Here is a 111,495-nt window from a genome sequence, read left to right as displayed (position 1 = left end):
TCGACATCCTCGCGCGCCATTCCCTTGGGCAGGTCCAGCGTGTCCTTCAGCTTTCCGTTCATCTGCACCGCAATGGTGACGCTGTCCTCGACCAGCATGGCGGGGTCCGCCACGGGCCATGCCGCCTCCGATGCCAAGCCTTCGCCGCCCAGCGCGGTCCACGCCTCCTCCGCCAGATGCGGCATGGCGGGCGCGGCCAGCAGGATCAATGTACGGATCGCTTCGGCCCGCGCGGCGCTGGGCTTTGCCTTCTCGATCGTCGCCGCAAGCTCGTAGCAACGCGCCACCAGCTTGTTGAACCGCAGGGCGTCGATATCCTCGGTAATCCCGGCGATGGTCTTGTGAACGCTGCGCGTCAGCGCCTCGTCGGCGCCTTCGCCCTCATTTGCCTTGCCGACGAGTTTCCACAGGCGCTGCACAAATCGGTTCGCCCCCTCGATCCCGGCCTCCGACCATTCCAGATCGCGTTCAGGGGGCGAATCCGACAGCACGAACCAACGGACCGCATCGGCGCCATAGCGCGCGATGATCGGTTCAGGATCGACCGTGTTCTTCTTCGATTTGGACATCTTTTCAACGCGACCCGCCGTGATGACCGTTTGCGTGCCGCGTTCGAACAGCGAATCGCCGCGTTTCTCGATGGCGCCCGGCTCGATCCAGCGCCCGTCCGCCGTTTTATAGGTCTCGTGCGTGACCATCCCTTGCGTGAACAATTGCCGGAACGGTTCTTTCACGTCGACCAGGCCGACATGTGCTAGCGCCCGCGTCCAGAACCGCGCGTAGAGCAGATGCAGGATCGCATGTTCGACGCCGCCAATATATTGATCGACGGGCAGCCATTGGGCGATCTCTGCCGGATCGAACGGGCGCCCGCCCGGCTGGCTGGCAAAGCGCAGGAAATACCAGGACGAATCGGCAAACGTGTCCAGCGTGTCGGTTTCCCGCTGCGCCGCGCCGGCGCATTTGGGACATTCGGTATTGCGCCAGCTGTCATGCCGCAACAACGGGTTGCCCGGCTTTTCGAAACTGACGTCCTTTGGCAGTTCGACGGGCAGATCGCTTTCCGGCACCGGCACCACGCCGCACGCGTCGCAATGGACGAAGGGGATCGGCGTGCCCCAGTAACGCTGGCGGCTGATACCCCAGTCGCGCAGGCGATATTGTGTGGTTCCCTCGCCCCAGCCTTCGGCCTCCGCCTTTTCGATGACGGCGGGGATGGCATCGGCGACCTCCATGCCGGTCAACCAGTCCGAATTCACCAGCCTGCCAGGGCCGATATAGGCCTCGTCGTGGATGCCGTCGCCCTCTGCCCCCTCGGGCGCGACGACGCGCGGCACGGGCAGGGCATATTTGCGCGCGAAATCCAGGTCGCGCTGATCGTGCGCGGGACAGCCGAAAATGGCGCCCGTGCCATATTCCATCAGCACAAAATTGGCGATGAAGACCGGCAGGGTGATCGAGCTGTCGAGTGGATGCACCACGCGCAGCCCGGTATCATAGCCGCGCTTTTCCGCCGTCTCCAGCTCTGCCTCGGTCGTGCCGCCGCCGCGCAGGCTGTCGATGAATCCGGCGATGCGGTCATCGGTTTGCGCCAGTTCCAGCGCCAGCGGGTGGTCTGCGGCGATGCCGGCGAAGCTGGCACCGTAAAGCGTATCCGGCCGGGTGGTATAGACCTCCAGCGTGTCCTGCCGCCCCTCAAGCGCAAAGCGGAATTTCAGGCCGCGCGACCGGCCGATCCAATTGGCCTGCATGGTGCGGACCTTGTCCGGCCAGTTTTCGAGTTCGTCGAGGCCATCCAGCAGATCGTCGGCGAAATCGGTGATCTTCAGGAACCACTGCGCCATCTTGCGGCGCTCTACCTCGGCACCGGACCGCCAGCCCTTGCCATCGATCACCTGCTCATTGGCCAGCACGGTCATGTCGACCGGATCCCAGTTCACATAGGCTTCGCGCCGCTCGATCAGGCCAGCCTCATGAAATTTCAGGAACAGCGCCTGTTCATGGCCATAATAGCTGGCGTCGCAGGTGGCGAATTCGCGGCTCCAGTCTATCGCAAAGCCCAGCGTCTTCAGCTGTGCGCGCATTGCCGCGATATTGTCGCGCGTCCACCCCTCTGGATGCACGCCGCGCTCCATGGCGGCATTTTCCGCCGGCATGCCGAACGCGTCCCAGCCCATGGGGTGCAGGACCTCGTCGCCCGCCATGCGGCGCTGGCGCGCGATGACATCGCCCATCGTATAGTTCCGCACATGCCCCATATGGATACGACCGGATGGGTAGGGGAACATTTCAAGGACATAACGCTTGGGCTTCGCCGATGTGCTGTCGGCGACAAATGTACCGCGTTCATCCCACGTCTTTTGCCAGCGCGCCTCTGCGGCGGCGGCGTCGAAACGCTCCGCCATTATCCTATCTGCGAACGGCGCAGATCGCGCGCGCGGCTGAGGATCGCTTCTTCCAGTTTCTGCACGGTGCCCGCGCGCACTGGAACGTCGACCCAGTTCCCGCCATTATTCTGCTGCCGCACAGCCGCGACGCGCAGCCCATCGGCGCGCAGCGTGCGGTCCAGAATATAGACCGTCAGTTTTACGCGCTCTTCAGGCACCTGGGGATTTGCGTACCAGTCGGTGACGATGACGCCGCCATCGGAATCGACCTGTGCCATCGGCATGAAGGCCAGCGTTTCCAGGCTTGCCCGCCACAGGAATGCGTTGACGCCGATCTGCGTCGTCTGCGCGGCCGCAATATCCACCTGGGGCGCATCGCGACCGCCGCCGCACGCAGAAAGTCCAAGGGCTGTTACGCCAATAAGCGGCAGGGACAAAGCGGCGCGGAATGAGATCATGGAACTACCTTGGCATCATGTGGCTTGGCGTATCGGGTGGTCTATAGGGTGATACGCCAAAGCCGCCTAGCCCCCCTCGGCCAACGTTGCCATGGTGGCTAAGGGGTGCTTTGTTGATATGCGTGGGGGCGCTCCGGTTCGATATCCGGGGAAATGCTGTCACATCGATGCAACAGGGTATCGATAAAAGCCGATTGAGCGTTCACGGGACGCAAGAAAGACTCGGAATCACAAGGGGGATGCGGCACAAAGACGCGTAGATCAGACAAATGACACGGACACTTGCCTTTCGGCCCTTGACGGCCACCGCGTTTTCGGCTCTCGCCGCCGCCGCGCTTGGCCTGTTCGTGGCAGCCCCTGCCCAAGCACAGCTTGCGAAACCGCAAAGCGGCACGGTGGGCAGCTTCACGCCCTCGGGTGGAAATTCGCGCCTGTCGGAGGCGGAGAGCCGCTTTTCCTTCACGCCCGCCGACAAGAAGGCCGCGAAGCGCCGCGGTGTCAGTGTGGGCGTGACCAGTCGTGTCGTCGCCGACAGCGAAGGCCCCGCCTCTGCTGAGGTGGCAACAGCGCGCATACGTACGCCGCGCACCCCTGCAGAGGTGGAGGCGAAACTGGACGTCGGCTATCGCGGTTTCAGCCTGTCGGGCGGCGTCGTGAAGGCGACGGATCGCACTCTCGGTACCGAAAGAGCGGGCACGGAGGTCGGCATCGCCTATGGCGGCAAACGCTGGCGCGCCGCCGTAGAAGCGGGTGCAAGCGTTTCAAGCGACAGCAGCCGTATCCTGCCCGATCGTATCGGCGATGCGGAACATGTCGAACTGGGCGGCGCCTATGCACTTAGCTCTCGTCTGTCGGTAAAGGGTGGCGTCCGATATGATCGCTTGCATCCAGAGGCCTATGGCCGCGACTTCGTAAATCGCGATGCCGACAAGGCCGAGGAATCCGGCACCGTCTATCTCGGCACTTCGTTCAGCTTCTGACCCCCGGTCGGAACACCGCCGCCCTAATATTTGCGCGTTCAAGAATCCGAACGCGCCGGTTCATCTGAAATCAGTATAACGGCTGTCGCTCCCTCCTGCGCAGCATGGCGCGTGGGTGACTTGTCGCCGGATCGCACAAGATAGAGCGGCATTCGGATAAAGGCTGTCAGATGCGGCTGCGCCTGACTTTTTGCGCCGCTACCCCTCTTTCGCGTGCGCCACAACTTCGGCCGTCGCTGCACGCGCCTTCTCTTCCTCCACCAGTTCCTTGCGGCTCAGCTTGCCGATCATGGTTTTCGGTAGTTCCGCGCGGATTTCGACAGCGGCGGCGCGTTCGTGCTTGCCGACCCTAGCGTTCAGATAGCCGAGCAGATCCGCCTCGGACACATGCGCGCCCTCCTGTAACGTTACGAACGCCTTCGGGCGCTGCCCTAAGCGCCTGTCGTCAATACCGATGACGATTGCCTCCTTCACCGCTTCGTGGGCGTAGAGCACCTCCTCCAGCGCGCTGGGATAGACGTTGAAGCCGCCGACCAGGACCAGGTCCTTCATGCGGTCGACGATGAATACATATCCGTCCTCGTCGATATAGCCGACATCGCCTGTTCGCAGGCGCCCCTCCACGAAGGTTTCATCGTCGGCGTCAGGGCGATTATAATAGCCGCGCATCATTTGCGGCCCCTGCAGCGTGATTTCGCCCTTCTCTCCGTCGGGGAGAATGCGCGTCGGGTCTTCCTTGTCGCAAATGACGATGCAGGTCCCCGGCATGGGCTGCCCAATGGAGCCGATCTTTCCGCCCGTATCGTAGGGATTGACCGAGGCGACGCCGGATGATTCCGTCAGGCCATAGCCCTCCACCAGCTTTGCCCCGGTCTGCGCCACGAAAGCATCACGCAATTCCTTCGGCATGGGCGCGCCGCCCGAAATGCAGATGCGCAGCGATGTCAGGTCGACATGCGCGATATCGGGATGTTCCAGCAGCGCACGGTACATGCTGGGCACGCCCGGCAAGGTCGTGATCTTCATCGCCGGGATGATACGCACGACGTCCTCCAGCTCGAATTTCGGCATCAGGACGATCTCGTCCGCGGCAAGGATCGTGCGGTTGAGAACGCAGGTGTTCGCAAAGACGTGGAACAGCGGCAGGGCGCCCAGAATCCGGTCATGCGCGGTCGGCGTATCGTCCATCGCGTGCACCTGAGCCGCATTGATGGAAAGATTGGCGTGGCTGAGCAATGCCCCCTTTGGCCGTCCGGTGGTTCCGCCGGTATATTGAATAAGGGCGATATCCTGATGCACGTCGATTTCGGGCGCCGCGGTAATCGGGCCATGCGTGAACAGGTCGGCAAAACGCAGACGCGAGCGGCCATAGCCGACCTTTGCACGATCGGCGGATCTGAACATGCGATAGGCCAGCGCCTTCAGTGGCGGAAGAACTTCCGCCAGATTGCCGACGATCAGCCGCTTCAGCGTGCCCCGCGCCTGAACCTCCGCAATGGCAGGAAATAATTGCTCCAGATCGAGGCAGACCATCGTTTCGACACCGGCATCGTCCACCTGATGCGCCAGTTCGTCAGCGGTATAAAGCGGGGAGAAATTCACCACCGTGCCACCGGCGCGCATGATGGCGTAATAGGCGATCACATAATGCGGACAGTTCGGCAGAAACAGGCCGACCTTCACCCCGCGCTGTACGCCCAAACGACGAAAGCCCTCGGCAGCCGCCTCTACCTTCGCCGCGATGTCGCCATAGTTGAACCGGCGCCCCAGGAAATGCAGGAAAATCTGGTCGGGATAGCGACGCGCGGTATGTGCCAGCATGTCCGGCAGCGCCATCGGGGTAAATGCGCGGTCCCATGGAACGGGATGATCATAGTCGCGCGCCCATGGGCCGGGACACGCTGGGGCGGGAGCCGCGGGGTCGGTGAGGGCTTCGATCATGCAACTCGCTCCCTGATGGCGATGCGCCCGTGATACGCACTATTGGCATAGATGACAATTAAATCCGGACGGCGCTCCATAGATCCGCCGCGCCGTCCCGTACCTCCCGAACAGCCTGTCCGCGCGCCTCCAGCCAGCGCAGGTGGGCCATGGCCTCGCCGGTTGCGATGCCGAAATCCTGCTCCTCTATGGTACGGTGAAACAGCACCTCGAACGTGTCGAGGGCGGTACGCGGCGTGGCCAGAAACCGCGTAAGCGCCTCAAGCTTCTGCCGGTGATCCTCCGCCAACTGGTCCAGACGTTCGTGCAGGCCGGTAAAGGGAAAACCATGCGCGGGCAGCACCAGCAAATGGTCCGGCAGGGCACGCAAGCTGTCGATGCTGTCCAGCCAGTCGCCCAGCGGGTCCGCCATCGGTTCTGTCATGTGAACCGAAACATTGGACGTGATGCGGGGCAGCACCTGATCGCCCGATATCATCAGGCCCGCCGCCTCGTCGACAAGGCAGGCATGTTCCGGCGTATGGCCCGACCCGATGACGACACGCCATTGCCGCGCGCCCGTCTGCAGGGTGCCGCCGTCCCGCATGCGTTCATATTGGCGCGGAAAGTCCGGCACTGCGTTCCGAAACCGGCCCCACCCGGCGTCGCGGAAACGTTGCAGCGCCTGTGGCGGCCATCCGGCCTGCTCGTAAAAGCGGACGGCCTCCTCGGGGGGCTCATCCCCCATATCGCCGATCAGCATGCGCGACATGACATATTCGGTCTGCGTCATGACCAGCGTGGCGCCGGTCTTCTTCACGAGCCAGCCGGCATTGCCGATATGGTCTGGATGGAAATGCGTGCAGATCACCCGACCGATGGGCTTTTCCGCCTGTAACTGATCCAGCACACCGCGCCACACATCGCGGCAGGAGGGAGCCGCCAGCGACGTATCGACGAGCGCCCAGTGATCGCCCGCATCGATGACCCACAGATTGATGTGATCCAGGCTGAACGGCATCGGCATACGCAACCAGCGCACACCATCGGCAATCGGGTGTAGAACCCCGGGTTCCGGATGCCACCGCCCAAGGGGATAGTGCAGGCCACGTCGCACTTCTGGACGTCGCACCTCCGGCGTGGCGGCAGCTAGGGCGGGGGATTGATGATCCGTCATCCTGCGTGATCTAAGCCCGTCACGCGCCGCGTCAGCCTATCTGTTTGCGTACCGACCGTACCGACGCCGAACGGGCGACGCGCCTTATTTCTTGGCCCAGGGATCGACGAAGTCCGGCTTCTTGCCAGCCTCGGCCGCATTCGCCCCTGGCTCAAGGCCCATGGCTTCGGCATCGGCAGCTTCCTGCGCGGCCAGCTTGGCGGCCTCACGTTCGGCCTTAAGCTCTGCGAGCAGCGCGGCGCGGTCGCTTTCGAATTTCGGATCGGAAATCTCGACCCCCGCCTTCTGCGCCGCCGCCTCGACCAGAACGTCGAGGTCGCGCTGCGAGCAAAGGCCCAGCGCCACGGGATCCTTTGGCGTGATATTGTCCATGTTCCAGTGTGTCTTGGAACGGATCGCCTGGATCGTGTTCTTCGTCGTGCCGATCAGCTTGCCGATCTTCGAATCCGGAATGTCGGGATGGTTCTGAACCAGCCAGGCAATGCCGTCGGGCTTGTCGACGCGCTTCGATACCGGCGTGTAGCGCGGTCCACGGGTACGCAATTGCTGCTCCGGCCCGTGGCTCATGACCAGCTTGTGCTTTGGATCGGCCTCACCGGCTTTCAGCTCGTCGCGCGTCAGTTCGCCCGCCTCGATCGGGTCGCGCGGGATATGCTTGTGCTGCGCGGTTTCGTCGGCGATCGACTGCACCTCAAGAATATGGAGGCCGCAAAAATCGGCGATCTGGTCGAAGCTGAGCGTCGAATTGTCGACCAGCCATTCTGCAGTCGCATGCGGCATCAGGGGGTGTTCGCGGGCCATGGCGCCAATCCTTCGGATATAAAAAGGGCCGCCCCTTTCGGAACGGCCTCGCATGGGAATGATATAGGCTTCGCGGGCCCGCCGATCAAGCGGCCAGGGGGGCGACGCCAAATGCGTCCGCACGCTGATCGGTGGAAAAACGCGCCAGCGCGCTGCGGAATTCGCTGGTGGCCTTTTCCCAGGTGAAGCTGCGGCCATATTCACGGCATTGCGTACGGTCCCGCGTCAGCGCCTGCTGGATGGCGACCGCCAGATCCTCGGATAGCGACCCGACTTCTGGCGTCACGAGGTCGATCGGTCCCTGTACCGGATACGCGGCAACGGGAGTTCCCGAGGCCAACGCCTCTATGATCACCATGCCGAACGTGTCCGTGCGGCTGGGGAATACGAAGACATCTGCATTGGCATAGGCGGCGGCGAGATCCTCGCCATGCAGAGGGCCGAGAAAGCGGGCAGCCGGGTATTGCCGCGCCAGATCGGCACGCGCCGGACCATCTCCCACCAGCACCTTCGTTCCTGGCGAGTCGATTTCCAGGAACGCCTCGATGTTCTTCTCGACCGCGATACGTCCGACATAAAGCTGGATGGGACCGGGAAGCCCGGCAAAGGCGGCGGGACGCGGTGGCGGCTGATCTGGAAATGCGGCGAAGTCGACGCCGCGTCCGAACGGCAGAAGCGGGCCGATCCCCTCCTCCTCCAGTTGGGCACGCAGGCTGGGCGTCGCCGCCAGTGTCGCGCTGGCGGGCCGGTGAAACCAGCGTTCGAAATGCCATAGCCAGCGGGCCGGCAATCCCGTGCGCGCGGCGACATAGTCCGGGAACTGGGTGTGATATGCCGTCGTGAACGGTAGCCCCTTGCGCTGGCACCAGCGGCGCGCGGCGAGACCGAGCGGCCCCTCCGTCGCGATATGGACGGCGTCCGGGCAAAAGCGCTTGAAGCGCGCGCCGATCTGCCCCGACCAGACCAGCGCCAGGCGGATTTCCGGATATGACGGGCAGGCGCAATTCGGGAACAGGTCCGGCGATATCACGTCGACGCGATCGCCGCGGCTTTCGAGTTCCCGCCGCACGGTTTCCAAGGTTCGGACGACACCGTTCACTTGCGGTGCCCAGGCATCGGTGACGATGGTGATCTTCATCGTGAGCCTTCTTCCAGCATTGGTCCGAGGGCGACCTTACCCGCAACTAGCGGCCACGGGCTAGGCGGCGGTACGCAATTCCACCGGCGCATCGCGCGCCGCCATGATGTCAGCCCAGTGCAGAATTTCCATGCGGCCGTCAAAATGTTCGACAAGGGCGGTACACCCCTCCACCCAGTCGCCGTCATTATAATATTCGATGCCGTCGATCTGGCGGAATTCTGCTGTGTGAATATGACCGCAGACGACGCCGTCGAGGCCGCGTATGCCTGCGGCTTTTGCCACAGCCTCCTCAAACTGGCCGATGAATTGTGCGGCGTTCTTGACCTTGTGCTTGGCGTGCTTCGATAGCGACCAATAGGGCATGCCAAGCCTGTTCCGGACCTTGTTCAGCAGCCAGTTGAGCTTCATCATGCCGATATAGGCGGCATCGCCAAGAAGGGCGAGCCACCGCGCATAAAGGACGACCGCGTCGAATTCGTCGCCATGACAGACGAGCAGGCGGCGGCCGTCGGCGGTTTCGTGAATGGCCTTGCGCTTGATCTCCACGCCGCCGAAATTCATGCCGACGAACTGGCGGAATGCCTCGTCATGATTGCCGGGGATATAGACGACGCCGGTGCCGCGCCGGGCGCGCTTCAGGATGCGCCACAGAATGTCGTTATGCTTGACCGGCCAGTGCCAGGTCTTGCGAAGGCGCCAGCCGTCGATGATGTCGCCGACCAGATACATCGTGTCGCTGTCGACGCTGTCGAGGAAATCGATCAGCATGTCGGCATTGCAGCCGCGCGTTCCCAGATGGACGTCGGAAATCCAGATCGTGCGATAGCGGGTGCGCGAATTCCAGCATCGTTCGGGGATGGAGGGTCCGGCCTCTATCTCCGCCAGAACATCACGCACTCCCGCGCCGTGAATTTTGCCAAGCATGTCGTTTATCCCGCTGCTCCGGAGTCGCTCGGCTTAAGGCAGAAGGATGTTACAGCTTTGTGCGCTGCACAAAAAATTCACATAATGGCTATTTCGCCTTCTTTTCCCGCGTGGCTGGGCCGACCACGCTGCCGGCCGTAAAGCCATGGACGATGGTGGAGAGGAGGATCGTAAATGCCACGGTCGCCCACAACGCATCGATCCGCCCGAATTCCGCACTGCCCGCAGCATAGGCGAGATAGTAAATCGATCCGATACCCCGCACGCCGTAAAAGGCCACAATCGCACGTTGCGGATAACTGAGCGCACTGCCGGCCATAGACAACATGCCCGCCAGCGGTCGCACGATGAAGATCAGGGCGACCGCCAGAACGGCTATGCGCCAGTCGAGAAATGGCCAGAGCAGCGGCAGGGCGCCGCCCAGCATCACCAGAAGGATCGACGTTACCGCATGTTCCAGGCTTTCGGAGAAGGTGTGAAGTCGCTTGTGAAATGCATGATCCGCCTCCTGCCGGCGCAGGACGAGGCCCATGACGAAAACGGCGATGAATCCGTAACCTTCTGAAAGTTCGCACAGGCCATAGGTGACGAGGACACCCGCCAGCGCAACGACCCCGGATCCACTGTCCGCCAGAAGATTGACGCGCGGGACGGCAAACATCAGCTTGCCCAACAGCCAGCCCGCTGCCGCACCGCCGACTGCGCCAAACGCAATCTTGTACAGCACATAAAAGCCGACCCACTCACCCAGCGCGAACTCCGCCGACGCAACGAGAATTCCCAAATAGACAAAGGGAAAGGCCAGGCCATCGTTGAGCCCCGCCTCGCTGGTCAGGGCGAAACGAACCGGATGCTCGCCCCCCTCCAGCGGCGGGCCGACCTGAACATCAGCGGCCAGAACGGGGTCGGTCGGGGCGAGAACCGCCCCCAGGAGCAGCGCAGCGGCCAAGCCAAAGCCAGCCCACAAACCGAGCAGGACGACACCCAGGATGGTGAGCGGCATGCCAATAAGGAGGAGCCCCGTCGTCGGGCGCCAGGCGCTCCAATCGGCAAGTTTATCAATCCGGAGCCCGGTCCCGAACAAGGCAATGATCACCGCCAGTTCACTTGCCAATTCCCAGATTTTCGGGCGTTCGACCGGACTGAACAATTCCGGCATGCCCGACAGGAAACCAAAGGCGCCCAGCCCGCCGAGAATCAGGAGCCCGGATGCCGCAGGTTCATGTGTGGAAACGAAACGGGGCAACCAATAGGCGAGAATGATAACGATCCCCGCGCCCAGCAGCAGCAGGTGATAGGGATCCAGGCCGAACATTCCATCGCTCATGTTGCGCCTCCTGCGACGAACGCGCCGCCACGGCAATAGGACCAATGCGCGCTTTCACGTGCACAAGCAAAGCCATGCTGGTGGGCTGCCCGGCGCACACTATCTGTTCTGAAACGAACCAGGAGATATTTCGGCATGACGCTTGATCCGCTTTTCGACCCCATCACCATCGGCGCCAATCCCGTGCCCAACCGGATTTTCATGGCGCCGCTGACCCGCGCCCGCGCCGATGCGGACGGCATTCAGCAGGATTTCGTCGCCGAATATTACGCACAACGCGCCGCTGCGGGGCTGATCCTGTCGGAGGCGACAGGCATCAGCCGCGTGGGGCTGGGCTGGCCCAACGCGCCCGGCCTTTGGAACGATGCGCAGGTGGAAGCGTGGAAACCCATCGTCGAGGCCGTACACGCGCAGGGCGGCCATTTTTACGCGCAATTATGGCACATGGGCCGCCTGTCGCATCCCGCGACCTCGGGCGAAACGCCGGTATCCCCATCCGCCATCGCGGCCCCGGGCCAGGCGCATACGCCGGACGGCAAGAAAGATTATGTTGTTCCGCATGCGCTGACCAAATCAGAGATCGAAGCGACACTGGAGGATTATGTAAGGGCAGCCCGAAATGCACGCACCGCAGGATTTGACGGCGTCCAGATACATGGCGCCAATGGCTATCTGATCGACGAATTTTTGAAAGACAGCACCAATCATCGGGACGATGAATATGGCGGCAGCCCGGAAAACCGCGTCCGCTTCCTGAGGCAGGTGGTGGAGGCCGTCACCGGCGAAGTGGGGGCGGACCGGACAGCGGTGCGCCTTTCCCCCTCCGGCGAGGTAAAGGGCGCGATCGACTCCCGCCCCGAACGGGTGTTCGGCGAGGCGACGCGAATGTTGTCGGGACGCGGCCTGTCATTCCTGGAACTGAGAGAGCCGCGCGCCAACGGAACTTTCAACCAGTCTGACGAGCCCCCGATGAGCCCGCTGATCCGCCAGCTATATGATGGCGTTCTGGTCCTGAACGGCGAATATGACGCGGCAGAGGGAGCAAAAACCATTGCCGAGGGAAAAGCCGACGCAATCAGCTATGGCCGCCCGTTCATCGGCAATCCCGATCTGGTGGCGCGCTTCCGCCACGGCTGGCCGTTGCAGGATGCGGACCAGGAAACCTGGTACTTTCGATTCAGACGACGCTAAAGTACGAAATCATTGTAAAACAATGTACTTAGCAGATTCACCTTACGCTAGAATTGCCTCCATTTCGCCCCTTTTTCCGCTTGCGTGATTGCCCGGTGATTGCCAGAAAAGGGACACGAGGTTTCGGATGGCAACAGGAAAAATCACGAAAAAATCGATAGATGCGCTGGAGGCAAGCAGCTCGAGCCAGCTCCTTTGGGATACGGACCTCAAAGGATTCGGTGCGAAAATCACTCCAGCCGGCTCGATATCCTATGTGCTGCAGTTCCGAATGGGCGGCCGTGAAGCTCGAACAAGACGCTATACTATCGGGGCGCACGGGTCGCCGTGGACACCGACGACAGCGAGAGTGGAGGCGGAACGCCTTCAGTTACTAATTGCGCAAGGTATCGACCCTGTAGACGATGATAAGCAGAGGCGCCGCGAAGCCGTCGATCTCGCATTCGACAACTATGCGTCGCATTTCGCTCGGTCCTGCAAGGGTGTTGGCTGGGCGAGGCTCGTTGAACGCGTCATCCGGCTTTACCTTGAACCGGTTATCGGAAAAAAGCCGCTTCCCCGAGTTTCGAGGCCGGATATCGTAGCCGTCCTGGACAATATGCCCGAGCATCAGGTTGCCAATCGCCGGAATGTCTTTGCGGTGATGCGGCGCCTATTCCGATGGGCTGTCAGTCGTGGCGATATCGAGCGCAGTCCCATGGAGGGAATGGAGGCACCACCGCCGGTAAGGCCGCGGGATCGCTGGCTACAGGACGACGAGCTTCGACACATCTGGGAAGCAGCTCCCGATTGCTATCTTTGCTTTGGTCCAATTGTCCGCTTGCTCATTGCGACAGGGCAACGCCGCGAAGAGGTTTCAGGAATACATTGGCAAGAGGTTGATCGGAAAGACCGGTTTTGGACGCTGCCAGGTTCACGAACAAAGAATAATGAACCAAACGCGATCCCACTGAACGACCTTGCCGTTGCCGAACTCGATCGGCAGGCAGGCGGCGCGAACTGGCCGAAGAAAGGGCGCGTTTTTGCCACGTCAAGCGGGGCAGGCTTTACCGGCTACGCCAAGGGCAAGAAGAAACTGGACGGTCTCATAGAGCAAAAGCTTGGTGAGCCATTGCAACCCTGGCGCCTGCACGATCTTCGGCGCACGCTTGCGACCAACTTCCAGCGCCTCGGCGTTCGCTTCGAGGTTACAGAGGCAGTTTTGAACCATGTCAGCGGCTCAAGAGCAGGCGTTGCAGGAATCTACCAGCGCCACGACTGGAAAGACGAGAAGAGAGAAGCGCTCGATGATTGGAATGAGCATCTGGTCCAGATACTGAACGGCTCCGAACAGACTTGAAGCATACGCTTGAGGAGCCATGGCTTGCAAATCTCAGGTCGATCCCTGTTCCGCGAGCACTGCAATCAGCCGGGAGACGTTCGCGAGGCATTGGTCATGATATCGCCTTAGTGCCTGGACGCGCTTCGACGGAGTCGCCAAAGCACTGCCCTCCAGCTCCGCAAGCGCCTCCAGAGCGTTTGGCAGGACGTCAGGCTCCAGCCTTCTTACGATGTGCAATCGGTCGCTAATCAGGTCGACCGTCTGCCTTAGAAATCTGTTTTCCGAACCCAAGGCAAAAATCGAAAAAACATCGCCAACGCGGTCAGCGTAGGTGTCGATCGGTGCGGCTAGATCAGCCGTGTCGATTTTCCGTGGTGCTGGATCGGCCACGCTTTCCAAGAGAAGAACATTTACTGCGAGCATGTCGCGCAACGAATGTTCGGTCAGGAGCGTGACCCGGTACCCCTCGCCAGGGGTCAGATCGACAAGACCTTCGCCGACAAGTTGATTGAGGCTGTCTCGCACAGGTGTCATGCTGACACCGAACTCGTCTGCCAATCGCATCGCTTCGAGTTTCTGGCCGATCGGCCAAGTACCCTCCATCAATGCCCTTTTCAGGCGGCGATAGGTCGGTTCCAGGACGTGTGCGGGGCTCATCTCTTGGAGCGACGAGCTTCCGCAAATTCATGGACAGCTGCAAGCTGCTCGGGCCGAAGCGCATCGGTAGCCTGCGGATAATTGGCTACCTCTTCACCGAGCAGAATGGATGGACACTGACCTTCGTAGTTCCCAAGATTCGGTCGGTGCTGCGCATAACCTGCCAATTCAGCAAGTTCGGGCGGAAAATTTCGCGCGACCTCTGGCGGATATGCCAGCCAAAGGTTCTCGTACGGCTTGAGCCAGCCGAGGCTGTAGCCGATCACAACGCCGCGTCGGACGTCTTCGGTCGAGTTTGGTCCAGCACCGTGCACGGTCGAACCAAGAAAGCAGATCGCATCACCTGGCTTGCTTGCCGCAACAATCGGATCACCAAGTTGATCGAGGCTCTCGACAGGACGTTTATGTGTCCCGGGATAGATGCGGGTCGCGCCGTTGGATGAGTTGAAGTCGGTGAGCGGCCAAATGACATTGAGCAGATATTCGTGTTCACCCTTGGCACCGGCCCACATGTCGTGATCACAATGCGGGAACTGTTCGATCTCGCCGGGATGAATGGCGATTGCCTGGGCAACGTTAAGCTGAATTCGGTCGCAAGCCTTACCGAGGACTTCGCGGGCCAGCGAAAGGATGAGAGGCTGCAGAACAAGGTCACAGGCCCAGCGTGAGCGGCGCAACAAACTACCGAAACGCTTCGTGCGAAACCCGTAGAAATCGCCGTGACCCATAGGGGTTTCGGTAAAATCCCGTTCAAGATCTGCATCGAGCGCCGCGATGCTGCTCTGAGGAAGGAGGTCCGGAATGATGCAATAGCCATCCTTCTGTAGCCGTTCGAGCCAATCGATTGATTTGATATCGCTCATGACACCACCTCCGATGCCGCCTCGGCGACCCGGTAGACACCTTTTCGATAGATACCGCCGCGAGCGAGATCGTCCGGCGTGTCGCAATCTATATCGATCTGCAGTGCGACAAGGTCCTCACCGTCAATCCTGCAGCCGCCGCCAAGTGTGCGACATTGCCAGCCGAAGCTTTCGATTTGGCGGAACCAAACTCTATTGGCCACAGCGGTGTAGCCCGACAGTCCGGTCTTTAGGGCATGCTCGGCAAGCGCGGTCACAAGTTGGTCGCGTGCCGTGCGGCGCTCAAACCGCGAGAGCGTGGGTTCGATGCAGAAACGCGTGATCTCGCGAAAATCGGACCGAGAGGGTATCGGACCATCACACAGACAAGGGAATAGCTCCCCGAGAATGTGAGCGCCGTCAGTCCGCAAAAGGCGCGCTGAAGCGCGATGACGGCCTTCTCCGTCGGTCAGCACCAAATAGCTCGCATCGGGCGTATCGAACTGGTCGATCTCGTATGCATCATCCAAAACGGGAACATCCCATTTGAGAAGATCGACGAATACCCGCTTGCGCGCCTCGAACATTACGCGAAGTGCTGGATCCGAAGGGCAAGCTTGGAGAGAAACTGGGGAGTGTTGCATGGCGGCTACCTGGCGATTTGAAGACAGGTCGCCATTCACCAGATCGGGGCGATCGCAGACATACCAAGAACTGGGGATGCTGCGACTTTGGGGTGCTCATAATCGTGTCATCGGACGCAGTCGCACCGGCGAGCTCGCTCTGTTCTGTTCCTCTCTTCAAATCTTAATCAGCCAATTTACGGGCCTTGGCGACGTGAAACCTCAATTGGGCACAACGACCTTATGCCCGTAAAGCGCGTCGATGATGGGGCACTCGGGAACGTCGCCGCCGTCGCACTGAGCCGAGACATCGGCAAGCGTTCGCTCGAGCTTCTTCAGGTCAATAATTTTCTGCCGAACGCTCGCTAGATGGCCGTCAGTCAACTCTAAAACCTCACCACAGCTGTAGTCGTGAGAATCGACGAGAGTGAGCAGACTCATGAGCTCTCCGATCGAGAAGCCGAGATCACGGCCACGCAGGATGAAACCAAGCCGCGCTTGGTCATCGCGCGAATAGAGCCTGTGCCCGCTGGCCGTGCGCTCGGGCGGCTTCAGCAGACCGATCTTTTCATAATAGCGAATGGTCTCAAGGTTGCAGCCTGACCGATTGGCCAGTTCGCCTCGCTTGATCATTTTTGATGTCGTCATATGCCGCGTGCCAATTTGTGCTTGAACCTGTAGTGACTACAGAGATTATATTGAACTCCATGGCCGATCAAACGCAAAAGACCTCCCAGAGATTGTTGGCGAGCGGTGGCGCATTGAGTGCGGTTTTTGCAGCCTCCTGCTGCATTGCTCCGCTGCTCCTGTTGAGCCTCGGCGTCAGTGGCGCGTGGATCGGCAATCTGACCGCGCTCGAACCCTATAAGTGGATCTTTATTGCCGTAGCGGTCGCTTGTCTGGGCCTTGGATTTTGGCATGTTCATTCCCGAAAAGTCGAGACTTGTGAGGACAGTACATATTGCGCGCGTGCTGAAGCGGGCCCGATCCTAAAAAGCGCCCTGTGGCTGGCAACCGCCTTGGTTGCTGCCTCGGCCACGGTCGATTGGTGGGCGCCGCATTTTTATTAGGAGTTAGACGGATGAAAAAAACAATGATTGCCGTTGCTGCCGGATTGGCCATCGCCGGAGCAGGCATTGGGGCAGCGACGCTCATGCCGCAGTCCTCGAACGAGAAAACCGCTCAAAGTGCTGAAACGCTGCAAACGGCAAGCTTCGCGGTTGAAAATATGACCTGCGCGACCTGTCCGATCACGGTGCGGCGCGCAATGGAAGGCGTTGCAGGTGTGCATGATGTGACAATCGATTACGAAGCCAAGACTGCTACAGCGCATTTCGATCCTGCCAAAACCACCATGCGCGACATCGCCACTGCTTCGACCGAGGCAGGCTATCCTGCCCAAACACAATTTAGCGGGACCGACCTCTGATGCAATTACAATCCACGCTCACGTGCCCTCAGTGCGGACACCAGGAAATCGAAACCATGCCGACCGACGCATGCTGGTTTTTCTACGACTGCAAGGGCTGCGGAATGAAGCTGAAACCCAATGCAGGCGACTGCTGTGTCTTCTGTTCGTTCGGCACAGTGCCTTGCCCGCCAATTCAAGAAGCGCGTGCCAATGGCACAAGCGTTGAATGCTGCTGAGGTCAATGACATGAACGAACGCAGCTTCGATCTTATCGTACTCGGCGTCGGAATGGCGGCGGTGAATGCCGCGAACAAATGCGCCGCTGCGGGTTGGTCGGTCGCAGTGGTTGACGAACTTCCCTATGGCGGCACCTGCGCGCTGCGCGGCTGCGACCCCAAGAAGATGCTGCGGCGAGGCGCCGAAATCATCGATGGAGCTCGGCTGATGCAGGGCAAGGGTATTGAACCGAATGATATCGCGATCAACTGGGCTGATCTCATCGCCTTCGCTCAGAGCTTTACCGACAGAATGCCCGAGAAGATCGAGGGCGGTCTCGACAGTAACGGCGTCACCACGCTTCACGGGACGGCGCAATTTGCTGGCGAAGACACGATCGAAATCGAGGGCCAAGGGCGGTTTCAAGCCAACAATATCCTGATCGCGACTGGCGCCAAGCCCCGCCCTGTGGATATTCCAGGTGCCGAACACCTCACCAACAGCACCGAATTCATGCGGATGGACGCCCTCCCGAAGCGTATATTGTTTATCGGCGGCGGGTTCGTCTCGTTCGAGTTCGGTCATATCGCTGCACGAGCTGGCAGCGAGGTGCAGATCATTGATCGCGGTGACAGGCCATTGAAGGCCTTTGACACAAACCTCGTCGAAAAGCTTTTAGCACGAGGTGAGGAAATTGGGGTGGGATTGCGTCGGCGCACATCGCTGAAATCTATCGCCACTGACGGCGTCGAATTCATCGTCACTGTCGAAAAGAATGGTGAAACCGAAGACTTGCACGCCGATCTGGTCGTGCACGGTGCGGGACGCGTGCCTGAAATCGATCGCCTGAACCTGAGCGCTGCCAATATCGAGGCGGGAGACAAGGGAATAGCAGTCAATGAATATTTGCAGAGCCTGTCCAACCCGAAAATCTACGCCGCAGGCGATGCGGCCAACACGCACGGGCCTCCGTTGACACCTGTCGCAGTATTCGAAGGCAAGGTCGCTGCCTCCAACATGCTCAAGGGCAATCAGACCAAGCCAGACTATCGCGGCGTGCCCAGCGCTGTGTTTACAATTCCGGAATTAACCCGCGTCGGAATGCTCGAAGAAGAAGCAGAGGAAGCCGGTCACAATATCCGCGTCGCGGAAAACGACACAGGCAATTGGTATTCCAATCTTCGCGTTGGCGAGACCTGTGCTGCCACCAGAATTATCATCGATAAAGACACCGACACTATCCTCGGCGCGCATCTGTTTGGACCCGAATACGGGGAGATTATCAATTTCTTCGGCCTTGCAATGAGGCTGTCACTGACAACTCGAGATCTGAAGAAATTGGTCGCGGCCTACCCCTCGGTTGGCTCGGATTTAGGGTCCATGCTGTAATCTGCTCGATACCAGCTGTTGATCGTCGGCTTCTGGTGAAGACGTTAGCTGCTTGCATGGTTTGGGGCGTAGAATATTCACTTTCCATCGAGCTTGATGGTCAGCAATTGACGGCCTCCGAGCGGTTCCGGCCTTAGAGCTTCTGTTTCGCCAATCATCCCGCATCGCGCCATCGGATGATATCGGAAAACCCGATCAGACCATCGAACAGCGCCGAAACGATCAAAGATTGCTTACAGTGAACCTGATAGCGTTCTCGCGCCATTTTGAGATGCTGGATTACTGTTTCGGTCGCAATCCCAAGGATCATGGCCGTCTCGGCTGAGGTCTTGCCTCGTGCGACCCACAGAAGACATTCGCGCTGCCGGTCGCTCAGGACAGGCACGGATTCGTCGGATTGAGCTGAGCCCAGTCCCAGTGCACAGCTCAGTGCGAGCGTACCGACCATTTCTGCGACCGCAAAGCGACTGTGTGGCAGGTCTCGGTCGGGGCAGACCGCAAATGTACACGTTCCGCGCGCAAGACCGGGCAAATGTCGCGGGACAGTGTAGCCATCACCGATTCCGCATTCGCGCCCCACCGCCAGCATCTGGCGATCACCGCGAGTTAGCGGGATCAGTTCGCCCAGTGAGCCCCACGCAAAGCCGACAAACGACTTGTCGCAGGCTCGCCGGACCGGATCCTGTCCGGCCAGATCGAACCCGACATACACCTTGGCCCATTCGTCGGGATAATCATGCAGGAGCAAACCGGGAGCCTCGCACGATCCTGAACGCAGCTCGAGGCTCAAGGCGAAGTGGTCGAAGCCAAGCCGCCGACAGACTTGCTTCAGCGCCTGGTCGAGTTCCTCGTCTGACTGGACATTGACCAGTTCGGATGCGAATTCCTCCGCGAAATAAGCCTGCATAGCCCTGCCCGTCCGATCGGCAGGGCGCTATCCAACACGCCGCCGTCCGATCGCCTGCTGGTGGCCAGTCCCGGCGCTTCCATTGCACCGGTTCCGGCTGCTGCAGTTGCGCCCCCGAAGGTCGGGTTCCTTGCGGCGTCGGTCGCGAGATGCAGATCGCGCCACAAGGAGAGGCATAACGACTTCAGCGAATTTGGGATGACTTTGCAAGGACGTAGGCCTGATATTCGTCTGGCCTGTGACTGGTAGGCCAGCCGGGCGAATACGATTTCGACGCCAGTTAATTCGCACAACGCTTGCCCCGTGAGGGATTGAGCAATTCACGATAACCCTCAGCCGCCATGCGATGCGCTTCGGCGACGAGGCGCTGTGTCTGCCGGCGATGCGATGATGTTTTCCAGTCGATCGCGCGGCCCGCTTTGAGGCCTGGATAGATCAGCGCCTTGGCGAGCTCTTGCAATGTCACCTGCTTGGGTGAGGCGTCTTCGAGCAGATCGAGAATGGCGAGCAGGATGCTCAGTCTGTAGCGTTTGTAAGCAGATGGCTTGAGGAGTCGATGGTGCGCCTTTGTCGCCGCGCATTCTTTCGACCGGTGGAATTCACTGAGAGCTGCTACGCGGACACCAAGATCGGCATCGTCGGGGACGACATAGCCATCAATGCCGGGAGTTGGCTCGCGCGCCAACAGGACGCGGTGACGATTTCGCGTATCGGAAACCACCATGTGCTGTCCGGCATCGTTCTCGTGCTGGGCAATCACCCTGCACTCAGCCAATGTGCCTCTGATTCCGGCAAGGTCCCGGGCGCCGCCAGCCACGATAACGACGCTTGCGTTCGCATCGCTTCTCCAGATCGCCGGGCTGTCTGTGGCCGAAACACTCGGATCGAACGGGAAATTCTAGGCCCCATGACCGAGCTATTTGCCGCGCGGCGGATGGTTTCTTGTCGCCGGTATCGCGCAAATGAAGTCTGGCATATTGATCCTTGTACGCCGGATTGCGTCGCAGGAATTCCTGCGCGAAGTCCGAAAAATCGAAGTCGCCTGTACCAGTATCGTCGGCAGATGATTGAGCCATAGAGCACCTCCTTTCGGCTCGGATGGCTAGCGCCGCGGGATAACAGCGGACATTCCAAGCATGTGGAGGAGCCCTCCCCAGTACTAGGCATGTGAGTGCCCTATATCGGCGCGACCGCAACGCCGGGCGGGTATCATGATGCCTCGAAAATGGAGACACTTGCCCCTTGCAAGCTGCTTTTGTCTTGGGCACATTCGACCCGCGCGGTTTGAAACTCTGGCGCCGACCGCGTGGATATTTCCGCCAGCCATCATGCACGCCGGTCCGCTCAAGGCCCGGCGGCCCAACCGGTCAAGGGACGTCGATACGTCCTGAACGGCGGCACAGTACTGGATCCCGCACTCGGCTTGCGATGAGGAGCCGCCGATTGCGGTTGCCTCCCAGTCCATTGCATGAACCAGCTTTCTGCCGACACCCGGCGAGACGATCATCAACTATCGAGCTCCGCGCTGCGAACCCCGGCACCGCAAGCTCGGGTAAGCTCGCCCTGCCCGCTCGACGCCCTGTACCGCCGAGAGAGCGCATGCCTGCTTGCCTATTTTTCGCGCTGCGTCGGTCGTGAGCGAGCCCGCGATCTGGTTCAGGACGTTTTCGTGCGCGCTGCGACCAGCCCGCAACTGACAGATCTCCGGAACCCGGCAGGATTTCTATTCCGGATCGCTCGCAACCTGCTGGTCGATGAAGCCCGCAGACAGAAATGCCGCATCAGGACGGTGCCACTGGTCGAAAACACCGATGCGCCGTGCTGCGCTAAGCAGGAAGACAGAATTGAGGTGGAAGAGACGACCGGGCGCTTCGAGACCGCGTTGGCGCAGTTGCCCGAGAAAACGGCGGGCATCTTCAGGATGAACCGCTTCGAGAAAAAATCCTACCGTCAGATCCACCAAGAGTTGGGCATCGCGCTGCCGACAGTCGATTATCACATGATGAAAGCGCTCGCGCATCTTCGCACGGTTTTCGCTGATCGGGCCTGAATGCGCGCGACAGACTTACCGCACAAAGATCAGGCTTTGCAAATTTAATTTCATTTGAAACTAAGGTGCTCGTGAATGCCTGCGTCATTCCCTGTGGCGACATAATCGCAACAGATCAGGGAGATGACAATGCAATCGACAATCCGGACAATTACGGCGCTCTTGGCAGGAACCGCCCTGGCAGGCTTTTCTTCGCCGCTTCTCGCCCAATCCGCAGGGCCGCCCCAGAGTGAAGTCGATGAAGTGCAGGACGATCATTCGGATGTCGCCAGCGGGGACAACGCGATCGTCGTTACAGGAACGCGGATCCGGGGCGCGCGGATCATTGGCGATACAATTTCGCTCGACCGCGAGGCGATCGTCGAAGCGGGCCAGATCGATCTGGGCGAAGCGATCCGGACACTTCCGCAGAACTTTTCCGGCGGGCAAAATCCAGGTATTGGATCAGGCGCAGGGTTCGCCAACAGCAACGTAAACTCGGCCTCAAGCGCAAATCTGCGCGGTCTCGGACCAGATGCGACGCTGACACTCCTCAACGGCCACCGGCTACCCTATGATTCCGCTTTTGCAGGGGTCGACATTTCATCCATCCCGCTCGCGGCGGTCGACCGGATTGAAATCGTTCCGGACGGAGCCTCGGCCCTCTACGGTTCAGATGCGGTCGCGGGCGTGGTCAATGTAATCCTTCGCCGCGATTTTGAAGGCATCACGACATCCGCGCAGATCGGCGCAAGCACGGATGGCGGCAATTTCCGCCAGCAGGCCGATATAGTGGCGGGCACGCGCTGGAGCGGGGGCGGGTTCTTCGTCGCTTACGATTTTGCAAACAATTCGGCGATCGAGGCTGGCCAGCGCTCCTATGCCAGCTCGCTTGATCCGGAGACCACGCTCTTCCCCTCGCAGCAACGCCATGCCGTTACGCTTTCGGCACATCACGAACTCGCGCCCGGCCTCGAGGCCAGTATCGACGCGCTTTATTCAAGCCGAAGCTCAACGCTCGTGGCCGCATCATCGGCATTTCGATCGGAAGCCGATCCGGAGGTGGAATCCTATACGCTCGCCCCGTCACTGAAATTCGACGTCGCAGGAGACTGGCAGGCAACAGTGCTGGGAGTGTTCGGCCGCGACCGGACGCACTACCGGACCGCCTTCGCGCTGCAGGACGGGTCGTCGAGCGTGACCGAGGGGTGTTTTTGCAATGAGGTTTTCTCACTCGAAGCGGGTCTGGAGGGTCCGCTGTTCACGCTTCCCGGAGGCGAGGCGCGTCTGGCTGTCGGCGCGGGTCTGCGAAACAACACGCTCGATTTCAGCCGCAGCGAAGCGGGAAATTTACTGATCGCTTTCGACAAGACGCAGCGCGCGCGTTTCGCCTATGGCGAACTCTTCCTGCCGGTCGTTTCGCCGCGTAATGCAATCGATGGAGTCGCCGAGCTGACCCTTTCGGCGGCGGCGCGTCACGAAGATTATCCAGGCCTCGATCAACAGACGACGCCGCGCTTTGGTTTGAGCTACGCACCGGTCGAAGGGCTGACGTTGCGCGGCAGCTGGGCGCGCTCGTTCAAGGCTCCGACCCTCTTTCAGCGTTTCATACCCTATCAGACCATTCTGCTGCCAGCGGCCGTATTCGGCGCCGGAGCGGGGTCCGACACGGTGTTTTTCACAAGCGGCGGCAATCCGGACGTGACATCGGAACGCGCGCGCAGCTGGACCGCCGGTGTGGAGCTGCAGCCGGTCGCCATTCCCGAACTGACGATTTCGGCCACTTGGTACGACATTCGCTATCAAGACCGGGTGGTGCGACCGATTGCGGGCTCGATTGCGGCTGCTTTCCGCGACCCGGGGTTTGCAAACCTGATCGATTTCTCTCCCGATCCGACAACTTTATCCGAGCTCATTGCTGGATCGCTATTCGGTCTCGAAAACTTCTCGGGCTCCCCCTACGATCCCGCCAATGTTGCCGCCTTTGTCGACAACCGGAACAGAAACGTTGCGGTTTGGGCCATCGAAGGCGTGGATGCGAGGATCGCCTGGAACCAGAACCTGGGCGACGAACAGTCACTTTCCTTCGATCTCTCGGGCAGCTTCCTCGATAGCCAGCAACAGGTCACGCCCGATCTGCCCGAGGTTCAGCTAGCCGGAACGGTTTTCAATCCACCACGCTACCGTGCGCGGGGCACGGCGCGCTATCAGTCTGGCGGGTTCGCGGCCAATATCGCCGCCAACTATATCGGCGCGCTGCGCGACCGCCGCTTCGAGGAAGAGCGCCGCCTTTCGCCCAGCGCCACGGTCGATCTCGGCCTGAGCTATGAAATTGTTCGCGGTGAGGGCCGCGAACCAGGCCTCGAAATCTCGCTCACGATCCAGAACCTGTTCGACGAAGAACCCGAAACGCTCGGCCAGACCGGGCCGACGGACACACCCTATGATTCAACCAATTATTCGCCGATCGGGCGGTTCGTCACCTTCGGCATCCGGAGGCACTGGTGACAATCATACTGCTTGCCGCCGCTCTTTCGCAGACGATCGTGCCGACGACATATATCGATCCTGGCGACCAGGACCCGTGTGCTTTGTTCGATGAAACGCCGAGCAGCGCGCAAGCGCAAAGATCGGCATTCACGCTCGACGACCAGGTCCGGATTGCGGACATTGGCAGGGCAGCTCCGACCGGCGCGCCTTCGGCGTTCGAAATCTCACCCGATGGCGAACGGATCGCTTTTGTTGTGAAGCGCGCAAACCCGCAAGCCAATGCGTATTGCCTGAGGCTCGTGGTGACCGCGATGGATGGAAGCGAGACTGAAACCGAAATCGACAGAGGCGGTGAGTTTATCCGGGATGACTTTCCGCTCCGCGATTTTCCGGCGATCATGGGTGGCTGGGACAGGCCCAATGCGCCCCGCTGGTCTCCGGATGGGACGCGCATCGGCTATCTCAAGCGCATCGATGGTTCGACGCAGGTATGGATTGCCGATCCAGCAGGCGGAAATCCAACGCATCGGGCAACGGCCATGCCCGACGATGTCGACCGCTTTGCCTGGACGGCTGACGGCAATGGCCTCATCGTGCAAACACGTCCGGGGATTCGCCAGCAGGCAGAAGCGATTGCGCAAGAGGCTGCGCGAGGCTTCCTGTTTGACGATCGCTTCTCCCCGCAATTTGCCGACCGCCCGATCCCGACTGGTGAGATTGCCCCGGAATATGCCTTCGTGGCCCTCGGCGATGGCAGCGTCCGTCCGGCGACAGCCAGCGAGGCCGAGCTTCTCGCTGCCCACCGGCCTGCCACTCTGCCTGCGCAAGCACGCGAATATGCCGCAGGGCCGGACGGATATGCAGCGTGGCTTGAGCCCAAACATCCCGACCGGCTGATAAGTCGGTCGCGCATCGCAGTGATGCGGCCCGGCGGCAGCCGGATCTCCTGCGATGCGGAGGCGTGCGAAGGTATCCGCCATCTGTGGTGGGCAGCCGAAGGCCGGACATTGCTTGCCCTTCAGGGAACGGGCTGGGCGAACAGCCAGATGGCGATCCTGCGCTGGGATATGGAGGAGGGCCAGCCCCATTCGCTGCTGACAACCGTTGACGTTCTGATCGGGTGCGGCCCTTTTGCAAACGAACTGATCTGCGCGCGCGAAGGGGCTGCGAGGCCCCGGCGCATTGTCGCAATCGATATCCGAACGGGCGCCGAGCGGGTGGTCTACGATCCCAACCCAGACCTGGCGAACGCAGTTTTCGGAACCGTGCAGCGGCTCCGGTTTCGCAATGCATATGGTTCGGAAAGCTTCGCTGATCTTGTTCTGCCGCCCGATCACAGACCCGGGCAGCAACACCCTTTGGTGGTCGTGCAATACACCAGCGACGGGTTCCTGCGCGGCGGGACCGGCGACGAAGTGCCGATCCACCCGCTGGCGAACCGCGGCTTTGCTGTGCTCAGTTTTGATCGCCCGACCTTCTCGGCTGCATCGCTCACCGCAACGAGTGAGGAGGAGCTTGTCCGCGCCAACCGCGCCGACTGGATCGACCGCCGCAGAGTGCAGTCGTCGCTGGAGATCGCGCTCGAGCTCGCCATTGAGACAGGCGCGGTCGATGCCGGGAGGATGGGCATCAGCGGATTCAGCGACGGCGGATCAACAGTGCAGTGGGCTCTTATCAACTCGGACTTGTTCCAAGTGGCCTCTATGGGGTCATGTTGCGAAGATATGTATTCCTATCCGACGGCAGCCGGACCCCGGTTTACAGATTTCGTTCGCGCGATGGGCTACCGCCATTTCGAACCCGGTACCGAAGAATTCTGGAGACCCATGTCTCTCATCCTCAATGTCGACACGGTGGATGTGCCGATCCTCATCCAGACTGGCGATAGCGAATATGAAGGCGGCCTCGATGTAATAGAAACCTATTCGCATCGCGGGCGGGCCATCGAACTTTACGTGCTGGAGAACGAAACGCATGTGAAATGGCAGCCCGCCCACCGGCAGGCGATCTACGAGCGATCGACCGAATGGTTCGAATTCTGGCTGATGAGTCGCATCAACTGCGATCCGGCACGAGCGCAGCAATACCGGCGGTGGAGCGCGATGGAAGGCGCCCCCTCCCCCGAAGAGTTGCAATGTTTCGAGGGTCAATCCTCAATGCCATGACCGGGCCCAGTTTTCGGCCTCGGCCAGATCGAGAAGCCGGTAAATGGTCGACCCATCGAGCGACGTGTCGAGTTCAAATGCCGCTTCGACACTTGCGCGGTCGAGCAATCCATTCTGGTCGATCAGACCATCGAGCAACAGTTCGCGAAGGGCGCTTCGATGGTGGTGAAACGCGAGGCGAATGAAGCTGTCCGGTCCCGATTTGGAGGTGCGTGCCAACAGGCTTGGCGGAAGGTCGGCGGCAAATGCATCGCGCGCGAGCGCACGGTTGCGACCGCCTCTGGCCCACAGCCATGTGGGGATGCCCAGGCACAATTCGAGCAAAGGCTGGCTCATCAGTGGTGAGAAGCGTTCAGGCCCGACGCCAAGCCCGTGAACATGGTGCTGGGCACGCATGATCAGGGCTAGATGATCGTGTTTCCCCCCATGGCGCCCCACATCGATATCGAGCCAGTTTGTTACGGGGTCCAACGCCTCATCCAATGCGAGATGATCGGCAAGCAGGCGCCGGTCGCAAGGCCATTCGCCGCGTGGGCGGCGCACCAAACGCTTTAGAGTCGCCTTGACCATAGTAGGCAAATCGCAGCCGGTAACGCGGCACATGTCGAGCAGGGTTTCGACCGCGCCGCGTCCGGGTCCTTCGACCCGCAAGCGGTCGACGACCGGCGCTGCTGAATGAAGAAAGCAGAGCAGATTGTCGCCAGCATTGCCATCGAAGACGATCTGCGCTCCGAGGTTATCTGCGGCATCGGCGAGCAGCGCGTCGATGGTCGACAAAAACGATCTGCGGCTCGGACGCGGAAGACCGGCCGAGGCGCTGACCTGGGGATCGAAACGCGCAGGATCGTAAATCCGTTCGGCATATTCTGCACCGAGGTGCTCCGCCAGAAGGCGAGCATAGTCCCGCTCGTCGCCGCTTCTGTCAGCCGTCGCGAGCGTGACGCAGGAAAACGGCTTTTGCGCCCGCGAAAGCGCGGCGCAGACGAGGGAAGAGTCGACGCCGCCCGACACCGCCACTGACACGGGTCCAAGCTCTTCTGCCCACGCACCCATGACACGGATCGCCGCGTCACGAAGCTGCGCTCTCGCTTCATCATAGGAGAGCGATAGTCTGCCCGGCAGGAACTGCTGCGCGCGCCAGACTGGGAATTCTTCGGGATCGCAAGCCGCCGGATAAGTCAAGGCACCTGGCCGTAGCTCGTCGACACCGGTCAGACAGGTTTGTCTCCTGCGCAATTCGGCACGCGTCAAAAAACTGCCCAGAGAACCCCATGATATACTCATTCTCTTTGCGCAGGCCTGCTCGAGAAGTTTCGGATCAGAGGTGAGCAGCACGTGGGTCGTCGTCACCAGTCGGTAGATCGGGACCAGTCCGGAAGGATCCGGCATCACGGCCAAATCGCAGCGATCACGATCGGGTATGATCGCCAGGTAGGCACCCCAGAAGTTTGCGGCGAGGTCGGCGGCGAGCGTTTCAGCGGAGTGCGTGCCCATCTCCGGCAGCTGATAAACACGCTGCGACGTGGCTCCGGCGAAGAGGGTGCCGATCACACATCCAGCAGAGCCAAGATCGGCAACATTCGTGCCTTTCGCTATCCAGAGCCGCGGGAGATCGCCGCACAGATCCTGCAGGCTCAGCGTGTTCTGCAGCCGAGCAGACGCCGCTGATTTCTGGCGCGGCAATGCGAGTGCAAAGCGCAGTGTGGTCATACAACCAGTATCGGCGTGTAGCGCAGCACTTCCTCGGCAGTGTCGTTGAGCACGGCCTCGCCGTGCTGGACCCAGCAATGGGCGCCGAATGGATCGCTTCTGACGCCTATAACGATATGGGCGTGGATGCCGCGCCGGGCCAGCCGCAGCGCTAGCGCAATCGAGCGCGGCAAACAGCGATCTGCTGCACTGCGCAGGAGCCGGGCGTGTTCAAAGGCGCGTAGCTCAATAGCCCGCTCCGTGTCACTTGTATCACTGGTCACCAGCGGACCTTTCAGGCTTTTCAGCTCCAGCAGGACTTCGCAGAAAGAACGCGCGGCAATTCGGCGCTCAACCCGGCGCTGGGTCCAGATTGCCGCAGAAACGCGGGCAAGCCGGAAGGGGCCCTCGTGGATCTCCGGCGAAACAATACGCGGTTTGGCCCATTCAGGTGGGCGCGGGAAAGCGCGTGGTTGATACCAGGCTTGCCCGTCAAGCTGGGCGCGAAAAGCTCTCTCTCGCGGCGTCGGAAGCTGAAAGTAGCGATCTTGCGCAATATCGAGAAAAACGAACCTGCCGCTGCACTCGGCCCATGCGATATCGCTGGTGCTGAACTCGGTCACGTTAGTAGGATTGCAGCGAAGGGGCGCGGTCCTGGAAGAACGCGCGCCCCCGCGAGGCTCAGTCTTCGGCGAGGCCGGTCGCGTAGGACAACCGGCCGCTGCTCACATCAATGTCGAACAGGGCGTTGCCCTTGGTCTCAACCGAGGCCTTTCCGAGGTCAATGACCTCATCTTGGGTATGGTCAAAATCCTTCATGATTCACTCCTGTGGTTGGTATCGCGACTCAATTGTCGCGAGAAGAGAGTGATCGCGTGAGGAAATTCAGGCCAACTTATAATGAAATTATAAATGCCGCTTGGGTCGAAGATGCGACCGGGAGATGGAAACACCCGTTGGCGAGTGTATCGATACTTTTAGCGTTTCGCCTGGACATCTGTATCGGCGCCCGGTCGCCAGGAACTTGCATTCCCGCTCCAGTATTACGCTGAAACACGACTGATGCAAAGGGACCGTAAAGTTACGTAGACGAGCAATTCATGCGAAACGATAGATGTTTAGCGTGACAAAGCCGGGTACTCGATCCTCTACTGGTCTGGTTTGGCGGCGGCTCGCCTTCGCAATCGCGCGAAGTCTCTGTCGCTCGCGATGAACCGCTCCAGCATCGGCGCTACGAGGACGGCGGGGTCTGGTGCGCCCTCCACTGTTCCGCCATTTATCACGCGTGCATATTCGGCCAGTTTGCGATGCAGCCGGACCGGTATCTCGACGGTCAGCTTGACTGATTTTTGATCCTCGATGTCGGATAGCTTCAGCCGGGTCATGAGCGGCTGTCCAGGATAATGTCGCGCGTGACCAGCACGCGCACCGGGTAACCGGGCCGGATCGTCAATGTCGGACGGATGGCAAGTTCGCGAGAGACGACCTGCTCGCCGGCCTGGTTGACGCTGTCCTGACCTCCCCGGCGCACGGCACGCAGCAGATCGCTGTCGCTTCCCGAACCAAGCTCGCCGCCGATGCCTAGCAGAGTCGAAACCAGCGCCGCCTTGAACACGCCGCCCCAATGATAGTCGACACCGTCTTCCAGTCCGGCATAGCCTGAGGGATCGGCCGCAGGTTGCCGTTCGAGAACCAGCGAGCGACCGTCAGGCAGGATCAGACGATTCCATGCCAGCAGCACGCGGCGCTGCCCGAAGCCGACATCGGACGCATAATCGCCGATCAGGCGCGCGCCTTGGGGAATGAGCAGAATCCGCCCTGTGAGGCTGTCATAGACATTTTGCGTGACTTGCGCAGTCACAAGGCCGGGCTGGTCTGACCGGACGCCAGTGATAAGTGCGGCAGGAATGACTGAACCCGCCTGAAGCACCGCATCGGTCGGCGCGGCGGCAACCTGCTGCAATGCAGAGATGCGCCGATCGACCGGGCGGTCGAGGAAAGCGGGCGCAGATCTCACGGCCTCGGTCGCGGTCACAGGCTTCGATGCGTTAGAACTGACTGTTGGCGATGCATCGGTGGTTGAAACCGCCGTAGCGCCCGCAAAGAACAGCGCGCTGGCACGGCCTACTTCGCGCTCCTGCTCGATGCGCTGGCGCGCTGCCTCTGCGGGGCTTATACTCTGCGTTTGCGGCGGCGCGGGCTGCGCTCCGACTGGTGGAAGCGCAGCGACAGCTCCGCGATCCTGAGCGTTGAGGATGGGCTCGCCGAGATCGCCAGGAAGCGGCGGGCCGAGACGCGGCACCTGCGAATAGTCGCTCGGGCCCGAAGCAAGACCGTCGGCGACCGCCACTGTTTCGGTTCCAATAAGCTCATCAGGCCCTGCCTCCGAGACCGGTTGCAGGGCGTAAATCATGGCGCCGCCGACCAGCGTCAGCGCGGCGGCGCTGGCGATGCCGATGGCTTTGCGCGAGAGGCGAACGACGCGCGGTCCCTCTCCGCGCAAGCGAACGATGGATTCAGCATCACTAGGCCGGTCCGGTTTGGCTTCACTGTTCATGACCGGCCCCACGCTCGATTGGTGATTTTGACCCGAACCTGCCTGCGCTTGGCGCCGAGCCGCAGTTCGGCCTTCTCGAACAGGCGGTCTACAATCAGGTAGCGGCCCGAAACGCGGTAATTGACCAGTTCCGCCTGCTTATCCTCGCCGATAACGAAGAACGGCGGCATCTCGCCTTGCGCAATATCGGGCGGAAACTCGATCAGGGTGCGCTGCCCGTCATCGAATATCCGCACTGGCCGCCAGTCGGGCCTATCGCCCGAAATCCCGTAGTCGAAATTGAGATTCTCGACCGCAAAACCGCGCGCAACCGGCGCGGCGCGCGCTGCGTCTTCTTCGGCCCGGCGAAGAGCGATCAACTCGTCTGCCGGATAGCTCCAGCTGACCGACGCCATATAGACACTGGGGTTGGCCCGCAGTTCGACATGATAGGTTCGCCGATCGGTGTTGATCACGAGATTGGTCGCAATATCGGGCCGGGTGGGTTTCACGAGGATGTGGACGCGCGCCGCCTCGCCCGTCCCGCTCAGCGTATCGCCGATCATCCAGCGCACCGTATCGCCGGCGGCAACCGGTCCGGGACCGACGAGCTTTTCGCCTTCCTGCAATGCGATATCGGTCACCTGGCCCGGCTTGGTATAGATCTGAAACAGCGCGCCCTCGCTATAGGGATAACGCTGGATCGCATTGTCGAATCCGACATCGTCGGGCTCGACCCGTGCGGCATCGTTCGCCGCTCCCACTTGGCTTTGGGGGTCAGGGGCAGGGCCAGAGCCAGGGGAGCGGCGCGCGGCAGTGGGGGAGGCCTGCCGCGAACTGAAAAGGTGAGGAATTCCGATGTTGTCTTGCAGGGCCGGGAAAGCCCCTGCGAGCGCGCCCAATGCGTCGATTGACGCCGCCGCTTGCGGGGCCGGTGTCGCTGCGGCAGGCGAGGCGAGAGCGAGCGAGACAAGGCCGAAAAAGCCGATTGTGGGTGTTGTATGCGAGCGGGACATCAGCCGAGCTCCTTTGACCAGTTGATGGAAGTGACGAATATTCCGAGCGGGTTTGTGCGAAGCGCATCCGCGTTGGTGGGTGGCTGGACGGCGATGCCCAGAATCGCGGTCCAGCGGCTCGTCTCGGCGAGCGAGCCGTCACGGTAGCGGCGCTCGATCCAGGCAACGCGGAAGCTCCTTGGCGAAGCGCGGATGACGCTTGTGACATCGACCGCAACCTGTTCGCGGCCGATCGCGGCGAACGGATCGCTGGCCCTCGCATAGTCGTTGAGCGCAAGCGCACCCTTGTCGCTGGCGAAATCATAGGCAGACAGCCAGTTCTCGCGCACCACGATCGGATCGTCAGGAATGGCGCGCACGTTTTCGATAAACCGGGCAAGATGAAACGCAATCTGCGGATCGCTTGGGTCGAATGCGGCATTGGCGGGCGCAACGCTGCGCGCTTCGCCGAGCTTGTTCACCTCGACCACCCAGGGAACGATGGTTCCCCGCGCGTTCTGCCAGACGAGACCGCCAGTCAGGATTGCCGACAGCCCAAGTGCACCGAAAAAGGCATAGCGCCAGCTTCTCGCCTGAATGCGCGCCGAACCGATGCGCTCATCCCAAACCTGGGCCGCGCGCTGGTACGGTGTCTCGGCTTGCGGTGTCTTGCCGTATCGGATCGAAGGGCGTTTAAACATGAACCGTCAGTCCTTTTCTTGTGTGTCGATGGAAGCACCTGCGCCGTGCCCGTCGCCAGAGCGAACGGTGTGCGCGGCAAGCGACGCTGAATGTCCCAGGGACTGTCGCTGCTTCATGGATTTCGCCCAGTTCGGCGGGCCGTTTTTGGACGCTGGCGAAGACGGCGGCGAGGAGGCGACCCGGCCACCCATATTGCTGGCTGCTGCACGCGCTCCTTGGCGGAAATTTCCTTTGGCGCTATCCGCCGCCTTGCGCAGAGGCGAGAGGGCAGCCCCGCCTGCGGCGCGTCCGACACCGGCCATGCCGCCTGCGACGGCTGCACCGCCAGTCTTGCCTGCCGAACCTGTCGCATAGGCCATGGTCGCGCCTCCAGCAGCACGCGATGCGCCACTGGCAACCGAGGACGCGGCGCTCGCTACAGCGCCGCCCGCAAGCTTGGCGCCGGCAATGCCGCCGACGGCTGCCCCGCCGGCCAGCACAGCGGTGCCTGCCGCGGCCCCTGCGCCGAGCTGCGGGCCGCCTGCGACGATGCCGTTGGCAATACCGGGACCGAATATGCCGAGCCCGAGCAGGGTAAGACTGGCGAGCACGATCGCCAGCGCATCTTCAATGGTCGGCTCGCCCGGAATGGCACTGGTAAACTCGGCGAAAAGCGTCGAGCCGATCCCGATGATGACGGCGAGCACGAGCACCTTGATGCCTGAAGAGACGACATTCCCAAGCACGCGCTCGGCCATGAAAGCGGTCTTGCCGAACAGGCCGAAAGGGATGAGCACGAAGCCTGCAAGCGTCGTCAGCTTGAATTCGATGAGCGTCACGAAGAGCTGGATCGACAGAATGAAGAAGGCGATGACCACCAAGGCCCAGGCCACCAGCAGGATGATGATCTGCAGGAAGTTCTCGAAGAAGCTTATATAGCCGAGCAGATCGGCCATCGACGCAAGAAGAGGCGCGGCAGCATCGATACCGACCTGCGCGACCCGTCCCGGCCGCAGCAGATCGCCTGCGCCAAGGCCAGATCCGCTGGCCTTGAGGCCAAGTCCGGCAAAGCTTTGAAATATGATATTGGCCAGCGCGCTCCAATTTCCGATGATATACGCGAAAATGCCGACGAAGAGCGTCTTCTTGACGAGGCGCGCGATAATGTCGTCATTCTCGCCCCAGCTCCAGAACAGCGCCGCGAGCGTGACATCGATGACGATCAGCGTCGTTGCGATGAAGGCGACTTCGCCCGAAAGCAGGCCGAACCCGCTGTCGATATATTGCGAGAAAATCGCCAGAAAACGGTCGACGACGCCGGTGCCTCCCATCTCAATTCTCCCCGATCGATTGAGGGTCAGGAGATCGAGGCGCAGGAGCGCTCGTCACGGGCTTATCACCTACCGCGGCGTAAGCGTCGGGGTGCTCAACCCCGAAGAAACGGCGGCGCTTTTCGGCCCAGGCCGCACGGCAATCGGGCGAGGACAGCGCGAGCTCGCCCATTTGCGCGCAGGCCCTGAGCTGCGCAGGCAGCGGATCGCCGTCAGGCTCCCAGATCCTCGTGGCAGCCTCGGGACGCACTGCAGGCTCCTCGCGCAATTGCACGAGCGTCATGGCGACAGCGAGGCCTACAAAAACGGCTGCACCGGTGCGCGCGAGGACTTTGCTATCCATGGCGGGTCAGTCCGATTTGGCCGGAAGATCGCGCGGGCGCGTCGCCAGAAAGCGCCGTAACTGCTCGCGCGCCTGAGCCTTCGCCGCCGCACGTTCGGCAGCGTCGAGTGCCTGCGCTCGTCCCATGGCCGCCATGGTCGCGGTAAGATCGGCGAGCTGGCGTGTTTGCAGTGCAAGCAGCTGGTTCCCGGCCTGCGCAGCTTGCAAGGCACCAGCAGCCGACTGGCTCGCGCCCAGCAGGCTACTCACCGCTTCGCGCGAGCCTTCGATATTGGCAACTGCGCCTGCTTGAACCTTCAGGGCATCCTCAAAAGCGGCGACGCTGTTTTGCCAGCGCGCCTCGGCGCTTGTCACCATGGCCTGCTGCGAAGCACCGAGCGGGATGTTCTTGTATTGCGTTTCAAACGTCGTCTCGATCTCGCGTACATCATAAGCGATGCGCTGGGCCTGCTGCAGCAATTGCTGGGTCTGCTGGATTTGCTGCTGCAGGGGCTGGACGATATTGAGCGGCAGGCTCTGCAGGTTCCTGGCTTCATTGATGAGCGAAGTCGCCTGGTTCTGCAGCATGCGGATTTCATTGTTGATCTGCTCAAGCGTCCGCGCTGCAGTGAGCACATTCTGGGCATAGTTGGACGGGTCGTAAACGATACCGCCGAACTGCGCCTGGGCAGGCATCGGTGCTGTGGCAACCACGCCGGCGACAGCAAGCGCAAGGCCGGTAGCCAGTCCGTTCAAATTCTTATGAAAGATCATTGGAAGTCTCCTTCTTTCTGGAGGGTTGAAAAAGCCGAATTCGGCTCGGGAATAGCGAGCAACTCTGCGGCCCAGTCGAGGCCGCGATGCCTCAGCCAGGCTTCGGTAAAACCTGCGCGCCTTTCGTTTTCGGCAATCCGGGCAATGGCGAGCTGATCGCTTTTCGAAGAGGCAGCCGTGAAAGCGAGGGCCACCTCTCCAAGCCCGAGTTCGAACAGGCGATTGCCGCGTGCCGACTGGCAATAATAGTCGCGCTTGGGCGCGGCCTGGCTAAGGATTTCGATCTGCCGGTCATTGAGCCCGAAGCGGCGATAGATCGCCTGTATCTGCGGCTCCATCGCGCGCTCATTGGGCAGGAAGATGCGGGTCGGGCAGCTCTCGATAATGGCGGGCGCAATCGCCGATGTTTCGATATCGGCGAGGCTCTGGGTCGCGAAAACCACGCTCGCATTCTTCTTGCGCAGCGTCTTGAGCCATTCGCGCAGTTGCGCAGCGAAGGCAGGGCTGTCGAGCACCAGCCAGCCCTCATCGATGATAAGGAGGGTAGGCGATCCGTCGAGCCGTCCTTCGATTCGGTGGAAGAGATAGGAAAGGACCGCAGGCGCTGCCGCCGAGCCGGTCAGGCCTTCTGTCTCGAACGCCTGGAAGCGCGCTTCACCTAGTCGTTCGCTTTCGGCATCGAGCAGACGTCCGAACGGGCCGCCGATGCAATAGGGCGCGAGCGCCTGCTTCAAAGCCTGTGACTGGAGCAGAACCGCAAGGCCGGTAAGCGTTCGCTCTGCAACAGGCGCTGTGGCGAGCGACGTCAATGCGGTCCACAGGTGATCCTTGGTGGCCGGATCGACCGCGACACCTTCCGAGGTAAGGATAGCCTGCAGCCATTCGGCGGCCAAGTTTCGTTCGGCTGGTTCGTCGATGCGCGCAAGCGGCTGCAGGAGGACGCCATTGTCGCTGTCCTGCGAAAGGCTTGAACCGAGATCCTGCCAATCGCCGCGGCAGGCAAGCGCTGCAGCGCGGATCGACCCGCCGTAGTCGAAGGCGAATATCTGCGCGCCGGCATAGCGGCGAAACTGCATGGCCATGAAGGCCAGCAGGACAGACTTGCCGGCCCCGGTTGGGCCGACCACCAGGCTGTGACCGACATCGCCGACATGAAGCGAGAAACGAAACGGGGTGGAGCCTTCGGTCTGCGCGTAGAACAGCGGCGGCGCATCGAAATGCTCATCGCGCTCCGGCCCTGCCCAGACTGCCGAAAGCGGCAGCATGTGCGCGAGGTTAAGCGTCGAGATCGGCGGCTGACGAACATTGGCGTAGACATGGCCCGGCAGCGAGCCAAGCCAGGCTTCGATCGCGTTCATGCCTTCCGTCACACAGGTAAAGTCGCGGCCCTGGATGACTTTTTCGGCGAGCCGCAGCTTTTCGGCTGCAAGTGACGCGTCTTTATCCCAGACAGTGACGGTTGCCGTGACCAATGCCAGCCCGACATGGTCCGACCCCAGTTCCTGCAGCGCCGCATCGGCATCTTCGGCCTTGTTGGCTGCATCGTTGTCGACAAGCACCGAGGCCTCATTGGTCATCACCTCCTTGAGGATCGCGGCGACCGACTTGCGCTTGGCGAACCATTGCCGCCTGATTTTGCCGAGCAGTTTGGTCGCATCGCTCTTGTCGAGCATGATCGCGCGGGTCGACCAGCGATAGGCGAAGCCCTGCGCGTTGAGGTCATCGAGCAGTCCCGGAAATGTCGCGCTTGGAAATCCAACTACGGTCAGCGTGCGCAGATGCGCTGCGCCAAGCCGCGGTTCGAGCCCTCCGCAGAGCGGTTCATCGGCGAGCAGCGCATCGAGATGCATCGGCGTTTCGGGAACGCGAACCTGCTGCTTGCGCGTGGAGACGCAGCTGTGAAGGTATGTCAGCGTTGCTCCATCATCGAGCCATTGGACTTCTGGAAAGAAGCCTTCGAACAAGCGCAACAAACGGTCGGTGCGGTCGATGAAGCCATCGAGCAGTTCGCGGGGATCGACGCCTTTCTGGGCCTTGCCTTCATACATCCAGCTTTCGGCGCGCGCGGCATCCTCGGCAGGCGGCATCCAGAGCAGCGTCAGAAAATAGCGGCTTTCGAAATGCGCGCCTTCTTCGGCAAACTGGGCCGCGCGTTCGCGCTCGACCAGCGCAGAAGCAGGATCGGGAAAATCGCATGCAGGATAGTCCTGCGCAGGTCGGCGCACCGCCTCCGCGAAGAGCGCCCAGCCCGAGCCAAGGCGGCGCAGCACACTGTTGAGCCGCGCGGTCGTTGCAACCAGCTCAGCAGGCGTCGCGCTATCGAGATCAGGCCCCCGGAAGCGCGCGGTGCGCTGAAAACTGCCATCCTTGTTGAGCACCACGCCAGAAGCGATCAGGGCCGCCCAGGGCAGAAAGTCTGTCAGCCGTTCGGCCTTGTTTCTATATTCGCGCAGGCTCAGCATGGCTCAGACCTGCAGATGCGCGGGGAAACGCAAGTGCCGCCGGGCGACATCCACGAATTGCGGGTCGCGCCGCGCCGCCCACATCGCGGCCATATGGCCAAGCGCGAGGAAGGCTATCCCTGCGATCCACAATTGCAGACCAAGCCCGATGGCTCCCGCCAGTGTCGCATTGGCAATCGCGAGCCCGCGCGGCGCACCGCCCAGCAGGATATGCTCGGTCAGCGCCCGGTGGACGGGAACGGCGAAGCCTGGCGGCAATCCAGTTGAACCGGCGACCATCAGACGAGCGCTCCGCCGCCGAACGAAAAGAAGGAGAGGAAAAACGAGGAAGCTGCAAAGGCAATCGACAGGCCGAAGACAATCTGCACCAGGCGCCGGAAGCCGCCCGATGTATCGCCGAAAGCGAGAGCGAGGCCGGTCGCGATGATGATGATCACTGCAACGATCTTGGCGACCGGACCCTGGATGGATTCCAGGATCGCCTGCAGCGGTGCTTCCCATGGCATCGACGAGCCGGCGGCATGGGCCGGCGCGGCAAGCGTAAGTGCGACAACACCGGCAAGAGCGATAGCGGAAAGGCGCGATCGCGCCCGCGACAGAATAATCATCACGAAGGGTCTCCTTGTGTACGGGGAAGAGGGACGAGGACGTATTCGCCCGAAGCATCGAGCGCGCGGACCTCGGCCAGTTCGGCGAGCCGCCGACCGGCACCATCACGAACCAGCACAGCGATAACGTCGATGGTCTCGGCGATGAGCGCGCGCGGTACAGTCACCACGCTTTCCTGAATGAGCTGTTCGAGCCGCCGCAGCGTGCCGAGCGCAGAGCCTGCATGGATTGTACCGATCCCGCCGGGATGGCCGGTCCCCCAGGCCTTGAGCAGATCGAGCGCTTCTGCACCGCGCACTTCACCGATGGGAATTCGATCGGGGCGCAGACGCAGCGCGGAGCGGACCAGATCGGACAGAGTTGCAACGCCATCCTTGGTTCGCAGCGAGACGAGATTGGGCGCGGCACATTGCAGTTCGCGCGTATCCTCGATCAGGACAACCCGGTCGGGGCTCGATGAGACCTCGGCGAGCAAAGCATTGGTAAGCGTCGTCTTGCCGGTCGACGTGCCGCCCGCGACCAGGATGTTCTTTCGCTCCGCAACCGCAGCACCAAGCGCCTCGGCCTGCCATGCATCCATGACCCCGGCTGAGACATAGTCGGCAAGCGTGAAGACAGCGACGGCAGGCTTGCGAATGGCAAAGCTCGGCGCAGCGACCACGGGCGGAAGAAGACCTTCAAAGCGCTCGCCGCCATCGGGAAGCTCCGCCGAGACGCGCGGCGCTCCGGCATGCACCTCGGCGCCGACATGATGGGCAACGAGCCGGATGATCCGCTCTCCATCGGCGGCGCTCATCAGGCAGTCGGTCGCGGCAAGGCCTTCGCCCAGCCGGTCGACCCACAAACGGCCATCGGGATTGAGCATCACTTCGATCACCGCAGGCTCTTCGAGCCAGCGTGCGATCTCGCAGCCAAGCGCCGTGCGCAGCATGCGCGCACCGCGTGAGAATGCCTCGGACCGGATCGGAATAACGCTCATGAGCTGCCTCGTCTTGCGGCAACCGACCACCGGCTGCACTCGCGAGGCAGATCAAAAGGACATCAAAATGCTTTCAGGCAACAGGCAATTGCGCGAAGCGTAGGCTAGCGTAGCATTGAAAGAATACGGCGCTGGCAGCCGATCTGTAGAGGAGTCGGACGCCAAGGATCGCGGTCCAGAAAGATGCGCCTTGCGCGATTCCGAAACCGATAGTCGCTCCCTGGAAGTCGCGACGCAAAGGCGAGCAAGTACAGAATTGGCGGGGAATACAATGCAACATGAATTGTCGGGCGACGTTCAAAGCTGCACATAGGGCAAAGCAGATTTACCGGGACGTCCATGGCCGAAAGAAAATTCCATATCGCAGAATGGTATGGCGATCCATTTCACAAGCTCGCGGATGCCGCACGCGTCGCACATGCCGCGCATGTGGTGGGTGGTTCGGCGATGACAAAAGTCGAGCTCGACCGTCTCGCCGCACTCGAACAAAAGCATGCCGCTACCTCGCTGACGGCGAGCGAAGCGAAACGCCTCGATGTGCTGCGCGAGAAGCTCTCGAGGCAGCATGAGAACGAGCTGCCATGCCCGTTCAAGGCTGGGCGAGACCACCCTGTCTGCACCAAGAAAGGCGGGGTGTGTTCAATTCGTCTTTATCAGGACACCGGCGCCCAAGTCGAACCCGTGGAGGGCGACCAGGGGAAGATAAGATCGCTTTGCCCCTGGCGATTTCATGAAGATCACATCGCATTTGCAGAAATCGGCAAGAGCCTTCTGGGTACCTCAGACCCAGTCAAAGTCGGCGAAGTTGGGTTTCTCGAATCCACCGGCAGCCTGGATAGCGAAGAGGGCAAGGATGTTGGGCGTATCGACATGGTCCTGCTTAAGCTGGACGGCGATCGCCAGACCTTGCTGGATTGGGTGGCTGTCGAGGTCCAGGCGGTCTATTTTTCCGGAAAGAAGATGTCAGTCGAATTCGACGATATCGCGAAACGCCAAGGAAAACTGGCAATGCCGGTCCTGGGCAGGCGGCCTGATTACCGCAGCAGCGGGGTGAAACGACTGATGCCTCAGCTGCTGACCAAGATCCCGACGCTCAGGCGGTGGGGCAAGAAAATGGCAATCGTCGTCGACTGGGCGTTCTTCCACTCGATGGGGGAAATGGAGCACACGAAGCATCTTTCCAACGCCGACATCGCGTGGTTTATCGCCGACTTTGTGGAAGACCCTGCCTCGGGCCGGTTTCAGCTCAAGATCGTGGACGAAGTATACACGACTCTCGAAAGCGCTACGCTTGGACTGACAGGCGGGATACCGGTTGCTCAGGGCGATTTCGAAGCCCGGATCAAGGCGAAGGCGGGACTGGATCGCTTGCTATGACACAACAAGCTATGTATCAGGACAAAAAGAGAACAAACCGAAGGCTGTCTCGATGACAAAAACCGCGATAGATCTGTTCTGTGGTGCTGGCGGCCTGTCTGCTGGACTTGAGATGGCGGGTTTTCGTGTTCTGGCCGGAAACGATTGCTTCGACGCGGCAGGGAAGACGTTTTCGGCAACCCACCCGAATGCACAATTCATCCCAGGTCCGATTGAAGAGTTGTCGGTCGAGCAGCTTATGACCGTGACCGGGCTCAAAAAAGGCGAATTGACCGTGCTGGTCGGTGGGCCGCCATGTCAGGCCTACTCGGTCTACAATCATAAACGCGGCATGCACGACAGGCGCGCAACGCTCTTCAGGGAATACCTTCGGATCGTGGAGGGTATGCAGCCCGAGTGGATCGTGATGGAGAATGTCAAAGGCATTTATTCCATAGGCGGCGGCGAAGCCGTTCGCTCAATCAAATCCGAACTTGCAGCGCTGGGGTACGATGTCGAAGAGGCAGTGCTCAAGGCGGAGGACTTCGGCGTGCCGCAGGAGCGCCGGCGAGTGGTCTTTATCGGCAACCGGATCGGTATACCGATCTCTCATCCTGCCCCTACTCACGGTCCGGAGAGGGCGCATCCCTTCACGACAATTCGTGACGCGATCGGTGATCTTCCCGAAATCGAGAACGGCGAGGATCCGGGTGTCCCTGTCTATCGGACAGAGGCTTCGTCAGCCTTCCAGCGTCAGTTGCGAGGCAATGCGACCCATGTGAGCCAGCACGCCGCGCCGCGCCTGGGCAAAGTCAATCTCGATCGGCTTCCGCATATCCCTCAAGGAGGTAGCTGGCGGGACATTCCGCACGAGCTTCTGCCTGCAGGTATGCAACGGGCAAAACGTTCCGATCATACCAAGCGTTATGGCCGGATGCGCTGGGAAGGCCTTGCGTGCACGATCCTGACCAAATGCGACATTCACTGGGGGGCTTATATTCATCCTGAGCAGGATCGCGCGATAACCGTTCGCGAAGCAGCCCGCCTGCAATCTTTCCCGGACTATTTCGAATTTTTCGGCTCGAAGACAGAGCAGTATATCCAGGTCGGCAATGCGGTGCCCCCGCTGCTTGGAAAGGCTATCGGCAAGCATCTGCTGGCACTTATGTCGCAGCAGGTGAGGCGAGCCGCTTAACGCGCGCCGAACCGACAGTCCGAGGCGCCAGTAGAAAGGACGTTCAAGATGAGCTTCGACTATCATAGAGAGATGACGGAAGCTGTGTCACAAGCGCCATCTTCGGACCCAGATGACCTGGTCTGGATCATGAACGATCACCACAGGGCCAAGTACCGACACTTCCTCGAGTTCGAGATGGGTGTCGAAGCCGACGACTCGGAATCCTTCGGCATTCCGATAGAGACGGGCGAGCCATCAGATGGCAGGCCATTCAAGCTAGTCAGAAGGCGTATGCCATAATCGTAGTGTCCATTTTTGGGCCAGATGCGGACTATCTGGTGTTGGTGAGTAGCGCCGTGTTTGCGGACAAGGCGCTACTCCACCTCAGCAATCGGGTAAATCATCCAAATTGTTCTTACTGGTATTGTCCCGATCAGTACGGAGATATTTGCCGTTGGTGCCATTGACGACGTGGATCTTGGTTTCTGGGCTGTTAGCCCAGTTGACCCAATATTCGTGGGCACCTGAATCGATATCGCTGATTGCATTGGCCTTCGAACGGGGCGACCAATCATGCCCGCTGTTGCACAGGCGGGTGATATCGCCATCCTTGTCCTTGCCAGTCTGGCGGACATAACGCTTTGCCATATTATATTCCGATCTTCTATTTGATTCTTGATTTCATGAGCGGGACATTGCTGCCCCGCCCACAGTTACTTTTTGTTCGGGCGCTGCGTCAGTGCCGAAGCCGCTGCTGTTTTTGCAGCCTTGCTTGAACTGGGATTACGCAGCACTTTTGATGCTGCGGAAGCCGCTTTCTTGCTTGTCACTTCCGAATTGCCTTTTTTGCCTGCCATTTCACTTACCTCCTTCCTTATTGACCATGATTATGATTCGTCGTATGTTTTCCTACGAAATCGTAGGGTGATAGAGCAAAAATAAACGCCGCGGTTGCGGCGGATTTGCGCTACTATTCCGTAGGTATACAGCAATATTAACCGTAGGGCAATGATGGAATCTAACGAAAACGATTTCGGCGGGCGGCTTACTGCCGCGCGGGAAAAGCGCGAGATGAATCAGGCCGAACTTGCGAAAAGGGCAGGCCTCCAAGCTGCTGCGATCGGACATTTCGAACGAGGCAGACGCAAGCCTTCTTTCGCAAATGTTCGAGCTTTGGCGAAGGCGCTCAACGTGAGCTCAGACTATTTGCTTGGCAGAACTCCAAGTATGGAAGGAGCTACGACGGCGTTCCGAGGCGAAGACGATCTTTCCAGTGCAGATCGTGATCAAATCCAGCTCATGATCGATATGATGCGCGAGCGAAGAGAGCGGTCGGATCCGTGAGGCCCACGCGAGCAGAGTGGGCACGCAAGTGTGGTGAGCGCAAAGCAAAGCAGTGTGGTTTTCTGCGTTTCCCAATAGACCCGTTTAGAATCGCTGAAGATGAGGATATCCTGATCCAGGCTAAGAGAGCCGACCAAATAGGTGTAAGCGGCGGCATCATATTCAATGAGGAAGATGTTGCCATCTTCTATGCGACCAACATCAGTAGCTCCGGCTTTCAACGCTTCACTGTCGGCCATGAATTGGGTCACTACTTTCTCGAAGGCCATCCAGAAGAGATACTGAAGACCGGGCCGTTGCATGCTTCTAAGGCAGGTTTCTCTCAAGGCGACAAGGCGATCGAAATCGAAGCCGACCATTTTTCCTCTGGCCTGCTTTTGCCTGGGCACTTGGTCCGGCAGGCACTTGGAGATGGCCAAATAGGTCTAGAGGGAGTCGAGGAGCTTTCCGAATTATCCGAGTGTTCGCTAACTGCCTCTGCAATTCGGGCAGCAGAATGCAGCCCTTACCCCATGGCCATTGTGATGAGCCGTGAGGACCAGATCTGTTACGGGTTTCTTTCAGACGGCTTCAAACAACTAAAGCCCCGCGCATTTCCCCGCAAAGGTGACTTGTTACCCGACTCTGCAACTCGCCAGTTCAATTTGGACACGGCCAACATCGAAAACGGCAAACGCCACGCGGGCGAAACCACGCTGGCAGACTGGTTTGACGGACCGCCGGGCATTATACTCGATGAAGAGGTTTTGGGACTTGGTAAGTATGGGTACACTCTTACGGTATTTTCAAGCGAGGAGCTACCTGAAGAGCCTGACGAATTCGAAGACGAGGAAGCAACCCTTATAGATAGCTATACGGCTAAGTTCGCTTATGGTCGATAACGACAGCGAGCAGGAGACACTAGGTGCGCCGCGAACGTCTGAAACTAGGGCGCAAAACCGAAGTACGGGTTCTGGGCCGGTTGCAGACTGTCCGGCTTGCGGGAGAAAAGACAATGACTGGACAGATGATCAGCGCTTTGGCGCTTGTACATGGATCGCAACGAAATATGTGCTTGCGGCGTCAGCAATCATTTCCCGGTTGCCCAGCAATCTTCTGCCAGCGAGCCTTTCGGGAGGTTCGACATTACTGTTAGCCCAGCAACTACAGGTGGTTTCGTCCGACCAAGCCTAAGCCCTAAAACGATCCCTAGCCCAATTCCAAAGACGCTTCCACCACGGTACGTTCCGCTCGGCAAAGTAGGCTTCGCGCCTCAGTTGCTCGCCGTGTCTGCCCGTCAGAACTTCCTCTTCTGACCACGCTGGAGCCCAGACGACATCACCGCCGGTTATGAGGTAGTGCGATCTACATGGTTTCTGCCAATTCCCTATGGACGGACGCAGGGTCGGTTCGGCGTCTGTACCGGTAAGCTGCCATTCCGTCGGGAGCAACGGTGTGCGGACTTTTTCGCCACATCCGCAGGCACACAGATGCGCTGCGGTTTCGAACTCAACGGACACATACAAAATGCCTTCACGCAGCTCTTTTGGCACGTAGTAGACGCGTTCAACCCTAAAGCTCATCGATATCGCTTTCGCTCACGACGCTCAGATCGGCGATTTCGAAAAGCGCATGCAAAACGTGCTTATCGGCACGGTAGAAGCCGCGCAGCTGCTTATAGCGAATGACGGCAACACACGCGTTGAGCGCATTCAGCTCGCCAATCTGGATATTGTCGCGATAAAGGTTATCAGGTGCGTCGGAGAGTTCCGCTAGGCCTTTGTCCCTCAAAGCAGCGCCCCCATCGCGCGGGAAAAATGTCGTGCGCATCATGCCGTTGATAGGCCCTTCATCCTTCCGCTTGAGACCCATTCCTACATCGATGAAGGGAATCTTGAGCTCGATCAGCAGATCGAAAATCTCGGCGCGCGCACTGCCCTTATCTACGCAAACGAAAGCAAAAGTGACGCCAGACAAGTCGTCAGCTGAAGTGCTATCGATATAAAGCTTTTTGAGTTTGAGACCTTGGCGGAAAGGCTCGTACCTCCGTTGGTAGACTTCAGCTTTAGGCAAGCCGAGCTCGTCCTTGTTCAATGGCCCAGGTGATCGATAGGCGTTGTGCACGTGAAACTCGTCGCCGTCGAAACCCACGATATCAGGAATTCGGGCCTTCACGACGTAATCGAGCACATAGGAGCCGGTCCCTCCAAGACCGATGATAGCAACTTTCTCACCATCAAAACCTTCATTGAGCTCGGCGATTCCCGCCCGGCTAGTGAGGGTGTCATTGAATTTGAAGATCGGGTCTTCGACAATTGTTTCATCTACGTTGAAGGTAAGTGGCGTAACGTCATGCAATTCTGTCGCCGGCGCGCTGATAATGCGCACGTAGCTATCGATCTTCTCAAAGTTGTCCTTGAATGCTCCGCTCCGCGGTTTGTTCGAAAAACGCCGTTCGACGACGACATCATTGTGTCCGTCGTCAGAACATTTGGCACAACTCGCGGCGTAGATCAGCGGAGTGTGGGCCTCGTCTCGGATTGATGTTTAGGCGGCGAGCTTGCAGTGTTGCAAGCGCCGATGTTCGAGTGTCTTTCGCTTGATCCTTTCTCTTCGTTTGATGATGGCGGCAGCCCTGCCGAAGTAGGCATCGGCGGGTGTCACATTGTCCAGGCTCTCGTGGTAGCGCTGGTGGTTATAGTGCTCGACGAAGGCCTCGATCTGCTGTTGGAGATCGCCGGGCAGGAAGTAGTTTTCCAGCAGCACGCGGTTCTTCAGGGTCTGGTGCCAGCGTTCGATCTTGCCCTGCGTCTGCGGATGGAAGGGAGCGCCGCGCACATGGCTCATCCTGTTTGCCTCGATGTATTCGGCTAGTTCCCCGGCAATGTAGCTGGGGCCATTGTCCGACAGCAGGCGGGGCCTGTGCAGCACGTTGGCGTGGTTGCAGCCTGAAGCTGCCAGCGCCATATCGAGCGTGTCAGTGACGTCCTCGGCTCGCATGGTGGTGCAGAGCTTCCAGGCGATGATGTAGCGTGAGTAATCGTCGAGCACGGTCGAGAGATAGACCCAGCCCCATCCGATGATCTTGAAGTAGGTAAAATCCGTCTGCCACATCTCATTGGGTCGAGAGGTCTGCGTGTGGAACGCCTCTGCCGCCTTGATCACCGTGTAGGCCGGGCTGGTGATCAGATCATGGGCCTTCAGCAGCCGGTAAACCGTGGCTTCGGACACGAAGTAGCGCTTCTCGTCGGTGAAGCGCACCGCCAGCTCGCGGGGACTGAGATCGGTCTGCTCCAGAGCCATCTCGACGATCTGGTCCTGCACCTCGGGCCCAATACGGTTCCACACCCGGCTCGGCGCTGAAGGACGGTCCTGGAGCGCCTCCGGCCCACCTTCGAGGTAGCGGTCATACCAGCGATAGAAGGTCCGCCGTGCCACGCCGAGCTGGTCCAGCGTACGCTTGGCGGGCAGGTGCGACTGCTCGACGATCCTGATGATCTCCAGCTTCTCGGATGCGGGATACCTCATTCGTCGTCTCCCCCATCCGCGATCATGCTTTTTTTGAGCAGACGGTTCTCCAGCGTCAGGTCCGCCACGCATTCCTTCAGATCGCGCGCTTCACGGCGCAGATCCTTTACCTCGTCGGTGGTAGCAGCACGGGCTGTATCGCCAGCAAGCCTGCGCTTGCCGGCCTCCATGAACTCCTTGGACCAGGTGTAATACAGGCTCTGTGCGATCCCTTCACGGCGGCACAGCTCGGCAATGGAGTCATCGCCGCGTAGGCCATCGAGCACGATGCGGATCTTGTCTTCAGCAGAGAAATGCCGACGGGTCTTGCGGCGGATGTCCTTCACCACCTGCTCGGCAGGCAATTTGGGCTTTGAGGATTTGGGCTTCATCTTCGTTCCTTCGTCACTACGACGAAGCCCAAATCCTCCTTAAATCACAACCTCAAATCTGTGCCATAGGTGCTGACGGGGGACACTGAACGCTTTGTCTTTCATCCGACCCAAAAAACGGAACGAGAGAGCGATGGCTCTTTGCTGGTTCGATTTTCCGCTTCCGGCCATTTGGAAATGTGCTGGTTTCTCTATGCATGGGGGCAAGAGGTGGAGGTTCTACAGCCCGCTGTTCTCCGTGAAATGGTGCATGATTTCCGCCGTGAGTTTCCTGCACTGCCATAGGCGAAATCCAATAGGTCAAATTTCTCCGAAGATTCTCAAAGGGAGTTTTCCTGAGCTATCTTTGTTGCTTTGGAGGGTTCCAACCAACCTGACAGGAAATCTTGTTTGCCGAGATTTTGGTCACAATGCCCGATAATCCATGCGGTCAATGACGAGCGACGCCGACCGCAGTATGGCTGCTTTTGGGACAAAGCTCCATCGACTCCAGTGTCTCAAACTGGGTCGCAAAGCGGAATCAGTAAACTGGTGGGTAGTGCCCCTCTCATCCCGCTTGCGAGCACAACCTTACGAAACTTCGTCTCGCAAAGTCTTTAGCCGTTCACAACATATTTCATGGACCACTCGACCGAGTTCCTCGACCTGTTCGCCTAGCCATTCGAGTTCTTCCTTGGTGATACGGTAGTGCTTTGAGTAACGCGCTTTGACGTAGGCTTCCTTGAGCTTCTCGAAGCGGGCACGATCACGCTTGGTGTCGCGGGGCCAGACATACGTCAGTCGCGGATCAATCCGCTCGGCCTGAGTGCGGAGGAAGCCGAGATTATGCACGTGCGGCGTGTAAAAAGTGCAGACCAAAAGCACGCAGTGATAAAGGAATTCGGCGGACTGATGCATGTCGAACGCTGCCGGTTTAAGAAACCCTCGCTCTCGACCTACCTTTGATAGCTCGTATCGCTGCATCGCGGTCGGAAACCACTCGTCGAAGTACTCCTGCGCCATCGCAAGAGCCTGCTCAGGCGTTTTGGGCTTTGGCTTATGCAGTTCGGTGTCGTCTGCCTGGTAGAGCGCGACCCCGTCTTTCGCGACATCCATGAAGAAATAGCGGCCATGGGCCAGCCCATCATTCACTTCCTGCAAGGTATGGACGATAAAATTGACCGGCGTATTCAGGGTCTTGGTGACGCCGTATTCGCGCATCAGCCGCTCATCGAGCTTGGACCAGTACTTGATGCGATCGATCAGGCGCTTGTCGTTGACGATAACAAGCAGATCATAGTCAGACTGGTAGCCCTTGGCAGTATGGGGTTCGTCAACCCATGTTCCGCGCGCGTAGCTGCCGTAGAGAATGACCTTCAGAATGCGCCCGGCCTTCTTCCAGTCGTGCTTCGCCAGCGCGAAGGCGTCATCGAATTCTTCGAAGATCAGCTGCACCACGCGCTCAAGCTCGCGCTGTTTTTGCGGTGGTAGATGATCGAGCTCGGTGCGCATTACACAACCTCTAGCAAGCAGTTGGAATAGTTGCACCTATAGACTGGCGCGTCGGCAATTCGCCCTGCTCCAGAGCGCATCTCTCCTCCTACCCAACTGAAGCATTTGACTAAGGTCTGCGCGTCTTTGCGCGCGAAGTTGCCGTGAAGACATCGAAGCGCGCTTTCGATGGCCTATTGCCCATTTTCCTCTTCATCATGTGCTGGCCCCAGACGAATAAGCTCGTCGGACAGGTGTATTCCCGTTTCCATTCTGCGCGCCAGCGCCTCGACGAGATGATTGAAGCGTTTCTCGGCGTCGGCGCGTGCTGCCGCCGAGGCACCGTCACCGAGCGAAGGCGTGACTTCGAGCCAGCGCCGCAGGTAGAGAGCAAACGCCTCGTTGCCGACCTCGACGTGATAGTCGAGCTTGTCGATCTGCCGCGAAATCCGGTCCAACCGCCGGCTGAATGCCGCTTCCAGTCTCTCCGACCCGTCGGGCGACAGGAACGAAGCGATCGCCGCTTCCACTACCGAAGCCTGCGATACCCGCTTGCGCCCAGCAAAGTCGGCGAGTTGCCGCGAGAGAGCGGGCGGCAGGCGGAAAGTGTGCTTGATGCGGTTGCCCTTGCTCACAATTCGATCCCGTCATCGGGATCGAGCGCCGCCCGCTGTGCATTCGCGCGCATCTGGTCGGCGATGCGGCGGTTTCTACCCGCCTCTTCGTCATCGCGCCGGTCGTCGAAGTCGAATTCATTGCGCGGTGGCGGTGGCGCGGGCGCTATATCCTCATGCTGGGGTAGTTCGGGCTCGCGCCGGACACCGCCATCGGCAACCGTGTCGCGATCTTCCGGCTCAGCGGCATCCGACGCGACAAGCGGTTGCTTGGGTGCGCGCGCAATCACTCCTTCCCATTCTCCGGCGCCGGGCTGACTGGGCGATTGTTTGGCCACCGGCGGCGGCTCGACCCGTTTCGCCAATCTGGGATCGGCATAATAGCGCGCCTTCTTCGCCCGGATCGGATGCGCGCCTGCAAGCATCACAATCTCGTCGGTATCGGGCAGCTGCATGATCTCGCCCTGGGTAAGCAAGGCCCGGGCGGTTTCGCTGCGCGAGACCATCAGATGACCAAGCCATGGCGAGAGCCTGTGCCCCGCGTAATTCTTCATCGCCCGCAGTTCGGTCGCGGTGCCAAGCGATTCAGAAATGCGCTTTGCGGTCCTTTCATCATTGGTCGCAAAGCAGACCCTGACATGACAATTGTCGAGGATGGCGTTGTTCTGACCGTAAGCCTTCTCGATCTGGTTGAGCGATTGCGCGATCAGGAACGCCTTGATGCCGTAGCCTGCCATGAAGGCAAGCGCGCTTTCGAAGAAGTCGAGCCGCCCGAGCGCCGGGAACTCGTCGAGCATCAGCAGAAGGCGCTGGCGCTGTCCGCCTTCGGCCAGATCTTCGGTCAGGCGGCGGCCCAGCTGGTTGAGAATGAGCCGGATAAGCGGCTTGGTGCGGCTGATGTCGGACGGCGGCACGACAAGATAGAGTGTGACGGGGCGCGCCGGATCAACGAGATCGGCGATCCGCCAGTCGCATTGCCGCGTGACTTTGGCGATCACCGGATCGCGGTAGAGGCCAAGGAAGGACATGGCGGTTGAGAGCACGCCCGAACGCTCATTCTCCGACTTGTTGAGCAATTCGCGTGCGGCGCTCGCCACGACCGGATGGACGCCCTCCTCTCCCAGATGCTGCGTTGCCATCATTGCGGTAAGGGTCGTCTCGATCGAGCGCTTCGGGTCGGACAGGAACGACGCCACTCCGGCCAGCGTCTTGTCGGGCTCGGCATAGAGGACATGGAGGATCGCTCCGACCAGCAAGGCATGGCTGGTCTTTTCCCAATGGTTGCGCCGTTCGAGCGAACCTTCGGGATCGACCAGGACGTCGGCGATGTTCTGCACGTCGCGCACTTCGTTAATTCCCCGTCGCACCTCCATCAGCGGATTGTATGGCGCCGATGCTTCATTGGTCGGATCGAACAGCAGCACGCGGCTGAAACGCGAACGAAAGCCTGACGTGAGATCCCAGTTTTCGCCTTTGATGTCGTGAACGATGGCCGAATGCGGCCAGGTCAGCAGCGTCGGAACAACGAGCCCCACACCCTTGCCGCTGCGGGTCGGGGCGAAACACAGCACATGCTCGGGTCCGTCATGCCGTAAATAAAGATTAGCATGGCGGCCGATCACTGCGCCTTTGCCGCAGAGTAGCCCTTCGCGGGCGATCTCTGAACGGGTTGCCCAGCGCGCGGAGCCATAGGTTGCGCTGGTCCGGGCCTCCCGGGCACGCCAGACCGACATGGCGATGGCGACAATTACCGCAATGAGACCGCCCGACGCGGCGATCATCCCGCCGGTTTCGAATATTCGCGGAGCATAGGCCTCATAGCTGAACCACCACCAGAAGATCGAATATGGCGGATAGACGGGGTGACCAAATGCGGAAAACCATGGCGAACCCAATGCAGGCTGATGGCCTAGCGCCTCGGCCGTCCATTGTGTTCCTGCCCAAATACCGGTCAGGCTCAGGCCAAAGACGACGAAGATTTGACCCCATAAGATCTTGGTTGCGGACACGTCGGCGCTCCTTTGCTCGATGCCAGATCGAACAGCGTTGACGCTTTAGGCAAGCTATGCAGGCGGTCAGCGTATGGTAGCGCAGACAAAGAAAGCTTCGGTCGCCCGAGTGAGCCTTCCTGGATTTGGAAGACAAGGCCGCATTACAGTCGCACCATGTCTGCTCGTGTCCGGATCCGCAGCGCGATGTCCGCATTTTTGTTGCCGAACAACGCAGTTACGCCGATCTTAGTGCGCGATAGGGACATGAAGGCCGCATTACTCATGTCCGCATTTGCAGAAAAATGTCCGGATTATCTGTCGAGACGCACATAAACGGTCGCGGGCCCAGCGCCTTCGCGGCGCACGTAGCCGCGATCTTCCAAATCAACCAAATCCCGGCGCACAGATCGGGCGGTCAATCCTTCAGCGTAGGTTGATGCATAGTCGGCAGGAGAAATCGAAGCGCCTGGCTCAATACTTTCAAGAAACGCCTTCTGGCGCTCATTAAAATCGGGCTGGTTCGGCGGGGGCTCGTCGGCTGCGTAAATCGTCAATGTAACACCGGACTTGCGGTTCTCCCACCTGGGCTTGCGTGCACCGATATCCTCACAGGCCCTGATGATCTTCAGGGTGCCGCGACCGAGCTGCTCCATTTGACCCCTGAGATAGAAGACCTTGGCAATGTCGGGATTTACGGGAACCGAGGGGTGCTCGCGCTTCAGGTCCGACGTACTGAGCTCTTCAGGCAGGTTGCCCGAATTCCAGAACTCGATCCGGGATGGATACACGGCAATTCTCGCGCCACCCGAATAGGCAGAATAGTCACGGTGAACGAGCGCATTGACAAGAGCCTCGCGCAAGGCCCGCGGCGCATAGCGCGTGCGCTGATCGCGCTTGAGGCTGTCTTCGGAAAAGAACACCTGTGAAGCGTTAAGACTGTCTAGTTCGCGCGAAACCTGATTGGCGATTTCCAGCAAGGGACCGGTCAGCCATTTGAGGTTATGGTATTCGTCGCCCGCCTTATCGTCTTCGAAGACGACGAACTGAACACGGCATTGCGGATGCCGCGTCGATGGGTCGTTTGAAAACAGGACATCGCCGCCCTGCGTGTATCCCTCGCTGCGCCACATCGAGAGCCTGCGCAGAATTTGATGTGGTTCCCTGATGTCCGCGAAGCCCGCATCCTGCTCGCGCGCGTCGCGCGCAGTCGCAAGGACCTCGTCGACCGCAAGATCGTCATCGGTCATGGACGGCGAAAGTCTGCGTTCCCACCGCTGAGGAGTATCAATCTGGCCCTGGACCAACTTGCGTATCACGGCGCTGTCGGCAGGCTTGGTCCGACTGCCCGAACGGGTAAAGATCGAACCGTCAAAAACGTAAGGCCGGTCCTGACCGGCTGGCACGTCGATGACGATGATCGGATCATCGCCGACATCTTGGACATTCACAGTCACAAAGGAAGATGGCGAAATGCGCTCATTAAGCATGCGCTCGATATTTTCGGCAGTCTGCTCGACCGGTTCTTCGATGCCATGAACCGTACCGTCGTCGCCGACGCCGATGTAGATCGTGCCTCCAGCGGTATTGAGGAAAGCGACCGCAGTCTTGGCAATTGCCTCAAGCGATCCGGCCCGACCGACGAATTCGTTCGAGACATCCTCGCCTTTCCTGAAGCGCGCCATGAGTGTTCTCTGCATCATGTCTCGGCTTCTCCCTCGGCAGCGGGAGACGGCCTATTTACAAGCTTTTCCAAATCCTCGTACCGATCAAACTGTTCTTCGACATACCGCAGAATATCGTCCCTGTCTCCGTAGGACTGCACCCAATTGCCTGTCCGCTCCTTGATAGGCACTGTATCCTGGGTCGCTTCCTCATACATATCGATCACTCTGAGGTCATCAATGAGGTCAGCACCCTTACGCAATTCGAGGCCAACACGCCCCTTCGGTCCCTTGTGACCGAGATCGAGGAGCAGGCGGCGCGCATTCACCACGACCCGGTCGGCGAGAAAGAAATTCGGTTTGCCGAGCTCGATCGCGCGCGAGAGCTCCTGATGCGTAATGGATTTGTCGTCGGCGGCCGCCTTCCCCGACCCGTAATGCGGGCGGATGATGCCGAAGAAAATATCACAGGCATCCACGGCTGCTAGGCAGGCTTCAAAAGCACTGAGATCAGGTTTTACAGGGAGGCTGCCCATGTGCGAATTCCAGACCTGATAGCCGTAGCTTTGCAGCATGGCATAAATCTGCTCAATTCGGTCTTCCATACCATAGACGGTGGAAGACAGCATAAGCTTCAATTTGGTCTTCTTCGCCTTGGCCATTCAATCTGTATCGCATTTCCTCAGCTGGAACACATCGCACCGACAAACTTCCACTTAAGAATCGTCATTTGCCATTCGCATTCATTGGCGCGGGCTGCGCGCACGGTCAAATTGCAGGCCCCCGCGACCGGGTGAAGCTCCAGTCAACACCGCCGCGTTCGTTGACCCTGCCAGTGACCGTCTGGCCCAGATGGCGCTCCAGGTCCTGTCGCCAGGGGACGAGCTGGAAACCTACACCGTTGTCGATCATCGCAAACCGGCCCGAAGCGAGTGTGACTCGTTCCCGATAGACGCCTGCGACGTGATCCCCTGTAGTCGCGCTCTGCATGGCGCTTCCGTGACGCGAGGCGAGCGCATCGCCAGCCGCGGCCAGGTCCCGTCTGCGCAGAGTGCCCAGCAGATTGCGAGCATAGACGATCTTTTGCCCCTGACGCTTGGCAAGACCTTGCTCCAAGAGGACATCGGCCCGCTTACCCAATGCCTCGCGCACCTCCCACCCGAACCCGCCTGCCACGGTCTTGAGGCGGGGCGATACGAGTTGCCGATCAAGCCAGGTCGCACCGTCTGCACCGATCTGTCTTTCGAGAGTGAGGTCGGAGCGAACAAGCAGGCTCATCTGTTGCCGGCCTTTGCGATCGGTCCATGCGCTCGTCTCCACGATGGCGCCCGGCGCGGCATCACCTGTCCGCTCGAGGTCGGGAAAACGCAGGTGATGAATGCGCCCGTCGGTCCCGTCGACGATGGCATAGGCCTTGCCAGACAGTTCGTCATGCAGCCCGCGCTCGACGAGCCTGCCAATCACACGCTCGCCGTTCGCATCGTCATGCAAAGCCAGCCGCGCCGGTTCCGCGTCTAAGCCTTTCCCGGTCATGGCCCGGTGCATTGTTTTGATGATGTCGCCGCGTTCTCCAAGTGCCCGAAGCGTGGGCTCGATATCGGATGCCAGCGTCCAGCTTGCTGGTCCCACCTGCTCAGCCAGTCCCATGCGTTCGAGCACCTGGGCGCGACCAATCAAGATCGAGCGATCCCTACGTGCGCCCGAACCGGCTTCGGGCCGCAGATCGATCTCGCCAAACGCGCCGCGTTGCTTGTGCAGGCGGCGATCGAGACTGGTCCAGCGTTCAGCGTCAACCTCGCGCGCCAGAGCATTGAGGATATCACGCTCGCTGCGCGGTCCCAGCTCGATGGTCACGCGTTCCTCGGCGCGGGCGCGCATCCCCACGCTGATATAGGCGCGGTCGATCACGAGGTCCTCGCCGCCTGTTGCGATGCCGCGCACCAGCACATGGATATGCGGATTGTCGGTGTTCCAGTGATCGACGGCGACCCAGTCAAGCCTGGTGTCGAGATCGCTGGCCATATCGGTCATCAATTCACGCGTGAAGGCGCGCAGGTCGCCCATCTCGTTCGCATCCTCAGGCGAGACGATGAAGCGGAAGTGGTGCCGGTCGTCCTCGCAGCGCTCGGCAAAGCTGTCCCCATCGGCCTCGTCTGACGTGGCATCGAACATCCGGCCCTGCGATCCGTCGCGCGTCGCTCCCTCGCGCTGAATATAATTGATATGACGCGCGAGCGGCGCGGACCTGGGCTGGGACTGCCATTGGCGAACCACGCGGGCCTTGATCAGAACACGCCGCCCAAATGCGCTTCTGCTGCGCCTCAGGGCAGCGAGCCTACCGCGTCCAAAATGTCCCGTGCCGCGACCGCCTGAGCCGCCTGCCTTGAACCGTGTGTATCCAGCTTTGTGAGAGACCTGCGCCACACGGCCGAGGAGAGTCTTGGCCTTTTTGTAGGAGCGAGCACCGCTGTCGCGCGAACGCCCCGGCTCGATATTGAAATCATCGTCAGCCATGCCGCGCAATCAGAGGCGATGGCGCCTTCACCTTTGAAAAAACACAGGAAATGAGCAGTGGCGACGGCACGGGAGTCGTCCAGACGGCGCTAATTGCCCAGGAAAACCAACCACATGCAGCCCGGGCGACGGCGCTGCTTTTATCTTGCCATCCTCTCTTACCCTTTCTGACCAGCCCGCAACTCGTCCGCAAGTCTTCGCTAGCGGACGACGCGAGACGCAGCCATGCGCGCCTGACCGTCATTGGTCGGCGACCGTGGAGACGGGCACAAAAAGATCATGCGCGGGCCGTACCGGGCGGACAAAAGCGGTGCCCGAGGCCTCCGGGAGACCCGGATCGCCGGGCGTATAATCGGAAGCGGGAACAGGTTCAGCGGGCGCGCCCGGAGCGTCCGCAGAGTGCGAACCCGCCGCGACAAAGATGCGCCCGGGCTGCAGCAGGGGCGCAATCTTCGCGACATAGCGGCGGGTCTCGTGGGGAAGCGAGCGCCTTCCGGCAAGCCAGGCCTCGTAGCGTCCCGGCCCCGCATTATAAGCTGCAAGGAAGCCAGCTACGCCGTAGCGGTCATACATTTCGCGCAAGTACGATGTGCCCGCGAGGATATTGTCGCGCGGGTCGAAAGGATCGCTGCCGAGCGAGTACCGGTCGCGCTGGCGCGCCCAGGTGCCGGGCATGAGCTGCATCAATCCCATCGCGCCTGCCGACGACACCGCGCGCGTCCGGCCCGCACTTTCAATGCGGATCACGGCATAGATCCAGTGCTCGGGAATGCCGAAGCGCTGCGAGGCCTCGCGCACATGCGCTGCAATATCGATCGAAGCTGCGTGCGTTTGCGCTGCGCGCGATTGCCCGCTCGCTTGCAGCGGATACGCAAGTGCCATTGCGGCGAGAAGCGCGGTTAGCGCGATACCGCGGCGCACGGTTCAAGCCTTGCTGGCGCGGCGCGCGGGGCGCGACCACATCAGTACATGAGAGCCGTCATCGGATGCGAACAGATTGGCGCGTATCGGCCGGGCGAACGCCGGATCGTCGATCAGCACCGCGATATAGTCGCCGGCCTTGTCGCCGACGCGCTTCCAGCCCGCACCAACTTCGTGGACGGCGTCATCTTCACCCACCATGATCCGGTAGTCCGGCGCATTTCCGGTTTCGGACGGTTCCGCAGGAACGAGGGCGAGCCTTGTATCGAGTGTGAGCGTCTGCAAACGCCCTTCGAAGCCATCGCGGGTCGCTGTGAATGTGCCGATATAAGTCATTGATCGTCTCCTTGGTTGTTGATTGAGGTTGCAACATTGTTTGGCTGCGCGAACCAGATATGCGCGCCATCACCGTGCTCGTCGGTCCAGACGGGGCTGGCCCGGCCAAGCAAGTGATCGCGTGCGATGGGTCCGAAATAGCGCCCGTCGAAGCTGCCTGACGCGCGCCGGTTCATGACGAATATCTGGTCTGCTGCGATGATCCGGCAGCCGTGCCAGACCGGCAGAGCGCGCCCGATACTGTCTGCCGAGCGCGCCACACCGGCGCGCGCACCATTGATGGTGATGGTCAGACCCTGCCTGCAGACAGTGTCGCCGGGACGCGCCGCGATTTCCTTCAGCAGCGGAATTCCCGTCGGCAGATAACCGCGTGTCGCAAGGTAATCGCGCAGCCGAGGCGGCGGATCGATCGCCACGCGCTCGCCAACCTGCAGACCTGCCGTGCCGCGGATATGATACAGCCCCGTCGGCACACTGGCGGTCGCATTCCAGATCAGAACGCGCGAGAGCGGCAGCACGGCGCTGACCAATGCGGCAGCACAGACAGTGCCCGTGATGAGGACCGTTCGACGCTTCATGGCCGAAGATTCCGGTAGCGCAGCCAGACGCGGTGCCGGTCTGGATGATAGGCGCGTGGCTGCATTCCAGCTGCAAGCCGGTTGTGCATGTGCCGCCAGTGGTCGGGCGCGACATCGCACGGATCGGTGCCGCCTTGCTCGATTGCATCGATCAGGCCAAGGACCTGGCGCACTTTCGGCCAGCCCCGGACCGAGAGCAGTATCTCTGCACCCGGATCGACTTGCGGCACAGTGGAATAGGTGTCGCCCGCTGCGACTGCGCGCGCAATGGCGATAGCCGAACGAATGGTACCATACGCGTTGGACGCCCAGCGCACCAAAGCGAAGAGCTGCCCCGGCGTATAGCTTTCAACCCGTGTCCTGCGATCGATGATGCGCTGACCGACTGGCTTGCCGAAACGCAGCCAGTCTTCGCGCAGGCCTTCCTGCCACACCAGAGTGACGTGGGTCAGCGGCGGATCGCCGTCGCATCGCCCGGCGCTGCTGCGCGGCGGTGTCAGTCGGCCGACCGTGCACAGGCGCGGCGACGTTAGCAGGAATCGATAAGATTCCTTGTTAGGATAGTTAAGGAGCTCGCAAGACCAGCATTTCTGCGGGTTTGCGCTGCATTTCGGTTCCCGATAGTCCGAACTTCCGGTTCCTGATAGTCCGTGTGCGGGGGTTCCTGATAGTCCGAACATCACACCGACTTGTCCACAGGGGGCATGCCGATCCGCCGACGGGCGACATCGAAGGGATCGACGGGAATTGCCACGAAGCTGAGCCGCTCGCGGCCCAGCTGGTGGTCGAGCGAGAGGGTATAGCCCGGGAGCGGTTGACGCCGGACGATTGCGCGCATCTCGAAAGCGAACCGTTTGAGCGGTGAAAGCGCACCAGATTTGAGGTGAAGATGGGCAATGTCGAAGCTCCATCCGCCCTTTTGTTTGCCGCCATGCTTGCGCACGATCCGGTATAGCCAGCGCTCCAGGCCCCCGGTCAGCGTGAAATAGGCCGGGTCGATCGTGAGTACGAGCGCGCGGTCGATTACCGCTTCATAGAGCCAGTCCGGCACGATCATCTCAATGCCGAGCGCGCGGCCATTGCCATCGAGGCATTCGCGCCATTCGTTGATCCAGGAAAAGCGGTGGCGACGGCGTGCGCCCAGCTGGCGGATCGATGTCGCGATGCTGGTTGATTGCAGCCTGTCGAGCGCGGCTTTCAATCGCTCATAGGCGGCCTTGCCGGTACCGCGGCGGGTGAAGGCGAGAATTTCATGCGGCGTGGCGGCAATGAGCCGCGACGTCGGCTTTCCGGCATCGCGCGCCTCGACGATCTGGCTGGCCACCCAGATCAGCACATCGGCGTCCCATATGGTCGCCATGCCATGTTCGGCAGTTGCCTCGACAAGAATTGAGATGTCGCCCATACGAAAGTCGATGGGCTTCACCCGCTTCGATTTGGCGAGGCTGAAAAAGGGCCATGCCATCAGGTCCTGCGCATCGCGCGCCGCGATGGCTGCGCTGGTTCCGACGAACAGATCGAGCTGCTGTGCTGCGCTGGCAAAGGTCGTGCGGGACGCCATGGAACAGGCCCTCAGCGCCGAACCGGGCCGGTGTAGCCGTCAATCCTTTTGGCCGGATGGACCACGCCCTTGCCCGGATCGCTGGTCGAGCGGCGCACCCCTTGTTCGGCCCAGGCATCGAGATCCTCGCGCCGGTAGACGATCCGCCCGCCGAGCTTGTGGTAGACGGGACCGGTCCCGTAGCAGCGGTGTTTCTCGAGTGTACGCGGCGATAGGCCCAGATGAACGGCGGCATCGGGCGTTCGCAGAAAATGGGGGCGAACTGGTTCTGGAACGGCGGTCATGGGTAATCTCCGCAACACATGGGATGGATGGTGCGGCGAGCTGCCGCTTGTTGCAGAGAGTGATGGCGGGCAATTGTTCCCATGGAGGAGCGACAGAACTACGCGAGAACAATTGTCGCCCGTACCTTGCTGCCCTGCCCCCAAATATGGGTCGCTGGCCGTGCGGACGCACCATCGCCCACCCGATCATGAGCGATGCCCCCAACAAGCTCCGCACCGCGAACAAGGCGGCGGCAAAGGATTGCGTGCGGAGCCAGGGACCGGGACTTGTCGGTCCCGCCAGCTTCGCGCCGGCCCGACCCGCTGCCGGTTCTCAGTGCGCGCGGGGCCCAAAACGAATATGCCGCGCCCTCAGGAGCGCTGCTAGAGGCAGCGCGGGACAGAGCGCGTCCCCAGCCCCGCTCCGCTTTTCGCAGCCATCACTCCTGCATGCGGAGACGCAAAGAGGCAGGAACCGGAGAAGGCTCCTGCCCAATCGCGCGTCAGAACTCGAGCATCGCACCGGGCACAGTATGCACTATGCGGTTTGCCAGATGCGGCGGCACCGCATTGTAGTCGCCCTCATCGAAGGCGAAATGACCAAGGTCGTCATCCTCGACGACATGCTGGTCGAAGAAGCTGTGCAAAGCACGCCGTTCAGCAACAGCCAGAGCTTCGAAATAGCTGTCCGAGCTCGATACAGATTGAGTGAGTGTAGCCATGATATCCTCCTGATGCCTGCCTTGAAACGGCAGGAGGACCGGCGGACGGGCGTGCAGGTGCCGGGTCACAGGATCGCCCGCACGGGCGACCACGAAGTGGCGTTGGGGGAAACGATTTTGTCGAACTGCAGCGCAGCGAAAGAAGACAAAATGGTGGGGCCCCGCCGTCCTTGATGCGGTGGCTGCACGCCCGTCACAATAAGATTTCCGTGGGTCAGCCCCTCCCCGCTCTTACGCTCCTGAACAACACAAGGAGGGGCCCTGTCCGGTGAGGACAGGACCCCTTCGGGAGAGATCAGTTGGGAAAGATCAGTCGATTTCGGGAGCGTCGCGATTATCGCTTTCGCCGCCAGATTCACCGCTCTGACTATTGCCGCGCGAGAGAAAGTCGACCTTGTCGGCGAGGATCTCGCAGCCGTACCGCTTCACGCCGTCCTGATCGTCCCACTGGGTGTAATGCAGACGGCCCTGTACCGACACCAGCTGGCCTTTCGAGCAATACTGGCCGACCGTCTTGGCGAGGCCGTTGAAGCAGGTCACGCGGTGAAATTCGCTGTCCTTGGCGGTGTAGCCGTTTTCATCCTTGTAGGTCTTGCCGTCCTTGTCGCGAGCGGGGCGATCGGTGACGACGGTGATCCCGGTGACGCTGGTTCCGCTCTTGGTTTCCCGTGTTTCGGGATCGCGGGCAATGCGGCCGGTGAGGATAACGATATTGGTCATGATAAATTCTCCTTCAGCTCTCAACCCGGAAACCATTTCCGGCTTGCGACCGTCGATGAGAAACAGGGCATGGGAGGACTGCACCGCAGGCGCGCAGCGCCAAGGGAAACCCGTTTACGCCGGGTGGTGCGGGCAGCCCGCGCAGCGGGCAACACGGCCGGAAAGAAAATGGGTTGCCGGGCTCAGCTGACCTGATTCAGACAGGTTCGCAGGAAAAGCCGGACTGGGTTCGGAGTGGGCATGAAGGCAGCGCCATGGTCCAACGCTTTATTCGCAGGCCGCGGTGCCTCCGCTTGCAGCAAGAAGGTCCATGAAATCGCGGGCAGCGCCGCAATCAACAGGAGACTCCAACACGGCTCAAGGTCAGAGGCAGACCCAAGCCTATGAGGCAACCCCTACCAAGCGGAGCGCTTCTCCCGGCCATGCTCAAGGCCGAAATTGATCCGGCAGCGCTCGATACCCAAGGCCATCATCTCGGGGCTAACCGGCGACACATCGGTTGCAAGGACATGACGTAAAAGGAGATCACTGCGAGTTACGGTGACAAGCTAGCCTTTTTCATTTCTGCGCCATCAGGCGTTACGTTGCTTGCATCAGAGCGTTCGGGACTATCGCGTTTGTCACATGCAGCTCCCACAGCTTCTTGCGGTCCACAGGGCAGCGCGCCGCCTTCTTCTTCCCATCGCAAAAGGTCTCTATCCTTCTTCTCGATCACCATATGGAATTCTCCAAATTGAAGCGGCGACGCAGCAGTCAATCATCGTATCAAGCAGAGGCCCAGCGTCTACAGAACCGTTAGTATCACAGCGCCGATAGCACTGTTCCGGTCGCCTGTTCGGGACAGGGATGGCACTTGCACGACACATTATTCATTTCAGGTCGCGGCTCTCCTGAAAATTGCCTTGCGCAGAAGAAACCCCGCGCATGAGCGTGTCATACGCGGGGTTTCAAAGCGGCCCAATTGCACCTGCGGCCCGCAGGGCTCCGGGGGGACGTCGGGACCGCCTGTTCGGTGAGCGATGTAAAAGACGCTCGATGTTCCTTCCCGCTCGCGTCACATGTCTTTCATGTCGTGATCCGGCATCGTCCGCATATCGTGACCTGCATGCGGGTCGGCGTGCTCGGCTGTCGGCGTGACCGCGCTGGCATCTGCCGGTAAAATTGGCGTCACTGGTGCCGCGCGCGAGTTGCCGGAGCGCGGCCTGGTTGAGGCCTCGCCCATGCTCTCAGGGGAAGTTCCTGCGGTCACTGACTGCGTCTCGCGGTTAGCATCCGAGGAATTTTTCGGACCCTCAACATCGAGGGAAGCTGTGGCAGCCGATGGCACAGTTCCGATGGTAATTGGCGTCTGCGCGTCAGGTGCCGAAACCCGCGATTCGTCACACCCGGCGAGGAAAAACAGGGCACCCACGACTGGAGCGAGACCGGCGGCTGTCATCTTCGATTTGCTTTTGCGCATCATACGATTCCCTTACAGCCAGGAAATGCCGAGATGGTTCTGGCCATGCGCCAGTTCGCCTCCGAGGAACCCTTGGGCGAGAATGAGCACAGCCATCGAAGCAAGCGCAATGCGCAGCATCGTCCGGCTTTCCGGGCGGCGGTGCGCGAGCGCGGCGAGTACAACACCCAGAACGGCAATGAGCATGCCGTTCCAGCGATGGAGCTGCATTGCCGTATCCCCGCCAAACCACAGGCCGGTATGTATCCACCCGAATATGGCCGCGATGACGGCGCCGCCCGCACCGCCGTAAATGAGCACGCGTACGGCGGGCTCCAAGCCGGCTTCTCTACGCTTACCGACGAAGAGCTCGGCCAGCGCGGCCATCAGAAACAGGGCAATCGGGAAATGTATCGTGGCGGGATGCAATCTCTTGAGCACACCGACGATGCCTTCCTCGTTCACATCGGCGGCCTCACCCGATGCTTCGTCGTGCCCGCCGGAAGCATGAGCGTCGCCCGAAGCTCCATTCGATAATTCCTGGGCTTCACCAAAGTTGTCTGCTGGACTGCCTGTCGCAGGCGCAGCTGCGCTCTCGGCCCCGCCATGCGCTTCGTCGCCATGCGCGTGGACCGGGCTGACCCAAAGAAGACTTGCGCAAACAAGCGCCAACAGCTGGATTGGCTTCATACTGACGAGTGCCCTTTCATGGCGGCTTACCGCTGTCCTACAGAATGTTACGCATCTGGAGCTCTCATCTCTCAGAACAGTTTCTTGAGGGTGCACTAGCGCGGGATGCATTCGAATTTCACGTGCTGGGCAATGCAATGTTTGGCCAAATTGCGACCCATTGCAGCGAGCGGACCCCGGGGAGCGTTAGCACACCCACCCGGGGCGCCGGTTCCTAATCGCGCTGCGCCATGTCCTGCTGGGCAGCCATCTGCCCCATCATATCGTGCATCATCGTCATGCGCTGGTGACAGGCCGCCATCATATCGGCGTCGCCCCCCTGCATCATGCCCGCCATGTGTTCCTGCATCTTTTCGCGGTGCTCGGCCATCAGCCTTTGGCGTTCGGCAGGATCGCTCGCGGCGCGGGCCTGCTGCATCAGCGCGCGCATTTCAGCCATCTTCTCACGATGGGCTGTCATGGCCTCGGAATCCTGCATCATGTGGCCACTGTGATCCTGCTGCTGTGCTGCAGCTTGATTTGCATGGTCATGCTGCTGCTGTGCCATCACCGGGGAGGCTGTCAGGCCGGTGGCGAGCAATAGGGCTAGGGCTGTGCGTTTCATCGTCGAATTCCCTTCTTTGGTCATGTGGTGGATGCCTTGTGCATTCATCTCCTTTACGCAGCGAACGTCGCTTCCCCTCAAACAATCACGCAAAATATGGTGGCGGCGAAGGGCAGGCCAACAGCCGAGCCGGTTGCAGCATTACTGATTTTCAGCCACGTTTCCGGCATAAGCCGGGAGAAAAAAGAGAGGTAACGTCATGACATCGGAAAAGACGCCGGGAATGCCGCAATGAGCGCGGTCAACGAAGACGGCAGCTGGGAAGTCCCGGAACCGGATCACGCCGAGCTGGTGCAGATGCGCATTCGTCTCATAACGCTCGAAAACATCGTTCTTGGCCTGCTGTCCGGAGCGAGCAGTGAGCAGATTGAACAGATCAGAAAGCGCGCGGACATGATTGAGCCCCGTCCCGATGCGAGCAGGCACCCCCTCACCGAACTGGCAGCGAACGACATGCGCAAATTTCTTGACCGCGCTGCTCGGCTTGCCGACAACGCGGATGATGGAGAGGCTGAGTAATCTGGCAATGCAGACGCGATTGAGGACCGAAAATGCAGGCCAGGCGCGGCTTTGTGATGCACATATCTGCGGTGTCCTGGCAAGGTGACCAGAACCCACTGGCTAGTCTATATTTGCGGCAGCTTGATCGCGTTCGTCTGGGAAATCTACCAGATGCCGTTTTTCGTTCCGGGCAATCTCGAACCCTATGAACAGACCATTCGCTGCGGCATTGCGAGCTTGGGCGATGGACTTATCCTGCTCGCAGCCTACTCGCTCGCAGCCATCAAGGGCGGGCGCGCCTGGTTTCGCCGAGGCGCCAGGATATCTTATGCAATTTACTTCGGTTTCGGCCTTGTCATTGCAATCGCTGTCGAAATCATGGCGACGTCGCTACCGTCAGACAGCCTGCTGAGCTGGCGCTATAGCGATCTGATGCCCCATGATCCATTGACCGGCATGGCGCTGATCCCGATCGCGATGTGGACGATCGTGCCTCTGCTAACCATCCTTCTGGTTCGGTTTGCTCAAACCGAGCGCAACTGAACTGAAAGCAGTCTCAACGAGCGACTTGGCCATGTCTCGCCCGGCGCTTAGTCCTCGGGAACCTGTTGGCCAGCAAGACGAAGCCCGAGATCGCGATAATTGTCCCGCCGATGCCGAACAGCAAAAGCCACCAGCTGTTGATCCGGTCGCGCTGCGTCCAGTCCATGATGTGCAGCCCCCAGATGAAATCGAAGAACCGCCACGTGTCGCTTCGCGCGGAGAGGACCGCACCGCTCGATGCATCGACATAGACGCGCGTGTTAGCCACGTCATTATAGGTGATTTGCCATGCAGGAAACGGGCCCCTGAATTCGGTGCCAACGCTTTCGTCGACCAGGCGCGCCGCATGGATGGATGTTTGCGGACCGACCCAGGCGCGCCGCGCAATTGAACGTGCCGTGGCTGCGGGAATGGGAGATAATATCCGACCGCTTTGTGGCTCATGCAGGCTCACCGCGCCATCGGCTCGCCGCACCTCAGTAACAGTCTTGCCATCAAGAACCCGGGTCGTGATTGCGGTAATGTCATCGCTGTCGGACAGCCATCGCGGGATGGCGGCATCGTCGGGAAGCGTTTGCGCTGCACGCGAGATGACGTGCTCGGATCGTACTTCCTCCAGATCGAGAAAGGACATCAGAGCTCCGGTGGCCATCCACACAAGCACCTGGAGGCCGACGAAGATCGCCAGCCATTTGTGCAGCTTGCTGCCCAGGATATGCAGGCGCAGCTTGAACGAGCGTTTGGCCACCCGGTTGCCCCCTCGCACTCCGATCAGCGGTTGCGCGGCGCGCGCGATGAAGAATGGTATTGCACGATCTTCCAGCCATCGGCGTTATGGGCAAGTACGGATGTTGCCACGCCTTCGCGGTCGATCACCCGCCCATCCGTCAGTTCGATCCGGTAGGTATAGGTCTCGCGCCCGTAAGCGAGATGCCCCATGCGGGTGACCGCGACGGTCGGATCACCGAAGGTGAAACTTGTAATTGCATCCAGTTCGGGCCCGAGATGATGCTCCATATAATGCGTGAAGCTGCCTTCGTCCTTGCCGTTCTCGTAAACGAAAGATTCGTCTACAAAAAGGGCATCCATTGCGTCAGCGTCGCGGGCCATCAATGCCTCACGGTAGGCGACCAGAGCCACTTCTGCACCAGCGACATCGTCGTTCATGGCCGCCATGTGATCGGCATGGTTCATGCCTTGCGCCGAATGGTCCATCTCCATCGCGTCAGTTTGTTCCTGATGCGCCGAATGATCCATGGTCTGCGCCATTGCCGGTACTGCGGAAACTGCGAGGGCCGAAGCCATCAAACCTTGAATAATCATCGACTTTTTCATTAGTTATTCCATTTTTTTAGAACCAGAACCGGACACCGACGACATAGTTCGTCACGCTCGGGTCTTCGCCGGCCGCACGGGCATAGGCGGCACTATCGCCTATCCGCCATTCCTGAGAGACGCCGATATACGGCGCGAATTCGCGTGCGAATTCATAGCGCAGGCGAAGGCCTGCTTCGATTCGGTCGATCCCCGCGCCAACTCCCAGCTCCGGAATATCCTGAGCCGAAAGTGCAAGTTCCGCGCGCGGCTGAAGGATCAACCGCTGGGTGATGCGCTGGTCAAGTTCGCCCTCGATGCGGGCCGTCACATCGCCCTTGCTGGAAATAAACGCCGCAGCATCGACTTCGAACTTGTAAGGGGCAATACCCTGGATGCCGATCACCGCATGGGTGCGTTCAGGTCCGGTCAAGTCTTGTCGGACACCAGCCTGGAAGTCGAAAAAGGGTGCGATGGCGCGGCTCCACAGAGCCTGCACCTCGGCCCCTTCGATCGGTTCGCCGAAGCTGCCCTCGCCTTCCGATTTGAACCAGAACTTATTGATATCGCCGCCGTAATAACCCTGAACGTCCCAAAGATAGCCGTCCGCGCCTTCGCGCGCCCGGTATTCCACGCGGTCGCCCTGTATCCATAGCCGCATGCCGCCATCGGTTTCGCGGACCAGCTCCTGCCGGGCTTCGTTCATGGCTTCCTCGCCCCAAATTGCAATACCGGCGCGCGCGGGGCCGCTGCCAGCTTCGGGCGGAGGCGGGAGGAGCGGGATCATATCGTCGGCAGACCCTTGCATTGCGGAATGATCCATTCCCTGCATGGCTGGTGACGGCGCGGAAACCTGGCCCATCTGACTGTGGTCCATCTGGCTGTGGTCCATCTGGCTGTGGTCCATCTCGCTCTGGCTCGCCTGGCCTTGAGGCATATCGCCATGATTCATCTGGCTGTGATCCATTTCCATGGATTCCTGACCGGACTGCGCCATGGGCATCTCCATGCCCGAACTTTCTTCACCTTCGGCCATCGCCCCTTGGCTCATCTGCGAATGATCCATGGTTCCGTGATCCATCGCCGGTTGGTCGCTGGCGGTCGGCTCGCAGGCGCCGTCCGGAACGGCATGGCCCATGTCCCGATGGCGCTGCGCTTCCTGCGCACACCTATCCGCAGCGTCATGGTCCGTGCGCGTCTCAGCGCCGGGCTGGGGTCGGCTGGTGTCATGCCCGGCGTGCTGTGCCAAAGCCGCTGCCGGCAGCATCGTTCCGGCAGCGAGCGAGGCAAGCAGGCTTGCTACAAAAGTCTTCATGCTTCGCTCCCGTCCGGATTGGCGACCGTGACGATCTGAAACATCCCGGCGTGCATGTGGTAAAGAAGATGACAGTGAAAGGCCCAGTCACCCGGCTCGTCGGCAGTCAGGTCGAATTGGGCGCTGCCGCCTGGCTGCAGGATTACCGTGTGCTTCAGGGGCTGGCGATCCGCAGGGGCGCCATTGACCAGTTCGAAGAAATGGCCGTGGAGATGGATCGGATGCGCCATCATCGTGTCGTTGATGAGCTTGACCCGGACCCGCTCGTCATAGGCGAAGCGGATCGGTTCGTCGGAGACGGCGGAAAACTTCTTGCCGTCGAACGACCACATGTAGCGCTCCATATTACCGGTCAGATGGATTTCCATCCGCCGGGACGGCGTTCTGCCCTCCTGGTGGGGCGTCAGCGCGCGAAGCTTGCGATAATCGAGCGTGCGATGGGGCACATCGGCAAGACCGATTCCGGGATCGCCCATGCGATCCACCGGATTCATCGACACCATGTCGAGTCCGGGGCCAACCTCGACGTCCGGAGGCAAAAGGGACGTATCGCGCATCTGCATGCCCGACATGCCTGCCATCCCCGCCATTGGGTCGCCGTCCGGCGTTCCGCTAGAGCCATGATCCATGCCCGCCATGGCATCATCGTTTCCGTGGTCCATGCCAGACATGTCACCACCAGTGCCTGCACCGTGGTCCATACCGCTCATGCCCATGTCGGCCATGGTGAGCAGCGGCGGATCACGCAGCGGAGGGATTGCTGCGCGCGCGCCGGGCCTGCTCGCCAGCGTCGCGATGCCCATGCCAGAGCGGTCCATCGATTCTGCCACCAGCGTATATGCAGCCTGCTCACCGGGGGTCACGACGACATCATATGTCTCGGCCACGCCGATCTGGAACTCGTCGACCTCGACCGGCTCGACATTCTGCCCGTCCGCCTGAACAACGGTCATCGGCAGGCCGGGAATGCGGATGTTGAAGAAGGTCATCGCCCCGGCATTGACAAAGCGCAGGCGCACCCGCTCACCCGGCCGGAACAGATACTCCAGATTGTCAAGCGGGCCATGGCCATTCAGAAGGTAGGTATAGGCTGCGCTCGATACGTCCAGGATGTCAGTCGGCATCATGCGCATCTTCGCCCACATCCGGCGGTCCTCACCCGACAGCGGATAATCATCCGTCCAGGTGTTCTGGTTGTAGTTGAAGTAGCCCTCGCCCTTCTTGAGCTTGTCGAAGATCGTGTGCGGCGACATCTCGCTGAATTCGCTCAGCACCACGATATATTCGCGGTCGGCTTGAACCGGATCGGCACCTGCGGGATCGACCACGATCGGGCCGTAATGGCCAGCCTGCTCCTGCAGCCCGCTATGCGAATGCCACCAATAGGTTCCTGCCTGCCTGACCGGGAATTCTGCGGTGAACGTTTCGCCCGGCTTCACTCCCGGAAAACTCACTCCGGGGACACCGTCGAGCTGGAACGGCACGAGCAGGCCATGCCAGTGGATTGAAGTGTCTTCTTCAAGCTGGTTGTGAACGTTGAGCCGGACTGTCGTCCCTTCCCGCAGGCGCAGGAGGGGTCCGGGAATGCTGCCATTGACAGCGATAGCACCGCCGCGGCGGTTCCCGGTTGAAAACGCCGATCGCGCCACCGTCAGATCGATATTGGGGCCAGTTGCCTCGTCGATACCCTTGCGGGCCGCGCCGGTCAGCAGATCGGCTCCGCGCGCCCAGGCCGGAACAGCACCGGCCAGACCAAGCAGGCCCATGCCGCCCGCTCCTGCTCCAAGAAATTTTCGTCGATTGACGGAGATCATACGTGCGGCTCCTGATGTGACATACACCGACCCTTACGCGCCCGTCAGCTGAACCCCTCAAAGTTTTTAACCCGTTCTCTCAAACGATTCCGGGCGCGATAGATCCGGGTCTCGATCGCCTTCTCGGTCGTCCCGAGCAGCGCGGCGGCCTCGGCCTGGCTTCTGCCCTCAACACTGACGAGCACGAGCGCTTCGCGCAGGCGTATGGGTAACTGCCCGATCTCCGCCTCGACGAGCCTGAGTTGCTCACGGCTGGCTGCAAGGATTTCGGGATCGGGCGTGTCGTCGGCCACCGCCTGTATCTCGTCGGAACCCGAAAAACCGAAGAAACCGACGATCTTCCTTCGGCGAAGTCGGTCGCGACACCGGTTCAGGACAATGGTTGTAAGATAAGGGCCGACGGGCTTGGAGGCATCGAGACGATGCCGGGTGAGCCAGACCGATGCGAGGCTATCCTGGACCACGTCCTGAGCGGAGGAGGAAGACCCCAGCATGCGCGTCGCCAGCGCAATCAGCCGCGCGATATGGGCTTCGACAAGAGACGAAAACGCCTGCCTGCTGCCGGCCACTACTTGCGCGACAAGTATTTGTTCTGAATTGCCTCCCTTTTTTACCGGCATGCGGGGTCAGCTGCGCGGGCTGTCGGTAAGAGCTTTGGACACTTGCTGGTCAAATCGTCTTTGCTGATCGGGGTCGAGAATTTCACGCATGTCGAAGACATGGCGGACCGTTGCTTTTTGGAGATCGCCCATGCGGGCATGAACCTCGTCGATGGCCGTCCCCACCCCGGGTCCGTATTCGTGTTCGGCTTCCATCGCCTGCGCGAGTTGGGCGTTGGCAGCGCGCGCAGAGGCCTCGAGCCTGGCCCGTTCCACAGCGAAGCGCGCTTCGAGTATCTCAAGGCGTTGCTTCTGCTCGTTTGTTAGCGTGAGTTCATCATGCACGAACGCATGCAGGCCCGTATCAGCATCGTGATTGGCCCAGCGATCCGCGCCGAGCGCACCGAGACTACCGGCGAGCGCCGCGAGCAGCACCGCGAGGGCAATATGCAATTTCTTCAATGTCTAGCGCTCCACATGCAGCAGCGCGGAGGGCGAGAGCCGCTCTCCGACAATGATACTATCAGCTATGCCAGGTTGGGAACCAGCAAATTGTGCAGGCCACCCGCTGGTGCCTGCGCCGGCTCCCAGACCGACGACGAACAGGCCCGCAAACAAGACCATCCTGCGGCGTCGTTCAACGATTTCGCCAAGCTGGCCTGCCCGTTGCCACACGCCGGTCATGAAATCGTCCGGAACTTTGAAGGAGTCCTGTGTGCCCAGCGTCCCAAGCATCGCATCGAGTGTCTGATTGTTACGCATCCATTGCTCCTGTCGGTTGCCCGCTTCCTATACGCGATAGAATACCCGAACCCTTAAGTTTCTTTTTTGAGGGCTGCGGCCCGGCTGTGCGTATCAGAACGTGCAACGAACAATAGCGAAGGTTGTTTGAACAGATCGGAAATTATGTGGTGAAAAATGCACGCCTCACAAAAGTGGGACGGGAGTTCACTCCTCTGCTTGGCCACAGCTGGCTCACACCGCTCTACGATCGTGCGATTGGCGTTTTCACGCGCGAGGCGAAATGGCGCCGGGAGATCGTCAAACAGGCTCGAGTAAAACCTGGCGACAAGGTCATGGATGTAGGTTGCGGCACGGGGACGTTGTTGCGAGCCTTCATGACCAGCTGCCCCCAAGCAGATTTATTAGGCGTAGAACCCGATCCGGCAGCGCTTGCGATCGCACGGCGCAAGCTTGGTCCTGCTGCGGGCCTCGTTCGATGGCACAACGGATTTCTCGACAGTCTCGACCTTTCGGGTGATCGGCGACCCGATACGATCGTCAGCTCGCTTGTTTTGCACCAGGTTCCCGTGTCGCAGAAGCGCGCGATCCTCGAGCAAATGGAGGCCTTGCTAGCTCCTGGCGGCATGGTGCTGATCGCTGATTACATGCGCCAGGACCATCCGCTCATGCGCGCAATGTTCCGCGCGACCGTTCAGCTTCTCGACGGTTTACCAGACACCCAGCCGAGCGCTGACGGAGCAGTCGAGAAATTGCTAGGCGAAATTTTCGCAAGCGCAGAGCTGCTCGCTCAGATCCATACCGCAACCGGAACCATTTCGCTCTGGCGCGGCTCCAAGAAAGGCATGTAACATGATCAAAGACAATCCATCGAAGCCGCTGCGGCGTTGGCTGACGGCATCGGTTCTTCTCACGCTTGCGGCCTGCTCGAATGCCGCACAGGCCGCCACCTACACGATGTTCAGGGACCCGGGATGTGGTTGCTGCCTGAGCTGGGCAGGACATGTCGAGGGCGGCATGGAAGCAGAAGTGGCTTCGGTCGATACTGACGATATGAGTGCGCTCAAGGCAGCCAAGGGCGTACCGCAGGATATGTGGTCGTGCCACACAATGGAAGTCGAGGGCTACATCATCGAAGGTCATGTGCCCGCCGAAGCGATCGCGCGGCTCCTGCGCGAAAGGCCCGAGGGCGTGACCGGCCTCGCCGTTCCCGGAATGCCGCTAGGCTCCCCCGGCATGGAAATGGGCGATCGAGTGCAGCCCTATGAGGTCATCGCTTTCGGTCCGGACGGCCAGAAAGTCTTCGCATCCTATCCGTAAACGCCGACCAGCCCAGATGACGGTAATTCAACAGGAGAACCATGATGTCAGAGCGTTCGCTCAAATCCTCGATCATTGCCTGGGGCTGGACACTCAGCCTGTTTCTGCTCGTCAGCTATTTGATCTGCATAGCTTTCGGCCTGCTCGCGCCCGAACGGTTCCATATGCATGAGGCCTGGGAACCGCTGCTTCCCGGATACGAATGGCTGACTCTGCCTGGATTTCTCGCAGGCGCAATCGGCAGCTTCTTATATGGGTGGTACATCGCGGTGATCGTGGTGCCGTTATACCGGTACTTCAGATAACGCTTGAGGAAATCAGACTGGCTTGAAACGGCGCTCTATCGATCGGAACAAGCACTTGGTTCCACGCGGGTGTCGGATGCGACAAAAGAAGGCTGGCGACACCAATCAGAATGACGCCTCGACAGGAGACGAACAATTTCGCGATATCGATCCAGCGACGATAGACGGGGTCTGCTCCTGCACACCGCCATAGGCGCAGTCATGGGTTTCGCGATCCTTCATCCGGTGACGACACTTGTCTACTGGTATGAATTCGGTGCCTCGAATATTGCCGCCCAAAGCAACGCGCTCGCTTTTCTGCTTGACCGTCTGTCTTCGGCATTCGCGTTTGAAATGCTAACGATGAGCGCTGTGTATGTGGCGTTGGGCGCTGCGATTGGGCTGGGGTTTGGTATTTATCACAGCCGCCTTTTGGATGAACGCTCGAAAGTTCGTTTCCTCGAACGCGAGCTTGAAGAAGAGCTACCTTTGCTCATTGCCCGGGGCGAAGGAGAGCATGTCGAGTTCAAGTCGTCTATGCGTTGGGACAGACGCGAAGAGCGCGTAAACCGGCGCCTGCAGCAGGTTGTCGTGAAGACAATAGCGGGTTTTCTCAACCATGAAGGTGGCACGCTCTTGATCGGCGTGGAAGATGACGGGACTGTTGCGGGCATTGAAGCGGATATGCGAACGCTCAAGCACGCGAACCAGGATGGATTCGAACGACTTTTGATGGACACTGCAAGAGACGCCCTGGGCGGGGATGCTTGTGCCCTGGTCCATAGTCGTTTCCATGGGCTTGGCGGGCTGACCGTTTGCAGGGTGATCGTCGAGAAAAGCGTGCATCCGGTCTACTACACCGAAGGGGGTGTCGCTCATCTCATGCTGCGCACCGGAAACAGTACCCGGGAGCTGGATGTTCGCGAAGCTCAGGCGCACCTTCAACGAAGAGAAGCCGGGCCGATGTAACTATAACCCGGGCGCACACAGGCGCCTGGAGTCTCGCAGAATCTTTTTTGAGGGGTGAAGCCCTGCCGAACGTACTGTTCGGCAATGATGTTTCTCGAACGGGAGGACATCCATAGGGGAATGTATTGCAAGACCATGGTCACGATCGAACGGGCAATACCGCAGGCTCCATAACGCTGCTGGGCGGCATCGCCATGGGCACCGGCGTTATGATCGGTGCAGGCATCTTCGCACTCACCGGGCAGATCGCCGAACTTGCTGGCCCCCTCTTTCCGCTATCCTTTATCGCCGGGGCGCTGGTCACTTCATTGTCGGCCTACAGCTACATCAAGATGTCGAACAAATGGCCCTCATCGGGCGGCATCGCGATGATTTTGCAAAAAGCATACGGGCCCGGCGTCATCGCCGCATCAGCCTCGCTGCTGATGGCGCTGTCTATGGTCATCAACGAAAGTCTCGTGGCAAGGACCTTCGCAACATATGCGCTGCGTCCGTTCGATCTCGAGAGCAGCGGATGGCTCGTTTCTCTGGCAGCGCTCGCTCTCATTATCTTTGCCTATTTCGTCAATGCAGCGGGCAACAAGTCGGTTAGCGGGTTTTCACTTATCATGTCGGCGATCAAGATCGGCGGCATTGCGCTATTTGCAGTAGCTGCGATCTGGGTGAGCGGTTTTTCATCAGGAGCATTCTCGCAGCCTGTAGCGCTGACCAACGCAGAAGCCCTGGTCGCCTCGGTTGCCTTTTCGATTCTCGCTTTCAAGGGCTTTACCACGATCACCAATAGTGGCGGCGAAATCGTCGATCCGCACAAGAATGTAGGCCGCACGATCATGATCTCGATTGGCATCTGCATCGTGGTCTATCTGCTCGTCGCTGTTGCGGTGGGCTCAAGCCTCAGCATCTCCGAGATTATCGAAGCACGCGATTATTCACTGGCGGCCGCCGCGCGCCCGGCGCTTGGCGATCTGGGTTTTTATTTCACCGTCGCGATCGCGATCGCCGCGACCACGTCAGGCGTCATCGCGAGTGTTTTTGCGGTGTCGCGGATGCTGACGATGCTGACCGATATGAAGATGATCCCGCATAGCCATTTCGGCATGAGCGGCGGGATCCGCAGCCACATGCTGGTCTACACTGTGGTCGTTGCCGGAACGCTGGCCGTATTGTTCGATCTTTCCCGTATCGCATCGCTGGGTGCCTTCTTCTATCTCGTCATGGACATGCTGGTTCACTGGGGCGTCCTGCGCCACCTGCGCGGGGAAGTCGGCGCGCGCGCCTCGGTGCTTCTCGCTGCACTCGCAGCCGATGGCGTAGTCCTGGCAGCTTTCACTGTCGCGAAATTGCGCAGCGATCCTGCCGTCGTGGCCTACGCCGTGATCGGGATCGCCGCCGTTTTTCTTGGCCAATGGTTCTACCTCTCGCGCAATCCCGGCGCACCAGCATCGCCCGAGAACGATGGAACGGAAGAGGCGAGTTGACCATGCACTTCCTTTCCAGGTGGGAAGCTCTCGAGGCGGGCTCCACTGCACAACCGTGCCCGGCTTGCGCATTGCCCAGTAGCGCCATCACGAAAAACAAACGGAGCGAATTATGACGACCCGAACAGCGACGGTTTACCGCATGGTGATGGAGGATCACGTTTGCCCCTATGGTCTCAAGACGATCGATCTCCTCAAGCGACAGGGATTCGAGATCGACGACAATCACCTGACAAGCAGGGAAGAGACCGACGCGTTTAAAGACAAGCACGAGGTCGAGACCACGCCCCAAACCTTTATCGAAGACAGGCGCATCGGTGGCTATGACGATGTGCGCGAATTCTTCGGCAAAAGCCGCTCGCAGCCCAAGGAGGGCGAAACCAGTTATCAGCCCGTCATCGCGATTTTCGCGGTAGCTCTGCTGCTCGCGCTCGGGCTGAGCTGGGCGTTCTTCGACAACCTCTTTACCGTGCGCGCGGCAGAATGGTTCGTGAGCCTGTCGATGACCTTGCTGGCTGTCCAGAAGCTGCAAGACGTGCGCAGCTTCTCGACCATGTTCCTGAACTACGATCTGCTGGCCAAACGCTGGGTCCCCTATGGCTTCGTATATCCGTTCGGTGAAGCCGCCGCGGGTATTCTCATGACCGCTGGCGCGCTGACCTGGCTTTCTGCTCCCCTCGCACTGTTTATCGGGACTATCGGCGCTGTCAGCGTATTCAAGGCGGTCTATATCGATAAGCGCGAGCTGAAATGTGCATGCGTTGGTGGCTCCAGCAACGTGCCGCTTGGGTTCGTCTCATTGACCGAGAACCTGTTCATGATGGGCATGGGTCTGTGGATGGGCGCGAAGCTCTTCCTATGATCATTGCGCTCATTCTTGCCGTCGCTCTGTTCCTCCTGGCTGTCGCCTCACACCTCGCGATCCTTGGTGTCGGCCACCGCCTCCTCGGCCGCAGGCGAGACTCGCTGGCCAAGCTTGGCGTCTCGCTGCTCGTCCTCAGTTCGCATTTTCTGGTCGCAATCCTGTTCGCGGTCGGTTTCTGGCTGGGCGGGGAATGGAACCTTGGAGGGTTCGACAAGGCCCCGGCGATGGACTGGATGGACTACTTCTATTTCTCGCTCATCAATGTGACGACACTTGGTCTGGGCGACATCTATCCGACCGACCACCTGAGGGTGCTCGCCGGCGTCGAAGCCCTGACAGGCTTCGCACTCATAAGCTGCTCGGCGCAGCTACTCTGGACCATGATGCATGAAGGAGAAAAAGCATGACTGAGAAGACGAGCCACTCGGACAAGGGAGGGGGAGGGAGCTACTGGCGGTTCATGGCCATGGTCTCGACCTCGACCGTTATCATGTTCTTCCTGATGTATGCCAATACCTTCACCGTTGACGACGTCTTCTGGAGCGAAACACGCTTCTGGATGATGTTTGTCATGGGCGCGATGATGCTGGTGGTCATGCTGCTCTTCATGTGGGGCATGTACAAGGACCGAACCAAGAACTTCATCATTCTTGGCGTTGGGGCTGTCGTGTTTGCCCTCGCTCTGTGGCTGGTGCGCAGTCAGACCACCGTCGACGATACCGAATACATGGCCGCGATGATCCCGCACCACTCGATCGCCATCATGACCAGTGAACGCGCAAGCCTGAAGGATCCAAGAGTGCGCGAACTCGCACAGGCTATCATCGTCGCCCAGCGCCGCGAAATCGCCGAGATGAAATATCTGATCGACGACATCGAGCAGAACGGGCCGCGAACCGAAGAACGCCTGCCAGAGGAGATGCAGCAATGAAAAATTTCGCGCTTATAGCGGCCATCGCATTGCCGCTCGCCGCCTGCAATTCCAACACCGCCCCGGGCAATGACCGCGAGGCCCAGTTAGATCCACCCGCAACTGCCGCCCCCATTGAGGATGCCGCCAGTGCACTGGCAAATGTCAGCCCCGGCCTGATGCTTCCCGAAACGATGAATAGCGCAGATATCGCTGCGCTGGGTGCGGAAAAATCCTGTCAATTCCGGCTGACCGAAATTGCCTTCCCGTCCTTCGTCTATGACGATAGCGGACAGGGCGTCATCAAGATCAACGGCACCCTCATTCCGGTCACTGCCGATGGCCCGGACAGCTATTCGAACGGCGAGCTTCGCATCAGGACGCGCATGCTGGATGATGAAGGCGATGCAGGCCTGCAAATGCAGGAGATGATCGTGGTTGCGCCAAGAGCCAAGGATGAATTCGGCTTCTGGGGCTATACCACCTGTCCCAGCGGCGGAGCCTGATTAAAACAGGGCGCACGGGCGAGCGATCCCTCGCCCGTGCGCCCGCTCAAGCTGGTTTTTCTTCTAGACATCATTTTGAGAAGGAGCGATCCCATGCCCGATACCAGGCCGATTGCCGTCTTCGGTGCCGGCGGGAAAACAGGCAGTGAGCTTTTGAAGCATGCCTTTGACCGCGACGTACCGATCCGCGCCTTTGAACACAATCTGCCCGAGCCGAGCGAGCGTATAGGCGAGTTCGAATATATCGAATCCGATGTTCTGTCGGATGATTTCGCACACCAACTCGACGGTTGCCGTGCCGTCATTTCGACCCTCGGTGTCGGGTTTGGTCCCAGCAATGCCATCGATCCGCCACCGCTTTATACCGAAGGAACACGAAATCTGCTCGAAGCGATAAAGCAAACCGACATAGACCGAATAACCGTGATCTCCGCGGCCTTCGTCGAACACCAGTCGAGCGTTCCAGGCTGGTTTGAGCTGACGGCCAAGCCTGCACTGTTCAACATCCTCGAACAGATGCGTGCGATGGAAGCGATGCTAAGTGACGTACCGGGCGTCAGGTGGACCGCTGTGCGGCCGGGCTGGTTGCTTGACGAACCCTATACCGGCGAATCCGTGATTACCGACGAACGGTTGGCAGATGGGTGCTTTCGATGCCGTCACGCGGATCTGGCAGCGAGCCTTCTCGAGTTCGTGCTCGAAGACACCTGGATCAACGCAAAGCCTGCCATCGGTCGGCCCGAAAACGAGAGCTTGGAGAGCCCTGCCGCCATCAAAGCCGAGCTGGGGATCGATTAAGCCTGGTACCAACGATTGAGGCGAATCGGACTGAACATCACAAATTTCGAGTAGGACACAAGGAAGCCGTATGTATTTCGAGACGATCAAGACCCCGGGTCTTTCGCAACTTTCCTACATTATCGGTGCCGGCGGGCAGGCTGCGGTCATAGATCCGCGCCGCGACTGCGAAATCTATGTCGACAAGGCCCGCGCCGAGGGACTGGAGATTACACATATCTTCGAAACCCATCGCAACGAGGACCTGGTCAGCGGCTCGCCGATCCTTTCCGAAATGACCGGCGCGAGGGTCTATCACGGGCCCAATTCAGCAGGCGAAGTCGTGTTTGCCGAGACTGCGCGCGAAGGCGATTGCTTTGAACTGGGACAACTGAGAATCGAAGTGCTTGAAACGCCCGGTCACACTGACGACCATCTCGCCTTCGTTATCCATGACAGCGAATATTCCGAAGGACCGGTTGGCGTCTTCACAGGCGATGCGCTGTTTGTCGGCGATGTCGGGCGAACCGATTTCTATCCCGAACGCAAGGAGGAAGTTGCCGGGCTGCTATACGATTCCCTGCAAAAGATTTGCCGTCTCGGAGACCAGGCAATCATTTACCCGGCGCATGGCGCGGGTTCGGTCTGCGGATCGGGTATGGCGGACCGGGAATTCTCCACGGTCGGCCATGAACGCCGCAATAATTCGCGCCTGCGTATCTCTGATCGCGACGAATTCATTCAGGCGAAAATAGCAGAGCACCATTACCAGCCGCCCTATTTCCGGTTAATGGAGCGGCTCAATCTGGAAGGCGCAGATGCTGCTCCGCGCATCATGCGCCCCCGCCGGATGGGGCTACAGCAAATTGCCAAGAGCGGCGCTGACCACCTGATCGACGTTCGTGAACCGCTTGGCTATGCCGGCGGCCACCTGCCGGGCGCGATGTGCCTTCCGGTGGGAATGATCCCGGCTTTCGCAGGGTGGTTCATCACCGAGGGCGAGACGATAGCGCTGGTCGCCTCCGAAGAAGACCAGCTTGCCAATGCGATGGCGCATCTGGTGCGCATCGGTTTTGACAACATCATTGGTGGTTACGTGGGCGTCGTTCCTGCAGCTGCACAGGGCGCGGCGATGCGCAGCGTTCCCATGATCAACACCGATGAAGTCGCGCAAAGACTCGACCAGAACGGCGGCCAATGGACCTTGCTCGATGTGCGTGATCTCGAGGAGCGCCAGCAAACCAGTATCGATGGCTCAGAACATATCTACGTCGGCGAGCTGAATACCCGCTGGAAAGAGCTAAAGCAGGATCATCACTACACGCTGATGTGCGCGAGCGGAATGCGCGCGAGCGTTGCTGCGGGCTGGCTGGCCAGCAAGGGTTTCGAGCACCTCGACATCTATCTTGGTTCCATGGGGGCGTGGAAGAACGCGTCCGGCTGAAGCGCGTAGCTTGAAGCGCGAAACTCTTGCAAAGCACGTCAAAATCTTTTGCGAGATTTTGCTCGTATGTGGCGGGTCAGCGTGCTCGTCGCTCAACTAGCGGCGCGACCGAGCGCCGTATCCATTGAATGACTTCCTGGTCCGCGAACGAAGACAAATGCCAGCGCCCCCAGGATAGCGATATTCTTGAGTAGAGGGCCTGTGTGGCCAGGGGCGATATGGATCGCGAAAGTTATCGGAACGAGAGTGAGAAATAGCGCGGTGCATGAGAGCCGAGTCATCCACCCCAAGGCCAGCGATGTGCCTGCACCGATGAACACCAAGCCAGACAGCCACAAAAGGATGGACGCATCACCAATTAAAACAACATGATCTTTCCATGGCGACAATGCCATCCGGTCGAGCATATATTCATGCGCAAGAAAATGCCCCACTCCGCCGATGATGAATATGAGGCTCAAAGAGAGGCGGAAGACCGGATCGATCAATCGCACTTTTGTGGCCCATGTCGCTAGGTTGTTTTCGACATTCCGGATCATAATGTACCCTCCACCCTCAGGTTGATGCATCGACGGCAAACTTACTGGGTGCGTGGACCTGTTTCTTCGGGCGGTGTTTGCGGTTCACCCAAAACGTTGACCGGCAGTTTCAGATAGATCGTGCCGTTTTCTTCTGCGCCAGGCATGTTCCCACCACGAATGTTGATCTGGATTGATGGCAGGATGAGACGTGGCATACCCAGCTGTTCGTCGCGCTCCTCTCGCATGGCCACAAATGCATCCTCGCCGATCCCGGCGTGGACATGGATGTTGCTGTGCTTTTGGTCTTGTACCGTAGTTTCCCACCGATGCTCCGAGCGGCCTTCCGGTAGGTAGTCGTGACACATAAACAGCCGCGTCTCGCCTGGTAGCTCGAAGATCCGGCGAATAGAGCGATAGAGCGTACGTGCATCGCCGCCGGGAAAGTCGGCGCGCGCCGTGCCGTAATCGGGCATGAACAGCGTATCGCCGACAAAGGCGGCATCGCCGATAACATAAGTCATGCACGCGGGCGTATGTCCCGGCGTATGGAGTGCCCGAGCCGATATGGTGCCCAGGTCGAAGCTGTCATTATCGGCAAACAAATGGTCGAACTGGCGCCCATCGCGCGGCAGGTCCACCCCGGCATTGAAGATCGGACCGAAGGTATTCTGCGTGACGGTGATCTGGCTGCCGATAGCGAGTCTGCCGCCTAGCGCGCTGCGAATGTAAGGTGCGGCGGACAGGTGATCGGCATGGACATGGGTTTCCAGTATCCACTCACATTTGAAACCCTTCTCCCGGACGAAATCGATCACCTTATCGGCGGACTTTGTCGCGGTTCGTGCCGCTGCGGCATCGAAATCGAGCACCGGATCGATCACCGCGCACACCTTGGCCGCGGGATCGGACACGACATAGGTCACCGTATTGGTATTTGTGTCGAAAAATGCCTCTACGTCAGGTTTCATCGAAAGCTCTTTTTGTATGCAGGTTGAAGGCGGGTCGGAGTGATCAGTCCTGCGCTCGGTCGACGTAATTACGGACAAAATCTTCCAGCGCCGGTTCATCGCAAACGAAGCCCATATCCGCCGCTTGCTGCAGCGCCGCGTCGCCGCCCATTCCCTGTTGCGCCGCCAGATGCATCATTGTGAAGGCCCCTGCGCGCTTGCCCGAAGCGCAATGGACCAGCACCGGCTTCGGGAGCGCTTCGACGCTGGCCCTGAATTCATCGACGAGTTCATCCGACATGGCGCCGCCCGCCACCGGCAGGTGACGATATTCGAGGCCAAGCGATGCCACAACTTCACCTTCCCGGTCCGGGGCGATTGGCTGATCCGCCTCATCCTGGCAGCGCAGGTTGACGACGGCTTTGTAACCATCCTCCGCCAAGGCGCGCAGGTCGCCCTCGGAAGGCGGAGCAGCCGAGACAGCGAAACTGTCGTTGAGGGTCTTGATGTGGGTCATAAGGAATATCCTGAATCTGGCTCAAAGCTCCCGGCCCGCAATAGCGCGGGGGCAGATTACGATTGACTTTATATGCACACCTTCGCATATATGCAAGTATGCAAGCCGAAGATATTCGCAAACAAGCCGAAAAGGCGGTGACCCTGCTCAAGGCATTGGGCAGCCACAACCGCCTGATGATCGCCTGCCAGCTTGTGGAGGGCGAGCGCAGCGTGGGCGAGCTGGCCAATTTGCTGGAGATCGGTGAAACCGTCGTCTCGCAGCATCTTTCGCTGATGCGCAAGGACGGTTTGGTCGCAGCGCGGCGAGACGGTCGCTCAATCCACTATTCCCTGTCCGGCGATGCGACACGGCGTGTGCTGGAAACGCTTTACGCCATCTATTGCAGTCCGGACGGCGAAGCCGGCAGCAGGCCCGGCGAGACAAGTTAATGACGGCTGCGCCCGCCTGATGGATATCGGTCTTGTTCAGGCGTCATTGTCGCTAGCCTCAGGGCTCCTCGTGGGGTTCTCGCTGGGTTTGATCGGCGGCGGGGGATCGATCCTCGCCGTGCCGCTATTGATCTATGTTGTCGGCGTTCGCGACACACATGTCGCAATCGCCACATCCGCTGCCGCCGTGGCCGCGAGCGCCTTGGCCAACCTGCTGTTACATGCCCGTGGCGGCAGTGTGAAATGGCGTTGCGCAAGTCTTTTCGCGGCATTCGGTATTATCGGTGCAGCGGCGGGATCGACTATGGGGAAGATGACACAGGGCGATCTCCTGCTGGGCCTGTTCGGCTTGGTGATGATCATTGTCGGCCTGTCGATGATACGCGAAAAATCGGGTGGGTCCGACCCGGATGTCCGCCTTACCGCAGCGACCGCATTGCGGTTGACCCCGCGGCTGGCGGCCGGTGGGTTTGTTGTCGGCGCACTGTCCGGCTTTTTCGGTATCGGCGGCGGGTTCCTGGTGGTGCCGGGCCTGGTTGCCGCGACGGCCATGCCGATCCTCAATGCGATCGGCTCTTCGCTAGTCTCCGTAACCGCTTTCGGCGCCACCACGGCCGCCAATTACGCATTGGACGGGCTGATCAATTGGCCGATCGCCGGGTTCTTCATTGGCGGAGGCGCGATGGGGGGCTGGCTGGGAACCCGGGCCTCGCACAGCCTCGCGGCGCGCAAGCGGACGCTAACATACATTTTCTCTGCAGTCGTGATCCTTGTCGGTGTGTTCGTCACCGGCGAATGGGTAACGACGGCTTTGTTGTGATCGCCGCCATTCGGCGTCATGTGTCCAGGCGCAGGCTCCGCAGCCGCAGCGCATTCGCGATCACCGATACAGAAGAGAGGCTCATGGCCGCCGCCGCGATCATGGGACTCAGCAGCAATCCGAAGAACGGAAACAGCACGCCTGCGGCGACCGGAATGCCAAGCGTGTTATAACCAAACGCGAAGAACAGGTTCTGCCGGATGTTGCGCATCGTTGAGCGCGACAGCACGATGGCCTGGACTACCCCTGTCAAATCACCGCGCACCAGAGTCACGCCTGCGCTCTCAATCGCCACATCGGTGCCGGTACCCATGGCGATTCCGACATCTGCAGCGGCCAGCGCGGGGGCATCGTTGATGCCGTCTCCGGCCATACCGACGCGGCGGCCTTGTGCCTTCAGCTCCTCAATCTTGCTGTGCTTGTCTTCCGGAGAGACATTGGCATGCACCTCGTCGATCCCCATTTCGCGCGCCACCGCTTCGGCTGTGCCACGGCTATCGCCGGTGAGCATCACCACCCGGATGTCGCGCGAATGGAGCGCCGCAATCGCCGCAGCGCTGGTCGGCTTGATCGGATCGGCTACCGCAATGAGACCTGCCGGACGGCCATCGAACGCGACGAACATAACTGTCTGGCCCTGCTTGCGACCGCCCTCCGCCGAGCCAAGCCAGACGTCATCGTCGATACCGACACGTCGCATCATCTTCTCATTGCCGATAGCAACGCGGCGGTCCTGCACGCTGGCCTCGACACCTTCGCCGGTGGTCGAGGCGAGGTCTGTGGCCTCGGCCGGCGATACGCCGCGCGCTTTTGCGCCTTCGACGATCGCATGGGCCAGCGGATGCTCGCTTCCCATCTCGACACCCGCGACCGCGGCCAGGAATTCGGTTTCGTCAATTCCGTTTGCAGGTGTCACTGCCACCAGGTCGGGTTTGCCCATCGTCAGCGTGCCTGTCTTGTCGACCACCAGCGTATCGATCTTCTCCAATGTTTCGAGCGCCTCGGCGTTACGGATCAGAATGCCATGCTGCGCGCCCTTGCCGGTACCGGTCATGATCGACATCGGCGTGGCAAGCCCAAGCGCGCACGGACAGGCGATGATCAAGACCGCGATGGCATTGACCAGCGCATAGGCCAGCGCGGGCGCGGGGCCCCAGATAGCCCAGACTATGAACGTGACGATGGCGATCACCACCACGGCGGGCACGAACCAGCCCGCCACCTGATCCGCCAAGCGCTGGATCGGTGCGCGGCTGCGCTGCGCTTCGGCTACCATCTGGACGATCTTGGACAGCATCGTGTCCTTGCCTACACCGGTGGCGCGCATGACAAAGCCGCCGGTCTGATTGACTGTCCCGCCTATAACTGTGTCGCCGGTTTTCTTGGCGACGGGCAGCGGTTCACCACTGATCATGGATTCATCGATTGCGCTCGAACCCTCCTCAATCTCGCCATCGACGGGCACTTTGTCGCCGGGACGGACGCGCAGACGATCACCGGTGGCCAGCTGATCGAGCGGCACCTCGCGCTCGTCGCCGGACCCGAAGATTTTGACCGCGCTTGGCGGAGCCAGTTCGAGCAGCGCGCGCAATGCGCTGGAGGTCGAGCCCCTTGCCTTGAGCTCGAGGACCTGCCCCAACAAGACCAAAGTCGTGATGACAGCTGCGGCCTCAAAGTAGACCCCGACCCGCCCCGAATGGTCATGAAACGCGGGAGGAAAAATATGCGGTGCAATTGTGGCCACCACGCTGAAAATGTAGGCGATCGCCACGCCGAACCCGATCAGCGTGAACATGTTGAGATTGCGCGTCTTCAGCGACTCGACGGCGCGGGTGAAAAACGGCCAGGCTCCCCACAGAACGACGGGGGTAGCGAGAGCGAACTGCGCCCATTGCGCATAGGCAGATTCGATAAGCTGGTCGAAACTGATCCAGGGAACCATGTCGCCCATTGCATAGACGAACAATGGCAGCGTCAGGAGCGCGCTCCACCAGAACCGGCGACGCATATCGATCAGTTCGGGATCGGGTCCATCGTCGAGCGAGACCATCTCCGGTTCGAGCGCCATTCCGCAAATCGGGCACGAACCGGGGCCGGGCTGCCGGATTTCAGGGTGCATTGGGCAAGTATAAATCGTCCCCTCAGGCACCTCTTCGACCGCATTGAGGTGCGCGCCCGACAGGTAGAGTTCGGGATCAGCAAGGAACTTGTCGTGGCAGCGCGAAGAACAGAAATAGTGCTCGGCGCCTTCATACGGCGCAATGTGCTTCGCGCCGTCGATCGCAACGCTCATGCCGCATACCGGGTCGATGGCAGTGCCCTCGATTACGCTTTCATCCTTGCTCACAACATTTCCTTCCTAGCTGTTCACGACGACGAATTGCCCCATCATACCTGCATCCTCGTGCTCGAGGATGTGGCAATGGTACATGTAGGGCAGGTCCGGGTCGGTGTTTTCCTCGAAGCGGACCAGTACGCGCACCTGTTCGCGCGGGTTCACCACCACGGTGTCCTTGTATCCCGTTTCCAGCGGCGGCGGCGCGCGGCCATTGCGCTCGATCACGCGAAACTGCGTATTATGGATATGGAAGGGGTGCGCCATCATCGAAGCGTTGGCGATCTCCCATATTTCCCATTGTCCGACCGGCACGCGTTCGTTGATGACATCCATGTCCATCGCCGCGCCATTGATCGACATTCCCCCGCCCATCATACCCATATCGATCACAAACCGGCGGGTTCGCACGGCGAGCGATGGATCGGGCACACCAAGCGGAGCAAGTTCGGCCGGCAGCCTGACAGACCGAGCCGTATCTGCGGGCCTGATGTCGAGAATGCGAAATACCCCGTCGGAAGGATCACCGTCATTTCCACGACCCATCATCCCGCCGCCCATCATGCCGCGACCCTGTCCGCCCATCATGCCCATCATGTTGTCCGGGCTGCTGGCGATAAGGCGCAGCGGGCGCCCTTCGGCGAGATCAAGGATGATCTGCGCCCGCTCCCCCGGCGCAAGCCTGAGCGACCGGACAGAATGGGGGCGATCAAGCAAGCCGCCATCGCTCGCAATAAGCTGCATCGGCCCACCGCCCTCAAGCGAGAAATCATAGAACCGTGCGTTTGATCCGTTGAGAAGGCGCAGACGAAGCTGTCCGGTCGCTGCGTCAAAGACAGCGTCTTCGGTGCCGTTGACGTAAATCCGGTTGCCACGAACGCCCATCATGCGCGCTTGCATTCCGCTTGGGCAAATCAGTTGACCGGACCCATCGATTATCCGGTCCTGTACGATCAGCGGAATGTCGTCGACGCCATATTCGCTCGGCAAACCGAGGCGCTCTTCTTGATCGTCACGGACATAGATCGGCGCGGCAAGTCCGGCATAAACCTGCGACCCGGCTCTGCGGTGCAGATGCGAATGATACCAGTAGAGCGAGGCGCGCTGGCGCACTTCGAAAGACGGGCTCCACCTCTCGCCCGGGCGGATCAGTTGATGCGGTCCGCCATCGGCAGAGGCGGGGAGTTCGAACCCGTGCCAATGGACCGTGGCGCCTTCGCCCAGATTATTGTCGATGTGAAAACGCACGCGCTCGCCGCGGCGCATTTCGAGTGTCGGCCCGAGATAGGGTGCGTCAATGCCGATCGTGGGTGAGGCGACGCCAGCCACGAATTCCTTCTGGCCCGAGGTCAAGGAGAGGCGAAAAACACGCTCGCCCTGTTCGATCCGGCCCGCCTGGAGCGGAGGTATGGCGAGCGCGTTGGAACCGCCAGTGCTGCCCTGCAAGAGCTTGTTGGATGCCTCGCACGCTGTAAGCGGCATGACCGCAAATCCCGCTGCGGCCAGACCCGCGTGCTTCAGCAATGCACGACGCTCGATGGGGAATGCCTGGCCTTTGCGGTTCATGATAGCGTTGCTCCTCGAGGGCGACACCGGATTTTTCCGATGCCGCCCCATCGTTTCACTGCTTCGTGATCGACGTGATCACACTGCCTTCAGAACCAGTACGAAACTCGAAGGAAATTCCCTCACCGACGCTGACATCACTACGCAGTTGCTCGTCTGCCTCGAACGCCATTGTCATTGCCGGCCAGTCAATTGCGGGGACCGGGCCATGCTCGACCGTGATCGTGCCAGCTTCGCCATCGATTGCGGTGACGGTTCCCTCAGCGCTGGCGGTCTGCATCATGTCACCGGGGTCCATTGCCGGCATATCCTGATCATCCATCATCATGCCATCTTCAGCCATCGGCATATCGTTCATCTCATCCATATCCTGGCCGGAATCACAGGCTGCCAGCGCCAGCGGGGCGGCCAGCAGGGTCAAGAGGGTTGTGGTACGCATTCTTCTTCTCCTTCGGAGTGGTTTGGCCGATCTGGCCGGGGACGCCGCAACAACAGATATGCGGCAGGAAGTACGAACATGGACAAAAGCGGGGCTGTGATCATTCCGCCGATCATCGGCGCGACGATCCGGCTCATCACTTCGGAGCCTGCCCCAGTGCCGATCAGGATCGGGAACAGGCCGGCCAAGAGAACCGCTACGGTCATTGCCTTGGGGCGGACCCGCAGCAAGGCACCTTCGCGGATGGCGGCAGAGACTTCCTCTGCATCTGCATCCTCATCGCGCCGCTCCAGCGCAGCTTTCAGATAGATCAGCATGATGACACCGAACTCCGCAGACACACCGGCCAGCGCAATAAAGCCGACAGCCGTCGCGACGGACTGGTTGTACCCCATCAGGTAAAGCAGCCAGAAGCCGCCGGTCAGCGCGAATGGCAGCGTGCCCATGATGAGCAGCGCCTCGTCGAAACGGCGGAAGATCAGATAGAGCAGCAGGAATATGATCGCCAGCGTCGCCGGGACGACAATCTGAAGGCGCTCATAGGCACGTGTGAGATATTCGAATTGTCCGGCATAGGACAGGCTGACACCCGCTGGCAGATCAACCTCTGCGGCGATGACCTCCTGCAAATCACTAACCACCGAGGTAAGATCGCGTCCGCGCACATCGATGTAGACATAGCTTGTGGGTCGGCCCTGCTCGCTCTTAAGCATGGGCGGGCCGCTGGTCACGCTGACAGCAGCCACGGTGCCGAGTGTGATCTGCTGACCCGACGGAGTAAGGACCGGCAGGTTACGCAGCTCGTCCACGCTGTCACGAATTTCGCGCGGATACCGCACGTTGATTGGATATCGTGCCAGCCCCTCCACGCTGCGGGCCACGTTTGCACCGCCGATTGCGCCAGATACGATCTGCTGGACGTCGGCGATGTTGAGGCCGTAGCGGGCTGCTTCCAGCCGGTCGATATCGACATCGACATAGCGGCCTCCCGATAGCCTTTCGGCCAGCGCGGAGCTGACGCCCGGAACGTTCTTGGCGGCTTGCTCGACCTGGAGCGCCACACGTTCCAGTTCGCCCAGGTCTTCTCCGGAAACCTTGATCCCTATCGGACTCTTGATCCCTGTAGCGAGCATGTCGATCCGGTTGCGAATAGGCGGGACCCAGACGTTGGCGAGGCCGGGAACCTGCACGGCGCGATCCAGTTCCTCGACCAGCATGTCGGGCGTCATGCCCTCGCGCCATTCCTCGCGCGGTTTGAAGCGGATGGTTGTCTCGAACATGGTGAGCGGGGCGGGGTCGGTGGCGGTGTCGGCACGGCCGGCCTTGCCGAACACGGTTTCGACTTCCGGTACGGTCATGATCAGCCGGTCGGTGCGCTGCAGCAGTGCCGACGCCTCGCCGGGGGACAATCCGGGCAGGGCGCTGGGCATATAGAGCAAGTCGCCTTCATCGAGCGGTGGGAGAAACTCACCGCCGAGCCGGGAGAAGGGAACAAGCGTCGTCAAGAAGATCAGACCGGCGATGGCCAGCGTGGTCTTGGGGCGGCGCATAACCCAGTCGAGGCCGGGTCGGTAAGCGCGCGTCAGCACGCGGTTGACCGGATTGCTGTCCTCTGCAGGGATCTTTCCCCGGATCAGCCAGCCCATCAGCACTGGAACCAGAGTGATTGAAAGGATCGCAGCAGCGGCCATGGCATAGGTCTTGGTGAAAGCGAGCGGCGCGAAGAGCCGTGCCTCCTGCGCCTGCAAGGTAAACACCGGCAGGAACGACAGGGTGATGATCAGCAGGCTGAAGAACAACGCCGGGCCGACTTCCTTCGAGGCATCGGCGACGATACGCCATCGCTCGTTGACGGACAGAACCGCATCGGGATTTTCCTCGGTCCAGCGTTCGATGTGCTTATGGGCATTCTCGATCATGACCACCGCCGCATCGACCATCGCCCCGATCGCGATGGCTATTCCGCCCAGCGACATGATATTGGCGTTCACTCCCTGGAAGCGCATTACGAGGAAGGCCGCGAGCACACCCATTGGCAGCGTCACGACCGCGACCAGAGCCGAGCGCGCATGCCACAGGAACAGGAGGCACACCAAGGCTACGACGATAAATTCCTCGATCAGCTTGGTAGTCAGGTTTTCGACCGATGCGTCGATCAGTTGCGAACGGTCATAGGTGGTGACAATCTCCACCCCTTCAGGGAGGCTCGCCTGCAATTGTTCGAGCTTCGCTTCCACTGCCGTAATCGCGCTGCGCGCATCGGCTCCCTGCCGCAGGATCACGATACCGCCTGCAACCTCGCCTTCACCGTTCAGCTCTGCGATGCCGCGCCGCAGCTCCGGGCCGATCTGGACATTCGCGACATCGCCGAGCGTCACCGGCACGCCGCCCGCTTCGGCGCGCAGCGGTATGCTGCGAAAATCCTCCAGCGTTCCGAGATAACCCGATGCGCGGACCATATACTCCGCTTCGCCCATCTCGACGATAGAGCCGCCGGTTTCCTGATTGCCCGCCTGAACTGCCCTGACAACCTGCGCATGCGTCACACCCAGTGAGGCCATACGATACGGGTCGAGAACGATCTGGTATTGCTTGACCATTCCGCCAACGCTCGCGACTTCGGCGATCCCGGGTATGGTCTGCAACTCGTAGCGCAGGAACCAGTCCTGCAAGCTGCGCAGCCCGGCAAGGTCGTGTCCGCCGCTACGGTCCACCAGTGCATATTCGTAGATCCAGCCGACCCCGGTGGCATCGGGGCCGAGCGTGCTCTCAACCCCTTCCGGCAGGCGATTCTGAACCTGGTTGAGATATTCGAGAACCCGCGAGCGCGCCCAGTAAAGATCGGTACCGTCTTCGAAGATGACATAGACATAGCTGTCGCCGAAGAAGGAATAGCCGCGCACTGTTTCGGCGCCGGGGACCGACAGCATGGTTGTGGCCATCGGGTAGGTCACCTGATCCTCGACAATTCGGGGAGCTTGTCCCGGATAGTTCGAGCGGATCACCACCTGTACGTCGGAGAGGTCCGGCAAGGCATCGACCGGCGTTGTTCGCACAGCCCAGAAACCGGCCAATGCCAGCCCGGTCGCCGCCAGCACCACGAAGAAGCGATTGGCAATCGAGCTATCGATAATGCGCGCAATCATTCGCCGGTCTTTCGGATCGAGACAATGCGGGGCCCAGTGCCGGCCTGCGCAAACGTGAAGGAAACCCGGTCACCGCGCGCGAAACCGCGCAGTTGCTCAGGCCCCTCGGTAGCGAAAGGCATGGTCATCGCTGGCCATTCGAGTGCAGGCACCGGGCCATGCCGCAGGGTCACACTGCTCGAGGTGATACGCTCAATTGTACCGGTTGCCCGATAGGTTTGCGGCTCGTCCGCCTCGCTTGACGTCTGGTCTCGGGTCGCCGCCGATGGAGCCTGATCGACAGGACGCACATCGATACCGGTAAGGCTGGCTTCGGAATCGAGCAGGAACTGGCCCGAAGTAACGACCTGCTCGCCCGCAGCAAGGCCGGCAAGCACTTCGGTGCGCCCGTTCGCTTCGCGACCGATGCGAATTTCTGCGGGGCGATAGCCGCCGCTTTCCTGTGCAATCATCACAAGAGTCCGCTCGCCAGTGCGAATGACCGCTTCCGAAGGGACCAGCAACGTCTCACGTCGCTCAGGTGCCAATGTGACTTGCGCGAACATGCCCGGTTTGAGCCGAAGCCCTGGATTGGGCATGGCGGCCCGCACGGTAATCGTCCGGCTGGCGTCCTGTGCGCTTGGAAGGATTGCAATGATCCGTCCTGCAAAACGCTCGCCGGGGAAAGCGGTGAGCGTCGCGCTCACGGGCTGCCCCACGCGGGCGCTGCCCGCCAAAGCCTCGGGCACTGCCGCCTCAAGCCAGATGGGACTGTACCCGCTGATTTCAGCGAGGGATTGGCCCATAGCCACGGTCATGCCCGGTCGCACGCCGAGCGAGGTGAGCGCACCCGACTGCGGGGCGGTCACGGTGAAAGTCGATTGCGGCCTTCCGCTGCGAGCGACTGAGGAGATGATCGATTCCGGCATGCCAAGCAGCCGCAAACGCTCGCGTGCAGCGCGGATGAGCGCTTCGTCTCCCGTTGCCGAAACGGCCAGATATTCGCCCTGTGCGCCGCCCCACTCGGGCACCAGAATGTCGGCGATCGGCGCGCCTCGGGCGATGAGGTCTTGGGGCGCATGGCCGTATGTACGCTGCACGTATCCGCCGGCGCGCGGCTGGACGATCGACATATCACTGCCATTATAGGCAAGAGTTCCAGTCACCCGCGTTTCGGGTTCAAGCACGCCAATCTCGGCCTCGGCAGTCCGAATACCGAAGTTCTGCACCAAGGCGGAATCAATGCTGACTGCCCCGGCGCCCTGCGCTGCGCCAGCAGCGCATTTGGGGACCAGCTGCATGTCCATGAACGGAGATTTGCCTGGCTCGTCGAAGCGCTGGTCGGGGACCATCGGATCGTACCAGTACAGCACTTCCTCGCATCCGGTGTCGGCACCGGGCTCTTCGCCGCTGCTATCCCCGCCGAGCATCGACAGGCCGAAACCCGCCGCCAGACTAACAATGGCGATGGCTGCGGCGGACGCATAAGTGCGCTGGCGCGGCGTAAAACGTTCGAAAGCGGCGTTCATGGCCTGTCCTCTCCGTAGGTAAGTCGCAGCGTGGCCGCAGCCTCGACCGCTGCCTGTTCGCGCCCGAGAATTTCCAGTTCGAGCAAAACGAGTGCTGCCTTGGCGGCGATTACGTCGACAAGATCGGCTCGTCCCGCAGCAAAACTGGCTGTCTCGAGATCAGCACGGTCACGCGCCAAAGGCAGAAGTTCGTCGCGCGCCCGCTCCCACTGCCGCGCCGCGCTGCGCCAGGAGGCGAGATCGGCTTCAAACCGGGCCCTGAGGGCGCGCAGCCGGTCTTCGCGCTCGGCAAGCGCTGCTGCAGCGTCGGCTTCGGCTGCCGCGATGCGCGGATTCTGTCGCCGGTCTGTAAAGATGGGCAAAGTGATCGAGCCCATGACCGACACCGCATCGCCAAAGTCGGGGTTGCGGCGGCCATAGGTGACGCTCACGCCGAAATCGGGTCGCTTCTCGGCACGGGCAAGATCAATCCCCGCCTCGGCGCGGCGGCTTTCAGCATCGGCCAGCAGAAGTTCGGGATTGCTTGTAAGTTCAAAGCGTAGCTGTTCGGGGTCTAGTGAAACAGATGGGGGTGCGCCCAGCGCAACAGGATTTTCAATTGGCATGTATCGCGAAATCTGTGCCTGCGCTGTTTCGCGCTCGGCTTCGATGGACGTAGCTGCATCCTCGATACCGAGCAGCTCACGCCGGATCGCCAGACTTTCCGCCGGGCGAGCCGATCCCGAAGCGACGGCACTGTTGGCGACCGGGACGAAGGCTCTGAGTTCGACCAGTGCTGCGCGAGCAAGGTCGAGCCGCGCTTGCGCATAGTGGAGCCTGACCCACGCCGTTCCGGCATCGGCGAGAACCTCGCGCTCGGCCATGCCAAGGCGCGCTTCGGCGAGGCGCACCTCCGAACTGGCAACGCCAAACCGCGCCCGGCGGCGGGCAAGATTTGGGATTTCCTGCTCGACGCCGATCGCGACTTGCGTGGGAAGTTGCTGATCAAGTTCGAACGCGGCGGATCCGGTCACAGGAAGGTTCATGATCCCTCCCCGAACGCGCGGATCAGGGAGCTCGTCCGCCGCTTCCGCTGCCTCGCGCCGCGATTGCACGCGCAATGCACCAGCCTCCAAAACAGGTTGTTCGCCACGCGCCGCGGCAAGTGCATCCTCGTATCCGACAGACTGCGCTTGTGCAGTCTGCGCGGCGAGCAGGGCCGCTAACGGCACCCAGCCAATTCGCCAATCCATAATTCTCACTCTTTCAAAGCAAGCTGACCGGGGGAGGCTTCGGCGCGCTCGGTCGATAGACCGAGCGCTGAGCCTCTTTATCCTTCAAGCTCGCAAACGGCGCAGCGCGCCGTCCGGGAAATGCTAGATAGTGAGTTGGTTTTGTGGAGGCGGGGATTCTGGTCTTGGTTGCTCTTTCTCGAGCCCGTCAGAAGTTGCGACGTGATACGAGAGAGCGAAATTGAGTGGCGCAGCACCCAACGAACCCATACCCGTGAGGGCTAGCGGTGGCATGCAATTCATCGCGACCAGACAGTCGATTGTCATGTCGGGACAACACCCCTCGCGATCAGAAGACGGGTCATCGGCATCCATGCTAAGCTCGGGTATGGCCTGCGCCATTTCGGCGCAATCCACCATTTCAGCGACAGCGTTTTGAGGAACAGCAGCCTGTGCCGCAACCTGCACAAACAGGCCTAAGCTAAAACAAATCAAAGTCAGGACGCGGATCAACTTCACCGTGACCGAATAGTCCGACACCCCTCGGAGTTCAAGTCAATCACCGTCTGCAAGGTTTGTATCCCGGAAATTCGTTGCACATTCCCCGGATGCCGGCTTTTGGTTTCACTGAAGCCCGAAGCGACACGGCATCATTGACAGCCGCGAGGAACATCACCTCAGGTCTCCCGTGGAGGTTAGAAGCTGACCCGAGCTCCGCTCACGAACCGACGGGGGACACCCGGCCGCAAACCGAATGGGCGCCGACTGACTGCGTACTGGTCATCGAAAAGGTTATCGACGCGCGCAAAGAGGGAGAACTTTTCCGTAAGCGCGTAGTTTCCCGCAAGATCAAAGATTATGCGGTCATCAACCCGATCATTTACAGCAATAGCGCCGCTTCCGGGATCATCGCGTAAATCGGAAACATAGCTAACGCCAAGGGTGGCGGTGGCGCGTCCGGCGTTTACGCCTGCCTCAAAATACACCTGATGCCGAGCTATATAGGGTAAATCGTCGCCTTCGATCACATCACCGAAAAATTCGCTGTCGAAACTGCTGTCGAATTCTGCGTCGGTGAATGTATAAGCGATAGACACGGGAAACGAGATTGTGTCGGAGGCGCGTGGCTCGGTCGCTATAGACAATTCCAGGCCCTGAACCGTTACCGCACCGCCATTGAATTGATCGCCGATATCTCCTGTAGTGCAGCCCACAGATTGGGTGCAGTTGCCAAGCAGATTGGAATAGTCGTTGTAGAAGCCGATGGCAGAAACCTGGATTTCGTCGGTCCGATAACGCACCCCCGCCTCGTAATTCCAGCTTTTCTCGGCGCGCGCGTCGGGGTTGCCCGGTCCGGGGGGGGAGAAGCCGCGCGACACTCCTGCCAGCAGGATTGCATCGCCCATTTCGTAAGTAACGCCCAGAGCAGGTAGCCACTGGTCGATATTGGTCCGGCGAACGCGGGTAGGACCGGTGGATCGATCCGGGTCCGATCGGGCGTAGTCCAATCGGGTCAAATCGATCCCTTCATACCTCAAGCCGGGTGTCAGCGTGAGCGCGCCAATCTCGATCCGGTCTTCTATGTAGAAGGCGATGGCCGTCGCTTTCGCCTCCCGGTTGGCCTGCTGGCCGATATCGGTCTGACGCTCAAAGACCAGCTCGCCACCGATCTGGGAGTAGAATTCCTCGTTTTGCAGCCGATCCTCCTCATCCTCGTGATAGCGGACCGACACCGCAAGATTGTGGCGTAATGCGCCAGTCCCGAACGGCCGTTCCAGTGAGATCTGAGCGCCTTCGCTGCGATAGACGCGATTGTTGTTGCGGATGCGGACTGCACCGCTCGCAGTGTCGGCTCCGCGCAGAATGCCGAGTGCCTCGGCATTGTCATCGGGGCTATCGAACACCGATTGAATCGAATCGAAGTTACCGTCTCCATCGAAGTCGATATCCTGAAGTTTTGACCAGCTGCGTCTGAAGTCATTGCGATACAGCGTGGCGGTTATTCTCGTTTCGTCGGCAAAAGATAGCGTGCCGATGACGCGATATTGGTCATGCTCTCCGGTGAACGCGTCGCGCTGGCTAGCGGCGTAGCGGCGATAGGGATCTGCCGCGAAGTCGGCATCGGCCAGCCCAAGATAGGTCTCATTGGCTTCAAGGTCCGATCGACCATAGACAAACTCCAGTCGCGCTTCGACAGGCGCGTCCGGTGCGGTGTGAACAGCAAAACGCCCACGGTAATCCTTTCGCTCGAAGCCAGTGTCCGCGTCTGGAAACCCATCAATCGTTTTGAAGCCGTCGCCGCCCTGCTGATAGGTTTCGATCAGCGCTCCGACATAGTCGGTGTCACCGCCGATCCAGGCCTGCCCCTGATAGTAGCCGCGCGAACCGTATTGGCCTGATGCGTAGCCTGCCAATTCTTCGGTCGGAATATCATTCGACCGGAGGTTGACCGCTCCGCCAATCGTACGGGGACCATAGCGAATGGCAGCAGCGCCTTTCGTAACCTCGACCGCTTGCATGCGTCCGATGGCCGGGAAATAGTAAGCGGCCGGAGCAGCATAGGGAGCAGGCGCAATCAGAACGCCGTCTTCCATCAGAGTAATATTGCTTGAGCGTTCGACCGGACTACCGCGCAGACCGATGTTCGGGAACAGGCCGAACCCATCTTCTTCCTGCGTATTAACGCCGGGAACCTGTCGCAGGACGCGGTTTACGTCACCGTGATCGAACCGGCGCAAATCCTCGGTGTCGATCAGATCGGCCGAGCCCGCGATGCGATAGGGATCAATACGGCCGCCGATCACGATGATTGATCCGCTCGTATTGTCTTCGCGGTCGTCCGCAATTTGCTCTGCTCCGCTCTCTTCGCTCTCAGGCCCGGTATGTTCCTGGGCCAACGCGGGGGTGGATAGGGCGATCGCCAAGGACGAGACGGCGGCACGATACATAAACACTTCCTGTTCTCCGGTTTGGAGATCGCTCCCTACCTTTGTTGCAAATGACTCGCAAGAGCAAAAAGGTCTTTTCGGGGTTTTCCGTAGAGGTTATTTCGCGGTGATGCAGTGTAAGCTGTCAGCTATCTGCGAAATGGATTTTGTGGAGTTATTGGCCGTTCTCCTGCGCTTGCCCATCATCACGCGGATCGACCGGGTCTATCCGTCCTTGTATCCAAGCAATCGCAGAGCATTGAACACGACCAGCAAAGTCGATCCCTCATGTGCTATGACTGCGGGGCCGATACCCAGGCCGAAGATCGTCGCCGGAACGAGGATCGCCACGATGCCTAAACTGACATAAACGTTCTGCCTGATTATCGCTCGCGATTTGCGCGAGAGCCCGACAGCAAACGGAAGGTGGCGAAGATCGTCCGCCATCAGGGCGACATCGGCTGTTTCAAGCGCGACGTCCGATCCTGCCGCGCCCATTGCGATGCCAACGGTGGCCTTAGCCATCGCTGGCGCATCGTTTACGCCATCGCCGACCATTGCAACTTTTGCTTCGCGGCTGAGCGCGTCGATCGTATCGACCTTGTCCTGCGGCATCAGATCGCCGCGGGCTTCGTCGAGACCAACCTCTCGGCCGATTGCCTCCGCCACTTTGGTGTGATCGCCCGAAATCATCAGCATCCGCTCGATCCCCAACGAGCGCAGCTCTGCAAGCGCCTCTCTTGCCCCTTCACGCGCCGTATCCATCAAACCGATAACGCCTAGGTCGCGATCACCGAGGCGCACTGCCATGGTTGTTCGGCCTTGCTCGCGCAGCCGGGCAATTGCATCTGCCGCCGCAAGGTCTAGTGGCTCGATCCCGCCAGCTCCGAACATCTCGGCCTTACCGATCCACGCAGTTTCGCCGTTCAGCTGGGCGGTCACACCCCGACCCGTAAGGCTTTTCAGATCGGAGGCTTTCGCGAAAACCCGGCCCTCTAGCCGGTCCAAGCCGTCGCGGACAACGGCCTGCGCCAATGGATGATCGCTCAAGCGTTCGACAGCAACAGCGACCGAGAGCAATTGCTCTTCAGATGCCGCACCGATGGGAATCACATCCGTGATGCGGGGCTCGCCTTCGGTAAGCGTCCCTGTCTTGTCGAAAGCCATAGCCTTCAGCGTGCCGAGATCCTCGAGCGCCGCGCCGCCCTTTATGAGCACTCCGCCACGGGCAGCGCGCGCCACGCCGGAAAGGACCGCGCTCGGTGTGGCAATGGCCAATGCGCATGGGCTGGCTGCCACGAGAACGGCCATGGAGCGATAGAAACTCTCACTGAATGGCTCGTCAATCACGAGCGGGGCGAAAAGCAGCAATACAGCCAGCGCCAGCACCAGCGGCACGAATATGCGTTCGAACTTGTCGGTCATCCGCTGCGTGGGAGAGCGCTCGGTCTCCGCCGTCGCCACCAGTTCGGCCACCTTGCTGAGCGTGCTCTCGCTCGCTTTGCGCGTGACTTCGATCTCAAGCGCGCCGCTACCATTGATCGTGCCTGCGAACACTTGTGATTGGGCCGCGATTGCCGTGGTGTTTTGTCGAGCTATTGCCCGATCGGAAACCGGTCGCTTGTCCACCGGTATGCTTTCACCGGTGACCGGGGCCTGATTGATCGCGGATTGACCATCGATAACGAAACCGTCAGCCGCAAGTCGCTCGTTCGGCCTCACAAGCACCACATCTCCGACCACCAGTTCCTCCACCGGCACAACAACCTGTTCGCCCGCGCGCAGCAGCGTGGCCGTGTCGGGAGCAAGCTCCGCCAGTGCATCGATGGCACGCTTGGCGCGGCCCATCGCATAATTTTCGAGCGCATGACCGATACTGAACAGGAACAGTAGCAGAGCGCCTTCGGCAAACTCGCCGAGTATCGCCGCGCCGGTCGCGGCAACCAGCATCAGGGAGTCGATCTTGAACTTGCGCGCCCGCGCGTTATCGATCGCTTCCTTGAGGGTATAAAAACCCCCGAAGAAATAGGCAGCTACGTAACACGCTAGCGGGGCCCAGTCTGGACCACTCTCGACAAGCTTTTCAATGGCGAAGCCAACCGCGAGAAAAGCACCGGATAGCAAAGCAAATATGAGCTCGGTGCGTTCCCCGAAGATTCCGCCATGGGCATGTTCGTGAGCGGCGCCATTCGGTGGGCCTGATGTTTTGTCGTTCAACTTCGTTTCCAATGATTGTCGCTGCTAGCCTGAGCTAAGCGGGTGGCTTCGTATGTTTGAGCGGGAAAAAGAAACTCAATGCTCATGCCGCGCTCCCGCGTGAGTACCGCGATTTGCCCTATGCTCTGCAATCAGAGCCGGTTCGCATTCGGTTTCCTGACAAGGCTCCAAAGTTGCGTGCTGAATATGGAAATCGACGGCTAGGTCTTCCTTGACGCGGCTCTTCAGGTCTTCAAATGCAGCCAGAGTGTCCGTTTCAAGAACGAGATGAGCTTCGAGCGCGCGAGCATGTTCACCCAGATTCCAGACATGCAGATGATGAACGCTCCTCACACCATCCTGCTCCTCCAGCGCTTTGACAATCCGGTCGAATTCGACATCGTCGGGCACGGCGCCCATCAGCAGCCGGACAGTTCGGGGCATAAGCGTAAGCCCCTGCCAGATTACATAGCCCGCGATGATCAAGGTGATGACGAGGTCGGCGATGAAGAGGTCATACAGCAGGATGAGAACGCCAGCGACGATCACACCCACCGACGCCAAAGCATCGGAGACATTGTGCAGGAAGGCGGCCTTCATGTTGATACTGTCGTGCGATCCCCGATAGACAATGAAAGCGGTGACAAGATCGATCACGAGCGCGATGCCGGCCACCCAGATCACGGTCCACCCTTCGATCGGTTGGGGTTCGGCAAAGCGATTGATTGCTTCGACCAGCAGGTAGAAACCAATAATAAGCAATGTTGTCAGGTTGATGAGCGCGGCAACGACCTCCCCCTGCGCATATCCGAAGGTCATCAGCTTGTCGGCGGGTCGACGTCCGATCCGTCGAGCAAACCAAGCCAGGCCAAGCGAAGCTGCATCGCTGAAATTATGCAGCGCGTCGGCGATGAGCGCCAGTGAGCCCGAAACGATACCGCCGATGATCTGCGCGGCCGTTAGCAGGACGTTGATCGCGACGGCAAAGATAAGCTGGCGATCGCTGAGATTCTCTTCGCCGTGACTATGCCCAGCATGATTGCGGGATTGCCCCATTATTGGTCTCCTGTGCCTGGCTGTGGACCGTTCGAGGGTGCCAACGGTCGCTCTGCGGGGTGCTCCAAGCCAGACCTCGAGACGTCCAGCGCATCGAATACTTCACCGGCTCCGGCTGCGAGGAGCGCGTAAATGGCGAACCCACCGAGAAATGCGATCAATGAACTCATCTGCGACGCAGCAGACACTTGCGGAGTGAAAATCAGGGTTCTTGCCGCAGCAACAAGGAGTAGCCCCCCGAAAAATGCGAGGAGCAACGGCAAACCGTAATTTTCGACGCTGTGTATTGCCCAAAACGCGAGAAGCGCCGCCGCGTTAAAGGCCAGAGCGTACATGACGATGGCCGCGATGCGATCCATTCGCCGCAATTCTAAGGGCATCAATCCAACGGCAAACCGACGGGAGGTCGAAATATTCACCGCGGCCAAACCGATAGCCACGAGTATTGCAAGCGTCACGGAGGCGGCCGCAACTAGACCCAGCGCGATGCCAGATCCGATCAGATCGATGATCGCCACCGCTGACACTGCGGCATCAGGTGAGGGATCATCGCTTCTCCCATGCAGCCGCTTTCGTCTATCCCCGGCACGACGACCAAAGGTCTCAGCGATCCGGCAAAGTAGAATATAGGTCGATCCACCCGCCATAAAAAGTAGAGGAACAAGCCAACGCTCAACTGTTGACTGCACAAATGGCGTGAATAGCACAGCTACGAGCGCAAACAGGACGCCAGAAGCGCCCAAAGGCAGCAAGTCCAGCCGGCGCAATTCGGAGCCAGCTCTTTCTGCCAAAACTGCTCCGACGATCAAGCCGACACTTGCGAACGTCGTCAGCAGCAGGACGTGCGATCGGCCTTGCGCCGCGAATATGGTGTCGGCAATGGTCACTTGGCGGCTTCATGAGGAACAGCGCAGAACGTATAAGAAGGGTGAACACTGAGACGGAGAAGCCCCACTGTTTTCGCAGCTCCTACGAAGGGGGCCAATAGGCGCTCCACGCCTGGGAAAACTGCCCGTACTGCCATCACTTCCGCAACCCCGTGTGCTGCGTTTTCTTTTCATCGTGATTGTCCATATGCGCGTCGCGCAAGATCTCGATCCCGCCATAGACAGCGATACCCGCAACCCCGATCCCGACGACGAGATCGGGCCAGTTCGCCTCGGTCACCAGCACGATGATGCCCGCAATAATGATACCGCCATTGGCCACGAAATCATTGAAACTGAAAGTCGTAGCTGCACGCAAGTTCACATCCTTGTCCTGCATTTTTTGCAGCAGCCGCAGGCAGATAAGATTGACCACTGCGGCAACCGCAGCCATCGCCAGCATCATAACTCCCACTGGCTCTGACCCATCGAGGAACCTCCGGATCGCATCGAGCACGACGCCGCCCGCGAATACGAGGAGCATGACACCGGAGAAGCGGGCTGCACCGCGCTTCCAGGTCCGCGAACGGGTAAGCGCCAGCAGGCTTAGACCATAGACGACAGCGTCGGATGAGTTGTCGAGCCCATTGGCGATCAACGCGTTGGAATCGCCGACGGCCCCGGTAATGAAGAAGCCCGCAGCGATGGTCACGTTGAGCCACAGGACAATCCAAAGTGTGCGGCGCCTCTCAGCGGAATCGAGCTTGAGTTTACTTTCGCCGCTCATGACACATCCTCGTTTTCACGTGCCCAATTTTCGGCCGGGCGTCTCTCGACAGTCAGGTGACGCACGGGCATCGCACGCGCATGCCTTTCGAAGGGCATATGCACATGGGTGTAGGCAATTGCTTCGCCTTCATCCCGCCAAATGCCGGCTGCGGATGGCTGTCCATCGGGCAACCGGACTTCCGCATGGAACCCGTCGGCGAAGAACACCCAGACTTGGCCTGCATCACACGAGGGCTGATCGCCAAGGCTCCAGAGGGCGGCAATCGGATTGGATTGCTGGGCATAGGCAGGCCCAGCCAGCCCAAACGCGATCAGCGGCAGGACAAGCATTCTCGCAAGCCTTATCGGTTTTCCCTTCATGTTATTTCGCCCAATTCGCGCTGCTCATCGCGCGTGACGTTGCGACGCAGGCGGTCCCACCATTTTTCGCGCCAGCTGCGCTCATCGTCAGAGCGGTGCAGCACGAGGCGGGCGATCGCGGGCAGAACGAACAGAGTCAGCGCCGTTGCGGTGATCAGTCCGCCGATAACCACCGTAGCCAAGGGACGTTGCACCTCAGCACCTGTTCCTGTGGCGATCGCCATGGGCACAAAACCCAGCGACGCCACCAACGCGGTCATGAGCACCGGTCGCAGTCGCGCCAGCGCGCCATCGGCAATCGCCTCATCGAGCGGCATCCCGCTGTCCAGTCGCTGTCGGATCGCGGTCATCATGACGAGACCGTTGAGCACCGCCACGCCGGAAAGCGCGATAAAGCCGACCGCGGCAGACACCGAGAATGGCAAGCCTCGCAGCGCGAGCGCGAACACGCCCCCGGCCAAGGCCATCGGAATGGCGCTGAACACCGCCAGGGCCGGAACCCATCCGCCGAGCGCCATGAACAGCAACAACAGGACCAGCGCGAAGCAGACAGGCACGACAATTGCGAGGCGTGCCTGGGCCGCTTGGAGGTTCTGATACTGGCCACCCCATTCGATGAAGGATGCAGGCGGCATATCGACCCCAGCCGCGACGCCCTCTTGCGCTTCTTCGACAAAGGAACCGAGATCGCGTTCACGGACATTGGCCGACACGATTACGAGCCGGCGCCCCTGTTCACGTCGGACCTCTGCGAGGCCATCGACCACCTGAAAATCGGCCAATGTCCGCAAGGGAACTGTGACGCCGTTTTCAAGCACGATCGGGAGCGCGCCGAGCTGGTCGAAATCGTCGCGCGTCGCATCCTCGAGGCGCACGACAACATCGAAACGGCGATCGCCCTCGAACACTAGTCCTGCTGGCCGCCCGCCGAGCGCGATCGCAACCGACTGTGCCACCTCCTCGACAGTCAGACCATAGCGCGCAATGGTCGGGCGATCGAAGGCGATGTCCAGCGTCGGAAAGCCCGTCACCTGCTGCACCTTCACGTCCGCGGCGCCTTCGACGCCTCGAAGCACGCCCGCGACCTCACCCGCCGCTTCGGTAAGCGCAGTGAGATCATCGCCGTAGAGCTTGACCGCTACATCGCCGCGCACACCGGCGATCAGCTCGTTGAAGCGCAGCTCGATAGGCTGGCTGAACTCGTAGAGATTGCCGATGAGGCCTCCGAGCGCGCTTTCCATTTCACCAACAAGCTCATCTTTCGGCAAATCGGGATCGGGCCATTCGTCGCGAGGCTTCAGGATGACATAAGCGTCCGAAGCATTGGGGGGCATTGGATCGCTGGCGACTTCGGCCGTGCCCGTCCGTGAGAACACAAGATCAACTTGGGGAAACTCTTCGAGCCGGTCTTCGACCCGCCGCTGCATCGCCAGCGAGCGTTCGAGCGATGTCGAGGGGATGCGCAAGGATTGCACCGCGATGTCGCGTTCATCGAGCTGCGGGGTGAACTCGCTGCCCAGAAAGCCGAACACAAAAACCGCTACTGTGAAGAGACCAACCCCGGCACCAATCATCGGCCAGGGCCGCGCAATGACCTTGCGCACGGCGGGACCGTAGCGCTCTTTGGCCCAGCGAATGGGCTTCACCTCCTTTTCGGTCAGCTTCTTGTTGAGCAGGACCGCAATCATCGCTGGCACGAAGGTCAATGAAAGAACGAAGGCCGAAGCCAGCGCGAGCATCATCGTGATCGCCATGGGCGAGAACGTCTTGCCCTCGACCCCGGTAAAGGTCAGCAGCGGCGCGAAGACGAGGAAGATAATCGCCTGACCGTAGACGGTCGGTTTGATCATTTCCTGCGCTGCGAGACGCGTTTCGGTCAGCCGCTCACCCAAGGTAAGCAAGCGTCCTTCGCGATGTTGCCGGGCCGCAAGCCGGGCGACGCTGTTCTCGACAATGATGACCGCACCATCGACGATCAGCCCGAAGTCGAGCGCGCCCAGGCTCATCAGATTACCTGAGACACCAAGCCGGTTCATCCCCACCGCTGCCATCAGCATCGAAACGGGAATGACCAGTGCGGTGATTATGGCGGCGCGGATATTGCCGAGCAAGAGGAACAGGACGGCGATCACGAGCAATGCGCCTTCGAGCAGGTTCTTTTCGACGGTGGAGATCGTCGCATCGACTAGTGAGGAACGATTGTAGACAATCTCAGCGACAACTCCGTCCGGAAGCGATGCGCGGACCTCTTCAAGTCTCTCGGCAGCACCAGCCGCAACGGTCCGGCTGTTCTCGCCCGCGCGCATCAACACGGTTCCCACCACCGCCTCTTCACCGTTCAGTGAAGCAGCACCGGTTCGCAGGTCGCCGCCGATCTCCACATCGGCCACATCGCCGATGCGGATGGGCACGCCCTCGCGGGTCGCAATGACGGCTTCTTCGATGTCGGCAATGCTGCCCAGCCTCGCGTCCACGCGGACAAGCAGGGCTTCGTCGGCACGATCGACGAAATTGGCGCCTGCCGCCAGATTGGCGGCTTCTAGAGCATCGATGAGTGAGTCGAATGACAGGCCATAGCCGGTGAGACGTGCCGGATCGGGCTGAACAAGGAATTGCTTTTCGAACCCGCCAATCGAATCCACGCCGGCCACGCCGTCGATCGAGCGCATCAACGGCGCGACCACCCAATCCTGCACAGTGCGCAGATAGGCCGACTTAGCCACCTCACTCTCGAGGCGGTCGCCGCGTTCGGTGATGAAGCTGCCATCGGACTGCCAGCCTGTGCGGCCACCAGTGGTCGCACCCTTGCCACCGGGATGCTCATACTCGATCGTATACATCAGCACTTCGCCAAGGCCGGTGGAGATCGGCCCCATGGTAGGCTCCGCTCCTTCGGGCAATGAAGCGCCAATCGGCGCGAGCCGTTCGTTCACCTGCTGCCGGGCGAAGTAGAGGTCGGTGCCCTCCTCGAAAATCGCGGTGACCTGGCTGAAGCCGTTGCGCGAAATCGATCGTGTCATCTCCAGGCCTTCGATCCCGGCAAGTCCGGTTTCGATGGGGAAGGTCACCTGCGTCTCGACCTGCGAAGGTGAGAGCGCGGCAGCGCTGGTGTTGATCTGGACCTGCGTGTTGGTGATGTCGGGAACCGCGTCGATCGGCAGGCGCACCAGATTGAACGCTCCGTAGATCGCTGCGAACACGGTCAGGACGATGATCGCCCAGCGGAAACGAACGGCGACATCGAGGATGACTCCGATCGGGCCGTGACGGTGGCTACCTTCGTCCGAAGACATGGGAGAAGATGCCGTGGTTTGATCAATGGCCATGTTCTGCGCCCTCCTTTTCGAGCTCGGACTTCAACAGGAAGGCATTGGCAGTCGCGATCCGCTGACCGGGCTCGAGCCCGGAGAGGATCGTCACCATTCCGGCAGACCGGCTGCCGATCTCGACCTCCCGAGCCTGAAATCCGCGTCGTGTCCGCACGAAGACAACATCGCGTCCTTCGAGCACCTGCACAGCATCTTCGGGTACCGCGATACGGCTCTGGTCCAATTCGCCCGAGGGGCGAATACGCGCCTGAAGGAACGATCCGGGCTGCAGACCGGGAACGGCGCGCGTCAAGGTAAGAACCGCTGTCGCGCTACGGCTCTCGGCATCGAGCGAAGGCGTTACCGACCGGACGCGAGCGCCGATCTCCCTTCCATCGCCGAGGATCAACGCAGCCTCGTCGCCAGGCTGGATGCGTGAAGCATCTTCGGAAGGCAGCGCAACCTCGATCTGCAAGCCGCTGGGATTGACCACGCTGTAAAGCTCCTCCCCGGCGTCGACGAACGAGCCGAGCACGATTGGAGCGGCGGTCACACGGCCCGAAAGCGGACTGGTGACAGCGAGCGAGCGTCCATCGCCGCTCACGCCTGCCGCGGCGACGGCCGCCTGCGACCGGTTCAGTTCGGAACGGGCAACGTCAAGATTGGCGCGCGCCGCTTCGAGATCCTGGCGTGCGGTCACGTTGGCTTCGAATAGCCGGCGCTCCCGTTCATAGGCCGCCGAAAGCTCGGTTACGCGGGCGCGGGCGGCACTAAGCTGGGAAGCGAGTGCAGCCGCATCGGCGCTTTCGATCCGAGCGACGGTCTCGCCCTGCCGGACATAATCGCCAAGCGTCTTGCCAACGCTGCGCACGACACCGGAAGCCCGTGCATCGATGCGTGCGCTGGCGGTCGGACTTGCCGCAACCGTTGCAGGAAATACGAGTTCGACAGCGGCACCCGTTTGCACCGCTGCGACCTCGATCTCGGCGGTGCGGATCTGCTCTTGCTCGATTAGCACGAGCCCCTCGGGCAGTTCTGTCTCTGCGACCTCTTCGTCCGCGTGGGTGTCGACCTGGCTGTCAGGCCAGAACATCAGCATCAAGGCCGAAACAAGTATGACAATTCCGGCGATGATCGCCAGTCTTTTGCGGTTCATTTTGGTATTCCTCATTGTGCGGCCAGCCTGATCAGTTCGGCGGCAGCTTGTCCCCGGTCTTCTTGCGCAGCAATCAACGCCTCGCGAATGGCATCGCGCGCTTCGGCTGCGCTCAACACTTCGATCAACGGAAAACGGCCATTGCGATAACCGATGCGGACGAGCCGAAGAGCCTCCTCGGCCTGGGGGAGTGATGTCGTGGAAAGCGTCTCGACGCGCGCTTCGGCAGCAAGATATTGCGATCGTGCGCGCGTCACGGCTTGCTCGAAATCGGCCAACGCTACAGCCTCGCGAGCATTGGCGGCGCGCAGCCTTGCTTCGGCTGCAGCGATATTGCCCTGATTACGATTCAAGAAGGGAAGCGGGATCGAGACACCGAGAAGAAAGGCACTGTCATTGCTTTCCTCGAAGCGTCGAACACCGGCGGAAACGACGGGATCGGGAATGCGCAGGCTGCGCTCACGATCGATCTCGGCGGCGGCGGCGGTGCTTTCCGCACGCGCCACTCGCAATTGCAGACCGCTTGCTGTCGCCATTACAGCACCGGGCGGTTCGATCCCGGGGAACCTGCTCGGAACAAGCGGCGGCGCCCCCTGATCGCCCCATAGCGAGGCGAGGGCCGTTCGGGCTGCAAGACTTGTCGCTTCGGCGGCCTGAAGTTCGGCTTGCGCTTCCGCCAAGGCCGCTTCGGCCCGAAGAGCACGGAGCGGGGGCTCGCGCCCGACTTCTACGAGGAGACCGGCAATGCGGGCGAGCTCTTCGTTTCGCTCAACCACATCGAGGGCCAGTTCGACGCGCGAGGCTGCTGCAGCCGCTGCTACGTAGCGTTCACGGACAAGAAATCCGAGTTCGGCCCCCGCAAGGTCAGCCCGCAGATCCGCCAGCTGTGCCTGCGCCCGGGCAGCCTCGACGCGTGTGCCGCGTTTACCTCCAAGTTCGAGCCGCTGTCCGACAGCAAGCGTATATTCGGTGGCGCTTAGCCCGGAGAAGGCCCCACTCCCGGCGATGTTCTCGACCTCGAGCGATATTTCAGGGTTGGGCCGCAACCGCGCCTGTCCGACAAGAGCCTGCGCCGCCTCGGCTTCCGCTCGAGGGCCGACGATGCGCGGGTTTAACTCGGTGTTAGCGGGTTCGGCAACCACGCCTGTCCGGCCCAACGCCTCGTCGAGCGTCAGAAGCTCCCGCTCCTGCGCTGCCACAGGCGTGACAATTGCGGCGAGGGTTAGCCCTGCTATCAGGGCCCCTCGCCATTTGATGGCTGGCATTTTTCAAAACTCTCTCTGCTGACAAATCGAAATGCGCTGCGTCAAGCAGCGCAGTGACGGTCGTCAGGCGCGAGGAGGGCGTTTGGGTAAATTGCTCGCATCGCCGAATAATTCTTCGGCCATATGCGACCCAACCGTGATGTTAAGCCGGTCGGGCATGTCGTTTAAAAGCTTCGATTTCAGTGCTGCGGCGACGTGATGGCAATGCCCGTGGGCGCATTCCTGCTGCTCCGGGCTTTCGTTTTGCGGGCTCTCGTCCGCATCAATGTCGAACATCTGGACCGAATAGGCTATTTCTGACAGCTCGTCCGCACATTGCGCTGCTTCGACCGCCGGAGACGCCATCAGCGCTGCGACCGCCAAAAGGGCGGCGACAATCCTGACGGGAATCAAGGCGTTCAGATCGAACATCCTGTGGCCCCTAACAAGGTGAAACGAAAGTTGAAACAAAAATCTTCTCGGTTGCTGTAATGTGATATTGTCACGAAGCGTCCGGACAATGAATATTGTTCGAGTAGTTTCTTTTTCGACCAAATTCCATGGAATGAATGCAGCGTTCTTATAAGGCGAAAGCTGATTAATATTCAAATTACCCAAGTTCCGTCATAATCAGCCATCCAATCCTAGATCACGACATCAGAATCTGGATTATCACGATGATAACGCTTCCAGCGACTGGAGGTGCAAGCACTTTTTTTGCTGTCTGGGTTCGGTGTCCATAGTCCCATTATAGCTTTCGCGTCAGCGACCCGCGGAAGAGGCGGCTGGGTTTCGAGAAAGCGTTTCGATGATTTTGCATTCGGAAACCTCGCCGCCCGTGCAGGCCGCGACCACACTTCTCAGTTCGGAACGAAGCGCTTGTAGCCGACTGATGCGCTCGTCCACGGCTCGAAGGTGCCGCAAAGCGATGTCACCCGCCTCGTCACAGCTCTGATCCGGTCTCGCCTTCACGCTTAAAAGCGAGCGTGTTTCATCGATCGAAAACCCCAATTTTCGAGCATGCCGAATAAAGGAAAGGCGCTCGACGTCCTGCTCTTTGTAGGTTCGCTGCCCCGCTGCCGTACGCGCGGCTTCGGGCATCAGTCCGATATCCTCATAAAACCTTATCGTATTGACCTTGGTGCCCGTCGCCTTCGAAAGACCTCCGATAAGCATGAACTCACTCCTCCAGCTCCGAAACCGCGAACCATTCGCAATTTTGGCTTGCTCCTACAGTTGCTAGAGGTGTTACCTAATGCCTCATGTCGAATAACGAAACATCGGATTGCGGCTGCACAGGCGATACGCAAAGAGCAGGCGCAGACCCCGCCTATCGCCGCGCCCTTTGGATCGTCGTATTGCTCAATCTGGGCTTTGGCGTTTTCGAGGCCTTCGGCGGGTTTCTGGCGGACAGCCAAGCGCTCAAGGCCGACGCTCTCGACTTCATCGGCGATGGATCGATCACGCTCATCGGCATCCTTGCTCTTGCGTGGACTGCCCGCACGCGCGCCCGGGTCGCGCTGGCACAGGGGCTGTTTCTGGGCGTACTAGGCCTCGGAGTGATCGGTCTGGCGGTCTGGCGATCGCTTAACGCGGTCGCGCCGGAAGCCGGCTTGATGGGCGGGATCGCCGTCGCAGCCTTGATAGTCAACATCGCGGCGGCGCTTGTGCTGATGCGGTTTCGCGAAGGCGACGCACATGTATCCGCGATCTGGCTGTTCAGCCGCAATGACGCGATCGCCAATGTCGGAGTGATCATCGCTGCTGCCCTGGTCGCCTGGACCGGGCAAGCCTGGCCCGATCTGCTGGTCGCAGCGGTGATCGCACTGATCTTCCTGCATTCGGCCTATCTTATTGTCCGGCGTGCCACCGAGGAACTTCGCGCGCAGCATGTTTCGGCTCTCGGAAAGGCCGCCTCCAAATGACGCTACGTGCTTTTGCGGTCCAATTGATCGCTTTCCTGTCGATCGCAGTCGCAATGCCCGCTTCTGCAGGCACGCATGACGCGGTTCAGACGACCTGGCGCCTGCTCGATTACATCGCCGTGGATTACACCGAAGCCGTTAGCGGCGGTGAAGTCACGAACGAGCTGGAGTATGCCGAAATGCAGGAATTTTCTGCCTCGGTAGCCGAACGCATGGCTGCCCTGCCCGCAAACGCGCACCGTGCCCAGCTGGTTGCGGAGGCAGAGGCTCTCGTCGAGTCAATCTCGACGAAGGTGGAGCCTGCTGTCGTCGCACGAGACGCGCGCAGATTGGCAAGCGAGCTGATCGCGGCGTTTCCCGTTCCGCTTGCTCCCGAGGCGGCACCCGACCTCGCGCGAGGTGCCGCGCTGTACGCCCAGAACTGCGCAAGCTGTCATGGCGTGAGCGGAGGAGGCGACGGCCCCGCGGCAGAGGGACTCGATCCCCCGCCAATCGCGTTCGACGACGTCGTCCGTGCCCGCGAGCGAAGCGCTTTCGCGCTCTACCAGGTCATTGGACAGGGTCTGGAGGGAACGGCCATGCCGGGCTTTTCCGATCTCGGGGCGGAAGATCGCTGGAGCCTGGCCTACTATTCAGGGTCGATCGCATTTGAGGATGTGGAGCGCGGCAGACGGATCTGGAACGACGATCCGGAAATCCGGGCTCGTATTCCTGACCTCGCCGCTCTATCCGGCCTTACGCCGGCAACCCTTGGCGAGGCGATCAGCACCGAGCGTGCCGATGCCGTTATGGCCTATTTGCGGGCTCATCCCGAAGCCATGGCGAGCGATACGACCGGCTCACTCGCTTTGGCACGCAAACGCTTGCAGCAAAGTCTTGCCGCTTACGAAGCGGGTAATGAGGCCGAAGCGCGCGAACTCGCACTCTCGGCCTATCTGGATGGCTTCGAACCATTGGAAGCCGTTTTAAGCACGCGCGATGCAGACCTGCTCGCATCTGTCGAAACCGGCATGGCGGAGCTTCGAGCGGCAATAGGTCGCGGGGATCCGCTGGCCGCCGTCGCCCAAAGGGTGAATGCGCTCGACGTTCTTTTCTACCGCGCCGAGACGGTCCTCGCCCCGGACAATGCCAGTGAGGCGTCGGCATTCGCAGGAGCCTTTGCGATCCTGTTGCGCGAAGGGCTCGAGGCATTGCTGATCGTGATCGCGATGATCGCGTTCCTGCGCAAGGCCGAGAGAACGGAAGTTCTGCCCTTCGTCCATGGCGGATGGCTGTCGGCCCTTGTCGCCGGTGGCCTGACTTGGGTGGCAGCGACTTACCTGATCGGCATAAGTGGAGCAGGCCGTGAACTCGTAGAGGGGTTCGGATCGCTTTTTGCCGCGCTCGTCCTGCTGTCGGTCGGTATTTGGATGCACGGCAAGTCGCAGGCCGGCGAATGGCAACGCTATATCCAGAAAACCATGCAGCACGCTCTCTCGCGCAGGTCCGCATGGTTTCTGTTCGGGCTGGCCTTCCTCGTGGTTTACCGGGAGGTCTTCGAGACGATCCTGTTCTTCGCAGCGCTCTGGAGTCAGGGCCATACCGACGCGATTCTTGCTGGCGCTGCCGCCGCAATCGTCTTGCTAGCGCTGATTGCGTGGGTGATGCTGCGCTACAGTCGCCGACTGCCAATTGGAACATTCTTCGCGTATAGTTCGGTTCTGATCGGCATTCTTGCCGTCGTCTTGGCCGGGAAGGGTATTTCGGGGCTCCAGGAAGCCGGATTGTTGGGCATCACTCCGCTTCCGAATCTGCCCCGCATACCGATTCTGGGCATCGCACCGGCACTTGAGCCAGTGGCGGCGCAAATTCTCACGCTCGCGCTCATCGCGCTGGGTTATTGGCGCAACAGAATGAAAGGCATGCAATCCGGAACACCGCAGGCCGAAACCGGTTGACGACGCTCCGGGCAAGGGAAGCATTATGATCGACAGACGTTCTATTCTTGGCGGTGCAGTGCTTGGCGCAGGTGCACTGGGAATAGCCGCGTATGCCCGGCGCGACCTGTTGACAGACCGGAATGCGGCGCTTGCTTCGGTAACCGCGCGCTCGCAACTTCTCGTTCCTCCTCTTTATTCAGGGGAACGAGAAGGCGGCGAGAGGGTTTTCGATCTCAATCTGCGCCACGGCGTCTCACATTTTTTTGAAGGGATCGAAACGCCGACCATCGGCATCAACCAACCCTATCTAGGCCCCACACTTGAGATGCACGCCGGCGATACGGTGCGGATGAATGTCACGAGCGATCTGTCCGAAACGGCGACCGTCCACTGGCACGGTTTTCATCTTCCGGCGCGAGCCGATGGCGGACCGCATCAGCCGATCGAGCCAGGAGGGAGCTGGACCGCGCGTTTCGATGTCCGACAGCGCGCAGCGATGTTCTGGTATCATTCGCATGCGCACCGCCGCTCGGGGCCACAGGTCTATCAGGGTCTGGCCGGAATGATCTACGTCCGCGACAGCGCGAGCGAGGCGCTCGACCTTCCAAACGACTATGGCATCGATGATATACCGCTGGTCGTACAGGATCGCGCTTTCGCGCGCGATGGAAGCCTCGTTTATTCCACACGCATGCATAATATCATGATGGGAATGATGGGTGACACGATGCTGGTCAACGGCGTCGTCGAGCCCGTCTTCGAGGCAAAGTCCGATCGTTTGAGGCTGCGACTAGTCAATGGCTCGAACGCACGCTTTTACCGTTTCGGGTTCGACGATGGCCGCAGCTTCCATCAGATCGGAACCGACGGCGGTTTGCTCGCCGCGCCGCTGCCAACCGACAATGTTGTTCTCGCTCCCGGCGAACGCGCGCAGGTAATCGTCGATGTCAGCGATGGAAGGCCGGTTTCGCTGCTTGCGGACGGGCTCGAAATCATGGGTATGGGAAATATGGGCCGGGGAATGAGAGGGTCCGGATCCATGGGCGATTCCGACCGGCCGACGGACAATTGGATGATGGGCGAACGGGAGCGTCGCGATGGGATGATGGGCGGTATGATGGATGAAAGGCGTCGCTTTACCGTGCTGGACATCCGGCCGGCCGCGAGCCGCAGGCGGGCGATCGCCATGCCTCGCCAGCTCGCTACCTTGCCTCAGATCGATCCAGGCGACGCGGTCCGGACGCGCCGTTTCGTTCTCGATATGGGCATGGGAATGCGCATGATGCGTGGAGGCGGTTTTACCATCAACGGCAAATCGATGGACATGCAGCGTATCGACGAGACAGTGCGGGTCGATACCACCGAAATCTGGCAGGTCGAGAATGCCTCGATGATGGCGCATCCGTTCCACATTCATGATGTGCAGTTCCGTATCCTCGACCGGAACGGCCGGGCACCTGAGGCGGCGGAACAGGGGCTAAAGGACACGGTTGTCGTCTATCCGGGCGAAGCCGTGCGGCTCCTTTTGCGGTTCGAGGACTACACCGACCCGGATTTGCCTTACATGTATCACTGCCACATCCTCGAGCACGAAGACGCCGGCATGATGGGGCAATTCACCGTCACAGCCTGAATCAGTAACCGGGCAGAAGACCTGCCACCGACGGCCTCCAGGCCCTCACCAATGCGAGCACCATTTCATGAAAGCATCCGATCTTCTTGTCGCCGCGTTGGAAGCCGAAGGCGTCGAGTATATCTTCGCGGTTCCGGGCGAGGAAAACCTCGATCTTCTGGAATCACTGCGGACCTCGTCGATCCGTCTGATCGTTACCCGGCACGAGCAAGGGGCAGGGTTCATGGCGGCAACCTATGGACGTCTTACCGGTAGAGCCGGTGTATGCCTTGCCACGCTGGGACCAGGGGCGACAAACCTCACGACGCCCGCAGCTTATGCCGCTCTGGGCGCTTTCCCGCTGGTCATGATAACCGGCCAGAAACCTATCAAGGTCTCGAAGCAGGCGCAGTTCCAGATCGTCGATGTCGTCTCGCTTTTTACCCCCTTGTGCAAGATGGCGAAGCAGGTCGTAAATGGAGAGCGCATTCCCTCGCTCGTACGAGAGGGTTTCAGGAGAGCCCAGGAAGAGCGGCCCGGAGCAGTTCTGCTGGAGCTGCCTGAAGATATTGCCGAGGAGGAAACCTCCGAACCGGTCGTGGCGCCCCACTCCCGACAATATGCGGTGGCCGGAGATGCCGCGCTAGACGAAGCCGCCGAGCGTATTCTGGCCGCCGATCGCCCGCTGCTTTTGGTTGGTGCCGGGGCCAACCGACGTAGCGCCTGCAAGGCGCTCCGAAAGTT

General features: G+C 60.3%; 115 protein-coding genes (2 of these 115 only partly in view). 35 read left to right on the top strand and 80 right to left on the bottom strand.

Annotated features, from left to right (window positions below; all coding sequences use genetic code 11):
• Together leuS and ACSMXM_RS14130 are read right to left on the bottom strand one after the other, a co-directional pair.
• Positions 1–2,405: the 5' portion of a leucine--tRNA ligase gene (gene leuS / locus ACSMXM_RS14135; RefSeq protein WP_460317004.1), read on the bottom strand. It extends 103 nt beyond the left edge of the window; 2,405 of the gene's 2,508 nt are visible here — the first part of the coding sequence; its start codon is at positions 2,403–2,405; the stop codon falls past the left edge of the window.
• Positions 2,405–2,845 (bottom strand): DUF3576 domain-containing protein, encoded by a 441-nt coding sequence (locus tag ACSMXM_RS14130; RefSeq protein ID WP_460317003.1) that lies wholly within the window; start codon positions 2,843–2,845, stop codon positions 2,405–2,407. The genes leuS and ACSMXM_RS14130 overlap by 1 nt, the downstream gene beginning before the upstream one ends.
• A gap of 269 nt (positions 2,846–3,114) precedes the next feature.
• Between ACSMXM_RS14130 and ACSMXM_RS14125 the strand changes: the two genes are divergently transcribed.
• A complete protein-coding gene (locus tag ACSMXM_RS14125; RefSeq protein WP_460317000.1) occupies positions 3,115–3,825 on the top strand; it encodes a hypothetical protein in 711 nt (236 codons plus the stop codon).
• 198 nt (positions 3,826–4,023) lie between these two features.
• Here ACSMXM_RS14125 and ACSMXM_RS14120 read toward each other — a convergent pair whose 3' ends face one another.
• From ACSMXM_RS14120 to ACSMXM_RS14095, 6 genes are all read right to left on the bottom strand, one after another.
• Positions 4,024–5,766 (bottom strand): long-chain-fatty-acid--CoA ligase, encoded by a 1,743-nt coding sequence (locus tag ACSMXM_RS14120; protein WP_460316999.1) that lies wholly within the window; start codon positions 5,764–5,766, stop codon positions 4,024–4,026.
• Between the two features lie 58 nt (positions 5,767–5,824).
• Positions 5,825–6,922, bottom strand: coding sequence for an MBL fold metallo-hydrolase (locus tag ACSMXM_RS14115; protein ID WP_460316997.1), 1,098 nt, complete (start codon positions 6,920–6,922; stop codon positions 5,825–5,827).
• Positions 6,923–7,006: 84 nt separating this feature from the next.
• Positions 7,007–7,723, bottom strand: a complete 717-nt coding sequence (locus ACSMXM_RS14110; RefSeq protein ID WP_460316996.1) for a cell cycle transcriptional regulator TrcR — start codon at positions 7,721–7,723, stop codon at positions 7,007–7,009.
• 85 nt (positions 7,724–7,808) lie between these two features.
• On the bottom strand, positions 7,809–8,861 hold the full coding sequence (locus ACSMXM_RS14105) for a glycosyltransferase family 4 protein (RefSeq protein ID WP_460316995.1): 1,053 nt from the start codon (positions 8,859–8,861) through the stop codon (positions 7,809–7,811).
• A 60-nt stretch (positions 8,862–8,921) separates the two neighbouring features.
• Positions 8,922–9,788: a UDP-2,3-diacylglucosamine diphosphatase gene (locus ACSMXM_RS14100; protein ID WP_460316993.1), complete on the bottom strand. Its 867-nt coding sequence runs from the start codon at positions 9,786–9,788 to the stop codon at positions 8,922–8,924.
• A gap of 88 nt (positions 9,789–9,876) precedes the next feature.
• Positions 9,877–11,115 carry a cation:proton antiporter gene (locus tag ACSMXM_RS14095; protein ID WP_460316991.1) on the bottom strand — a complete coding sequence of 413 codons (1,239 nt, stop codon included), beginning with the start codon at positions 11,113–11,115 and terminating at the stop codon, positions 9,877–9,879.
• Between the two features lie 135 nt (positions 11,116–11,250).
• Here ACSMXM_RS14095 and ACSMXM_RS14090 point away from each other — a divergent pair, with 135 nt between their 5' ends.
• Together ACSMXM_RS14090 and ACSMXM_RS14085 are read left to right on the top strand one after the other, a co-directional pair.
• On the top strand, positions 11,251–12,306 hold the full coding sequence (locus ACSMXM_RS14090) for an alkene reductase (protein ID WP_460316990.1): 1,056 nt from the start codon (positions 11,251–11,253) through the stop codon (positions 12,304–12,306).
• A gap of 88 nt (positions 12,307–12,394) precedes the next feature.
• The gene (locus ACSMXM_RS14085; protein ID WP_460316988.1) at positions 12,395–13,645 is read left to right on the top strand and encodes a tyrosine-type recombinase/integrase; all 1,251 of its coding nucleotides are present in this window, start codon (positions 12,395–12,397) and stop codon (positions 13,643–13,645) included.
• A gap of 33 nt (positions 13,646–13,678) precedes the next feature.
• On the opposite strand, the gene ACSMXM_RS14080 is transcribed toward ACSMXM_RS14085, so the two are convergent.
• The 4 genes from ACSMXM_RS14080 to ACSMXM_RS14065 form a co-directional block, all read right to left on the bottom strand.
• On the bottom strand, positions 13,679–14,284 hold the full coding sequence (locus ACSMXM_RS14080; RefSeq protein WP_460316987.1) for a GntR family transcriptional regulator: 606 nt from the start codon (positions 14,282–14,284) through the stop codon (positions 13,679–13,681).
• A complete protein-coding gene (locus ACSMXM_RS14075; RefSeq protein ID WP_253521693.1) occupies positions 14,281–15,147 on the bottom strand; it encodes a phytanoyl-CoA dioxygenase family protein in 867 nt (288 codons plus the stop codon). Before ACSMXM_RS14075 ends, ACSMXM_RS14080 begins: the two co-directional genes overlap by 4 nt.
• Positions 15,144–15,713 carry an acyl-homoserine-lactone synthase gene (locus ACSMXM_RS14070; RefSeq protein ID WP_460316986.1) on the bottom strand — a complete coding sequence of 190 codons (570 nt, stop codon included), beginning with the start codon at positions 15,711–15,713 and terminating at the stop codon, positions 15,144–15,146. The genes ACSMXM_RS14075 and ACSMXM_RS14070 overlap by 4 nt, the downstream gene beginning before the upstream one ends.
• A gap of 258 nt (positions 15,714–15,971) precedes the next feature.
• The gene (locus ACSMXM_RS14065; protein WP_460316985.1) at positions 15,972–16,397 is read right to left on the bottom strand and encodes a MerR family transcriptional regulator; all 426 of its coding nucleotides are present in this window, start codon (positions 16,395–16,397) and stop codon (positions 15,972–15,974) included.
• 59 nt (positions 16,398–16,456) lie between these two features.
• On the opposite strand from ACSMXM_RS14065, the gene ACSMXM_RS14060 reads away from it, so the two are divergent.
• The 4 genes from ACSMXM_RS14060 to ACSMXM_RS14045 are packed head-to-tail and all read left to right on the top strand — an operon-like array spanning position 16,457 to position 18,765.
• A complete protein-coding gene (locus ACSMXM_RS14060; RefSeq protein WP_460316984.1) occupies positions 16,457–16,819 on the top strand; it encodes a mercuric transporter MerT family protein in 363 nt (120 codons plus the stop codon).
• 11 nt (positions 16,820–16,830) lie between these two features.
• Positions 16,831–17,178 (top strand): heavy-metal-associated domain-containing protein, encoded by a 348-nt coding sequence (locus tag ACSMXM_RS14055; RefSeq protein WP_050601708.1) that lies wholly within the window; start codon positions 16,831–16,833, stop codon positions 17,176–17,178.
• A complete protein-coding gene (locus tag ACSMXM_RS14050; RefSeq protein ID WP_341859031.1) occupies positions 17,178–17,396 on the top strand; it encodes a GDCCVxC domain-containing (seleno)protein in 219 nt (72 codons plus the stop codon). The genes ACSMXM_RS14055 and ACSMXM_RS14050 overlap by 1 nt, the downstream gene beginning before the upstream one ends.
• Positions 17,314–18,765 (top strand): dihydrolipoyl dehydrogenase family protein, encoded by a 1,452-nt coding sequence (locus ACSMXM_RS14045; protein WP_460316983.1) that lies wholly within the window; start codon positions 17,314–17,316, stop codon positions 18,763–18,765. Before ACSMXM_RS14050 ends, ACSMXM_RS14045 begins: the two co-directional genes overlap by 83 nt.
• 154 nt (positions 18,766–18,919) lie before the next feature.
• Here the strand turns inward: ACSMXM_RS14045 and ACSMXM_RS14040 are convergent, their stop codons facing one another.
• The 3 genes from ACSMXM_RS14040 to ACSMXM_RS14030 all read right to left on the bottom strand — a co-directional run bounded on the left by ACSMXM_RS14040 (position 18,920) and on the right by ACSMXM_RS14030 (position 20,748).
• Positions 18,920–19,672, bottom strand: a complete 753-nt coding sequence (locus ACSMXM_RS14040; RefSeq protein WP_050601707.1) for a LuxR family transcriptional regulator — start codon at positions 19,670–19,672, stop codon at positions 18,920–18,922.
• 280 nt (positions 19,673–19,952) lie between these two features.
• Positions 19,953–20,489, bottom strand: a complete 537-nt coding sequence (locus tag ACSMXM_RS14035; RefSeq protein WP_460316981.1) for a DNA -binding domain-containing protein — start codon at positions 20,487–20,489, stop codon at positions 19,953–19,955.
• The gene (locus ACSMXM_RS14030) at positions 20,440–20,748 is read right to left on the bottom strand and encodes a transcriptional regulator domain-containing protein (RefSeq protein ID WP_460316980.1); all 309 of its coding nucleotides are present in this window, start codon (positions 20,746–20,748) and stop codon (positions 20,440–20,442) included. Before ACSMXM_RS14030 ends, ACSMXM_RS14035 begins: the two co-directional genes overlap by 50 nt.
• 392 nt (positions 20,749–21,140) lie before the next feature.
• On the opposite strand from ACSMXM_RS14030, the gene ACSMXM_RS14025 reads away from it, so the two are divergent.
• The 3 genes from ACSMXM_RS14025 (at position 21,141) to ACSMXM_RS14015 (ending at position 26,356) form a co-directional block, all read left to right on the top strand.
• Positions 21,141–21,722, top strand: coding sequence for an RNA polymerase sigma factor (locus tag ACSMXM_RS14025; protein ID WP_460316978.1), 582 nt, complete (start codon positions 21,141–21,143; stop codon positions 21,720–21,722).
• 129 nt (positions 21,723–21,851) lie between these two features.
• The gene (locus tag ACSMXM_RS14020; protein WP_460316976.1) at positions 21,852–24,209 is read left to right on the top strand and encodes a TonB-dependent receptor plug domain-containing protein; all 2,358 of its coding nucleotides are present in this window, start codon (positions 21,852–21,854) and stop codon (positions 24,207–24,209) included.
• Positions 24,206–26,356 carry an Atxe2 family lasso peptide isopeptidase gene (locus ACSMXM_RS14015; protein ID WP_460316974.1) on the top strand — a complete coding sequence of 717 codons (2,151 nt, stop codon included), beginning with the start codon at positions 24,206–24,208 and terminating at the stop codon, positions 26,354–26,356. Before ACSMXM_RS14020 ends, ACSMXM_RS14015 begins: the two co-directional genes overlap by 4 nt.
• On the opposite strand, the gene ACSMXM_RS14010 is transcribed toward ACSMXM_RS14015, so the two are convergent.
• The 14 genes from ACSMXM_RS14010 to trbB all read right to left on the bottom strand — a co-directional run bounded on the left by ACSMXM_RS14010 (position 26,345) and on the right by trbB (position 38,734).
• Positions 26,345–28,066 carry an asparagine synthase-related protein gene (locus ACSMXM_RS14010; protein WP_460316972.1) on the bottom strand — a complete coding sequence of 574 codons (1,722 nt, stop codon included), beginning with the start codon at positions 28,064–28,066 and terminating at the stop codon, positions 26,345–26,347. The genes ACSMXM_RS14015 and ACSMXM_RS14010 overlap by 12 nt on opposite strands.
• Positions 28,063–28,668 (bottom strand): lasso peptide biosynthesis B2 protein, encoded by a 606-nt coding sequence (locus tag ACSMXM_RS14005; protein ID WP_460316970.1) that lies wholly within the window; start codon positions 28,666–28,668, stop codon positions 28,063–28,065. Before ACSMXM_RS14005 ends, ACSMXM_RS14010 begins: the two co-directional genes overlap by 4 nt.
• Positions 28,669–28,726: 58 nt before the next feature.
• On the bottom strand, positions 28,727–28,864 hold the full coding sequence (locus ACSMXM_RS14000) for a benenodin family lasso peptide (RefSeq protein ID WP_460316968.1): 138 nt from the start codon (positions 28,862–28,864) through the stop codon (positions 28,727–28,729).
• Between the two features lie 329 nt (positions 28,865–29,193).
• Positions 29,194–29,430, bottom strand: a complete 237-nt coding sequence (locus ACSMXM_RS13995) for a DUF2274 domain-containing protein (protein ID WP_460316967.1) — start codon at positions 29,428–29,430, stop codon at positions 29,194–29,196.
• Positions 29,427–30,602 carry a TrbI/VirB10 family protein gene (locus tag ACSMXM_RS13990; protein ID WP_460316966.1) on the bottom strand — a complete coding sequence of 392 codons (1,176 nt, stop codon included), beginning with the start codon at positions 30,600–30,602 and terminating at the stop codon, positions 29,427–29,429. The genes ACSMXM_RS13995 and ACSMXM_RS13990 overlap by 4 nt, the downstream gene beginning before the upstream one ends.
• The gene (gene trbG, locus ACSMXM_RS13985; protein WP_460316964.1) at positions 30,599–31,597 is read right to left on the bottom strand and encodes a P-type conjugative transfer protein TrbG; all 999 of its coding nucleotides are present in this window, start codon (positions 31,595–31,597) and stop codon (positions 30,599–30,601) included. The genes ACSMXM_RS13990 and trbG overlap by 4 nt, the downstream gene beginning before the upstream one ends.
• Positions 31,597–32,277: a conjugal transfer protein TrbF gene (gene trbF / locus ACSMXM_RS13980; protein ID WP_460316962.1), complete on the bottom strand. Its 681-nt coding sequence runs from the start codon at positions 32,275–32,277 to the stop codon at positions 31,597–31,599. The genes trbG and trbF overlap by 1 nt, the downstream gene beginning before the upstream one ends.
• A 6-nt stretch (positions 32,278–32,283) precedes the next feature.
• Positions 32,284–33,588: a P-type conjugative transfer protein TrbL gene (gene trbL / locus ACSMXM_RS13975; protein WP_460316960.1), complete on the bottom strand. Its 1,305-nt coding sequence runs from the start codon at positions 33,586–33,588 to the stop codon at positions 32,284–32,286.
• A 1-nt stretch (position 33,589) separates the two neighbouring features.
• Positions 33,590–33,931 (bottom strand): putative entry exclusion protein TrbK-alt, encoded by a 342-nt coding sequence (gene trbK-alt, locus ACSMXM_RS13970; RefSeq protein ID WP_460316958.1) that lies wholly within the window; start codon positions 33,929–33,931, stop codon positions 33,590–33,592.
• Positions 33,932–33,937: 6 nt separating this feature from the next.
• Positions 33,938–34,684, bottom strand: coding sequence for a P-type conjugative transfer protein TrbJ (gene trbJ / locus ACSMXM_RS13965; protein ID WP_460316957.1), 747 nt, complete (start codon positions 34,682–34,684; stop codon positions 33,938–33,940).
• Entirely contained in the window at positions 34,681–37,146 is a 2,466-nt protein-coding gene (gene trbE / locus ACSMXM_RS13960) for a conjugal transfer protein TrbE (RefSeq protein ID WP_460316956.1), read from the bottom strand. The genes trbJ and trbE overlap by 4 nt, the downstream gene beginning before the upstream one ends.
• A gap of 3 nt (positions 37,147–37,149) precedes the next feature.
• Positions 37,150–37,425, bottom strand: coding sequence for a VirB3 family type IV secretion system protein (locus ACSMXM_RS13955; protein ID WP_460316954.1), 276 nt, complete (start codon positions 37,423–37,425; stop codon positions 37,150–37,152).
• On the bottom strand, positions 37,425–37,754 hold the full coding sequence (locus ACSMXM_RS13950) for a TrbC/VirB2 family type IV secretion system protein (protein WP_442969035.1): 330 nt from the start codon (positions 37,752–37,754) through the stop codon (positions 37,425–37,427). Before ACSMXM_RS13950 ends, ACSMXM_RS13955 begins: the two co-directional genes overlap by 1 nt.
• Positions 37,754–38,734: a P-type conjugative transfer ATPase TrbB gene (gene trbB / locus ACSMXM_RS13945; RefSeq protein ID WP_460316952.1), complete on the bottom strand. Its 981-nt coding sequence runs from the start codon at positions 38,732–38,734 to the stop codon at positions 37,754–37,756. Before trbB ends, ACSMXM_RS13950 begins: the two co-directional genes overlap by 1 nt.
• Positions 38,735–39,073: 339 nt before the next feature.
• On the opposite strand from trbB, the gene ACSMXM_RS13940 reads away from it, so the two are divergent.
• Genes ACSMXM_RS13940 through ACSMXM_RS13930 form a run of 3 tightly spaced genes read left to right on the top strand, consistent with a single transcriptional unit; the run spans position 39,074 to position 41,567 of the window.
• Positions 39,074–40,111, top strand: a complete 1,038-nt coding sequence (locus ACSMXM_RS13940; RefSeq protein WP_460316951.1) for a NotI family restriction endonuclease — start codon at positions 39,074–39,076, stop codon at positions 40,109–40,111.
• Positions 40,112–40,163: 52 nt separating this feature from the next.
• Positions 40,164–41,285 (top strand): DNA cytosine methyltransferase, encoded by a 1,122-nt coding sequence (locus ACSMXM_RS13935; RefSeq protein WP_460316950.1) that lies wholly within the window; start codon positions 40,164–40,166, stop codon positions 41,283–41,285.
• Positions 41,286–41,333: 48 nt separating this feature from the next.
• Positions 41,334–41,567, top strand: a complete 234-nt coding sequence (locus tag ACSMXM_RS13930; RefSeq protein WP_460316947.1) for a hypothetical protein — start codon at positions 41,334–41,336, stop codon at positions 41,565–41,567.
• Positions 41,568–41,651: 84 nt separating this feature from the next.
• Here the strand turns inward: ACSMXM_RS13930 and ACSMXM_RS13925 are convergent, their stop codons facing one another.
• Complete coding sequence (locus ACSMXM_RS13925) at positions 41,652–41,915, bottom strand: DUF3892 domain-containing protein (RefSeq protein WP_460316946.1); 264 nt, start codon at positions 41,913–41,915, stop codon at positions 41,652–41,654.
• Positions 41,916–41,980: 65 nt separating this feature from the next.
• Positions 41,981–42,124, bottom strand: a complete 144-nt coding sequence (locus ACSMXM_RS13920; RefSeq protein WP_460316945.1) for a hypothetical protein — start codon at positions 42,122–42,124, stop codon at positions 41,981–41,983.
• A gap of 154 nt (positions 42,125–42,278) precedes the next feature.
• On the opposite strand from ACSMXM_RS13920, the gene ACSMXM_RS13915 reads away from it, so the two are divergent.
• Both ACSMXM_RS13915 and ACSMXM_RS13910 read left to right on the top strand, forming a co-directional pair.
• Positions 42,279–42,611 (top strand): helix-turn-helix domain-containing protein, encoded by a 333-nt coding sequence (locus ACSMXM_RS13915; RefSeq protein WP_460316944.1) that lies wholly within the window; start codon positions 42,279–42,281, stop codon positions 42,609–42,611.
• Entirely contained in the window at positions 42,608–43,492 is an 885-nt protein-coding gene (locus ACSMXM_RS13910; protein ID WP_460316943.1) for an ImmA/IrrE family metallo-endopeptidase, read from the top strand. The genes ACSMXM_RS13915 and ACSMXM_RS13910 overlap by 4 nt, the downstream gene beginning before the upstream one ends.
• A gap of 288 nt (positions 43,493–43,780) precedes the next feature.
• Here the strand turns inward: ACSMXM_RS13910 and ACSMXM_RS13905 are convergent, their stop codons facing one another.
• From ACSMXM_RS13905 to ACSMXM_RS13895, 3 genes are all read right to left on the bottom strand, one after another.
• Positions 43,781–44,173, bottom strand: coding sequence for a DUF6527 family protein (locus ACSMXM_RS13905; RefSeq protein ID WP_460316942.1), 393 nt, complete (start codon positions 44,171–44,173; stop codon positions 43,781–43,783).
• Complete coding sequence (locus ACSMXM_RS13900; RefSeq protein ID WP_460317615.1) at positions 44,163–45,104, bottom strand: DUF6791 domain-containing protein; 942 nt, start codon at positions 45,102–45,104, stop codon at positions 44,163–44,165. The genes ACSMXM_RS13905 and ACSMXM_RS13900 overlap by 11 nt, the downstream gene beginning before the upstream one ends.
• Positions 45,105–45,137: 33 nt before the next feature.
• Positions 45,138–46,489, bottom strand: a protein-coding gene (locus tag ACSMXM_RS13895) for an IS3 family transposase (protein ID WP_149036422.1) whose coding sequence is annotated in 2 segments (ribosomal slippage) — positions 45,138–46,151 and positions 46,154–46,489 — 1,350 coding nt in all. Because the reading frame shifts where the segments join, the coding sequence is not laid out codon by codon here.
• Between the two features lie 69 nt (positions 46,490–46,558).
• On the opposite strand from ACSMXM_RS13895, the gene ACSMXM_RS13890 reads away from it, so the two are divergent.
• The gene (locus ACSMXM_RS13890; protein WP_460316941.1) at positions 46,559–46,774 is read left to right on the top strand and encodes a WCX domain-containing protein; all 216 of its coding nucleotides are present in this window, start codon (positions 46,559–46,561) and stop codon (positions 46,772–46,774) included.
• Positions 46,775–47,059: 285 nt separating this feature from the next.
• On the opposite strand, the gene ACSMXM_RS13885 is transcribed toward ACSMXM_RS13890, so the two are convergent.
• From ACSMXM_RS13885 to ACSMXM_RS13800, 18 genes are all read right to left on the bottom strand, one after another.
• On the bottom strand, positions 47,060–47,980 hold the full coding sequence (locus tag ACSMXM_RS13885) for a HEPN domain-containing protein (RefSeq protein WP_460316940.1): 921 nt from the start codon (positions 47,978–47,980) through the stop codon (positions 47,060–47,062).
• Positions 47,981–48,153: 173 nt separating this feature from the next.
• Positions 48,154–48,594: a CopG family transcriptional regulator gene (locus ACSMXM_RS13880; protein ID WP_460316939.1), complete on the bottom strand. Its 441-nt coding sequence runs from the start codon at positions 48,592–48,594 to the stop codon at positions 48,154–48,156.
• Entirely contained in the window at positions 48,591–50,582 is a 1,992-nt protein-coding gene (locus ACSMXM_RS13875) for a conjugal transfer protein TraG (protein WP_460316938.1), read from the bottom strand. Before ACSMXM_RS13875 ends, ACSMXM_RS13880 begins: the two co-directional genes overlap by 4 nt.
• A gap of 293 nt (positions 50,583–50,875) precedes the next feature.
• On the bottom strand, positions 50,876–52,264 hold the full coding sequence (locus tag ACSMXM_RS13870) for an RNA-binding domain-containing protein (RefSeq protein ID WP_460316936.1): 1,389 nt from the start codon (positions 52,262–52,264) through the stop codon (positions 50,876–50,878).
• Positions 52,261–52,887, bottom strand: coding sequence for a DUF4062 domain-containing protein (locus ACSMXM_RS13865; RefSeq protein ID WP_460316933.1), 627 nt, complete (start codon positions 52,885–52,887; stop codon positions 52,261–52,263). The genes ACSMXM_RS13870 and ACSMXM_RS13865 overlap by 4 nt, the downstream gene beginning before the upstream one ends.
• A 106-nt stretch (positions 52,888–52,993) precedes the next feature.
• A complete protein-coding gene (locus tag ACSMXM_RS13860) occupies positions 52,994–54,739 on the bottom strand; it encodes a relaxase/mobilization nuclease domain-containing protein (protein ID WP_460316932.1) in 1,746 nt (581 codons plus the stop codon).
• Between the two features lie 240 nt (positions 54,740–54,979).
• Positions 54,980–55,621, bottom strand: coding sequence for a lytic transglycosylase domain-containing protein (locus tag ACSMXM_RS13855; protein ID WP_460316930.1), 642 nt, complete (start codon positions 55,619–55,621; stop codon positions 54,980–54,982).
• Between the two features lie 42 nt (positions 55,622–55,663).
• Entirely contained in the window at positions 55,664–55,996 is a 333-nt protein-coding gene (locus ACSMXM_RS13850) for a DUF736 domain-containing protein (protein WP_460316928.1), read from the bottom strand.
• Positions 55,993–56,574 carry a S26 family signal peptidase gene (locus ACSMXM_RS13845; RefSeq protein WP_460316926.1) on the bottom strand — a complete coding sequence of 194 codons (582 nt, stop codon included), beginning with the start codon at positions 56,572–56,574 and terminating at the stop codon, positions 55,993–55,995. The genes ACSMXM_RS13850 and ACSMXM_RS13845 overlap by 4 nt, the downstream gene beginning before the upstream one ends.
• A complete protein-coding gene (locus tag ACSMXM_RS13840) occupies positions 56,571–57,026 on the bottom strand; it encodes a DUF2840 domain-containing protein (RefSeq protein WP_460317614.1) in 456 nt (151 codons plus the stop codon). The genes ACSMXM_RS13845 and ACSMXM_RS13840 overlap by 4 nt, the downstream gene beginning before the upstream one ends.
• A gap of 227 nt (positions 57,027–57,253) precedes the next feature.
• On the bottom strand, positions 57,254–58,135 hold the full coding sequence (locus tag ACSMXM_RS13835) for a replication initiator protein A (RefSeq protein WP_460316923.1): 882 nt from the start codon (positions 58,133–58,135) through the stop codon (positions 57,254–57,256).
• An 11-nt stretch (positions 58,136–58,146) separates the two neighbouring features.
• Positions 58,147–58,419: a helix-turn-helix transcriptional regulator gene (locus ACSMXM_RS13830; RefSeq protein WP_341858718.1), complete on the bottom strand. Its 273-nt coding sequence runs from the start codon at positions 58,417–58,419 to the stop codon at positions 58,147–58,149.
• 482 nt (positions 58,420–58,901) lie between these two features.
• On the bottom strand, positions 58,902–59,120 hold the full coding sequence (locus tag ACSMXM_RS13825) for a hypothetical protein (protein ID WP_341858719.1): 219 nt from the start codon (positions 59,118–59,120) through the stop codon (positions 58,902–58,904).
• Positions 59,121–59,429: 309 nt separating this feature from the next.
• Positions 59,430–59,840 carry a single-stranded DNA-binding protein gene (locus tag ACSMXM_RS13820; RefSeq protein ID WP_341858720.1) on the bottom strand — a complete coding sequence of 137 codons (411 nt, stop codon included), beginning with the start codon at positions 59,838–59,840 and terminating at the stop codon, positions 59,430–59,432.
• A 535-nt stretch (positions 59,841–60,375) separates the two neighbouring features.
• Positions 60,376–60,558, bottom strand: coding sequence for a hypothetical protein (locus tag ACSMXM_RS13815; protein ID WP_460316921.1), 183 nt, complete (start codon positions 60,556–60,558; stop codon positions 60,376–60,378).
• A 336-nt stretch (positions 60,559–60,894) separates the two neighbouring features.
• Entirely contained in the window at positions 60,895–61,302 is a 408-nt protein-coding gene (locus tag ACSMXM_RS13810; protein WP_460316920.1) for a hypothetical protein, read from the bottom strand.
• 9 nt (positions 61,303–61,311) lie between these two features.
• Positions 61,312–61,665, bottom strand: a complete 354-nt coding sequence (locus ACSMXM_RS13805; RefSeq protein ID WP_460317613.1) for a hypothetical protein — start codon at positions 61,663–61,665, stop codon at positions 61,312–61,314.
• Positions 61,666–62,182: 517 nt separating this feature from the next.
• On the bottom strand, positions 62,183–62,572 hold the full coding sequence (locus ACSMXM_RS13800; protein WP_348499759.1) for a hypothetical protein: 390 nt from the start codon (positions 62,570–62,572) through the stop codon (positions 62,183–62,185).
• A gap of 231 nt (positions 62,573–62,803) precedes the next feature.
• Between ACSMXM_RS13800 and ACSMXM_RS13795 the strand changes: the two genes are divergently transcribed.
• Complete coding sequence (locus ACSMXM_RS13795) at positions 62,804–63,091, top strand: hypothetical protein (protein WP_063505470.1); 288 nt, start codon at positions 62,804–62,806, stop codon at positions 63,089–63,091.
• 84 nt (positions 63,092–63,175) lie between these two features.
• Positions 63,176–63,616 (top strand): hypothetical protein, encoded by a 441-nt coding sequence (locus ACSMXM_RS13790; protein WP_063505471.1) that lies wholly within the window; start codon positions 63,176–63,178, stop codon positions 63,614–63,616.
• Positions 63,617–63,629: 13 nt separating this feature from the next.
• Here the strand turns inward: ACSMXM_RS13790 and ACSMXM_RS13785 are convergent, their stop codons facing one another.
• From ACSMXM_RS13785 to ACSMXM_RS13755, 7 genes are read right to left on the bottom strand one after another with little or no spacing between them, the layout of a single operon-like run.
• Positions 63,630–64,364: a PepSY domain-containing protein gene (locus tag ACSMXM_RS13785; RefSeq protein ID WP_348035585.1), complete on the bottom strand. Its 735-nt coding sequence runs from the start codon at positions 64,362–64,364 to the stop codon at positions 63,630–63,632.
• Positions 64,365–64,387: 23 nt separating this feature from the next.
• Positions 64,388–64,951, bottom strand: a complete 564-nt coding sequence (locus ACSMXM_RS13780) for a YybH family protein (protein ID WP_233996517.1) — start codon at positions 64,949–64,951, stop codon at positions 64,388–64,390.
• A gap of 16 nt (positions 64,952–64,967) precedes the next feature.
• Entirely contained in the window at positions 64,968–66,245 is a 1,278-nt protein-coding gene (locus ACSMXM_RS13775; protein WP_335642330.1) for a copper resistance protein B, read from the bottom strand.
• The gene (locus ACSMXM_RS13770; protein ID WP_103022937.1) at positions 66,242–68,059 is read right to left on the bottom strand and encodes a copper resistance system multicopper oxidase; all 1,818 of its coding nucleotides are present in this window, start codon (positions 68,057–68,059) and stop codon (positions 66,242–66,244) included. The genes ACSMXM_RS13775 and ACSMXM_RS13770 overlap by 4 nt, the downstream gene beginning before the upstream one ends.
• 44 nt (positions 68,060–68,103) lie before the next feature.
• The gene (locus ACSMXM_RS13765) at positions 68,104–68,679 is read right to left on the bottom strand and encodes an RNA polymerase sigma factor (RefSeq protein ID WP_460316919.1); all 576 of its coding nucleotides are present in this window, start codon (positions 68,677–68,679) and stop codon (positions 68,104–68,106) included.
• A 6-nt stretch (positions 68,680–68,685) separates the two neighbouring features.
• A complete protein-coding gene (locus ACSMXM_RS13760; protein ID WP_290845730.1) occupies positions 68,686–69,120 on the bottom strand; it encodes a periplasmic heavy metal sensor in 435 nt (144 codons plus the stop codon).
• Positions 69,121–69,123: 3 nt separating this feature from the next.
• Positions 69,124–69,420: a hypothetical protein gene (locus ACSMXM_RS13755; protein WP_460316918.1), complete on the bottom strand. Its 297-nt coding sequence runs from the start codon at positions 69,418–69,420 to the stop codon at positions 69,124–69,126.
• 122 nt (positions 69,421–69,542) lie between these two features.
• Between ACSMXM_RS13755 and ACSMXM_RS13750 the strand changes: the two genes are divergently transcribed.
• From ACSMXM_RS13750 to ACSMXM_RS13700, 11 genes are all read left to right on the top strand, one after another.
• Entirely contained in the window at positions 69,543–70,250 is a 708-nt protein-coding gene (locus ACSMXM_RS13750; protein WP_348035581.1) for a class I SAM-dependent methyltransferase, read from the top strand.
• A 1-nt stretch (position 70,251) separates the two neighbouring features.
• The gene (locus tag ACSMXM_RS13745; RefSeq protein ID WP_460316916.1) at positions 70,252–70,719 is read left to right on the top strand and encodes a DUF411 domain-containing protein; all 468 of its coding nucleotides are present in this window, start codon (positions 70,252–70,254) and stop codon (positions 70,717–70,719) included.
• 44 nt (positions 70,720–70,763) lie between these two features.
• Entirely contained in the window at positions 70,764–71,024 is a 261-nt protein-coding gene (locus tag ACSMXM_RS13740; RefSeq protein WP_050600497.1) for a DUF5676 family membrane protein, read from the top strand.
• A 201-nt stretch (positions 71,025–71,225) separates the two neighbouring features.
• Positions 71,226–71,972, top strand: a complete 747-nt coding sequence (locus ACSMXM_RS13735; protein ID WP_050600414.1) for an AlbA family DNA-binding domain-containing protein — start codon at positions 71,226–71,228, stop codon at positions 71,970–71,972.
• 194 nt (positions 71,973–72,166) lie between these two features.
• On the top strand, positions 72,167–73,450 hold the full coding sequence (locus tag ACSMXM_RS13730; RefSeq protein WP_460316914.1) for an APC family permease: 1,284 nt from the start codon (positions 72,167–72,169) through the stop codon (positions 73,448–73,450).
• Between the two features lie 112 nt (positions 73,451–73,562).
• Complete coding sequence (locus tag ACSMXM_RS13725; RefSeq protein ID WP_460316912.1) at positions 73,563–74,312, top strand: MauE/DoxX family redox-associated membrane protein; 750 nt, start codon at positions 73,563–73,565, stop codon at positions 74,310–74,312.
• Entirely contained in the window at positions 74,309–74,722 is a 414-nt protein-coding gene (locus ACSMXM_RS13720) for a potassium channel family protein (RefSeq protein ID WP_460316910.1), read from the top strand. The genes ACSMXM_RS13725 and ACSMXM_RS13720 overlap by 4 nt, the downstream gene beginning before the upstream one ends.
• Positions 74,719–75,246, top strand: coding sequence for a DUF305 domain-containing protein (locus ACSMXM_RS13715; protein ID WP_460316909.1), 528 nt, complete (start codon positions 74,719–74,721; stop codon positions 75,244–75,246). The genes ACSMXM_RS13720 and ACSMXM_RS13715 overlap by 4 nt, the downstream gene beginning before the upstream one ends.
• Positions 75,243–75,731, top strand: coding sequence for a DUF6692 family protein (locus ACSMXM_RS13710; protein ID WP_460316907.1), 489 nt, complete (start codon positions 75,243–75,245; stop codon positions 75,729–75,731). Before ACSMXM_RS13715 ends, ACSMXM_RS13710 begins: the two co-directional genes overlap by 4 nt.
• Positions 75,732–75,824: 93 nt before the next feature.
• On the top strand, positions 75,825–76,529 hold the full coding sequence (locus ACSMXM_RS13705) for an NAD(P)-dependent oxidoreductase (protein WP_460316905.1): 705 nt from the start codon (positions 75,825–75,827) through the stop codon (positions 76,527–76,529).
• A gap of 70 nt (positions 76,530–76,599) precedes the next feature.
• A complete protein-coding gene (locus tag ACSMXM_RS13700) occupies positions 76,600–77,952 on the top strand; it encodes an MBL fold metallo-hydrolase (protein WP_460316903.1) in 1,353 nt (450 codons plus the stop codon).
• Positions 77,953–78,044: 92 nt separating this feature from the next.
• On the opposite strand, the gene ACSMXM_RS13695 is transcribed toward ACSMXM_RS13700, so the two are convergent.
• Genes ACSMXM_RS13695 through ACSMXM_RS13685 form a run of 3 tightly spaced genes read right to left on the bottom strand, consistent with a single transcriptional unit; the run spans position 78,045 to position 79,937 of the window.
• Positions 78,045–78,491, bottom strand: a complete 447-nt coding sequence (locus ACSMXM_RS13695) for a DoxX family protein (protein WP_460316901.1) — start codon at positions 78,489–78,491, stop codon at positions 78,045–78,047.
• A gap of 41 nt (positions 78,492–78,532) precedes the next feature.
• On the bottom strand, positions 78,533–79,441 hold the full coding sequence (locus ACSMXM_RS13690; protein ID WP_063505479.1) for an MBL fold metallo-hydrolase: 909 nt from the start codon (positions 79,439–79,441) through the stop codon (positions 78,533–78,535).
• A 43-nt stretch (positions 79,442–79,484) separates the two neighbouring features.
• Positions 79,485–79,937 carry a protein tyrosine phosphatase family protein gene (locus ACSMXM_RS13685; RefSeq protein WP_460316899.1) on the bottom strand — a complete coding sequence of 151 codons (453 nt, stop codon included), beginning with the start codon at positions 79,935–79,937 and terminating at the stop codon, positions 79,485–79,487.
• 137 nt (positions 79,938–80,074) lie between these two features.
• Here ACSMXM_RS13685 and ACSMXM_RS13680 point away from each other — a divergent pair, with 137 nt between their 5' ends.
• The gene (locus tag ACSMXM_RS13680; protein WP_460316897.1) at positions 80,075–80,368 is read left to right on the top strand and encodes an ArsR/SmtB family transcription factor; all 294 of its coding nucleotides are present in this window, start codon (positions 80,075–80,077) and stop codon (positions 80,366–80,368) included.
• A gap of 19 nt (positions 80,369–80,387) precedes the next feature.
• Complete coding sequence (locus tag ACSMXM_RS13675; protein ID WP_460316895.1) at positions 80,388–81,188, top strand: TSUP family transporter; 801 nt, start codon at positions 80,388–80,390, stop codon at positions 81,186–81,188.
• A 16-nt stretch (positions 81,189–81,204) separates the two neighbouring features.
• On the opposite strand, the gene ACSMXM_RS13670 is transcribed toward ACSMXM_RS13675, so the two are convergent.
• The 18 genes from ACSMXM_RS13670 to ACSMXM_RS13585 all read right to left on the bottom strand — a co-directional run bounded on the left by ACSMXM_RS13670 (position 81,205) and on the right by ACSMXM_RS13585 (position 106,471).
• Positions 81,205–83,535 carry a heavy metal translocating P-type ATPase gene (locus ACSMXM_RS13670; protein ID WP_050600425.1) on the bottom strand — a complete coding sequence of 777 codons (2,331 nt, stop codon included), beginning with the start codon at positions 83,533–83,535 and terminating at the stop codon, positions 81,205–81,207.
• 12 nt (positions 83,536–83,547) lie between these two features.
• Positions 83,548–85,089 (bottom strand): multicopper oxidase family protein, encoded by a 1,542-nt coding sequence (locus ACSMXM_RS13665; protein ID WP_460316893.1) that lies wholly within the window; start codon positions 85,087–85,089, stop codon positions 83,548–83,550.
• A gap of 55 nt (positions 85,090–85,144) precedes the next feature.
• Positions 85,145–85,528 carry a copper-binding protein gene (locus ACSMXM_RS13660; RefSeq protein WP_460316891.1) on the bottom strand — a complete coding sequence of 128 codons (384 nt, stop codon included), beginning with the start codon at positions 85,526–85,528 and terminating at the stop codon, positions 85,145–85,147.
• Positions 85,507–88,674, bottom strand: coding sequence for an efflux RND transporter permease subunit (locus ACSMXM_RS13655; protein WP_460316889.1), 3,168 nt, complete (start codon positions 88,672–88,674; stop codon positions 85,507–85,509). Before ACSMXM_RS13655 ends, ACSMXM_RS13660 begins: the two co-directional genes overlap by 22 nt.
• Positions 88,671–90,182, bottom strand: a complete 1,512-nt coding sequence (locus ACSMXM_RS13650; RefSeq protein ID WP_460316887.1) for an efflux RND transporter periplasmic adaptor subunit — start codon at positions 90,180–90,182, stop codon at positions 88,671–88,673. Before ACSMXM_RS13650 ends, ACSMXM_RS13655 begins: the two co-directional genes overlap by 4 nt.
• Positions 90,179–91,414, bottom strand: a complete 1,236-nt coding sequence (locus tag ACSMXM_RS13645; protein WP_103022929.1) for a TolC family protein — start codon at positions 91,412–91,414, stop codon at positions 90,179–90,181. The genes ACSMXM_RS13650 and ACSMXM_RS13645 overlap by 4 nt, the downstream gene beginning before the upstream one ends.
• A 123-nt stretch (positions 91,415–91,537) precedes the next feature.
• Positions 91,538–91,933 (bottom strand): hypothetical protein, encoded by a 396-nt coding sequence (locus ACSMXM_RS13640; protein ID WP_103022928.1) that lies wholly within the window; start codon positions 91,931–91,933, stop codon positions 91,538–91,540.
• 155 nt (positions 91,934–92,088) lie between these two features.
• Positions 92,089–94,341 (bottom strand): TonB-dependent receptor family protein, encoded by a 2,253-nt coding sequence (locus ACSMXM_RS13635; protein ID WP_103022927.1) that lies wholly within the window; start codon positions 94,339–94,341, stop codon positions 92,089–92,091.
• A gap of 204 nt (positions 94,342–94,545) precedes the next feature.
• Positions 94,546–96,537: a heavy metal translocating P-type ATPase gene (locus tag ACSMXM_RS13630; RefSeq protein WP_234003077.1), complete on the bottom strand. Its 1,992-nt coding sequence runs from the start codon at positions 96,535–96,537 to the stop codon at positions 94,546–94,548.
• A gap of 75 nt (positions 96,538–96,612) precedes the next feature.
• Positions 96,613–97,572 (bottom strand): cation diffusion facilitator family transporter, encoded by a 960-nt coding sequence (locus ACSMXM_RS13625; protein WP_103022925.1) that lies wholly within the window; start codon positions 97,570–97,572, stop codon positions 96,613–96,615.
• Positions 97,572–98,459: a ZIP family metal transporter gene (locus tag ACSMXM_RS13620; protein ID WP_103022924.1), complete on the bottom strand. Its 888-nt coding sequence runs from the start codon at positions 98,457–98,459 to the stop codon at positions 97,572–97,574. Before ACSMXM_RS13620 ends, ACSMXM_RS13625 begins: the two co-directional genes overlap by 1 nt.
• 136 nt (positions 98,460–98,595) lie before the next feature.
• A complete protein-coding gene (locus ACSMXM_RS13615) occupies positions 98,596–99,225 on the bottom strand; it encodes a cation diffusion facilitator family transporter (RefSeq protein WP_103022923.1) in 630 nt (209 codons plus the stop codon).
• Positions 99,222–99,587, bottom strand: a complete 366-nt coding sequence (locus ACSMXM_RS13610) for a hypothetical protein (protein WP_234003076.1) — start codon at positions 99,585–99,587, stop codon at positions 99,222–99,224. The genes ACSMXM_RS13615 and ACSMXM_RS13610 overlap by 4 nt, the downstream gene beginning before the upstream one ends.
• Positions 99,584–102,880: an efflux RND transporter permease subunit gene (locus ACSMXM_RS13605; RefSeq protein ID WP_460317612.1), complete on the bottom strand. Its 3,297-nt coding sequence runs from the start codon at positions 102,878–102,880 to the stop codon at positions 99,584–99,586. Before ACSMXM_RS13605 ends, ACSMXM_RS13610 begins: the two co-directional genes overlap by 4 nt.
• A gap of 22 nt (positions 102,881–102,902) precedes the next feature.
• Positions 102,903–104,051: an efflux RND transporter periplasmic adaptor subunit gene (locus ACSMXM_RS13600; protein ID WP_050600443.1), complete on the bottom strand. Its 1,149-nt coding sequence runs from the start codon at positions 104,049–104,051 to the stop codon at positions 102,903–102,905.
• An 11-nt stretch (positions 104,052–104,062) separates the two neighbouring features.
• Positions 104,063–105,316: a TolC family protein gene (locus tag ACSMXM_RS13595; RefSeq protein WP_050600444.1), complete on the bottom strand. Its 1,254-nt coding sequence runs from the start codon at positions 105,314–105,316 to the stop codon at positions 104,063–104,065.
• A 63-nt stretch (positions 105,317–105,379) separates the two neighbouring features.
• The gene (locus tag ACSMXM_RS13590) at positions 105,380–105,727 is read right to left on the bottom strand and encodes a hypothetical protein (RefSeq protein WP_050600445.1); all 348 of its coding nucleotides are present in this window, start codon (positions 105,725–105,727) and stop codon (positions 105,380–105,382) included.
• 330 nt (positions 105,728–106,057) lie between these two features.
• Positions 106,058–106,471, bottom strand: coding sequence for a MerR family transcriptional regulator (locus ACSMXM_RS13585; protein ID WP_050600446.1), 414 nt, complete (start codon positions 106,469–106,471; stop codon positions 106,058–106,060).
• An 86-nt stretch (positions 106,472–106,557) separates the two neighbouring features.
• Here ACSMXM_RS13585 and ACSMXM_RS13580 point away from each other — a divergent pair, with 86 nt between their 5' ends.
• The 4 genes from ACSMXM_RS13580 to ACSMXM_RS13565 form a co-directional block, all read left to right on the top strand.
• Positions 106,558–107,220, top strand: a complete 663-nt coding sequence (locus ACSMXM_RS13580) for a cation transporter (protein WP_063506155.1) — start codon at positions 106,558–106,560, stop codon at positions 107,218–107,220.
• Complete coding sequence (locus tag ACSMXM_RS13575) at positions 107,217–109,157, top strand: FTR1 family protein (protein WP_460316886.1); 1,941 nt, start codon at positions 107,217–107,219, stop codon at positions 109,155–109,157. Before ACSMXM_RS13580 ends, ACSMXM_RS13575 begins: the two co-directional genes overlap by 4 nt.
• A gap of 25 nt (positions 109,158–109,182) precedes the next feature.
• Positions 109,183–110,772, top strand: coding sequence for a multicopper oxidase family protein (locus tag ACSMXM_RS13570; RefSeq protein ID WP_460316884.1), 1,590 nt, complete (start codon positions 109,183–109,185; stop codon positions 110,770–110,772).
• A gap of 67 nt (positions 110,773–110,839) precedes the next feature.
• Positions 110,840–111,495: the beginning of an acetolactate synthase large subunit gene (locus ACSMXM_RS13565; protein ID WP_063506152.1), read on the top strand. It continues 985 nt past the right edge of the window; the window shows 656 of its 1,641 coding nt (coding positions 1–656); it begins with the start codon at positions 110,840–110,842; its stop codon lies beyond the right edge, outside the window.

This window comes from Pacificimonas sp. ICDLI1SI03, assembly GCF_054740865.1.
Note: the sequence above shows the minus strand (reverse complement) of the source record. Positions and strands in the feature narration are given on the sequence as shown.

What these genes read in the sequence shown, in the direction of transcription:
- ACSMXM_RS14130 (WP_460317003.1), bottom strand. Translation starts at nt 2,845, where the DNA reads ATGATCTCATTCCGCGCCGCTTTGTCCCTGCCGCTTATTGGCGTAACA.
- ACSMXM_RS14125 (WP_460317000.1), top strand. Translation starts at nt 3,115, where the DNA reads ATGACACGGACACTTGCCTTTCGGCCCTTGACGGCCACCGCGTTTTCG.
- ACSMXM_RS14120 (WP_460316999.1), bottom strand. Translation starts at nt 5,766, where the DNA reads ATGATCGAAGCCCTCACCGACCCCGCGGCTCCCGCCCCAGCGTGTCCC.
- ACSMXM_RS14115 (WP_460316997.1), bottom strand. Translation starts at nt 6,922, where the DNA reads ATGACGGATCATCAATCCCCCGCCCTAGCTGCCGCCACGCCGGAGGTG.
- ACSMXM_RS14110 (WP_460316996.1), bottom strand. Translation starts at nt 7,723, where the DNA reads ATGGCCCGCGAACACCCCCTGATGCCGCATGCGACTGCAGAATGGCTG.
- ACSMXM_RS14105 (WP_460316995.1), bottom strand. Translation starts at nt 8,861, where the DNA reads ATGAAGATCACCATCGTCACCGATGCCTGGGCACCGCAAGTGAACGGT.
- ACSMXM_RS14100 (WP_460316993.1), bottom strand. Translation starts at nt 9,788, where the DNA reads ATGCTTGGCAAAATTCACGGCGCGGGAGTGCGTGATGTTCTGGCGGAG.
- ACSMXM_RS14095 (WP_460316991.1), bottom strand. Translation starts at nt 11,115, where the DNA reads ATGAGCGATGGAATGTTCGGCCTGGATCCCTATCACCTGCTGCTGCTG.
- ACSMXM_RS14090 (WP_460316990.1), top strand. Translation starts at nt 11,251, where the DNA reads ATGACGCTTGATCCGCTTTTCGACCCCATCACCATCGGCGCCAATCCC.
- ACSMXM_RS14080 (WP_460316987.1), bottom strand. Translation starts at nt 14,284, where the DNA reads ATGAGCCCCGCACACGTCCTGGAACCGACCTATCGCCGCCTGAAAAGG.
- ACSMXM_RS14075 (WP_253521693.1), bottom strand. Translation starts at nt 15,147, where the DNA reads ATGAGCGATATCAAATCAATCGATTGGCTCGAACGGCTACAGAAGGAT.
- ACSMXM_RS14070 (WP_460316986.1), bottom strand. Translation starts at nt 15,713, where the DNA reads ATGTTCGAGGCGCGCAAGCGGGTATTCGTCGATCTTCTCAAATGGGAT.
- ACSMXM_RS14065 (WP_460316985.1), bottom strand. Translation starts at nt 16,397, where the DNA reads ATGACGACATCAAAAATGATCAAGCGAGGCGAACTGGCCAATCGGTCA.
- ACSMXM_RS14060 (WP_460316984.1), top strand. Translation starts at nt 16,457, where the DNA reads ATGGCCGATCAAACGCAAAAGACCTCCCAGAGATTGTTGGCGAGCGGT.
- ACSMXM_RS14055 (WP_050601708.1), top strand. Translation starts at nt 16,831, where the DNA reads ATGAAAAAAACAATGATTGCCGTTGCTGCCGGATTGGCCATCGCCGGA.
- ACSMXM_RS14050 (WP_341859031.1), top strand. Translation starts at nt 17,178, where the DNA reads ATGCAATTACAATCCACGCTCACGTGCCCTCAGTGCGGACACCAGGAA.
- ACSMXM_RS14040 (WP_050601707.1), bottom strand. Translation starts at nt 19,672, where the DNA reads ATGCAGGCTTATTTCGCGGAGGAATTCGCATCCGAACTGGTCAATGTC.
- ACSMXM_RS14030 (WP_460316980.1), bottom strand. Translation starts at nt 20,748, where the DNA reads ATGGCTCAATCATCTGCCGACGATACTGGTACAGGCGACTTCGATTTT.
- ACSMXM_RS14025 (WP_460316978.1), top strand. Translation starts at nt 21,141, where the DNA reads ATGAACCAGCTTTCTGCCGACACCCGGCGAGACGATCATCAACTATCG.
- ACSMXM_RS14020 (WP_460316976.1), top strand. Translation starts at nt 21,852, where the DNA reads ATGCAATCGACAATCCGGACAATTACGGCGCTCTTGGCAGGAACCGCC.
- ACSMXM_RS14010 (WP_460316972.1), bottom strand. Translation starts at nt 28,066, where the DNA reads ATGACCACACTGCGCTTTGCACTCGCATTGCCGCGCCAGAAATCAGCG.
- ACSMXM_RS14000 (WP_460316968.1), bottom strand. Translation starts at nt 28,864, where the DNA reads ATGAAGGATTTTGACCATACCCAAGATGAGGTCATTGACCTCGGAAAG.
- ACSMXM_RS13995 (WP_460316967.1), bottom strand. Translation starts at nt 29,430, where the DNA reads ATGACCCGGCTGAAGCTATCCGACATCGAGGATCAAAAATCAGTCAAG.
- ACSMXM_RS13990 (WP_460316966.1), bottom strand. Translation starts at nt 30,602, where the DNA reads ATGAACAGTGAAGCCAAACCGGACCGGCCTAGTGATGCTGAATCCATC.
- trbG (WP_460316964.1), bottom strand. Translation starts at nt 31,597, where the DNA reads ATGTCCCGCTCGCATACAACACCCACAATCGGCTTTTTCGGCCTTGTC.
- trbF (WP_460316962.1), bottom strand. Translation starts at nt 32,277, where the DNA reads ATGTTTAAACGCCCTTCGATCCGATACGGCAAGACACCGCAAGCCGAG.
- trbL (WP_460316960.1), bottom strand. Translation starts at nt 33,588, where the DNA reads ATGGGAGGCACCGGCGTCGTCGACCGTTTTCTGGCGATTTTCTCGCAA.
- trbK-alt (WP_460316958.1), bottom strand. Translation starts at nt 33,931, where the DNA reads ATGGATAGCAAAGTCCTCGCGCGCACCGGTGCAGCCGTTTTTGTAGGC.
- trbJ (WP_460316957.1), bottom strand. Translation starts at nt 34,684, where the DNA reads ATGATCTTTCATAAGAATTTGAACGGACTGGCTACCGGCCTTGCGCTT.
- trbE (WP_460316956.1), bottom strand. Translation starts at nt 37,146, where the DNA reads ATGCTGAGCCTGCGCGAATATAGAAACAAGGCCGAACGGCTGACAGAC.
- ACSMXM_RS13955 (WP_460316954.1), bottom strand. Translation starts at nt 37,425, where the DNA reads ATGGTCGCCGGTTCAACTGGATTGCCGCCAGGCTTCGCCGTTCCCGTC.
- ACSMXM_RS13950 (WP_442969035.1), bottom strand. Translation starts at nt 37,754, where the DNA reads ATGATTATTCTGTCGCGGGCGCGATCGCGCCTTTCCGCTATCGCTCTT.
- trbB (WP_460316952.1), bottom strand. Translation starts at nt 38,734, where the DNA reads ATGAGCGTTATTCCGATCCGGTCCGAGGCATTCTCACGCGGTGCGCGC.
- ACSMXM_RS13940 (WP_460316951.1), top strand. Translation starts at nt 39,074, where the DNA reads ATGGCCGAAAGAAAATTCCATATCGCAGAATGGTATGGCGATCCATTT.
- ACSMXM_RS13935 (WP_460316950.1), top strand. Translation starts at nt 40,164, where the DNA reads ATGACAAAAACCGCGATAGATCTGTTCTGTGGTGCTGGCGGCCTGTCT.
- ACSMXM_RS13930 (WP_460316947.1), top strand. Translation starts at nt 41,334, where the DNA reads ATGAGCTTCGACTATCATAGAGAGATGACGGAAGCTGTGTCACAAGCG.
- ACSMXM_RS13925 (WP_460316946.1), bottom strand. Translation starts at nt 41,915, where the DNA reads ATGGCAAAGCGTTATGTCCGCCAGACTGGCAAGGACAAGGATGGCGAT.
- ACSMXM_RS13920 (WP_460316945.1), bottom strand. Translation starts at nt 42,124, where the DNA reads ATGGCAGGCAAAAAAGGCAATTCGGAAGTGACAAGCAAGAAAGCGGCT.
- ACSMXM_RS13915 (WP_460316944.1), top strand. Translation starts at nt 42,279, where the DNA reads ATGGAATCTAACGAAAACGATTTCGGCGGGCGGCTTACTGCCGCGCGG.
- ACSMXM_RS13905 (WP_460316942.1), bottom strand. Translation starts at nt 44,173, where the DNA reads ATGAGCTTTAGGGTTGAACGCGTCTACTACGTGCCAAAAGAGCTGCGT.
- ACSMXM_RS13885 (WP_460316940.1), bottom strand. Translation starts at nt 47,980, where the DNA reads ATGCGCACCGAGCTCGATCATCTACCACCGCAAAAACAGCGCGAGCTT.
- ACSMXM_RS13870 (WP_460316936.1), bottom strand. Translation starts at nt 52,264, where the DNA reads ATGATGCAGAGAACACTCATGGCGCGCTTCAGGAAAGGCGAGGATGTC.
- ACSMXM_RS13865 (WP_460316933.1), bottom strand. Translation starts at nt 52,887, where the DNA reads ATGGCCAAGGCGAAGAAGACCAAATTGAAGCTTATGCTGTCTTCCACC.
- ACSMXM_RS13860 (WP_460316932.1), bottom strand. Translation starts at nt 54,739, where the DNA reads ATGGCTGACGATGATTTCAATATCGAGCCGGGGCGTTCGCGCGACAGC.
- ACSMXM_RS13855 (WP_460316930.1), bottom strand. Translation starts at nt 55,621, where the DNA reads ATGGCACTTGCGTATCCGCTGCAAGCGAGCGGGCAATCGCGCGCAGCG.
- ACSMXM_RS13850 (WP_460316928.1), bottom strand. Translation starts at nt 55,996, where the DNA reads ATGACTTATATCGGCACATTCACAGCGACCCGCGATGGCTTCGAAGGG.
- ACSMXM_RS13845 (WP_460316926.1), bottom strand. Translation starts at nt 56,574, where the DNA reads ATGAAGCGTCGAACGGTCCTCATCACGGGCACTGTCTGTGCTGCCGCA.
- ACSMXM_RS13835 (WP_460316923.1), bottom strand. Translation starts at nt 58,135, where the DNA reads ATGGCGTCCCGCACGACCTTTGCCAGCGCAGCACAGCAGCTCGATCTG.
- ACSMXM_RS13830 (WP_341858718.1), bottom strand. Translation starts at nt 58,419, where the DNA reads ATGACCGCCGTTCCAGAACCAGTTCGCCCCCATTTTCTGCGAACGCCC.
- ACSMXM_RS13825 (WP_341858719.1), bottom strand. Translation starts at nt 59,120, where the DNA reads ATGGCTACACTCACTCAATCTGTATCGAGCTCGGACAGCTATTTCGAA.
- ACSMXM_RS13820 (WP_341858720.1), bottom strand. Translation starts at nt 59,840, where the DNA reads ATGACCAATATCGTTATCCTCACCGGCCGCATTGCCCGCGATCCCGAA.
- ACSMXM_RS13815 (WP_460316921.1), bottom strand. Translation starts at nt 60,558, where the DNA reads ATGGTGATCGAGAAGAAGGATAGAGACCTTTTGCGATGGGAAGAAGAA.
- ACSMXM_RS13810 (WP_460316920.1), bottom strand. Translation starts at nt 61,302, where the DNA reads ATGATGCGCAAAAGCAAATCGAAGATGACAGCCGCCGGTCTCGCTCCA.
- ACSMXM_RS13805 (WP_460317613.1), bottom strand. Translation starts at nt 61,665, where the DNA reads ATGGCCGCGCTGGCCGAGCTCTTCGTCGGTAAGCGTAGAGAAGCCGGC.
- ACSMXM_RS13800 (WP_348499759.1), bottom strand. Translation starts at nt 62,572, where the DNA reads ATGAAACGCACAGCCCTAGCCCTATTGCTCGCCACCGGCCTGACAGCC.
- ACSMXM_RS13795 (WP_063505470.1), top strand. Translation starts at nt 62,804, where the DNA reads ATGAGCGCGGTCAACGAAGACGGCAGCTGGGAAGTCCCGGAACCGGAT.
- ACSMXM_RS13780 (WP_233996517.1), bottom strand. Translation starts at nt 64,951, where the DNA reads ATGAAAAAGTCGATGATTATTCAAGGTTTGATGGCTTCGGCCCTCGCA.
- ACSMXM_RS13775 (WP_335642330.1), bottom strand. Translation starts at nt 66,245, where the DNA reads ATGAAGACTTTTGTAGCAAGCCTGCTTGCCTCGCTCGCTGCCGGAACG.
- ACSMXM_RS13770 (WP_103022937.1), bottom strand. Translation starts at nt 68,059, where the DNA reads ATGATCTCCGTCAATCGACGAAAATTTCTTGGAGCAGGAGCGGGCGGC.
- ACSMXM_RS13765 (WP_460316919.1), bottom strand. Translation starts at nt 68,679, where the DNA reads ATGCCGGTAAAAAAGGGAGGCAATTCAGAACAAATACTTGTCGCGCAA.
- ACSMXM_RS13755 (WP_460316918.1), bottom strand. Translation starts at nt 69,420, where the DNA reads ATGCGTAACAATCAGACACTCGATGCGATGCTTGGGACGCTGGGCACA.
- ACSMXM_RS13745 (WP_460316916.1), top strand. Translation starts at nt 70,252, where the DNA reads ATGATCAAAGACAATCCATCGAAGCCGCTGCGGCGTTGGCTGACGGCA.
- ACSMXM_RS13740 (WP_050600497.1), top strand. Translation starts at nt 70,764, where the DNA reads ATGTCAGAGCGTTCGCTCAAATCCTCGATCATTGCCTGGGGCTGGACA.
- ACSMXM_RS13735 (WP_050600414.1), top strand. Translation starts at nt 71,226, where the DNA reads ATGGGTTTCGCGATCCTTCATCCGGTGACGACACTTGTCTACTGGTAT.
- ACSMXM_RS13730 (WP_460316914.1), top strand. Translation starts at nt 72,167, where the DNA reads ATGGGCACCGGCGTTATGATCGGTGCAGGCATCTTCGCACTCACCGGG.
- ACSMXM_RS13725 (WP_460316912.1), top strand. Translation starts at nt 73,563, where the DNA reads ATGACGACCCGAACAGCGACGGTTTACCGCATGGTGATGGAGGATCAC.
- ACSMXM_RS13720 (WP_460316910.1), top strand. Translation starts at nt 74,309, where the DNA reads ATGATCATTGCGCTCATTCTTGCCGTCGCTCTGTTCCTCCTGGCTGTC.
- ACSMXM_RS13715 (WP_460316909.1), top strand. Translation starts at nt 74,719, where the DNA reads ATGACTGAGAAGACGAGCCACTCGGACAAGGGAGGGGGAGGGAGCTAC.
- ACSMXM_RS13710 (WP_460316907.1), top strand. Translation starts at nt 75,243, where the DNA reads ATGAAAAATTTCGCGCTTATAGCGGCCATCGCATTGCCGCTCGCCGCC.
- ACSMXM_RS13705 (WP_460316905.1), top strand. Translation starts at nt 75,825, where the DNA reads ATGCCCGATACCAGGCCGATTGCCGTCTTCGGTGCCGGCGGGAAAACA.
- ACSMXM_RS13700 (WP_460316903.1), top strand. Translation starts at nt 76,600, where the DNA reads ATGTATTTCGAGACGATCAAGACCCCGGGTCTTTCGCAACTTTCCTAC.
- ACSMXM_RS13695 (WP_460316901.1), bottom strand. Translation starts at nt 78,491, where the DNA reads ATGATCCGGAATGTCGAAAACAACCTAGCGACATGGGCCACAAAAGTG.
- ACSMXM_RS13690 (WP_063505479.1), bottom strand. Translation starts at nt 79,441, where the DNA reads ATGAAACCTGACGTAGAGGCATTTTTCGACACAAATACCAATACGGTG.
- ACSMXM_RS13685 (WP_460316899.1), bottom strand. Translation starts at nt 79,937, where the DNA reads ATGACCCACATCAAGACCCTCAACGACAGTTTCGCTGTCTCGGCTGCT.
- ACSMXM_RS13675 (WP_460316895.1), top strand. Translation starts at nt 80,388, where the DNA reads ATGGATATCGGTCTTGTTCAGGCGTCATTGTCGCTAGCCTCAGGGCTC.
- ACSMXM_RS13665 (WP_460316893.1), bottom strand. Translation starts at nt 85,089, where the DNA reads ATGAACCGCAAAGGCCAGGCATTCCCCATCGAGCGTCGTGCATTGCTG.
- ACSMXM_RS13660 (WP_460316891.1), bottom strand. Translation starts at nt 85,528, where the DNA reads ATGCGTACCACAACCCTCTTGACCCTGCTGGCCGCCCCGCTGGCGCTG.
- ACSMXM_RS13655 (WP_460316889.1), bottom strand. Translation starts at nt 88,674, where the DNA reads ATGATTGCGCGCATTATCGATAGCTCGATTGCCAATCGCTTCTTCGTG.
- ACSMXM_RS13650 (WP_460316887.1), bottom strand. Translation starts at nt 90,182, where the DNA reads ATGAACGCCGCTTTCGAACGTTTTACGCCGCGCCAGCGCACTTATGCG.
- ACSMXM_RS13645 (WP_103022929.1), bottom strand. Translation starts at nt 91,414, where the DNA reads ATGGATTGGCGAATTGGCTGGGTGCCGTTAGCGGCCCTGCTCGCCGCG.
- ACSMXM_RS13635 (WP_103022927.1), bottom strand. Translation starts at nt 94,341, where the DNA reads ATGTATCGTGCCGCCGTCTCGTCCTTGGCGATCGCCCTATCCACCCCC.
- ACSMXM_RS13625 (WP_103022925.1), bottom strand. Translation starts at nt 97,572, where the DNA reads ATGGGGCAATCCCGCAATCATGCTGGGCATAGTCACGGCGAAGAGAAT.
- ACSMXM_RS13615 (WP_103022923.1), bottom strand. Translation starts at nt 99,225, where the DNA reads ATGAGCGGCGAAAGTAAACTCAAGCTCGATTCCGCTGAGAGGCGCCGC.
- ACSMXM_RS13610 (WP_234003076.1), bottom strand. Translation starts at nt 99,587, where the DNA reads ATGAAGGGAAAACCGATAAGGCTTGCGAGAATGCTTGTCCTGCCGCTG.
- ACSMXM_RS13605 (WP_460317612.1), bottom strand. Translation starts at nt 102,880, where the DNA reads ATGTCTTCGGACGAAGGTAGCCACCGTCACGGCCCGATCGGAGTCATC.
- ACSMXM_RS13600 (WP_050600443.1), bottom strand. Translation starts at nt 104,051, where the DNA reads ATGAACCGCAAAAGACTGGCGATCATCGCCGGAATTGTCATACTTGTT.
- ACSMXM_RS13595 (WP_050600444.1), bottom strand. Translation starts at nt 105,316, where the DNA reads ATGCCAGCCATCAAATGGCGAGGGGCCCTGATAGCAGGGCTAACCCTC.
- ACSMXM_RS13590 (WP_050600445.1), bottom strand. Translation starts at nt 105,727, where the DNA reads ATGTTCGATCTGAACGCCTTGATTCCCGTCAGGATTGTCGCCGCCCTT.
- ACSMXM_RS13585 (WP_050600446.1), bottom strand. Translation starts at nt 106,471, where the DNA reads ATGCTTATCGGAGGTCTTTCGAAGGCGACGGGCACCAAGGTCAATACG.
- ACSMXM_RS13580 (WP_063506155.1), top strand. Translation starts at nt 106,558, where the DNA reads ATGTCGAATAACGAAACATCGGATTGCGGCTGCACAGGCGATACGCAA.
- ACSMXM_RS13575 (WP_460316886.1), top strand. Translation starts at nt 107,217, where the DNA reads ATGACGCTACGTGCTTTTGCGGTCCAATTGATCGCTTTCCTGTCGATC.
- ACSMXM_RS13570 (WP_460316884.1), top strand. Translation starts at nt 109,183, where the DNA reads ATGATCGACAGACGTTCTATTCTTGGCGGTGCAGTGCTTGGCGCAGGT.